We start from the raw sequence: 115343 nt of genomic DNA on the forward strand, positions 1-115343 counted from the left end.
TCGACACCGACAATGACCGGACCTGGGGTGGTATCGGCGCTGGCGGCACCTATGCCTGGGCCGACAACAAATATGCCGTCTATGGCGAGGGCACAATTAACACCGCGCTCAACCACTTCGCCGACAGCTACACCCTCAAGGGGACCGTCGGTTTCAAGGTCAAGTGGTAGACCGCCTGACATAGGAAGGACCACCGAAAAACTTGAAGCTCCCGGCTCCACGCCGGGGGCTTTTTGCCGCCTCCTCGACACGGCGGACGGCGTTTACTTCGCCATCGCTGGTCGTGACAATTACGGCATTCTCATCGAGGGCGCCACGCTCTCTGATCTTTCTGCTGATGACTTTATCTTCTCCTGAGGCGATTTCGGCTATACGCTGCAGAGGCAAACCCTGAATGTTGGTCGTTCCTAGCGCCTCGCGTTTGTAATAAGGGAGATGGAACGAGCCGCGGCCGTCACGAGAGGCGCATATTTCTCTTCTGCTTCCTCCGGCGTGTAGCGGCTGCGCGATACAGCAATGTTGATCGCACCGTAGGGATGCCCCCGCGCGTCGAGGATGGGCGATGCGAAGGACAGATCGCCGTGGAAATATTCTTCAAACGCAGTCGCATAGCCTTTGGCCGCCGCCTGTTTGAGCTTGGCGTTCAACTCGTCACGATTCCACGTGGTGTGTGGCGTGTAGGGGTGCAGATGCGACCGGTCCAACACAGCGTTCGCTTCCGCCTCTGACAACGCCGAGAGGATAGCAATGCCGGGTGCCGTGCAATAGGCGGGCAAACGCATGCCGGTGACCACATCGTTGTTCAATACGTGACGGCTCATGAAACGCTGCACGAAAACGATGTCCGTCTCGTCAAGAACCGTCAGATTTACCGTCTCTTCCGTGGTTTTGCTCAAATGAAGGAGATATGGCGTACCGCGTTCGACGAGCACGCTGGCACGACTATAATGATAGGCGAAGTCCAGCGCTTTTACACCGAGTTCGAAACGCTTTGTTTCGCTGCTTTTCGTCAGATAGCCAAGTTTGGTCAGCGTGTACGTGAACCGTTGGGTTGCAGAAATGTCCAGCCCGGTCTCCTCAGCGATCTGCGACAGGCTGAGGGTGGGTCTGCTGCCATCAAAGGCCCCCAAGACCCGGAATGCTTTTTCGACTGACTGCACGAGCAGCGGATCGCGATCGTTGCCTACGCTCTCGCCGTCTGATTTCACTGACTTTTCTGCTTTGCGTACCATCAAAAACCCGCCTGAGATAATCGTCGATTAATAGCAGAATGATCAAGAATCTGAAAAGACACTTGACATTGTAATACAATAAAATCACCATAACATAATACTTATTGCAATGCAATAATAAAGTGGCAAGCGCATAACCCCAAGGGAGAACACAATGGATCGCTTTATCCTGACCGAGCGTCGCGGCGAGGTCGGCATCATCACGCTCAATCGTCCGCACATTCTCAATGCCTGGCACAGCGCGATGCGCCGCCAGCTCATTGAGGCATTCGATGTGTTTGAAGGAGATAACGATATCCGGGCGATCGTGCTGACGGGAGCGGGTGACCGTGCGTTCAGCGCTGGTCAGGATCTCAATGAAACCCGGACGTTCGATGCTGAGCACGGCAAGGAATGGGTTGGCGAATGGGAACGCCTTTATGATCGTATGCGTTCGCTTTCCAAACCGCTGATCGCAGCGCTGAATGGGGTTGCCGCCGGGTCGGCCTTTCAGGTCGCGCTTCTCTGCGATTTCCGTATTGGCCACCCCGGCGTCCGCATGGGCCAACCGGAGATCAATTCCGGCATCGCCAGCACCACCGGTCCGTGGATCATGCGGGAGATCATTGGCCTCGCCCGCACCATCGACCTGACGCTGAGCGGCCGCCTGATGGATTCCGACGAATGCCGCGCCATCGGCATCATAAATCGCATCGTTGATCAGTCCAAGGTTCTGGATGAAGCTGTCGCGCTCGGACGGGAACTCGGCGCCAAGCCGCCGGTGGCCATGCGCCTTAACAAGCAGCGCTTCCGCGAAATGACGGAAGAAGGTTTCCGCGACTGTCTGGCTGCCGGATCGCGCATCCAGAAGGAAGCCTATGCATCGGGCGAGCCGGCCCGCATGATGGAGCAGTTTCTCGCCGAGCGTGCGGCCCGCAAGGCGTCCTGACCAGCCAATTGCCGCCCGCCCCGAAACGGGGCGGGCGACTTGACATCGCATAACTGAATGACATGCCGGAGGGAAAAACAATGAAAAATGGGAAGACGATTACAATTCATCGCCGGGATTTGCTGAAGCTCGGAGGCGGGCTTGGCATAGCACTTGCCGCACCGGCCATTCTCACGCGTCGCGCCGCAGCAGCCGAGCAACTGACGGTCGCCGATCCGGGTGGTCCTTACAGCCCCGGCTATCGCAAGGCTTTTTACGATCCTTTTGAAAAGGCGACGGGTATCCAGGTCGTCAACGTGGCGCGCGATGCCGAACCGACAGCGCAGTTTCGCGCCATGGTGGAGACCGGTTCCTATAGCTGGGATGTGTGCACACTGACACTGTCGGCGCGCGATATCCTCCAGAAACGCGATCTGCTTGAGCCGATCGGTATCGTTGCCGCCGATGCTCCGGGCCTGATGCCGGATTCTCTGACCGAGGTCTGGCTTGGTGTCGATGTCTATTCAACGATAATGGCCTATCGCACCGACAAATTTGATGATGCGGCGGCGCCGAAATCCTGGGCGGATTTCTGGAACGTCGAGAAATTTCCGGGCCGAAGGTCGTTGCGCAAGAATCCGATCGATACGCTGGAACAGGCATTGCTCGCCGACGGCGTTCCGCTCGACAAGCTTTATCCGCTCGATGTCGAACGCGCCTATGCCAGCCTTGAAAAGATCAAACCGCATGTGGATGTCTGGTGGACGGGCGGCGCCCAGTCGAGCCAGCTTATCCAGAGCGGCGAAGTGGACATGATCGCTTTGTGGAACGCACGTGCGCAAGCCGTCATCGACGGCGGCGCTCCGGTGAAAATCGGCTGGAACCAAGGCCTCTATTCCATCGAAGGCTGGGGTATCCCGAAAGGATCGCCGCGCGCCGAAATTGCGCGCCAGTTCGTCAAGTTCTGCACCGAACCGAAGCAGCAGGCGCTGTTCACGGAATTCCTTGCTTACGGCCCGACCAACCTGAAGGCCTATGAGCATATTCCCGCAGAACGCGCATCGTCGCTGCCGACCTTCGAGGCCAATCTGAAACAGATGAGCATCGCCAGCGAAGACTGGTGGAGCGCCAATCGGTCGGAAATGACCGAGCGCTTCAATGCCTGGATACTCGGCTAGGCTGTACTCGGGCAAAGCCGAACCGGGGCGGCCAACAAGGTCTCCCTGACTGCACAATATCAAATAACAAAAGGTGGAGCAGCGACCGGCAGGCCGCTGGCTCCGGGTTTAAAGGGAACGACATGCTTGCCAAACCCGAACAGGCTCTTCAGCCGAAACTTCTCGTTGACGGACTATCCAAGCGTTACGGCGAAACCATCGCGCTCAAACCGACAAATATTGCGGTGCAGCCGGGCGAGTTTCTGACGCTTCTTGGACCTTCGGGTTCCGGCAAGACGACGCTACTTCAGATGATCAGCGGTCTCGTTATGCCAAGCGAAGGCCGTCTCTTCATCGACGGCAAGGATGAAACGGATACGCCGGTGCACAGGCGCGATATTGGCCTTGTTTTCCAGCATTACGCTTTGTTTCCGCATCTCACCGTCGAGGAAAACATAGCCTTTCCGCTGAAAATGCGTGGCCAGAAGTCTGCCGATGTAAAGGCACAGGTGCAACGTACGCTGGAAATGGTGCAGCTCGCTCACCTGGCATCACGCTTTCCGCGCGAACTTTCGGGCGGTCAGCAACAGCGCGTGGCTCTCGCCCGCTGCTTTGTCTATCAGCCTTCCATCATCCTCATGGATGAACCGCTGGGAGCACTCGACAAGAAGTTGCGTGAGCATATGCAATTCGAAATCAAGCGGTTGCATCGCCAGACCGGCGCGACCATTGTCTATGTGACGCATGATCAGGAGGAAGCGCTTGCTCTTTCGGATCGTATTTGCTTGATGAACCATGCAATGGTTGAGCAGATCGCGCCGCCGCAGGAAATCTATTCCCGTCCCACGACTGCCTTTGCTGCCGACTTTATCGGAATTTCCAATATATTCCGCGGCCATATCGAAGTGAGCAGTGACGGTCGAAAGCACCTCTCGACAAAGAATGCAAAGCTTCTCCTTGATAAGGCATGCGACGTCCATGATGGCGAGATGGCGCTCGTGGTGCGGCCCGAGCATATGGAACTCGGCGACGCCGGTGCAAACCGTGTCGGCGGTCGGGTAGCGGAAGTGGTCTATGCGGGTTCCGAGACGCGTGTATTGGTGGATGCCGCAGAAGCGCGTCTGTTGACGGTGCGCGTATTACCGGGACAGCCGATCCCGGCGCTGGGCGAAAACGTTACTCTGAGCTGGCAGCCGGAAGCGGCTGTTCTGGTGACGCCATGAGTATCGCTGCGGTTTCCCAAGCGGGCGCGAAGACGCGTTTCCGTTACCGTTTCGGTCCGCTGTGGCTGGCTGTGCCGGGACTCGCCTTCCTGATTATCTTCTTCCTCGTCCCCGTTGCGCGGTTGATGGGCCTTAGCCTGGAAGATGCGGATACCGGAGCGATTACCGGTGCGCATTATACGCGAATTTTCGACACGGACGTCTATTTTCGTGTTTTGCTTATCACGTTTCGCATTGCAGCCCTGACGACGATGTTCTCGCTCCTATTCGGCTACCCGCTCGCCTATTGGCTTTCGCGTCTGCCGGAACGCAAGCGTGGCATGATGATTTTGCTGGTCATGGTGCCGTTCTGGACGAGCTATCTCGTGAAGAGTTTTGCGTGGGTTATTCTTCTTGGACGTACAGGGGTTATCAATCAGCTTGGCCTCGGTTCGGGCGTGATAGGCTCACCGCTCGAAATGCTGCATAATGAGTTCGGCGTCATGATAGGCATGGTTCATGCCATGCTGCCGCTTGCCGTATTGACCATGCTGCCGGTCATGAGCGGGATCGACCGCAGGCTGACGCAGGCTTCGGGCACGCTGGGGGCGGATTCGGCCAAGAGTTTCTGGCTGGTTTATTTCCCGTTATCCCTGTCGGGTGCGGCTGCGGCCGGGCTCCTCACCTTCATTTCTTCCCTCGGCTTCTTTATCGTTCCAGCCCTTCTGGGCGGGCGCCAGCAGACCATGCTTGCACAGTTGATTATCGTCCAGGTACAGGAAATCCTGAACTGGGCCTTCGCGGGGGCGCTAGCTGCCATGATGCTGATAGCAGCCCTTGTCACATGCTGGGTCTATGATCGCGTCTTCGGCCTTTCGAGCCTTTCAGGTGATACGGGGGCTGCACACAAGGGCAAGAATGGTATTCTGCGAAATACCGGCTTGCGCGTTCTCGAAGTCTGCGCGCTTGCATCCAGCCGCATTGCAACGGCTATCCGTACTTTGCTCGGACAAGCCATCACGAAGCGCCTATTGGGAATTTACTGCTTTCTGTCGTGCGCATTTCTGATGTTGCCGACGCTGATCGTTATCCCGATTGCATTCACCAGCTCGCAGTTTCTGGAATTTCCGCCTCCCGGTTTCAGTCTCGATTGGTTCCGTGCCTATTTCACCTCCGATCTCTGGTTATCGGCAACCGTGCGATCTTTCGGTGTGGCCTTTGCAACGGCAATCTTCGCGACGGTCATCGGCGGCTTTGCGGCACTGGCGCTCGCGCGCTCGCGGTCGCGTTGGGCCGGGCTGATCTTCGCCTTTTTCCTCGCCCCCATGATCGTTCCGCGTATCGTCATAGCGGTGGGCCTGTTTTATCTGTTCGCCCAGATTGGTCTCGTGGCCACCAATACCGGTCTCGTGATCGGCCATACGGTGCTGGCTTTGCCCTTTGCTTTCGTTGCGATTGCCGCGATCCTGAAAAGCTATGACTGGCGTCTCGATCAGGCCGCGGCCACGCTCGGTGCGAACAAGGCACAGGCGCTGCGTTTTGTCACCGTACCGCTCATCCGCAGCGGGCTGACGGCGGCGTTCCTCTTCGCCTTCATTACCTCCTTCGATGAACTGACGGTCGCAATCTTTGTCAGCGGCGGCATCAAGACCACCCTGCCCAAGCAGATGTGGGACGACATGATCCTCCAACTCAATCCGACGCTCGCCGCTGTATCGGTGGTCGTCTTCCTCATCGTCACAACGCTTCTTCTGGCGGCGGAAAAACTCCGCCGCTCCTCCTGATCAAAACAGAGTGCCTCCCATGACTGTGAAATTTGAAGGTTTCCTCGGAAGCTTCCTAAGCAAGGCTGCGCAAAAGCCGGACCAGAATTTTGCACTTTTCAATGGCCAGCCGATCACCTTTGCCGCCATTGACCGCCAATCTGCAGCACTTGCGGCACATCTCAACGCGCGCGGGCTAAAGCACGGGGACCGCGCTGCCGTGATGATGCGCAACTCCAAACTTTCCTTGGCAGTGTTGTTCGGCCTTGCCCGGGCCGGCATTGTCTGGGTGCCTGTCAATGCGCAGCAGCGAGGCGAGGGGCTGCGCTACATTCTGGAACATTGTGAACCCGGTGTGGTCATCTGCGATCCGGATGCCCAGGAAACAATTCGCGAATGCGGCGCGGAAGTGCCAGCGCATGCCTTCATCCTGACCTCCGGTGAAGGATCGTTGCAGGAGATCGTCGCGCAAGGCGCCTCAAGCCACGGCGAAGAATTGCCGGCTGCAGGTGATCTCTTCGCAATCATGTATACATCCGGTACGACCGGGCGGCCAAAGGGTGTACTTGTTACCCACGGCATGATGCGTCTTGCTGGAGAAGCCGTACGGCAACTGACCTTGGTGCACCCGGGCGACGTATTTTTTGTCTGGGAACCGCTTTATCATATCGGCGGTGCGCAGCTCATTGTTCTGCCCACGCTGGAAGACGTCACGCTCGCGATGGTCGACCGGTTCAGTGCCAGCCGTTTTTGGGCACAGGTCCGCAAATATGGCGCGACCCATATCCATTATCTGGGCGGAATCCTGCAAATACTGCTGAAGCAGCCGGAAAGCGCTTCCGATCGGGATCACTCGGTGCGCATAGCCTGGGGCGGTGGCTGTCCGAAGGAAGTCTGGCCGCTTTTCCGCGACCGCTTCGGGGTGGAAATGCGCGAATGCTATGGCATGACCGAAGCTTCGAGCATCACCACCTGCAACGATAACGGGACCGTCGGCGCCGTTGGCAAGCCAATGCCGTGGTTCACGGTTGAGCTTTTGGACGAAACCGGAAAACCCGTTGCAAAGGGTGAAAAAGGTGAGATCGTTGTGCGGTCTTCCATTGAGGGCGCCTTGTTCCGCGGATATTTGCGCAATCCCGAAGCGACCGAGAAGACGCTGCGCAACGGTGCGCTTCATACGGGCGATTCCGGTTCCTTCGATGCGGATGGCAATCTCTGGTTCCATGGTCGCCTGACCGATAGTGTACGCTGCAAGGGCGAGAATGTTTCCGCATGGGAAGTGGAGCATATAGCCGGAGCCTATCCAACGGTAGAAGACTGCGCGATTATCGGCGTTGCCGCCGAAATCGGCGAGCAGGACATAAAGCTGTTCGTCAAGCCGAAATCCGGTTGCGAAGTCGATCCGGCGGCACTTTCGGCATGGCTGACGAGCCGTCTCGCGGCCTATCAGAATCCACGTTACATCGCGGTGATCGATGAGTTTGAGCGCACGCCCAGCCAGCGCATCATGAAGCACAAACTGTCAAGGGAGCTTGGCGATTGCTGGGACCGATATGAGGCAGCGAGCGCTGTCCGAAAGAGCTGAAAAACGCAAAGGTTCCCCCGGACGCGGTAATCCTGTTCATGCTCTAAACGGTGGGGAGGCTGCAAGCGGAATGGCGGCTCTTTGATCCGCGAGCGCTGGCAGTCAACCGCCGTTGTTACGGAAGCAACGCAGAGTTCCTTCTCCCGAGGCTGGTACTTCAATCCAAACTGAAGCACAGCGCGTATGGAGAAAAACAAGGAGGCCCGCGTGAAGGGGAATACTAAATTTGCGATGCGTCATATCTGATTGCACGCATTCGTACTGGCAATCATCTGTATTTCGGAACTGATCGGCATTCATAAAATATCCATCGGCATCCCTGGCGTCATCCTCAATCCGAATATCCTGAAGGTGACCGGGACAACTTTCAGTTGTCGGAAAGAGAGGTATCCAGAACCTTTTCAATCATTTCTTCTGCAAGTTCCACAAACATATCCGTTTTCTCGCGCGTTCGATCAAGGCAAGCTTCCAGCCATAGGCCATCCAGAATGGCGTGCACACAAATGGCAGCGCGTTCGATTTCCGCAGGTGTGAACTCTCGCCCTTGTGCAGTGAATACTTCGGCGAGCAGCGGCTCGGTTGCCCGGCGAAGATTTGCATAGCTTTCATCTCGCACCGCCATAATCATCGGGTCCACGCGATTCTGGCTGATGAACGTGGCCCAAAGCGACAGCATCCGATCATCGGAAGCCTCACCTTCCAGCGTTGCCCTGATGAATTGCAGTAGCCGCTGCTGCGGTTTCCCCTCTCGCCCTTCCAATATTGCCATGCTGGAGGCGGTGATCAACTCCATTGTACGACGATAAGCTTCGACGATGAGATTGGCTTTATTTTCAAAGTGATGGCGTATCAGCCCGTTCGTTACACCGGCGCGAGCTGCAACTGCGCGCACGGTCGTCGCCTGAATTCCGACCTCGGATATACATTCCAATGTCGCTTCAATCAGTTCGCGACGGCGTTCGCTTTCTGGGGCGCGTTTGAACAGGCTCGGCATGAAGCGCAACTCTCCTTTGGATTATTTTCTCGCATATAAGACGCCAAAGGCAAAGCGTTGCGGTAAGTTATTATGCACTTGCATAATAACTTGGCTGTGTGTAGCTTTCGGCATAACGACTGCTCGGGGAGATATTCAAAAGGGCAGTGGGAAATCCAATCCGGGAGGTGCAATCGCGAAAGCTATGCCGAGCCAAGGGGATGTTCATGCAGGCGAAGTCGCTGTGACGCTTTCCGCTTCAACATCCGCATTGTGACTTCAACGATAAACGATCCTGCGAGCACCACTTTGGGCGCGCTTTGTAGAGCCTCTCCAGGCTTCGAAGCGTGATTCAGAAGAAGCCGGAACCCTTGTGTAAACAAAACCAATAATGCCTGACCGGCGAAGCGGAGCCGCGCTTTCCGGAACAATGGAACTATGCCATGCGCGATCCACGTTACGACATACTCTTCGAACCCATCAAGATCGGTCCGGTCATCGCGCCTAACCGTTTTTATCAGGTGCCGCATTGCAGCGGCATGGGCCATCGCTATCCCGATGCTGACCGCCACATGCGGCGCATGAAAGCGGAAGGCGGTTGGGGCGTCATTGCCACACAGGAAACCGAAATACATCCCACTTCCGACATCACCCCGTCCAATCAGGGACGACTGTGGGACGACAAGGACATTCCTCGTCTTATTCAACTGACAGAGGCAGTGCATGAGCAGGGAAGCCTCGCAGCCATTCAGCTTGTGCACAACGGCATCCACATCGCTAACCGGCTGACGCGACTTTCGCCGATTGGACCGTCCGACATTATGGTCGATGTGGAAGATCCTGTTCAGGCGCGCGCTATGGATAAAAGCGATATAGCCCAATTCCGCAAATGGCATCGAGACGCAGCTTTGCGCGCCAAGCGCGCAGGTTTCGACATCATTTATGTCTATGCCGGTCATGACATGACGCTTCTGCAGCATTTTCTGCTTAACCGTTATAACAAGCGCATTGATGAATACGGTGGGAGCTTTGAAAACCGCCTCCGCCTTTTTCGTGAGGTGATTGCTGATACGCGCGACGCGGTGGGCGATAAATGCGCGATTGCGGTGCGGTTTGCCGTTGAGGAGTTTTTAGGCCCTGAGGGTCTGACCCATGATGGTGAAGGGCGCGATGTTGTGGCGGCGCTTGCCGACGAACCCGATCTTTGGGACGTCAACCTCTCCAATTGGTCCAACGACAGCCAAACCTCCCGGTTTTCGCAGGAAGGTTTTCAAGAGGAATTCGTTTCCTTTGTAAAGCCTCTCACCTCAAAACCCGTTGTCGGGGTGGGGCGTTATACTTCTCCCGACGCGATGGTGCGTGCGGTAAAAAAAGGCATTTTCGATCTGATAGGCGCGGCTCGACCGTCGATTGCCGATCCCTTTCTGCCTGCGAAAATTCGCGACGGCCGCATTGATGATATCCGCGAATGCATCGGCTGTAATATCTGCACGGCCAGCGATAACACGGTTGCGCCGATGCGGTGTACGCAAAACCCGACCATAGGCGAAGAATGGCGTAAAGGCTGGCACCCGGAAATCATCCCGCCTCTTAAGGAGCAGCAATCTGTGCTCGTCATTGGGGGTGGGCCCGCCGGGTTGGAAGCGGCGCGCGCCATGGCGCAGCGCGGCGCGGATGTGATGCTGGCCGATGCGGCACAGGAATGGGGTGGCCGCGTCGCGCAGGAATGCCGTCTTCCCGGGCTTGCTGCCTGGGGCCGTGTGCGTGACTGGCGTCTTGGTCAATTGCTGCAGTTGCCGAATGCGCAACTCTATCTCGATAGCCGGCTTAGCGCCGAAGATATACTTTCCTATGGCATCCCGCATGTGGCAATCGCCACAGGCGCGCGCTGGCGAAACGATGGGGTGGGGCGGGTTCATCGCGATCCGCTCGATTATCTCGCCGAAGGGGCGACTGTCGGGATCAACGCGCTGCTCGAAAATGGTGTTGAGGCGCTTATGAACGATGGCCCGGTCGTCGTCTTCGATGACGATCGCTACTATATGGCGAGCGTTCTTGCAGAACTTATCGCTTCATCAGGGCGAGCCGTGACCTTCGTCACTCCTGCCCCGATTGTTGCGCCATGGACGGAACACACGCTCGAACAAAGTCGCGTGCAGCGCCGCCTGATCGAAAAAGGTGTCGAGATTATCCCATTGCATCAACTGGCCGGTCGTAAAGATGATACGCTCGATATCGCCTGTTGCTATTCTGGAAAAATCCGCACGATCAATTGTGCCACGCTGGTCCCGGTCACGTCGCGCCTGCCAAACGATCAGCTTTGGCGTGAACTGATAGCGTTGAAACATCAATGGAGGGACCACGGTTTGGAAACGGTGGAACGCATTGGAGACTGCCTTTCGCCCGGTATTATCGCTGCCGCAACATATGCAGGGCATGGTTACGCGAGAAGCCACGGTTCCCAGTACATGCACGACGATTACGATATTTACCGGTAAGTCTCAGTGGCCCGTATCACCAAATTTATAGGTCTTACTCCAAAGTGTCGTAGACTGATCCAATTCCCTGCATCAGCCGTGCGGATTCCCTTTCGGGCCAGCCATAGGCATCCCGAGCATAGCGCTCCAGTTCTTGGCGATTACGGATAATGACGACTCCACGTTCCGACTTGATCAGTCCCAATCCTTCAAGGATGTGGAGTGAAGTGGTGACACTGGGGCGCCGAACGGCAAGCATGACCGACAGGAATTCGTGGGTAAGAGCTATCTCATGGCCTGATATTCGATCATCGCACATCAGCAACCATCGTGCCAATCGTTGCGTGACGTCATGAATAGCGTTCGAGACCGCAGTATAGGCAAGCTGAATGGAAAAGGCTTCAATAGATCGGATCATGATTTTGGAGAATCTGCGGTTTCCTTCCATCCACCGGCGAAACTTGTCATAAGGCATCTCGTAGCCTTCCGCCGCGACCTGCACGAACACATCGTAAGAACTGGTTTCGACCCCCGCGATAGCGGAGGTCGGAATATATCCGTCAAACCCGAAGATTCCCGCTTCCGCCTGGCGTCCTTCTGTCGTGGTAACCACAATCGAACCGATGCCAGCCGTGAGGAAATAGACGTTTTCGATTGGCTTTCCCCTTTTCGCCAGTATCCTGCCGCGGGGCAGTTCCACATATGTCGTTTCGTGGATGACGGCATCATAGTCAGACGGAGAAAGCAGTGCCAGGAGCTTATTGGCCCCGGCATGTTGCGGCGGGAAAGACATTTGGTGTACCTCGGTCGTTCGTCATCAGAGGGAACCTGCGGAAGAATGATTGGTTCCAGAAGCGCGTTGCCGCCGTTTCGCGTCTGAACTGTCAGTAAAGTCGCCGCCCCTGCATCATCATTGTTTCGAACCGCTTTTTTCACCAGTGTATAAATTGCTTTCGAGCCGTGCTCTTGCTCTGTTCAGCCTGCTTTTGATCGTTCCGATCGTGCAGCCGGTTTCCGCCGCAGCGTGCTCGTAGCTTAGCCCGCTAAATATAATCAAATCGAGCACCTTTTGATGGGCGGTCGACAACTTACTGTATGCCTCGCCGACATCCTGCAATTCCAGCGCCAGCTCTTGAGGAGCGCTTATTGTTGGTTCCTCCCACGTTTCAATAGTATTTTCGCGCTGGGCTCTCTTGATCCTGGTGCAGAACGTGTTTTTCATAATGGTGAACAGCCACGACTTGAGCGAGCCGAAAGGCGTGAACCTGTCTCGATGGCGCAAGGCTTTCAGAAGTGTTTCCTGCACCAGATCATCCACGTCGGAACTCTGATGACACATCGTTCGGGCGAACTGGCGCAATGCAGGCAACAGCGCCAATACCTCTTTTTCGAAATCCGATTTTGATGGCATGGTGTCTTCCTCCTTCACCGGTGAAGTAAGACTGTGCCCTTCAGTTGGTTCCCTTTATTATCGGGAGTGTACGCTAGCGTACACTCCTTGAGGTCGATCGCGGTGAGAGAGAACGCGAATCATCGCTCGCATGTCGACGCTCGTCTGCTTCACGAAATATGCCGGGAACGAAAGTCGTCCCGGCGAGTTCGGCAAGTCTAACAGGAGTTTGGCAGATGATGATGGCAACACAGGTCGTTTCGATAGAAGACGATGAAGCCTATTCCGTTCAGTTCTTTGACGATTCCGGCAACACCGTTTCCGTTTACTTTCAAAACCCTCAGTGTGTCCAACTTTCCCCGGCCGATGCGGTGAACGAAGCATTGGCGCGGATGTTGCTTATGATCGAGGGAGCCAGCAGCCAGGGTGTCGTGGGAAGGATCGAAGGATAACATGCCTTTGGAAACCGGGCTTTTACGGGGCAACCTGCGAGAGGGCTGCATGCATCTTTGCATTGATATGCAGAACCTCTTCGGCCCCGCATCGCCCTGGCACGTCCCATGGGTCGAGGCAATCTTGCCCAATATCATTGATATTTGTTCCCGCCGCAGCGAGGACACGGTTTTCACCCGCTTCATACCTCCCAAAACACCAGATGCGGCGGTTGGAGCATGGAAAGGCTATTACCGCAAATGGGAAACCCTTACTTTGGAGCGCGTCGATCCATGGCTTATTGAGCTGGTCGCACCGCTGCGGGAATTTTCGCCACCTGCCGCTTTGCTGGACAAGACCGTTTACTCCCCGTGGACCGAAGGCTTCCTCCAGCGATATCTGCATAAAAGGCGCATTCACACCCTGATCGTCAGCGGCGCGGAGACCGATCTTTGTGTCCTTGCAACGCTATTGGGCGCAGTGGATCGGGGATACCGAGTAATCGTGGTAACCGATGCTGTGTGCAGTGTTTCCGACCAGACGCACGACGCGATCATTTCCCTTTGCCATCAGCGGTTTAGCGAACAGCTCGAACTGGTTTGCACAGAAGAGCTGATCGATAATTGGGGTTAAATTCTTGCGCCGAGTACGACCACCGAGGCGATCAGCCGCTGATCGTCAACCGGTCAGGGTGTACCTCTTGTGGCTTCTGCGGCATTGCTCTGAAAATCGGGCCGATGGCTTTCCCATATCCATGATAATTCTACATCGTGGGCTGCGGCCTGTCACTTAGTTGGTCTCGTCGAAGCTGTCCCGCATGGCGCGCAGGATAATGACGGCTGAAGCTGCTCCCGGATCGATATGTCCGAGCGAGCGCTCACCCAAACGGGCAGCGCGCCCCCGCGCCGCCACCATAGAACGGGTCGAATCGGCGCCCTTGGCTGCTGCTTCGAGAATTCTGTTCCACATTTCAAAACCGCTCAAGCCGTGTATTTGCGCGTCAACTGCCGTTTCCATAGCAGGAACCCATGCATCCAACATGGTTTTATCGCCTCGTTGCCCCTTTCCACGGTCCTGAATGCCTCGTGTAATTGCCTCAATGATGATGGCTTGCCCCTCGGTGTCGAGGCTTTCGCGCGGTTTCAGTGCCTTCGAAGCATAACGAAATGCTGTTGCATAGAGAGGTCCGGTGGAAGCGCCCACGGCGTCGAGAAAGGCTGCTGCGGCTGTAGCGAAAATTTCGGAAGGAAGTGTCTGCTCCAGATCGACTTTGGCAAGCGCGTTGTTGACCGCTGAAAAGCCCAGAACCATGGTGATACCGTGGTCCGCATCGCCAATCGCTCCGTCGAGATCGGAAAGTCGGTCTTTTTCCTCCTTCATCGAAAAGGCGATAAGTTGGAACATTCGGCTCAGACGACGCGTTGCAGTATTCTGCATTTGTACCTCCCAGATAATCTGGAATTCATGTAACCGCCGAAAGCGGCTTTAATCAGTTGGCTCGCAGAAAAGCCGTATCGCAAGGATGCGACAAGAGATCGGACAATTCCTGATCGAGGTGCATGATGGATATGGATGCTCCGTTCATGTCCAGCGATGTGCAATAGTGGCCGATCCAATTGGCTTCGATTGTTATTTGCTTGGCGCTCAGGCGTTGTTCAACACGTCTGAACAGAATGTAGAGTTCCATGAGGGGCGTTGAGCCGAACGAATTTACGAGCACCGCTACCCGGTCTCCAGGCAATGCATTCATCTCGCTGAAAATCCGGTCCATGATGTGATCGACGATCGCGTCGGCGGACATCATTTTCTCCCGAACGACGCCGCGTTCGCCGTGGATACCCACGCCTATTTCCATTTCTTCAGCGCCGATTTCGAAATTATGACGGCGTGTTTGAGGCAGTGAACAAGGTTCCAGCGCAACACCCATCGTAAAGGTTCGCCGGTTGGCCTTACGCGTCACTGCTTCACATTCCTCTAGGGACATGCCGCGATCACATGCTGCACCGGCTGCCTTGAAAATGAAAAAGTTTCCCGCCACGCCACGCCGTCCGTCGCGATCCTCCACAGGAGAAGACGATATATCGTCTGTCGTCAGAACTGTGCGTGTGGGAATGCCAGCTTCCTGCGCCATTTCGGCCGCCATTTCAAAATTCATGACGTCCCCCACATAGTTTCCGTAGACAAAGAGGACACCTTCACCGCCGGAAGCGGCTTTCGCACATTCGAGAATGGGAGCAGGGGGAGGCGAGGAAAAGACGTTGCCGATTGCTACGGCATCGGCAAGCCCCTTGCCGACATATCCCAAAAAGCAGGGTTCATGTCCCGACCCGCCACCGATCACCAATCCCACTTTTCCCAAGCGGGGACCATTACGCGCGACCAGTGCGCGCTTCGATCCGTTGATCGGGGCTAAATAGGATTGGTGTGCTTTGATGACCCCGTCGAGCATTTCTTCGACGACATCGTCGGGGCTGTTCAGAAACTTCTTGATGTGGGTACGATATTGGCTGGGCGCATTAGCTGGTTCCGCACGCAGCTTCTGAGAAAGCTTGGTGTCAATTTCAGTCACGCCGTCCGCGTTGAGAATACCGCGCCCTGTCGCAGCGTCGGTAATCAGGATATTGATGTAACCGCCGCGCAAGGCGGCAAGAATTGCCGGTACCTTGTCGAAACCGCCTGCCACAGCGATGCGCATGTCAATGTTTCGCAACCTGTCAAGCGTGATGCCGATAGTTCTGCCGTCAAGCGGGCCGGACACTGGCTGTCCGTGAGAATCGATGAAGCGCCCCGCTACGACTCCAACTGCATTCTTGGCTAGATATTCCTGTATGGATACGTTCTCAAAGAACCCGCTGGTATGAATTGTCGAATTCGGTCGCAGCGAAGAAATGCCAAACAGCGCCTTGTTCGCATTATGCAGCGCTTGGAACTGCTCGCGGATAATCGGCTCCCCGATAATCGCCGTTTTTACCTCTGGGCTGGATACGATGGCCGGTGCCGTAATGTTGACGAGATGCGCATTCGTCGCTCGTGCCATGGCTGCCGCACACAGCTCTGGCGTGTAAGCGAAACTGGCACGCGTTCCGCCTGTAGCCTGTACCACTGTTACGTCCTGAAGATTCGATATCCGGGTATTCTCAGCGATGGCGAGGACTGTTCGTCCCCAGGCAAGGGCGAGTGTATCACCAGATTTCAGAAGCTTGGCTATTGCCTGTGCCGCCGCTGTTCCGAGCCGGTCGATAAGCGTATGGGCTCCGTCGTCATTGGGCACAACAAGACAGTCACCCAACCCGAAATGCCGTTTGAGTTCCTGTGCGATTGCGAGGGAACCGAGGCGCGCGGGCTCGATTGAGATGTTCACGATACCGCGGCTGCGAGCATCCGCAAGATAGCTATTCACGGTAGCCCGCGAAATTCCCATGATCTCGGCGATTTCGCCCTGCGTGCGTCCGTCTTCGTAATAGAGCCAACAAGCCCAGACATAAGGATCGTCCCCATAGCGCAGCGGAATCCCGTCAGTCGGTTCCACCTGTCCGATTTTGCTTGCGGTTGTTTTTCCGTTTGACGCCATCTTGTCTGCACTGATCCCCGTGTTTTTTCTTTCTATCTGCCGGTTGTCTTGCAATACAATGTTTTTGTTGGCGTTCTGTCACAAAGCTGGCAGGCCCGGTTTCTGAAGGTGCACCGGGCCTGCCTGATTGTCGATGCTGTTTACTGCAACCGTGCCCGTGCCCCGTCGGACAGTTCCTTGAGGATGATAGCGCAGGATGTCGCCCCGGCATCCAGAACACCCAGCGACCTTTCGCCAAGACGGCTGGCGCGGCCGATCTTGGCCACCAGGTCGATCGTCGAATCCCGGCCTTTCTCAGCAGCTACTACTAGAGCTTCGAGTGCCTCGGCAAAGCTCTTTCCGGCGGCAGTGGCTTCATCGAAGGCTTCGACGGCTGGCACGAGCGTGTCCAGCAGGGTTTTGTCGCCGACTTTGGCAGAGCCGATTGACTGGATGCCTTCAAGCCCGGCGTGGAGCATGCGACTGAACGCAGCTGCATCGATATTGTCGATGCCGTCGATTTTCTCCGCGAACTCGGTGAACATCACGCCATAAAGCGGCCCCATCGAGCCGCCAATCTCGGTCATGAGCACGGTGCCAAGCGTATCGAGCGAAGTGGCAAGAGCCTCGTTCTTTCCCTTCAGGCGCTCGGCGGCCATGTTAAACCCCTTGGCCATGTTGACGCCGTGATCACCATCACCGATTTTACCGTCGATTTCGCTGAGATAAGCGCGGTTCTCGACAATCCGGTCGGCCATTGCCAGCACGATGCCTCCGGCTTTTGCGTTATTGAGTGTTTGCACAGGTTTCTTCCTTACAGAATGGTGGTGCAGCGCACTTCCACGTCGAGCAATTCTTTCAACTCGTTGTCCAGCGCCATGATCGTCAGCGTTGCACCGACCATTTCAAGCGAAGTGAAATAATTGCCGATATATGTGCGATGGATTGTCAGTCCGCGAGCCCGAATTTCAGATTCGATCGTGTCGTTGAGAATATAGAGCTCGTTAAGCGGCGTTGCGCCAAGCCCCGAAATAAGGACGGCAACTTCGGTTCCTTCCGGCAGCCCATGATCATCCAGCACGATCTGGCACATATCTTTTGCAACCTCGGCTGCGGGCTTTAGCGGTTCAACGCGAACGCCCGGCTCGCCGTGATGGCCGATGCCGACTTCCATCGTTCCCGGCGCGATTTCGAAATTTGGATGACCGACTGCAGGTAGGGTACACGGTCCCAGCCCAACGCCGATCGAACGGCAATTGTCGATGGCCTTCTGCGCTGTAGCACGAACTTCCTCAAGCGTGGCTCCGCTTGCTGCCTTTGCGCCGCCTACCTTCCACATGAAAATTTCGCCAGCAACACCGCGGCGTTTTTCGCGTTCGTCGGCCGGAGCCGAGCAAACATCGTCATTTGCAACAACTGTCGCAACGTCGATCCCGTCCTTGGCGGCCAGCTTGGTCGCCATCTTCACATTCATGTTGTCGCCAGCATAGTTGCCGTAGAGGACAACGACGCCCTTGCCGCCATTCGCTTCGCGTATGGCGTCGTGAAAGCTCTTGGCGGTTGGCGAGGAAAACAGTTCGCCAACGGCCACCGCGTCAAGCATGTTCTTGCCGGTATAGCCGATGAAGGCCGGTTCGTGCCCCGAACCTCCGCCTGTAACGACACCGACCTTGCCGGTAATAGGGGCGTTTTTCGCAGCAATGACGCGTGGGTTTTCCGCAAGCCTAACGATGTCGGAGTGAGCTTTGACGAAGCCCTTTACGGTGTCCTCGACAACTTCGTCCGGATTGTTGATGAAGCGCTGCATGGTATCTCCTGTAAGATGAATGAGCGCTGGGCTCAAAGAATAGTATAGCCGCCATCAATCAAAAGATCGGCGCCTGTGATCATGTCGGCTCCAGCAGATGCGAGGAAGACGGCAGCGGCGGCGATCTCTTCCGGATAGGCAAAACGGCCTGCCGGGATGCGCTTCTTTGCGGCTTCACCCTTTTCACCTGCCCAGGCCTTCTTGCCGAGTTCCGTGAGCACGATGGTCGGAGAAAGCGTGTTGACGCAAATGCCATGCTTGCCCCATTCGGCTGCGAATGTCTTCGACATGCCGATGACGCCGAACTTCGACGCGCAGTAGGCGACGTGTTCTTCAATAGCGACAGTACCAGCCTGAGAGGCGAGATTGATGATCTTGCCACCTCTGCCCGCCGCGATCATGGCGCGGCCCACGGCCTGGGTGACAAGAAAGCTCCCCTTGAGATTGATGGCGATTGTCTTGTCCCAGTCATTCACCGAAATCTCATCCGCAGGTGCCAGATAGACGACGCCGGCACTATTGACCGCAATATCAATTGCACCGAACTGATCTTTAACTGCCGCGATTGCGTCATTGACCGACTGCTGGCTCGAAACATCGCAAACGAACGGCTTTGCGTTTTCGCCGAGTTCCCCGGCCTTGGCTTTGGCGATGTCGGCGCTGATGTCGAGCACTGCGACTTTGGCGCCTTTGGCGATGAAAGCCCTGGATATTGCGGCACCGATGCCGGAGGCACCTCCAGTCACGATGGCGACTTTTCCGGAGAGCGGGAAATTCAGGTCAATTTGGGGAGCTTGTTCGGACATTTTTTGCCTCGGGAGTCGGGATTGTGAGCCTGACGGCCCGGCACATCCATTATGATTTTCATCAAGGGTGTCGGGCCGCCAAGACAGCTTTACTTGCGGCTTTCCAGGAGCTTGTCGACGTTCTGAGCCGTCACCGGCGTCCATGGAACATTATAGTTTTTGTCCTTGCCGTCATTGAACGGCATGTCGGGATATTGAGCCCAGATATCGGACTGAGGCTTGTAGTCGCCCTTCTTGGCGTGGAAGATCGCAAGGTCGAGAGCGCCTTGCGCCTGCGCATTGGCATCCTGCAGAATGGAGGTCATGGTGCCTTCCTTGACCGCATGGAGCGCATCGGTAATGCCGTCGATGCCGGCAATTGCAAAATCACCGACCTTGAGGTTAGCGGCCTTTATCGCTTCGATTGCACCAAGCGCCATCTCGTCGTTCTGACCGATAACGCCATTGATCTGGCCGGGATGCGCCGTCAGCCAGTTTTCCATCAGGGTCTGGGCTTCCGCGCGTGACCAGTTCGCCGTCTGGTCTTCAAGAACCTTCACATCCGGGCATTCGGCCAGAGCTTTCTTGTTGCCTTCCAGACGGGAGATCTGCGCGGACTGGCCGATTGGACCTTCAAGAATGACGACATTGCCCTTGCAGCCGATCTTGTCCAGCACGTCCTTGGCTTCCATATAGCCCGAAACCGTATCGTCGGAGCCGACATAGGCGGCGAGCAGATCGGAATTGACGCGGGTGTTCGAGCCCACCACCGGGATGCCAGCGTCGCTGGCAGCCTGAACCGCAGTGGCGCCCGCCTCGATGTCGATAGGAACAAAGATGATCGCATCGAATTTCTGCGTAATCATCGTGTTGAACTGTTCCTGCTGAACCAGTGCATCATAACGGCCGTCGAACACGGTCAGTTCAACTTCGCCGTTCTTGACCGCTGGATGCTTCTTCAGAGCTTCGGACCAGACTTGCATGAACTCGGCATTCAACCCGTAAGGGGCAGCGCCGATCTTCAGCTTCTTGTCCTGGGCGAGCGATGGCGTAGCGATCAGTGCGGATGCCGCAGCGAGCGCGATCAATAGTTTTTTCATTGCAATCTCCTCCGTGTTGATCTGGCACACCGATCAGTATGCCGTTCCTGAAAACGAGAGCATTTCCAGCAAAAGTGCGAAGCGGTTTTGCGTTGGATAATGCGATAAAAACAAATGGTTCCGGCGGCTCCGTTTTAACCGGAACCGATCTAGGCGCCTTGGTTACGTTTCTGGTCGAGCATGACCGCGCCCACGATGAGCGCGCCCTTGAGGACCTGCTGGTAGTAGGATTGGATGCCCATCAGATCGAGACCGTTGTTCATGACGCCAATGATGAGCGCGCCGATGAGTGTTCCGGTGATACGGCCCACGCCGCCCGACAGGCTGGTGCCGCCAATGACAACGGCTGCGATGGCGTCGAGTTCATAGCTGATACCCGCTTGCGGGAGGGCGGAACCGGTGCGGGCAGACAGGATCATGCCTGCGAGGCCTGCCAGTCCGCCGGAGATGACGTACACCGAAAAGCGTACCCGTGAGATATTGATGCCCGACGTATTAGCAGCATGGGGATTGCCGCCAACGGCGTAGATATAGCGTCCGAACCGTGAGCGATTCAGAATCCACCATGAGACCAGAAACACGATTGCGAGCAGAATGACCGGCACGGGAATGCCCAGTATGTTGCCGGTTCCGATCCAGCGGAAATCAGGAACAAGAGCAGGCACCGGCTTGCCGCCGCCATAGATGAGCGTCAGTCCGCGCGCGGCGGAAAGCATACCCAGCGTCGCCACGAAGGCCGGAACCGCAAAGCGCGAGACAATCGTGCCGACCAGAGCGCCGCAACCGATACCTACCAGCAAGCCGATGGGAATGGCTATGAATGGCGAATATGGCGCGCCTGCGATGCCCGCCGTCGCCGACGTAGTGGCAAAGCTGGCGCTGACGATGCCGGCCAATGCGACCACCGAGCCAACGGAAAGGTCGATGCCCCGCGTCAGAATGACGAAGGTCATGCCGATAGCGAGAATGCCGTTGATGGAGGTCTGCAATAGAACGTTCGAAATATTGCCTGCTGTGAGGAAATATTCGTTGGAGAATGAGAGGATCGTGGCCAAAAGCAGAAAGGCGATGAATATACCGTATTCCTGGATGACCAGTCTGCGGCGCTCGGAACCAAACCAGCTTGTCGATGAATTGTTTTCTGTGGTGGACACTGTTCTACCTCTCCAGAACCGGCCGCATCTGTTGTCGCAGGCGACTGCTCTTTCTCGTTGGTCTCGGACGAAACGCGTTGCTTTCCCGGTCTGCATTCATGTCGAAAGATGCACCAGCGACTGCGCATCCGTTTCCGCCCTGCGATAAATGCCGACCGATTGCCCGCCGCGCATGACCATGATGCGGTCGGACATGCCGAGAACTTCATCGATCTCGGAAGAGACCATGACGACGGTCCCGCCTTCGGCGGCAAATTCGCAGATGATGCGGTAAATTTCCTGTTTTGCGCCGACATCGACACCACGCGTTGGTTCATCGAGCAGCAGAACGCGCGGCTTCCGCAGAAACCACTTTCCGAGCACGACCTTCTGCTGGTTGCCGCCTGAAAGGCCGGAAACGGCCATCGTGTCATGCGCGACCTTGATCCTGAAGCGCTCGATCATTTCCTTGCTGGCCGTCGTTTCCTCGCGTCGGTTCATCGCAAAGTGCGGGCTCATCTCGGGAAGGCTGGCAAGGCAGATATTGTTGCGAACGCTGTCGCCAAGATTGAGGCCGGTGAGTTTGCGATCTTCCGTCACGAAGGCCAGACCGAGTGCCATGGCGTCAGAGGGGCGGCGAATGGTAATCGGCTCGCCTTCAAGCCGGATTGTGCCTTCGGAGGCCTTATCCAGTCCGAAAAGGCAGTTGAATATTTCCGAACGGCCTGATCCCATCAATCCGTAGATGCCGAAAATCTCGCCCTTGTGCGCGGTAAAGGAAATGTCGGTTATCTTGCCGGGCGCGCTGAGGCTCGCGACTTCGATGCCCGGTATTTCTGTCGGCGCATTCGTTTTGATGTATTCCTCGCCCAGTTCCCGTCCCACAATCATGCGGATCAATTCCGCGCGCGTGATGCCATTGAGGTTGCCACTGTCGATATAGCTGCCGTCGCGAAACACGGTATAGGTATCGGCGATCTGAAAAATTTCCGACAGGCGATGCGAGACATAGACGATGCCTTTGCCGCTCGCCTTCAACCGCTCTATCGCTGCAAAAAGCTGCTGCGCTTCTTTTTCGCCAATGGCCGAGGTTGGCTCGTCCATGAAAATGACTTCGGCGTCGTGACTGAGCGCCTTGGCGATTTCCACGAGCTGAATCTGGGCAACAGACAGATTCATCATGAACTGATTAGCGCGAATTTTGAACTCAAGCTGATCCAGGAGCTTTTGGGCGTTCCGGTTCATTGTTTTGAAGTCGATGCCGCCGAACCGGCGGAGTGGTTCTCTACCGAGATAAATGTTTTCAGCCACCGTCATGTGGGGGACGGGACTCAGTTCCTGCTCGATGATGGCGATGCCCGCCTGTAGCGCTTCAGCGGGGCTCGAATATGTAACGTCCTTCCCGCGTCGCCGGATGTGCCCCTCGTCGCGGGCGTGTATGCCCATCAGGATTTTCAGGAAGGTGGATTTGCCCGCGCCGTTGCCGCCGCAAAGTGCATGCACCGAGCCGGCGCGCAATTGCAGCCGTCCGTTCCGCAAGGCGGCAACGCCGCCAAAGGACTTCTTGAGTCCCTCCACATCCAGCAGAAATTCCAATGCATTTCCTCCGCTGGCGACAATCAGTGTTGTCGCCGGTTTCGACGGTCGAGCCGTCGTTTTGACAATATTCGGTAAATGATCGACAAATGTCAACATATGATGTATGAGGAAGTAGGGAAGGCGTGAGCCGCCTGTCAGTCGTCGAACATTTCGGCCGCTGAGGGATTTATATTGACAAGAGACAGAAGTGTCTGACAAATGTCAAAATTGGAGATGAGCTTCAAACCATAGAACTGTCTGGAGGAGGCAGGGTTTGAAGAGCAAAGAGGTGCTTCGATAGCGGGAGGATTGACGTGTCATCGAATAGCCTGGATCGACAGACGCTATTTCTGGCGTTGATCAATGTCGCCGTGCTGGCGGCAGGCGGCATTCTGGCTGGTTCAAATTTCATGGACAGCTATAATCTGCAATCGATGGCTTCACAGGTCCCGGAGCTGGGGCTTCTTGCCTTCGGTGTCATGCTGGCAATGATTTCCGGCAACGGCGGCATTGATCTCTCAGGCATAGCACTGGCAAATCTCTCCGGCATTGTCGCGTTCCTGCTGACGCGCCATTATATTCCTGCTGCCGACGCGCCTTTGCTGTTCTCGTGGGTGTTTGCCGGTCTGGCGCTCGTCGTGGGTTTGATCGGCGGCATGATCAACGGGATCGTGATCGCCTATGCCCGTCTGACGCCGCTGATCGCGACGCTTGGGACCCAGCTTCTGTTTACCGGCATTGCCGTCTTCCTGACCAACGGTTCCGCCGTGAGCATGGGTTTCATCGAGCCGCTCGATAATTTCGGCAATATGCCCGTTCTTGGCATACCGATGTGTTTTGCATTGTTTCTCGCGATTGCGCTGGCGCTGTCTTTTCTGCTGAAATATACGCCTTTCGGCGTGAAGCTGATGCTTCTCGGCAGCAATGCCAAGGCTGCTCGCTACGGCGGCATCAACGAAAAGCGCATGCTTCTGATCACCTATACCTTGTGCGGCCTGCTTGCTTCGGTCGCGGGGATCATCATTGCGGCGCGCAACTCCTCGGTGAAATGGGATTACGGTGGGTCCTACGTGCTGATCGCGATCCTGATTGCCGTTCTGGGCGGTGTCAAACCGGAGGGTGGATACGGCAAGATTGTCTGCGTGCTCTTGGCCGCGACCGCTCTGCAAATCCTCTCGAGCCTGTTCAATTTCATGAATATTTCGAATTTCTTCCGCGATCTGGCCTGGGGTGTTCTGCTGCTTGCGCTTCTCGCATCGGCGCGCATGCACTTCGGCTACTGGCTGCGGCCAAGACGACAATAGAGACAAAGCCGGCGGCTTGGGATGAAGCCGCTGGCGGACGATCGAAAAAACAATCTGCTTATATTAATGGAGGAGTCATATGAGCATGTTTTCCAAACTGATAGCTGGCACGATGCTTGCGGGTACGGTCATGGCGGGGGCCGCCGTTGCCCAGGACAAGCCAACCATCGTAACGGTGGTCAAGGTTACCGGTGAAAACTGGTTTACCCGCATGAATGAAGGCGTTGATGCCTATGGCAAGGACAATGCCAACGTAAGCACCAGCCAGGTCGGCCCGGCAAAGGCTGATGCCGCCCAGCAAACCCGCATTATCGAAGATCTCGTCGCCAAGAATGTCTCGGCGATTGCGGTTGTGCCGATGGACCCGTCTGCGCTTGAAGGCGTCCTGCGTCGCGCTTCCCAGCGTGGCATCAAGGTCATCACCCATGAGGGCGACAGCCTGGTGAATACCGACGTCGATATCGAAGCCTTCGACAACAAGGCATTCGGTGCCCGCATCAATGAAAAACTCGCCGAATGCATGGGCAAGTCCGGCAAGTGGACATCCTTCGTTGGATCGCTCGGCAGCCTTACGCATAACCAGTGGGTCGATGCCGGAGCGGAAAACGCCAAGCAATATCCGGACATGGAGCTGGTGGCGGAGAAGAACGAGTCGTTCAACGACGCCAACCGCGCTTATGAAAAGGCTAAGGAAATTCTCCGCAAATATCCGGACATCAAGGGTTTCCAGGGATCGTCCGCGATTGACGTGATCGGCATCGGCCGCGCTGTCGAGGAAGCCGGGTTGCAGGAAAAGACCTGCGTGTATGGTCTCGGCCTGCCGAAGGATACCGGTCCGTATCTCGAAAGCGGTGCCGTCGACCAGATTTTCTTCTGGGATCCGAAGGATGCCGGCTACGTCATGAACAAGGTTTCCGATCTCGTCCTGAAGGGCGAGGAAATCAAGGACGGCATGGATCTGGGCGTACCGGGTTACGAGAAGATGACCGTCATCAAGGGTCCGGGCAAGGGCATCATCATCCAGGGTCAGGCCTGGGTTGATGCGGACAAGTCCAACTATAAGAATTTCCCGTTCTGATCGCGACATAATGCGCCGAAGCCAGCTTCCGGGGCCGTCACACCACAGCGGCCCCGGAGGAGCTATCTGGAAGTTTCAGGAATTCGCCATGCTTGCCATTGATACCACGACCCATTCTGCGCCACCGTTTCTTGAGGTCAGAAACGTCAGGAAATCCTTTGGCGGCGTGAAAGCACTCAAAGACGTCAGCCTGACGATCGAGGCCGGACAAATCTACCATCTGATGGGAGAAAACGGTTGCGGCAAGAGCACGCTGATAAAAATCCTCTCAGGCGCACAACCAGCCGATGAGGGGCAGATATTGATTGACGGCGAGGTGACCGGCGCGCGAGCTGGCGACCTCGGTGCTATTGGAGCACTGCGTGCAGGGATAGAAACTGTTTATCAGGACCTGTCACTGCTTCCAAATCTCTCCGTGGCTGAAAATGTGGCATTTACCGAACAGCTCGTTGAAGCTTCCGGGCGCCTTGCCCGTCGGCTGAATATTTCCCTTCTGAACGAAACCGCGAGGCGTGCACTTGCCGAAGTGCATCTGCCGACTGACAACGGGTTTCTTGCACGTCGGACCGATACGCTGCCGCTGGCCACCCGTCAGCTGATCGCCATTGCGCGCGCAGTCGCTTCCGAAGCGCGCCTCGTCATCATGGACGAGCCGACGACATCGCTTACCCGGCAGGAAGTTGAAAATCTGCTGCATGTGGTTGAGCGCCTGCGCAGCAAAGGCGTCGCAGTCCTTTTCGTCACGCACAAGCTTGATGAATGCAAATCGCTTGGCGGACGCGCCATCATCATGCGCGACGGGCTAAAGGTCGCCGAGCTTGATGTCGCCTTGCACAGCAAGGCAGAGTTCAGCCGTTGGATGACTGGCCGCGAAATCAGTGAAACACGCTATCGCACCGATCCCAAACTGGGCGAGGTCATGCTTGAGGTTGAAAAGCTTGGCGATGGCAAAGCATTCCGGGATGTTTCACTTACGCTCAGAAAGGGTGAAATTCTGGGCGTTACGGGACTGCTGGATTCCGGTCGCAACGAGCTCGCGCTTGCGCTTGCCGCCGTCAACCCTGCAACGAGCGGCACGGTGCGCATGAACGGGCAGGCGATCGCACCGCAGTCGACAGCGCAAGCTATCGAGCAGGGGATCGGTTACGTGCCGGAAGACCGGCTGACTGAAGGTCTTTTTCTCGAGAAACCGATTCAGGACAATATCACCCTGCCGATCCTCGACCGGTTGCGCAATGCGCTCGGTGTCGTCAGCGCCAGGCGTGCGCGACGAGTTGCTGAGCAGAGCGTCGCCGATCTCCAGATTGTTGCGCCGGACGTGACCATCCCGGTGCAGTCCCTTTCGGGGGGCAATCAGCAGCGCGTTCTGATCGGCCGGTGGTTGACGATCAACCCGCAGCTTCTGATCCTGCATGGGCCGACCGTTGGGGTCGATGTCGGCTCGAAGGACACGATCTTCCGTATCATCCAGCGTCTGGCTGATGATGGCATGGGCGTTATCATCATCAGTGATGATTTGCCGGAGCTTTTGCAGAATTGTGACCGCATTCTCGTCATGCGTCAGGGGCGCATCGTCGCAGCTCATGCTGCCGATGGGTTGACCGAAGATGCCATCTACCAATCCATGGCCAGCATGTCGAAAGAGGTGACGCAATGACCGAGATCGTATCTGCCAGCGTTGCGGATAAAGGCCAACGCAGCGTCGGGTCGCGCCTTTGGGACCTGTTGGGCCGTCGACCCGAAATCTTTACGCTACTGCTGATTATTGCGACCTGTCTGGCGGTTATCGGCGCCAATCCCGATTTCCTTCAGATGAGCAATATCGTGGATATTCTGCGCGCTTCTGTCGTGCGAGGCTTGTTCGCGATGGGCGTTCTGGTCGTGCTCGCTTCGGGCGGCATTGATGTTTCATTCACGGCGATTGCAGCCTTCGTGATGTATGCTCTTACCATGCTGGTCACGAACTGGTTCCCCGAAATGCCGATGACGATCATTTTGATCCTCGCTGCAACAGGCGGCGCCGCCTTTGGGGCTCTGAACGGCCTGCTCGTCCAGAAGCTACAAGCGCCATCGCTGATCGTCACTATCGGCACGCAATATGTGATCCGCAGCTTTCTGCTGACATTCGTCGGAACCGCATTGTTCATGAATATTCCGGTGGCGATGGATGCTTTCGGCAAGGCATCGCTTTTTACGCATCATGCATCGAACGGTGTCGTCTCGGTTCTGCCTGCAACCGTTCTGGTTCTCGTTGTTGCCGCTTTGGTGACATGGTTCATCCTTGAACGGACGCTGATGGGGCGGGCGATCTTCGCCGTCGGTGGCAATCCAGGTATTGCCGAGCGCCTTGGCATCAACCTCTTTCGCGTCCGTATTTTCGTCTTCGCCTATGCGGGGCTTCTGGCCGGTATCGCGGGTGTCGTTCACGTCTCGAGCAACCGTCTCGCCAATCCCTTCGACCTTGCCGGTATGGAGCTTGAAATCATCGCTGCCGTCGTTCTGGGCGGTGCCCGGATTACAGGCGGTTCGGGCTCCGTGATCGGGACGCTGTTGGGCGTGCTTCTAATCACGATCGTCAGCAATGTGCTGATTTTCGTGGGAATTCCAAGCACGTTGCAGCTTGCCATTGTGGGTATTTTCATCCTGTTGGCCGGCACGATCTTCGCCTTGCGCAATCGCAGCTGAAATCAAACTGGCCGCCCTGATGCCAATGCGCGAGGTGCGGCCTCACATATTTGGGGAGGTTTCCATGTCACACGACGTGTCGGTCGTAGGGCTTTATATTCTTGATGTGCTGGGGCGGCCAGTCGATGCAATTCCGCCGGGCGGAAATGTTGAATTCATCGATGAAATCCGGTTGACCGTTGCAGGCACCGCTGGCGGCACGGTGGTCGATCTGGCCAAGCTCGGCCTGAATTGCCTGGCCGTGGGTGCGGTTGGGGATGATGAGAAGGCCGATTTCGTGATTGCGACGCTACAGAAGTTCGGTGTCGATACGGCGCAGATGCAGCGCCTCAACGGCGTGCCAACATCGTCGACGATCCTGAATATCCGCCGCAACGGTGATCGCCCGGCCTTGCATGCGCGTGGGGCTTCGGATCATTTCGAGATCGCCGACAGTGCTCTCGACGCGGTGCTGGCGCCGCCGATCATCCATCTTGGTGGAACGGGCCTTCTGGCCAAGCTCGATGGCGAGCCAAGCCGGAAGCTCCTTGCCGAAGCGAAGGCGCGCGGAAGAACGACAACCTTCGACCTCCTTGGCGCAAATGATGGGACGCTGGATCTGATCGCTCCGCTTTTCCCGCATATCGACTACTTCATGCCTTCCATCGAGGAAGCGAAACAGATTTCGGGTGCGGCGGATGTCGAAGGCGCCGGAACATTCTTTCTTGAGCGCGGCGTGAAGCATTGCGTGTTCACGCTGGGCGGCGATGGCGTCTGTTTCATGGATGCATCGGGCGAGATCGTGCGCCAGCCTGCCTTCCAGATCGAGGTCGTGGACACGACCGGCTGCGGAGATGCTTTCGATGCTGGTTTCATCACGGCTTTGCATCGCAAGATGGATTTGAAAACGGCCCTGAATTTCGCTCAGGCGTCTGCCGCGCTGGTCGCAACCGGCCTTGGCTCGGATGCTGGCATTCGCTCCTTTGACGAAACGCTTGCATTCATGAACACTGTGCCTGTCCGGCAATAGACCATTTGAAGGCGGGTGGGTTAGAAGATCTGCCTCGCCTTCTATTCAGCAAGCAGCCTCTCGGCCGCATCCATGTCGGTCACCAGATGCGTGGCATAACCACCCGCCAGAACAGCGCGGATCGCTTCCACCTTCTGCGCGCCGCCCGCAACGCAAAGCCTCTTTGGCACACCGCGCAGTTCATCAAGCTCGATGCCGATCACGCGGCGGTCAAGCTCGCGGACAATCTGTTTGCCGTCGCTATCGAGAAAGTGGCAAATCAGAACTGCCGCTGCCCCTTCGCGAGCATAAGCATCGATTTCCTCTTTGCTGGTGACGTCGGCGATGCGCATTGTGCTTTCGGCAGCAAGGCCGCCGACTCCGAACACGATCATGCTGGCGTGGGCGATCAGTTCAAACTGCCGCTGGAGCACGGGCTCTCCCATCAGGGCGTCACGCAGTTCAGCCGTGCTGAGCACCGCGGGAGCCAGCATGTTGACGCTTGTGGCCCCCATGTTGCGTGCCATGATCGACGTGCAAAGCTCGGCTGAAAATTCCCTTTTGCCGATGGAGGAGCCGGTAACTTGCACGACGGTCAACCCTTCCATGGGCTGGGGCAATGAAATTGCGTCGGCGATGGCGAGTACTGTGCGCCCCCACGAAACACAGATGGTGTCGCCGGGCTTCACCATGCGTTCCATCAATCGCGCGCCACCAGCTCCGAGCGCTTTCAGGCGGGCTTCGGTCGTAAACGATTTTTCCGATGGAATGACGAGCGCTTCCGATAGTCCAAACCGCGCCGCCAATTTGCGGGCGATATGTGTGCGCGTGGCGATCTCGGAATCCATCAGGATGCGCACCACGCCCCTTTGTCGCGCTTCCTGCAGATAGTTGACGATGGTTGCGCGGGAAACCCCGATCATCTGCGCAATTTCGTTCTGGGTCAGCTGGTTCTCGTAATAGAGCCATGCCGCCCAGACGACGGCGTCATCGAACTCGGCCGGGATGGCATGCGCAGACAGTGTCCGATCGCCCGATGTCATACTCGTTTCCTGTTGTCTCTGTTGTGCCTGAGTTGCACAGAAATGCCTTTCGATCAACTCGACAATCAATCGAGTTGACTAATGTCAGTTAATGGTGTCAATTGTATAGGAGCGGAAGAGGAATCTCCACAAGTCTTCGTTGCGCCATGGAAAATGCCCGGTTTTCCATGAAGGCGCCTTTGTGTCTGCACATTGACGAGCAGAACAGAAGCTAAGGAACGGCAGATGAAATCAAATTGGTCACAGGCGGATTTCGACAGGATCGTCGGCGCATACGAAAAGGCAGGCGTGAACCGCGATGTAGCGATCCGCACCTACACAACGCGTCTTCTGGGTTCCGAGCCGAAGCTGGTCTTGCACGGCGGGGGCAATACGTCGGTCAAAACCAGGCTGATCGATCACGATGGCAGCGAAGTTTCGGTGCTCTGTGTCAAGGGCAGCGGCTGGGATATGGGCAAGATAGAGCCAGCCGGTCTTCCCGCCCTGCATCTGGAACCGTTGAAGGCCATGGTAAACTACGAGACCTTGTCGGATGACGATATGGTCATGTTGCAGCGCCGCCTGCTGCTCGATCCGGCTTCACCGAACCCGTCTGTGGAAGCCATTCTTCACGCCATCCTGCCGTTCAAGCACGTGGACCACACACACGCAAACGCAATCGTCGCGCTCACCAATCAGCCAGGCGGCGAAGAGATCATCCGGGACGTTTTTCCGGAGATGATTATCGTGCCCTATGTCATGCCCGGCTTCGATCTTTCGAAGGCGTGCCTGAAGGCATTCTCCGCAAGGCCGGATGCCCCCGGAATGATCCTGCTGAAGCATGGCATCTTCACCTGGTCGGAGGACCCGCGTGAAGCCTATGAGAACATGATCGCCGCGATTGATCGTGCCGAAAAGCGTATTGCCCAAGGCAAGCCTCGCCCTTTCGGGACGGCGAGCGTTGTGCAACCGATTAAAGCCATGGCTTCGGTCGCGGATATCGCGCCGATATTGCGTGGCGCAATTGCGCTTCCCGGAAAGGAAGAGGGGAGGCCGCGCCGCTTCATTCTGGAGCACCGCGTCAATGACGATATTCTTGATTTTTGCGGGACCCCGAATGTCGCGGATCTGGTGCGGCGTGGAAATGCGACACCGGAACATGTCATTCATATCAAGCGTTTTGGCGTTGCGTTGCCAACGCCGGAAGCGGATGATCTTGAGGCATGGACAGCCAGCGTCAAGGCGGCTGTCGCCGCTTATGCGGCAGACTACACGGCCTATTTCGAACGTAACAATGCCCGGGTCGGAGGCGGCAAGAAGATGCTCGATCCGATGCCGCGCGTTTTCTATGTCGATGGCGTCGGGCTGTTTGCTGCCGGCAACACTCAGAAATCCGCTCGCATCTGCGCGGACGTCGCCGAAGCGACGATTGAGGTCATTCGCGGCGCTGAAGGTATCGACCGGTTCGAAGCACTTTCCGAAGAAGACCTTTTCGACATCGAATATTGGTCGCTGGAGCAGGCAAAGCTTACCAAGCTGACGGAAAAGCCGCTGACGCGACAGGTGGCGGTGGTGACAGGTGGCGCAGGTGGCCTTGGTCTCGCCATTGCGGAGCAACTGAAAAGCCAGGGCGCGGAACTCGCATTGATCGATATTGATGCGGAGCGGGTTGCTGCGGAAGCGAAGCGACTGGGGGGCTTTGCGGTTTCATGCGATTTGACCGATCCTGCCGCGGCGAACAATGCGCTCGCGCAGATTGCTGAGGAATTCGGTGGTGTCGATATACTGGTTTCCAATGCAGGTGCAGCTTTCCAGGGCGCGTTGACCTCAGTCAATGATGATCTGTTCAAGGCGGCATTCGATCTCAATTTCTGGAGCCATCATTATATTGCGCGAGCTGCAGTCAAAATGATGCAGAAGCAGAAAACCGGCGGCGCGATCGTGTTCAATGTCAGCAAGCAGGCCGTAAATCCCGGCCCGGATTTTGGTCCCTACGGCACTTCCAAAGCAGCATTGATGGCCCTGATGCGTCAATACTCTCTGGAACACGCCGCCGATGGCATCACGGTAAACGCGGTCAATCCCGACCGGATACGCACAGGGCTTATGACTGACGAGATGGTCGAAGAACGAGCGCGTGCGAGAGGCGTGACACCAGAGGTCTATATGCGAGGCAATCTGCTGAAGCGGGAAGTCTCTGGCGATGATGTTGCCGAAGCGGTTCTGCATCTGGTGCAAGCGCGCACGTCCACCGGAGCCGTCATTACCGTAGACGGAGGCAATGTAGCGGCAATGCTGAGATAATGCCTCAACCATACAGTATAAGTTCGTCTAACGGTTGGCTTTAATATATAATTTAATAATGTCTAATATATCTGATATAAATATGGAAGTGATAGTCAATATTTCTGTAATATTAACCAAGATTTCTTCCATATATTGTTTTATAGTATTTCCATTCTACAAACTAAATGTTTTTTCATTTCGCTGAAGGGCGAGCATTAGATTTTGCCATGTGCGCCGCCCTTCGCGATCTCTCTGATTTAAGGCGCCGCTGGTGCGAGGAGAAAGCATGTCTGACAGTCTTTCATTCTGGAAAACTTCCTGTCGAATGTTGGCGCGCGGCGTTGCTGTGACGCTTGTAACGGCAGGCCTTATCCTGACTCAGGCCGCTTATGCATGCACCAGCTTCGTTCTGCCATCGACGGACGGTGGCTTCGTTTATGGTCGCACGATGGAGTTTGGATTCAAGATCGATTCCAAAATGATCATGATTCCGCGCAGCTTCGAGATGACCTCGCAGCTTTCGGCCGCAACAGCCGGCAAGAAGTGGCAAGCCAAATATGCCACAATCGGCATGAACGCTTTTGATCTTCCCGCGCTAGTTGACGGTATGAATGAAAAAGGACTGGCAGGGGGCATACTTTTTTTCCCGGGATTTGCACAATACACCGATCCTTCCACGGTGAAGCCGGAAAACAGCCTTACCCCCTGGGATTTTCTGAGTTGGGCTCTCGGCAATTTTTCGACAGTCGCAGAAGTGAAAGCTGCGCTTGAAACAGTTAGTGTCGTTGGCGTCGTGCAGGCCGATATGGGCTTCACACCAGGTGTGCACTATACCCTGCACGATGCAACAGGCGCCTCCATCGTAATTGAGCCGACCGACGGCAAACTCAAAGTCTTCGACAATCCGCTCAGTGTACTGACCAACGCGCCCTCCTTCGATTGGCATATGACCAATCTGCGCAATTATGTGAATCTGCGTCCGATGAATGTGGAGCCGCTTAAAATCAATGATGCGACCATCCAACCATTAGGTGAAGGATCCGGCATGCTCGGCATACCGGGCGATGCAACGCCGCCTTCGCGCTTTGTGCGTGTCAGCGCCAGCATTCTATCGGCCCGAAAAGTGCCGAGCGGCATCCAAAGCGTGCGTCTGGCCGAACACATTCTCAACGGTTTCGATATTCCTATCGGTCTCGTTCAGAATGCGGCAAATGACCAGCAAGAAGGCATGGACTACACACAGTGGTCGACAATAGCGGACATGAAAAATAACGTTTACTATGTCAAAACCTATGAGGAACAGATTCTGCGCGGCGTCACCTTCAAGGATCTTGACCTTAATGCCAAGGAACTTCTGACCATCAGGATTCCAACGACGGTGGACGCATTGCCGGTTTTGCAGCAGAAATAAGGGCGAGGAGCGGCGAGAGCCGCTCTTTTGCTTCCTGGATACGATCAGGCATCAGTTCTTTGTCTTTGAATCTTGTGCACGGACGCTGGTGGAATATTGCGAAACGACCGGCCAATCTCTTTTGATTTCAGCCCGAGTTCAGCGAGCAGTTCTGTATTGACCGGACAGCGCATCGCATAAGTGAACTGATAGAATGAGCCGAACGGGGCCAGATAATGAAAGCTTCCTCGCAAGACGGCTTCCACCTGCACAATATTCATTGCCAGAAGGCCAAGGCCGCTGATGATGTTCCTGCAGGACCCGCGTGGTGCAATATCCAGATCGGCAAGCTGGGTTGCGTCCGCCTGAATGATCGTTGAACGCGGAAAGCGCTTGCGCAGCATACTTACAAAATCAGGATTGAATTCGATCAATATCAGATCGCGCGGATCGACGCCCCGTTTGAGCAGCGCATAAGTGAACACGCCCGTTCCCGGACCCAGTTCGATAACCGGGCCGGTGCCCGGGTTGATTTCGCGCGTTATCAGCCGGGCGAGGGAGGGCCCGGAGGGTGCAATTGCGGCAGTTAGCAGCGGATTGCGCAGCCAGGCAGCAAAGAAGGGAACGAAATCGGCAATTGGCATTCGGCGGCTCCTCGTGGAAACTGTTCGCCGGTTCGTCGGCAGAACCGCTGAAATTTCGAAGATTCACCTGTCAAAAACCTGTCGTTCCGCTCGGTTGTAATTCAAGAACGGCTGGCCAATGCCAGCCTCATGCCAGCCACGATGGGTACATTGAGCAAATGCGCGCAAGAAAAGGCACGACGAATGCGAATTCTGGTGGTTGAGGATGAACGCGAATTGGCGGCGATGTTGGAACAGGTTCTGACATCGCAAAACATGGTGGCGGACACTGTCGCGACCTGTGGCGAAGCCGAACATATGCTCGCTGAAGATTGCTACGATGCTGTCATTCTTGACCGTCGTCTACCCGACGGAGATGGATTGTCCGTGCTGCGAAGACTGCGCGGTCGCGGCAGTTCGCTTCCTGTGCTCGTTCTGACAGCCCACGATGATTTGCCCGACCGTGTTCACGGCCTCGACAGCGGAGCGGACGATTATCTGGGAAAGCCCTTCGCTTTCGATGAACTCATGGCGCGGTTGCGGGCCATCTTGCGCCGGAATGGAGACGTTCGTCCGGATATTGTCCGGCTTGGCCGCGTATCCTTCGATTTCACTGCCCGTGAGGCTTTTGTCGGAGAGGTCCCACTTTCCATGCCGCGCCGGGAGCTGCTCGTGCTTGAGGCTTTGATGCGACGAAAGGGGCGTATGGTGCAAAGGCCGGTTCTGATGGAGGCGGTTTTCGGGATGAACGACGAGGTGGAGCCAAATGCACTCGACACGCATGTCTCGCGCGTACGCCGCAAGTTAGCGGCCGCTGCTGCAGGCGTCACGCTGCATGGCGTGCGCGGTGTTGGTTATCTTTTGCGCGAGACCATTAATTGAACAAACCACCCTCTTCCCTGAAGTGGCAGCTTATTACTCGCATCGTCATTGCGCAGGCGCTTGTCGTCCTATTGGCGCTGGCGCTGTTCGTCGCGTTTTTATGGTTGTCGGGTTTTGTGCACGAGCGTTACGATCGAGGCGTAATAGACGCTATCAAGGATGCGGTGGCCCGCGATGCGGAAGGCCATCTGATCCTCAACAACACGCCGGAGCTTGCGGCATTGCGTCGGGATGACAAATCCCTCTGGTTTATTATTCACGATGCTTCCGGCAACCAACTCATGGAAGGCACGGTCCCTGATGCCTACCGGACAATGAGCAATGCCTTGTCGAATGTGCTGGAAGCCCGTCTTGGCGACGATAAGGTGGGGGCGCCCCGGCCAGATGCCATCATAAGACGGGAAGACACATCCGCCGGGCGCATCCTGATGATGGCAAGCACGGGAGGCCATCTCACCTTCGGGCGGCTGGCGGAAGCAGTTGGGGAAGGGTTCAAGATCCTCGTTCTTCCTGGCCTTGTTCTGGCCGCGTTGGGCGCTTTGCTGGTTATTCCGCTGATAGTGCGTATGACATTGAGGGGAGCCTCGGACATCGCTGACAAAGCCTCGCAAATTGAACCCGAGCGGCGTGGAATTCGTCTGTCTACCAAGGATGTTCCTGCTGAGCTTTCACCATTGGTGGAGGCCTTCAACGGCGCATTGGAGCGCCTTGATCAAGGATATTCACGCCAGCAGCGGTTCCTGGCGCAGGCGGCGCACGAACTCAGAACCCCGATCGCTATCCTCTCCGCCCGACTGCACGCTCTGCCGGAAAGCGAACTGAAATCTGACCTCACGCGCGATGCGGCGCGCCTCGGGACTTTGGCGGGGCAGCTGCTTGACCTTCAGCGGCTGGAAGGGCAACCAGACAAGTTTCATGCCGTCAATATAGTCTCTGCGGCCCGCCAGGTGGTTTCCGATCTGGCGCCACTTGCTTTCGCTGCTGGATACGATGTGGTTTTCGATAACGATGCCGAAGTTATTAACGTCCTTGGCGATCGACAGGCGATAGAGCGCGCCATTACCAATCTGTTCCAGAACGCGGTTGATCATGGGGATAAGAAAGGGACAATTTCGGTAAGCGTTCTGGAACCAGCCGTGATTGAAGTTGCCGATGAGGGCAAAGGCATTCCTTCGGATATGAGAAAGAGCGTATTCGAGCCCTTTAATCGCCTTGATGATAACGGTCCGGGGGCTGGCCTTGGACTTAATCTTGCCCAGCAGATCATGGCGCTTCACGATGGAAGCGTTGAGGTCGGTGAAACCAGTTCGGGCGGCGCACGCGTCAGACTTGTCTTTCCTCAGACTCCTTCACTTTCGGATCGGTAGACCGTCTTCAGCGATCTGTCATTTATTGCCTTTGCGCGTGATCAGATTCGCACCGATTTTCCAGAACGCGATTTTTGTATTGCTGCGTCGGCTGCCGCATCCGCCATTAATTGCAGGGTCGGCTGGAATTCGAAACCCGAAGGGCGGAAAGGGAACTCCGCCACGATCAACCCAATATGCATCCAGATTCGGCAGTTTTCTTTTTCGCCGTTTCGAGGCGCGGTGATTGATCACATGGCTGGCGTTGCCGACGGCAATCAGATAGGGCGTGGCGCCATGCGCGATCAACCCTTTCAGTACCAGCATGATCGCATCTTTCGGTCGTAAACCGCCGAGATCGCGGGTTGCGGAAATTATCGCACGCTTGGCTTCCGCATGGGCCGGGCCTTGCAAGCCGCCGACAACAAGGCTGTATGAATCGCCCGGACGATGCACGAACACGAAGCTCCCCATGCAAAGAAGTGCGTCATCTGCCGCACTCACCAGCCGTACGGCAAACACGCCTTCGTGCCGGCTGCCGCAATGGTCAGAGAGCAGCAGTTGCAGGCGATACGCATGTTCCCTGCCGCAAATTGTTCCAAGCTCGATCTTTTCGCCACGCCAGAGCGCTTGCAACAGATGCGGGCACAATAACTGGCGCGCCAGTTCGAAATGCTGGATGAGAATGTTGAGGCGGGTCTTCCGTGCCATGCGATGCACGAGGAACGACGAAAGCGATTTGCGGATAAGATCGTCATGAGGGGGAGCGAAAGTGTGCTGCTCCGTGAATTCACCGAGAAATCTGAGCCAGCGCAGAGTAAGCCGTGGCGACAGGCTCCCTCTCAATAGGAAAGCCATGGTTTTGCGAAACTTCAGTCGCGAAACGATACCGATCGTCTGTCGCAATATCGAATGGGAAGCAGCCAGATGTTTCAGCGGAACATTCCGGCTGCTTGCCTCCGCATTGTGATGGGGTTGACCCGTTTCGGGTCGTTTGGGGGCGGACGTGGAACGGGAAAATTGTTCGGCCAGCATGATTATTGTCCGTTACGGCGAGGAGTGTGCGTGCCGGACTTTTCGTCAGCTTTGTCAAGGTTCCATGGAGAAATGCCGCGTGCTTGGCCAGCGTAAAACCTCGTACCGAATTGCTTTACGCCGTTGTCGATTGCCGTCGCCTGGCTGGAAATGCGTCGCCAGAGCCACATCATCAGGCACAGGACCAGACCCCAGGAAACTATGACGTCAGACAGGAAATGGGCGCCGAAAATCACCCTGTTAAACGAAACGAAAAACAGGACCGGAACCGCGACTGCCGTTGCGATGGCTCGCCATTGCGAGGGTGTGAAGACGATCAGCGACAGGGTTGCGGCGGCCACCGCGGCTTCACCGGAGGGAAAGGAGCAACTGTGCCTGCAAGCCGCCGCATATTGCCATACGGGCGTAAAATCGGCTGTCCCGCCGAATTCGACGATTTCGCGCGGGCGCGCTCTTCCAATGGTGTTCTTCAGCAACTGCACTGTAATCAGGGGCCCCAGCATGAAGCTCAGCAGCACGAACAGGGCCTTATGCGGCGGGCAAAAGGAAAATTTGCGCGGCAGGAAAGCATGGAGGCCGATCGCGAGCACCATGAAAGGCAGAAGATAGATCAAGCCCTGCCGGTTTAGGTCTCGCACAGCCTTCAGAAACGGATTTTCGGACAATGGGAAACCATGGCCATCCGCAAAAATGCGCGAAATGTTCAGGTCAACCGACGGAAATATCACGAGGATGAAGCTCGCAGCCAGAACAGAACGGACCAGAAGTTGCGTTGATCGGGCGGCAGGCCCGGAGTGTTGGGGGACGCTGGCCGTCGAGCGGGAATCGCTTGCGCCAAGGACTGTTTCCTGCATGTCGACACCTCGAAAGAGTTGAACGACTGCGGTTTGAAGGCCGATTATCAAGACTCTGCGAAGATCGAACCGGCAAAGTGTCTAAAACCGGTCTCTGGACGGCGTGCCTATTGTTTGGAAATTGCACGTCGAGGATTTGCGGGCCATAGTCCGCGCAGATTTCTACCCCGTTATTATCAATGACCTATTTCTGGAGCCGCTCGTGGACAATAGTCTCGTTCTTATAGTGGAGGATGAGCCCGAAATTGCGCAGATCCTGGATGCCTATCTCGTGCGGGAAGGCTATCGCACGGTGCGGGCCGCCGACGGCGAAACGGCGCTGCAACATCACGCGCTGCTCTCGCCGGATATCGTTCTGCTCGATGTTCGCATTCCCAAGCTTGATGGTTTCGCCGTGCTCGCACGTCTGCGGCAAACCCGAAATACGCCGGTCATCATGGTGACCGCACTGGCCGAGGACATCGATCGGCTCAGCGGCCTCCGTCTCGGTGCTGATGATTATGTCGTCAAACCGTTCAATCCGCAGGAAGTGGTGGCTCGCGTCAAGGCGGTGCTGCGCCGTACAAAAGGGGATCAGCAGGAGGCGCTTCGCCGCTTCGGGGCGATTGAAGTAGATTTCAATGCCTACTCGGCCTTCGTCAATTGTAACGGCGAACGGATTGCTCTCCAGCTAACGCTTAGCGAATTCAGAATCCTTGCTTACATGGTGCGCCGTCCGACCCACGCCTTCGACCGTGCCGATATTCTGGATGCCTGTCTGCCGGAAAGTGATGCGCTGGTCCGCACTGTGGATACGCATATATCCAATCTGCGAAAGAAGCTGGAAGCGCTCGGGCAGACAGATTTCTTCCCCGCGGTCCGCGGTATCGGTTATCGCCTGGCGGACCCCAAATGAAGCTGCCCACTCTTCCGCTTGCCACTCTGACTGCCATCATAATCGCTGCCATGCTGGTGCTCAGTGTCGGCCTGGCCTATCTGGGGGTGACCTCTTATGCCGCCTATCTGGAGGAGGGGGTAATAAGGAGCCTGCCTGCCAATGCTGCCAAGGCCTACCGCGATATGAATGCCGGCATCGTTCCGGAACCGGCGGCGATAAGGGAGCTGTTCGATCATCTCGATGGTCTTTCTGATCCGGTGGACTTCCAGCTGTACCTGTCCGTGCTCGTCTGCGGCCTGTTTTCGGCGCTCATTTGCAGTGTCATCGGAATATATCTGGCACGAAGGATCGCACGGCCTCTGGAGCAGTTAACGCTGGTGGCGGAAGGACTTAAATCGGGCGATTTTTCCGTCCGGCTGGCGGAATCTCATACGAGCACGGTAGAGGTCAAAAGCCTCATTGAAAGTTTCAACGCGCTGGCAACCAGCCTCGAAACCATGGAAGAACGGCTGCGCTTCAACAATATGGCCGTAGCGCATGAGTTGCGCACACCGCTAACCATATTGCGTGGCTCCATGCAGGGCATGGTGGATGGCGTTTTCCCGATGGACACGAAAACGGTGGCGAGCCTTTTGCTGCAGGTAGAGGGCCTGTCCCGTCTTGTGGAGGATTTGCGAACGCTGTCGCTGGCGATAGGACAAAAACTCGTCATGGACCGCGAGCGCTTTGAGGTGGCCGGACTGGTGGAAACCGTGCTTGATTCAGCCAAGCCGATGCTCGAAGCAAGCAAGCTTGCTGTCGAAAGAGAATTGTCGCCAAGGGTGGCGATAGCTGATCGCCAGCGCATCCGGCAAGCTATCCTCGCACTTCTGGAAAATGCTTGCCATTATGCCGCGGCGGGCGGAGTGCTGCGATGCCAGACCGAACTGACAGCAGACGGTTTCATCGCCATACGCATCCTGGATCGAGGTCCCGGCTTTCCAGAAAACATGAATGACATTGGCGTCAATCCTTTCTGGCGCGGGGACGCGTCTCGTTCGAGGGCGACCGGGGGAACGGGGCTTGGCCTGTCGGTTGTGCAGGCGATAGCGGCCGCCCATGGCGGAAAGCTTGAATTCCAAAATCGACCGGGCGGCGGCGCCATCGTGTCCATTCTGATCCCCGATGATTCCACAGAATGCTTTGCCTGATTGTCTGTTGCTGTTGTTGATTTCGCTGATTTCGTATCAACCCAAGACGACCGCTTCAACGATCGGATGTCAACATTTGCAAATGCTTTCAGCTGGAAAGCGTTGCTTTTTCGAAGAACTGGGATGACTGCTTAAATCTTCCAGACGGCGATGAGTTCGACCCTGCATGTGATTGTTCGAGTGGGGGTGACAAAACATCGCAAGTGACTAGAGTATTGCTGGAGTGCAACTTTCTTTATATTAGTTTTCTCTAAATTTATAAAATGTATATATCTAACTTTACATATGAAATACTTTGGAACATTGTCGGTTCGGGCGGGAATCATGAATATTTTCAAGACTCAGGTTTTGAGTCTTGTGTGCGGGGTTGACAGATATAATGACGGTTCAAGCTCGGCAAGAGGTGATTGCCGATGAGCAACAGGCACAGGCTTGTTCGAACATTCTACAGGCGGGCACCTTCTATTTCGATCTTCCCCAGGCAGCTTGCGGTCCAGGCATATTACTGCCCGAGGTGAAGTCGCACACTGCGTCTGCCGTCCGGGGGCTCATGCGTTTGTGGCAAGAGCTCATCTGATCGAAATATTTCTCGCTCCCGTAAAAGCCTTCGAATACACATCTGGTGATCGTCGGATGTCACTGGCCGAAGTGCAGGCGGGCGCCGTTTTGGCCAGCGCAGCCAATAGCCCGGTGTCTGTGAAATGGGCTTCAGATAAAGAAAGCGTAATACTGGCAATCAAGCCGAACCGTTTGCGAAAGCAGGATGCGATAGGGCTCGAAACGATCATGACTCTGCCCGCTGTTGATGCGGTTGCTCTCGACGTGGCGAGACAATTAAAAGCGATCCTGGCCGAGCCGGAAGCGGTTGAGCCCTCACGAATAGACGCATTGGTTACGAGGCTGATTGTCCACCTTTTCCAAAGCGATGACGATGGTGAAGCCCGGGCGAAACCGAAAACCGGACTTTCGCTTTACAATGCGAGAAAAGTTCAGACCTTCATGCGCGAAAATGTCTCGCGCAAGCTTGCCGTGGCGGATCTGGCCGCAATTTGTGATCTTTCACCCAGCCACTTCATTAGCGGCTTTACGGAAACGTTCGGGCAAGCGCCTTACAGTTATCTTTTGAGTCTGAGGCTTGCTTATGCCGAGCGGCTCCTTGCCCAAAGCGAAATGTCCATCGCAGAAGTGGCATATGTCAGCGGCTTTTCCAGCCAGAGCCATCTGACGGCGACGATGAAAAAGCAGAAAGGTGTCACGCCGTCGCACGTCCGCAACCGGAAATGACGGCTGCGCGCGTTGCTGATCCAGGCATGAATTAAGCTCAAAACGCCTCAAGCATTGTATGGGCTTATGCAATTCACTGTGCGAAATAGGGAGTATTTCATAAAACCGTAGAATCTTGAAATACGGACGGCCCTAACTCGCGCATGCGTCTCCATTGATTGACCATTATCCGGAGTCTTGCCGTCTCTGTGAGGGCAGTAAGCAAGGCTTCGGATGGTTCATTGAGGGGACCATTCATGTTTCAGATTGCCTTGCTGCGTCGTGCGGCTCGTCGTTCGTCGAGCCGCTTCGCTTCCATCGCGCGACTTTGGGCCGAGAGTCCGTTCCGCGCCGCAGTAGGTAATGTCACGAAACTGGTTTCGCTGGCGCTTGTTGGAACGGCGGTTCTGCCCACAAACAGCGCGAGTGCTCAGACGCAGACGCCCTTCGTGTGTGATTCCCAAATGTATCTGGCGCAGGGTTCCCCCACAGCGCTCTATCGTTTCGACGCCACACAAAATCCTTTTGTTGTAAGCCCAATCGGATCACCATCGTCGCTCACTTATAACGCCGTTGCGCTCAACCCGATTGATCGTTTCATCTATGGGTTGAGCGGCACTTCCTTGCTTCGTATTGGTGCCGGGGGCGGCGTGGTCAATTTGGGCAGTGTCGCTGGCATTCCCAGTGGTGTTGTTACCGGAGAATTCGGACCTGGAGGTACATATTGGATTGCCAGTGGCGCGGATCTTTATGGGATCAATGTCAAGACCCTGACAGCCACAAGGGTTGCGCTATCCCAGTCCGTTAACATCAACGATCTGGCCTGGTATAATAATCGGCTCTGGGCAGCTGCTCCAGACGATGGTCCGCTGTACGAAATCAACCCAACCACTGGCGCCGTTATTGCACATGGTGCGACAGGCGTGGCTGGCAACTTTGGCGGCATGTTTGGCGCGACCAACGGGATTTTCGGCAACAACAATAACGGTGGCTTCTATCAATTCGATCCCGTGACGGGCAAGGCAACGCTCATATCGAGCCTGCAGGGTTCGTCATACAATGACGGCGCCAAATGTCCCACAACTGCGCTTGAGTTCCCCGTTGATCTCAAGATTACCAAGGATGATGGCGCGACGTCATATTCGGCAGGCCAGGTAGTCAACTACACCATCACTGTGTCCAATGCCGGTCCTTTCGGTGCCATGGGCGCGCGGATCAGCGATCCGCTTCCTTCGGGCATTACCGCTGCAAGTTGGACGTGCGGCGGAGCAACCGGAGGGGCCATTTGCGGTGCAGCGAGCGGTACGGGTGCAATCAATACTACGGCAAATCTGCCCGCCGGCGCATCGGTTACTTACACGCTTGCCATGAGCGTGCCGGCCGGATTCAGCGGGGATCTCGTTAATACGGCCACCGTAACTGCGCCGACTGGGTCGCCGGATACAAACACTGCCAACAACACTGCTACCGATATCAATACCTTCACACCGTCCACTGCGACTGTAAAAAAGGAACTGATCCGCGAGAGCCTCACTGCCAACAATCTCGCAGAGCCGGGGGAGGTTCTTACCTATAGGGTGACCGTCACCCATACCGGTGGCGGAGCCTATAGAGACTTCGATTTCATCGAAAATATTCCGAACGGCGCCACGATGACGCGCGTCTCCGGTGCCAACGGATTTACCAGCCCCGTGTCCGGGGCCTCCACCGTGCAGTTGACCATTCCGGAAGTGCCGGTGGGCGGTACAGCGGAAGTAGAGATCGATCTGACGGTCGCGGCTCCCATCCCGCTCGGTGTGTCGCAGATCCGCAATTCCATCAGCGGCGGCGATGTGCCAGCGAATTGCACTACCTGCTCGGTGTCCACGCCGACCCCGGCTTATACACCTATAAGCCCGCCCACGGTTTCCTGTTCGACCGGGGGTGCCTATTTCAACACGGCCTATAATGGCAGTGGCGGCATAAAGCCGAGCGGTTTCGATGACTACTGGCAGGTGGCCGTTACACCCACCGCCGTGACCGGCGCTCCCCCCCGCCAGCCTCAGCTATGGTGCGGCAACCATTGTAAGCAATCCGAATGCAGCCTGGATCACATCGCCATATGGCAATGCGAACTGGATTGCTCACAATTCCACCGGCGCCGCAACGCCATCAGGCAGTTCGAACGACTATTTCTTCCGTTATCAATTCAACCTTGATCCGGCGATCGATCCGAAGTCGCTCAGCCTCGCCATGAGCTACTATGCGGATAATTCAGTTTATCAGGTCTGGGTGAACGGCGTTGCGCAGAATATTCGTTCCAACTTCGGAGCTGCCGACCCTTATTTCTATGGTGGGTTCCGGGCGGGTGGCGATGCTCGCGGTACGCTGGACAAGAACTGGAAGACTGGCCTCAATACGATTGTGGTGCAGGTGAAATCGGCCGGACCGACCGGCTTCATGGCTCAAATCAATTCAGAAGCCATCTGCCAGCCGAAGCTCACACTGCGCAAGGAAGTCATCAACGATCAGAAGGGTACAGCGGTACCGACTGAATTCACGCTGCGCGCAACAGGCAAGGCTCCCCTCGCCAACTCCATTCAAGGCTTCATGGGCGATGCGGCTATCACCAACGCATCGGTTCCGGCTGGTTCCTATGCATTGGCCGAGGACAACAAGCCCGGCTATCTCGCCAGCGCCTACAGCTGTTCGGTTGACGGCAGCGCTGCCCAGCCCTTGACCAACGGCGAGCTTGCGCTGGCAAACGGCCAGAATGCGATCTGCACCATCGTCAATGACGACCAGAATCCAAAACTGACGATCCAGAAAACCGGCACGCTGAATGACACTGACGGCGATGGCCTGATCGATGCGGGTGAAACGATCACCTATTCTTTCCGCATCGAAAACACCGGCGACGTTCCCCTGACGAATGTGACGGTAAAGGACTCGCTGCTGGATGCTGCCGGCATTTCGGTTACGCCGGGACCCCAGACGGTTCAACCGGGCGGGTCAGTAGTTTTCACCGCTACCTACACGCCGAACCAGACCGAGATCGATGCCGGGGTCGTGACGAATACGGCGACTGCTACCGGCACTCCTCCCTCGGGCGACCCAATCGAGAGCGATCCCGACACGGCGAACGTGCCTCCGGACCGGACTCCGGGCCTCACCATCGAGAAGATTGGCACGCTGAACGACCTGGACGGCGACGGTCTGATCGATCCGGGCGAAACGATCACCTACGCGTTCGTCGTAACCAATACCGGCGCGGTGACGCTGAGCGGCGTCACGGTGGAGGATCCGCTGGTTGCCGTTGATGAAGCGCCGCAGACCCTCGCGCCGGGGGGCAAGTTCACCTTCCACGGCACCTACACACCGAGCCAGACGGACATCAACAGCGGCAATGTGGTTAATACCGCCACAGCCACCGGTACGCCGCCATCGGGCGAACCGTTTACAAGCGATCCCGATACGGTCACCGTGCCGCCTGACCAGACGCCGCGCCTCACCATCGACAAGACGGGCGTGCTGCAGGACCAGGACGGTGATGGGCTCGTGGATGCAGGCGAGCAGATCGTCTACAGCTTCCTCGTCAGGAACACGGGCAACGTAACGCTGACCGATGTGACGGTGAATGATTCACTGCTCGCCGCGGAAGGCATTTCTGTAACTCCCGGACCGCAGACCTTGGCTCCCGGCGAAGAAGCAACCTTCACCGCAACCTATACTGCATCGCAGGATAAAATCGATGCGGGCAGGGTAACGAACACGGCAACCGCGACCGGCACAACGCCTTCCGGTGCATCACACGAAAGCGCTCCCGATACGGAAATCGTCCCGCCGGACCAGACACCGGGGCTGACGATCGACAAGAAAGGCACGCTCAACGATACGAATGGCAATAACCTCGTCGATCCGGGCGAGTCGATTACGTACACCTTTCTTGTCCGCAACAGTGGCGCGGTCACCCTTACGGATGTGACGGTGAATGATCCGATGCTTGCCAAGGCCGGTGTGGCGGTTAACCCCGGCCCACAGACGCTTGCTCCAAACGGTTCGGTAACATTCTCGGTCACCTACACGCCGAGCCAGGACGAAATCGATTCCGGGCAGGTCACGAATACGGCGACGGCCACCGGCAAGACGCCGACCGGCACCGCAGTTGAGAGTGAGCCAGACACGGAACTGGTGCCGCCTGCGCGGAATGCGGGGCTCACCATCAAGAAAACCGGCACGCTTGACGACAAGGATGGCGACGGCCTGATCGATCCTGATGAAACGATCCGTTATTCCTTCCTGGTGACCAATACGGGGGCGGTGACGCTGTCGAATGTTACCGTCAACGATTCAAAAGTGACGGTCATTGAAGGCCCGCAGACCCTCGCGCCGGGTGAAAGCTTCACTTTCACGGCGGCTCCCTATTTGTCTTCGACGCAGGAAATAGATGCTGGACGGGTGGAAAACACCGCCACCGCCAGCGGCGAAACGCCGACAGGGGATCCGGTTGAGAGCGATCCCGATACGGCTATCGTGCCGCCGGATCGCGCGGCCGGACTGTCGCTCGAAAAGACCGGCACGCTCAACGATCTCGACGGAGACAATCTCATCGATCTGGGTGAATCGATCACCTACACCTTCATTATGCGCAATACCGGCAACGTAACACTGACCAATGTCACAGTGGACGACGCGATGCTGACGGGGGCAGGCGTTTCCCTGTCGCCGGGACCACAGACACTGGCGCCAGGCGGAACTGCGACTTTCACCGCGACCTATCAGCCGCAGCAGAGCGATATTGATGCCGGCATGGTGAGCAACACAGCGACCGCCATGGGTAATAACCCAGACGGCGATCCAGTTGAGAGCGCGCCCGATACGGCGGTCGTCCCGCCAGACCGGACGCCGGGGCTCACCATCGACAAGATCGGCACGCTTCAGGATCAGGATGGCGACGGGCTTGTCGATTTGGGCGAAACGATTTCCTACGCCTTCCTTGTGAAGAATACCGGCAACGTTACCTTGAAGGACGTCACGGTCGAGGACGCGATAGTAACGGTCATTGAGGGACCGCAGACGCTGGCACCCGGCGGCACATTCACCTTCCATGCCAACTATACGCCCGTTCAGGAAGAAATCGACGCTGGCCAGGTGGTCAATACTGCGACCGCTATCGGCACGCCGCCCTCCGGCCCGATCGTCAGGAGCGAACCCGACACCGAACTGGTGCCGCCGGACCTTGTGCCGGGATTGACAATCGACAAGCAAGGCGCGCTCAACGATAGCAACGGTAACGGTCTCCTCGATCTCGGCGAGACGATCAGCTACAGCTTCCTTGTCCGCAATACGGGCTCGGTTACGCTGAAGAACGTCACGGTCAAAGATCCGCTTGTACAGGTTACCGAAGAACCGCAGACGCTCGGACCGCGCGGCACCTTCACGTTCCACGGTTCCTATACGCCGACACAGGCTGACATCGATGCGGGCAAGCTTGAAAATACCGCCACCGCTACCGGCGTGACGCCGTCCGGCGGTACGATCGAGAGCGCTCCGGACACGGTTATCATCACGGCTGATATTGCCCCCGGCCTGACGATCGACAAGCAGGGCGAGCTCAACGACCTCAACGGCAACAACGTTGCCGACGCAGGTGAGCAGGTCACTTACACATTTACCGTGAAGAACACGGGCAAGGTGACGATGACCAATGTCGGTGTCGACGACCCGATGCTGGCCAGAAATGGCGTGCGGATCAGCCCCGCCTCGGTCCAGACGCTCGCTCCGGGCGCGGAAGCCACCTTCACGGCTGTCTATACGGTGGTTCAGGCCGATGTTGATGGCGGCAAGGTCGAAAACAGCGCAACCGGCAAGGGCATGCCGCCAACGGGCGAACTCATAACCAGCCCGCCGGACACGGTTATCGTGCCGCCGGACCGGGCTCCGGGTCTTGAAATCCGCAAAACCGGTCTCCTCAACGATCAGGACGGAGACAACCTCGTCGATGAAGGGGAAACGATCACCTATACCTTCGTGGTCAAAAACACCGGCAAGGTGACGATGACTGACGTCAGCGTCGATGACCCGATGCTCGCCAGATACGGTGTGGCGATCAGCCCGGCATCGGTTGCAACTCTCGCTCCGGGTGCCGAGGCGACTTTCACTGCCACCTACACCGCCGTTCAGGCAGATATCGATGGCGGCAAGGTAGAAAATACCGCTACCGGCACCGGTACGCCGCCCACGGGTGATCCCATTGTCAGCCCGCCGGACACGGTTATCGTACCGCCGGATCAGACAAGCGGCATGACGATTGAGAAAACCGGTACGCTCAACGACAAGGACGGCGACGGCCTTCTCGATCAGGGCGAAACGATCAGCTACTCGTTCCTTGTTCGCAATACGGGCAATGTCACGCTGACCAATGTCACGGTGAACGATCCGCTGCTGGCCAATGCCGGCATCGCAGTGTCGCCGGGACCGCAGACGCTTGCACCCGGCGGAACCGCAACTTTCACGGCAACTTATCAGCCAACGCAGGCTGATATCGATGCAGGCAAGGTTGAGAATACTGCGACCGGCACGGGCACGCCGCCGACGGGCGAACCCATTGTCAGCCCGCCGGACACGGTTCTCGTGCCGCCGGACCAGACGAGCGGCATAACGATCGAGAAGACCGGTACGCTCAACGACAAGGACGGCGACGGCCTTCTCGATCAGGACGAAACGATCAGCTACTCGTTCCTTGTCCGCAATACGGGCAATGTCACACTGACCAACGTCACGGTGAACGATCCGCTGCTGGCCAATGCAGGCATCGCAGTGTCGCCGGGGCCGCAGACGCTTGCACCCGGTGCGAGTGTAACATTCACGGCGACCTACCAGCCGACGCAGGCCGAAATCGATGCAGGCAAGGTTGAGAATACTGCGACCGGTACGGGTACGCCTCCCACTGGCGTACCCATCGTCAGCCCGCCGGATACGGTCGTGGTGCCGCCGGACGAAACGGCGAGCATGACCATCGACAAGGAGGGGGAGCTGGATGACCGCAACGGGAACGGCCTGATCGATCCAGGTGAATCGATTGCCTACACCTTTGTCGTGAAGAACACAGGCGCCGTAACCTTGTCGAATGTTGCTGTAGACGACCCGCTGCTGGCCAATGCGGGCGTTGCTATCGAGCCAGCGTCCGTTGCGTCGCTTGCGCCCGGTGCCGAGGCGACCTTCAGGGCGACGTATCAGCCGACGCAGGCCGATATCGAGGCCGGTGCTGTCATCAATACGGCAACCGGCACCGGCACGCCGCCAACGGGCGTGCCGGTCGTCAGCCCGCCAGACAAGGTCGTGGTGCCGCCGGTGGAGCTGTCTCGACTTGAGATCGAGAAAACCGGCAAGTTCAACGATAACGACAATAATGGCTATGCAAGCCTGGGTGACACGATCACCTACAGCTTCAAGATCACCAATACCGGCGGTCAGGTTCTCCAGAACGTCTCTCCGGTGGATGAAGGCCCGACCTTCAATGGCAAGACAGCGTCAGGGAAACTGTCAGCCTACACGCCTGCAAGCGTGACGCTGCAGCCCCACGGCGTACAGGTTTTCACCGCAACCTATGCTCTGACACAGGAGGATATCGACAACGCTGCCGGTGTAACGGATGGCATGGTGAATTCGGCCACCGTTCAGGGAACGGTGGAAGGCGGCGGCTCGGTGCCGTCGACCACATCCACATCCAATATCACCATTCCTCCAGCGAAGCCTGCCGATATAACCATCATCAAGCAGGCCGGTCTGCGACAGATCAAGCGCGGCGAGAAGGCGCCGTTCACGATCCGGGTGACCAATCACTCGACCGGGAATGCCGGCTTGGTAAGTGTCACCGACCTCATGCCATCCGGCTTCCGCTATGTCGACGGTTCAGCAACCGTGGATGGAGTGGCTGTGACGCCAGTCATAAACGGCCAGCGGGTGCGCTTCGACAATGTGGTGCTGGGACCCAACACCGAAGTGGTCATCAGGTTGCAGATGCTGGCTCTCAGCTCGGCAGGGCCGGGCAAGCACACCAACAAGGCGACCGTAACCGGGCTCGACGGCAATCGTCTGGCCCCCGAAGCGCGCGCCGATATCGAGATCGCCATCGAGCCGGTGTTCGATTGCGGTGACATCGTCGGCAAGGTGTTCGATGACCTCAACCGCAACGGCTATCAGGATGATGGTGAGCCGGGCCTGCCGGGCGTGCGTATCGCAACGGTGCGCGGTTCGCTGGTGACGACAGACAAGCACGGGCGCTTCCATGTTGCCTGTGCGGACCTTCCGGATAACCGGATCGGCTCCAACTTCATCATGAAGCTCGATACCCGCACGCTGCCTGCCGGTTACCGGCTGACAACGGAGAACCCGCGCGTCATCAGGCTCACCGCCGGCAAGATGTCGAAGCTCAATTTCGGTGCTTCGATTGGCCGCGTGGTCCGTCTCGACCTGACGGATGCCGCATTCGAGCCAGCTACCGCAACCCTGAAACCGAAGTGGCAGAAGGGCATCGACCGCCTGATCGAAGCGCTTGAGAGCGAACCTTCAACGCTACGCATCGGCTACGGCGCTGCGTCGGACGCCAAGCTTGCCCGCAAGCGGATCGAAGCTATCGAAAAGGATATTGCCGAAAGATGGAAATCGGTCAGGGGCAGATACGAATTGACGATTGAGACCCGTGTGGAGGCAGGTCAATGAAAACGATTTTCCTGGCTTCATACAACCTCTCGCACGTCATTCGCCGCAAGCGCAGCCTGCTTCTTGCGGGCTGCGTGCTCGCCGTAACGAATGCAGCCATGCCCGATGCGTTTGCGGAAGACCGCCTGCGCGGAAAGGTTTTGGACAATAGTGCGGTTGCCAAAACGCGGATTGCGCCGAACACGGAAGCCGAAAGCCCCGACGAGGCAGGGGATCTTCCGTTTTCCATCAGTGTTGACGGTGAAACTCTGGCAGAATCCGGCAAGCCGAAGCCTGCCAGTGGCAAATCCGACCGGCAGCGCCGGACCGATGTCGGGCTTGCCGCAGTCGATATTCAGGTCAAGTTTGACGGGCTTGATGCGCGCCCGATCCTCAACGTTTCGACAAATCCGGTTCGCCGGGCCTACAAGGCTGGCGAAGCCGTGCGCTTTCTCGCCACCGCGAATTATCCGGCTTTCATTTCCCGCTCGGAAATCCGCGTCTTCGAAACGGACAAGACCCTGAGGGAAGAACCGGCAGCGGTCATTCCGGTCACCATCAACGGCGAGGCGGAATGGATGATGCCGGAGACCGAAAACGAAAAGACTCGGTTCAAATATATTCTGCGCGTCTATGACAAGGACGGCCGCTTCGACGAAACCCTGCCGCGCTCCATTGCCCGTACAGACAAGGAATTGCCGAAGGAAAGCATCAAGCTTACGGAAGCGCCCGCACCGGGCATGGGCGAGGACAATACCGGCACGCGCAACATCAATGTCGTTGGCGGCGCGGTGACGGTTTATGGTCGCAACGTGCCGGAAGGCTATCAGGTGAAAGCGCTGGATGGCATCGTTCCGCTGGATAAGAACCAGTCCTTTGTCGTGCAGCGCATCCTGCCGCCCGGCGAACAGGACGTGGATGTGGCTGTGCTCGGTCAGGAAAAGGGCAGCGCCCTCGACTTCAGCCGTCAGATCAATATTCCGGACAATGACTGGTTTTATGTCGGCCTTGCCGATCTCACCGTCGGCAAGCGTATGGGCGATAACGGGATCGAGGATGTGCGTCCCGGTGAATATGACGAAGTTTATACCAAAGGGCGGCTTGCCTTTTATGTGAAGGGCAAGATCAAGGGGAAATATCTCCTCACCGCGGCAGCGGACAGTCGCGAAGGCGAGATCAAGGACATGTTCCGTGGACTCGATGATCGCGATCCGCGCAGCCTGTTGCGGCGTATCGATCCGGATGCCTACTATCCTGTCTATGGCGACGACTCGACCGTTCTGGAAGATGCGCCCACGAATGGGAAGTTCTATGTGCGGCTGGATCGCGGGCCAAGCCATGTGATGTGGGGCAATTACAAAGCCTCCATCAAGGGCACCGAGTTCATGCGTTCGGAGCGGGGACTTTACGGTGCGAACGCTGTTTATAATTCCGAAGAAGTGACATCCTTCGGCGAGCGCAAGACGGAAGTGAATGTCTATGCGGCCCAGCCGGACACGCTGCCGCAACGCGATGAGTTTCTGGGTACTGGCGGTTCTGCCTATTTCCTGAAGCGTCAGGATATCACCACCGGGTCCGAAACGCTGACCGTGGAGGTACGCGATCAGGTAACAGGTGAGGTCAAGGAACGCAGGACCCTCATCTATGGAGAGGATTACACGCTCGACTACCTGCAGGGCGTCGTCATTCTCAAGCGTCCGTTGTCTTCTTCGACAGGAACGGGCGGCGCTATCCGCGAGGGCGCACTGGGCGGCAACAGGATTTATCTGATCGCGCAGTACGAATTTACGCCGGCTATCGGCGAAGTGGATGGTTATGTCTATGGCGGCCGGGCGCAGCACTGGTTCGACGAAAAGGTGCGTGTCGGCGTCACCGGCATGAATGAAACGACCGGGGAGGCCAACCAGCAGGCGGTCGGCGCCGATGTCGTTATCCGTCACTCCGAAAAAACATTCCTTGAAGCCGAGGTTTCCCACTCGAAGGGGCCGGGTTTTGGTCTGTCAAGGTCGACTGACGGCGGGCTCACCTTGAGCGACGTCGCGACCACCGGCACGCGCGACCGCGCGGCGATGGCTTGGCGAACAAGGGGCCAGGTCGATCTGGAAGACATTGTCCAAGGCGGCGTCAAAGGCACTGTCGGCGGATACTACGGTGAGAAACAAGCTGGCTTTTCAACCCTTGCCGAACAGGTGATCGTGGATGAACGCATATGGGGCGTCAATGCGAACCTCGATCTGACAAAGGATACCAGCCTCAAGCTGACCTATGATGATTACGTGGAAGGACGGGATTACGACGAGTTCTATCAGCGTGAAACCGGTGGCCGCACCAAGCGCAAAGGCGAGGCGACGGTCAGCCACCAGTTTGATGATTACTGGAAAGCGTCCTTCGGCGTTTCCTATACGGAATTGCGCTCCCCCATCGCAGTCTATTCCGGCAAGCGCGGCTATGACGGTGAAAGGCTCGATGCCGGCGTCCGGCTCGATTATGCGCCCGATGCCGACCATAAATACTATGTTTTCGGGCAGGGAACCCTCTCGCGGGATGGCGACGTCCGCCGCAACGACCGGCTGGGTGTCGGAACGAAATATCAACTGACTGAAAAGGTCGGCCTGGAAGGAGAGATATCCTACGGCAACAGCGGTTTGGGCGGACTGGCGGCAATCACCTATTCGCCGACGGCCTCCGACAACTATTATTTCGGCTACCGTCTCGATCCGGACCGCGCCTTCGATCTCGACCGTAGCTATGATCTTGATGGTGTGGACAAGGGAACTTTTGTGCTCGGCATGCGCCGCAAGCTCGATGACACGCTGTCGACCTATGCGGAAAACAACTACGACCTGTTCGGTCGCCGCATGTCGCTCACCAAGACCTATGGCGTGATCTATACGCCGGATAAGGTCTGGACCGTGGACGGCGGTTTCGAGGCAGGTTCGGTGGAAGACGATACGGTTGATCCCGACACTGGAGCGGAACGGTCCAATTTCGACCGTAAGGCTGTCTCGCTTTCGGTCGGTTACAAGGATGAGGAGCAAGGCATCAATGCCCGCATCCGCGGCGAGGCCCGCTTCGAGGATTCTGACGACGGAAGCCGTGACCGCAACACCTATCTGTTCGCAACGGGTCTTTCGTGGAAGACAAGCGAGGACTGGCGCCTGCTGGTCAATGTGGACGCCGTGCTGTCGGATTCTTCCGAAGACGGTTCCTTCCGCGACGGCAATTACGTCGATGCTTCAATCGGCTATGCCTACCGGCCCGTGGACAACGATCGGCTGAATGCGCTGTTCAAATATGCGTGGGTCTACGATCTGCCCGGCGAAAATCAGGTCAGCGCCATAACCGGCGATGAATACGGTCCGGCCCAGCGCAGTCATATTGTCTCGGCCGACTTCACCTATGACCTGATGCCGTGGCTGTCTGTCGGCGGCAAATACGGCATGCGCTATGGTCAGGTGAGGGAACGCCAGATGGAGGATGATCGCAAGGAATTTTCCGACTGGTATACGTCGTCAGCCCATCTCGGCATCGTGCGAGCCGATCTTCATGTCGTGAAGAACTGGGATGCGCTGGTCGAAGGCAGGGTCCTGCACATGCCGGAAGCGAAGACCACCGACTACGGTGCTCTGCTGGCCGTCTACCGTCATGTCGGCGAGAACTTCAAGGTTGGCGCAGGCTACAATTTTGGAGCTTTCTCCGACGATCTGCGGGATTTGACCCTCAATGATCGTGGCGTGTTCCTGAATGTTATCGGGAAATTCTAGAGCGGTTCCGGTCCGTATTTCCGGGCGAATTTGCCCGGAATGCTCAAAGAATCCCGCCTGCATTGGCGAAAACGTGTTTGCCTCGTTTTCGCCTGGAGCTCAGACGCCTCGGGGAATGATCAATTCCGTCGGTATCATTTCCGGCTGGTCGGTCATATGTGCAGGCTCGTCCAGAAGTTCAAAGGCTCGCTCGATCATTGCCTGAACATTCTGCCGGGCCATCACAACCGGAAAGTGGAGAACCTCGATGAAAGGGTCCCAGTCGAAGCATCCGATGGAGCACTCTCGAACCTCGTCAACGGGAAGGGTTTTTAGAAAGCTCACAATGCCTTCGAAGGGGCTCGTCGAGTTCACGAAAAGGGCCTCCGGCAGTCCGTTCAATTCTCGATAGATTGCGCGGATCGCCCCTGCGGCGATATCGGGATCATAGCCCTCCGTAAAAATGGTGCCAGCGTGAACCGGGAGGTTCTGCGCGGCCAGTTCATCCTGATAGCCCTGAACACGTGCGCGCGTGTTGTGGTCACTGTCGACGCCGCCGATAAAATAAAAACTGTTTTCCTCTCGGCGTGGCCTGCGTTCGGCAATCTGGCGGGTTAACTGTCGGGCGCCGTCATAATTGTCGCTGATCACGGACGCGCCGTGTTTCCCCGGGAGATCGACATTGACGTGTTTCAGGTGGGCTTTTTCGCACAGTTCCGCGACGCTGTCCGGATCGGTCGCGCCTGCTATCAGCAGGGCATCGATATTATGGGCAATCAATGTTTCCACGGTGCTGCGTTCCTGCTGCGGGTCGCGCAACGTGCTGGCAACGACCGGAACAAGATTCCGGGATCGGGCCACGGTTTCAAAGGACGCCGCCATCGAGCTGAAGTATCGATTATCCAGCATCGGCAAGATCATGCCGATCAACCCGGAATTGGATATGCGTAATCCGCGCGCTTGAAGGTTGGTCGTATAGCCGAGCTCAACGGCTATTACTCTGACCCTATCGGCTGTTGCTTTGGTAATTCTCCTGTTTTCCCAAGAACCATTCATAACGGAAGCAACAGTAGAGGCGGATACTCCGGCTCGTTCCGATATGTCGTATATGGTTACTTTCCGGGGAGTGTTCATCAAATCTGCTTTTCATCTGCATTCACAGCTTGATCTTAGCGGGCCGTCGCCATCCGCTGCAAGTGGCGCGAGGTGGTTTCTCTGTCATTTTCCTCTTGACCGGATGCGTCCTGTCGCGCAATGGTAATGCTGCACTATCGATGGTGCAGCGTGATAATACACCGAGAGGAGCGGTGAACCCATGCCGAGGCCGGGGAGGAGTCTTCCATTCATCCATAAAAAGCCTCGTCAGGCATCGCTTGAGTTGATTGGCGTGCCGCAACGCAATGTGCCGTCAGAATGATTGGAATTTCATGGAGTTGGATATCGCTATCTGGAGCACATTCAGGGCGGAATAGTGAAGCGAAGTTCGTCTGCAAGGTTGCAAAAACAACAAAATTAAACCCAACGGGAGTGAGACATGAAGAATCTGTTTGTTAAGGCAGCTTTTGCTGCGGTGGTGCTGTCGTCTTTCGCGGGCAATGCTCAGGCGGAAGTGAAGGATGCAGTGGTCGGCTTCCTGATGCCGGATCAGGCATCGACCCGCTACGAGGAGCGTGACTACCCGGGCTTTGCCGCCGAGATGAAGAAAATCTGCGAAAGCTGCAAGGTGCTTTATCTCAATGCCGATGGCGATGCGAGCAAGCAGCAGCAGCAGTTCAACTCGGTCATTTCGCAGGGCGCGAAGGTGATCGTGCTCGATGCCGTTGACACGGCGGCGGCGGCCTCGCTGGTCAAGCTCGCCCAGTCGCAAGGTATCAAGGTCATCGCCTATGACCGTCCGATCCCGGATGCGGCCTCCGATTTTTACGTGTCGTTCGACAACGAAGCCATTGGCAAGTCGATTGCGGAATCGCTGGTCAAGCACCTGAAGGACAAGGGCGTGCCGGGCGACAAGGGTGGCGTTCTCCAGATCAACGGTTCGCCGACCGACGCCGCAGCCGGTCTCATCAAGAACGGCATTCATGCCGGACTTAAGGATAGCGGCTACAAGACGCTTGCCGAATATGACACGCCGGAATGGGCGCCGAGCAAGGCGCAGCAGTGGGCCAGCGGCCAGATCACTCGCTTCAACGACCAGATCGTCGGGGTGGTGGCTGCCAATGACGGCACCGCAGGCGGCGCGATTGCGGCGATGAAGGCCGCCGGTATCGACCCGCTTCCGCCGGTCACCGGCAATGATGCAACGATTGCAGCGCTTCAGCTCATCATTTCGGGCGATCAGTACAACACGATCAACAAGCCGTCTGAAATTGTCGCTGCCGAAGCCGCACGCGTTGCGGGTCAGCTCTTGAACGGCGAAACCCCGAAGGCCGAGGCCACGCTCTACAACACGCCCTCGAAGCTCTTCGTTCCGGTGGTCGTGACGGCTGAAAACCTCAAGGCCGAGATCATCGACAAGAACATCGTTTCCGCCGATACGCTATGCGTCGACCGCTATGCCGAAGGCTGCAAGACGCTCGGCATCACCAAGTAAGCAACGATACGCCCGGCCGGTATCCCGGTCGGGCGAGTTCATGCGATAATGGCATATCGCGCTATATGCCGGGAAAGCGAACCATGTCCCAGGAAAACAAACCAACCGCATCGTCGCGGCAACCAGTGCTGCGTCTCAGCGGCATATCCAAGAATTTCGGCGCTGTTTCAGCGCTGACCGATATCGATCTGGAAGTCTATCCGGGCGAGGTTGTCGCTCTTGTCGGCGATAACGGCGCGGGAAAGTCCACCCTCATCAAGACGCTGGCAGGCGTGCACCAGCCGACATCCGGCACGATTGAATTCAATGGCGAGAAGGTTGTGCTTTCATCGCCCGGCGTTGCGCTCGATCTTGGCATTGCGACGGTCTTTCAGGATCTGGCGCTCTGCGAGAACCTCGATGTGGTCGCCAATATTTTCCTTGGCCGCGAAATGAGCCCTTACCGCCTCGATGAGGTGTCGATGGAAATCAAGGCGTGGAAGCTTCTGAACGAATTGTCCGCGCGTATTCCAAGCGTGCGCGAGCCGGTGGCTTCGCTGTCCGGTGGCCAGCGCCAGACAGTTGCGATCTCGCGTTCGCTGCTGCTCGATCCGAAGCTCATCATGCTCGATGAACCGACGGCGGCTCTGGGCGTCGCACAGACGGCTGAGGTGCTGGATCTGATCGAACGCGTCCGTGACCGCGGGCTCGGCGTCCTGATGATCAGCCATAATATGGAAGATGTGCGCGCGGTTGCGGACCGCATCGTCGTGCTGCGGCTTGGCCGAAACAACGGTGTCTTCTATCCGGATTCCTCCAATGAGGAACTCGTTGCCGCCATAACCGGCGCGAGCAGCAATTCCGTTTCCCGCCGCGCCGAGCGGCGGCAGGCGCAGCATGAAGCCGGTCAGGCCTATGATCGGGGAGAAGCATAATGAACCAGGCAACCGGAAATACCCCGCTCGACCGGCAGGATACACGCGTGCGCCATGACGAAGGCGTTTCAGGCGCGCTGCGCAATTTCTTCGACCGTGTTCGCTCCGGCGATCTCGGATCGCTGCCGGTTATCGTCGGCCTCGTCATCATCTGGACCGTCTTCCAGACGTTGAACCCCGTTTTCCTGTCGAGCAATAACCTCGTCAACCTGCTCTTCGACTGTTCGACTATCGGGGTGATTTCACTCGGTATCGTCTGCATATTGATGCTTGGCGAAATCGACCTTTCGGTCGGCTCGGTCAGCGGTCTGGCGTCCGCGATTGTCGGCGTGCTCTGGGTCAATCACGGCTGGCCTGTCGGGATCGCGATGCTGGCGGCACTTTGCACCGGCGCGCTGATCGGCCTGCTTTACGCATTCCTCTATAACCGCTTCAGCATGCCAAGCTTCGTTTCCACGCTGGCTGGCCTGCTCGCAGCCCTTGGGCTTCAGCTTTACCTGCTCGGCAATACCGGCTCGATCAACCTGCCTTACGGCTCGTGGCTCGTGAGCTTCGGCCAGCTTCTGGTCATGCCGCGTCCGCTTTCCTATGCGCTGGTGCTGATTGCCGGACTTGCCATCTTCTTCACCGGGTTTCGCTCCGCCCAGCGCCGCCGTGAAGCCGGTCTGTCGGCGCCGTCGTCAGCCGGGATCGCGCTCAAGGCCATTGTCATCACCGTTATTGTCGGTGGCGCGGTATTTTACCTCAACCAGTCGCGCGGTGTGCCGTGGATGTTCGGCCTGTTCGTGGCGCTGGTCATTGCAATGAACTACGCGCTTACCCGCACCAAATGGGGCCGTGCGATGCAAGCCGTTGGCGGCAACCGTGAAGCTGCACGCCGCGCCGGCATCAATGTGAAATTCATCTATATGTCGGCCTTCATGACCTGTTCGGTTCTCGCCGCAGCCGGTGGCATTCTGGCCGCAGCGCGCCTTGCCTCCTCCAGCCAGCAGGCCGGTACCGGTGACGTCAACCTCAACGCCATCGCCGCAGCGGTTATTGGCGGCACCAGCCTCTTTGGCGGACGTGGCAGCGCATGGTCGGCCCTGCTCGGTATTATCGTCATCCAGTCGATTGCCAGCGGTTTGACGCTGCTCGATCTGTCATCTTCGCTTCGCTACATGATCACAGGCGCAGTGCTTGCCATCGCCGTGATCGTCGATTCTCTTGCCCGCCGCTCGCGCCAGTCGCACGGCCGCGCCTAACAAAAAGGGTTCTCCAAATGGCTCAGGATCTCAACGGAAAAGTGGGCGCCGTCACCGGTGCCGCCTCCGGCATCGGCTTTGAATGCGCAAAGCACATGGTCGAAGCGGGCATGACGGTGTTTCTCGTCGACCGCGACGAGAAGGCGCTAGCCGAAAAATGCGCCGAACTCGGCGACAAGGCGAAGCCGCTGGTCATCGATCTGCTCAATCCGGCGTCGGTCGCCACCATGATGCCGCAGATACTCGAACAGGCTGGCCAGCTCGACGTGTTTCACGCCAATGCCGGTGCCTATATCGGCGGTCCGCTGTGGGAAGGCGACCCGGATGCATGGGACCGCATGTTGAACCTCAATATCAATGCAGCCTTTCGCACCATTCATGCCGTGCTGCCGCACATGATGGAGCGCAAGACCGGCGATATCATCATGACAAGCTCCGTCGCCGGTGTCGTGCCGGTGATCTGGGAGCCGATCTATACGGCGTCGAAGCACGCCGTTCAGGCCTTTGTCCACACGGTTCGCCGTCAGGTTGCTCCGCACGGTATCCGCGTTGGCGGCGTTCTGCCGGGTCCGGTTGTTACCGCTCTCATCAGCGATTGGCCCAAGGCCAAGCTGGACGAGGCGCTGGCCAATGGCAGCCTGATGGAAGCGAAAGAAGTTGCGGAATCGGTGATGTTCATGCTGACGCGCCCGCGCAACATCACCATTCGCGATCTGGTCATTCTTCCGCAGAGCCTTGATCTGTAAATGGGAACGACCATGACCAGCTATTATCTCGGCGTCGATGTCGGCACCGGCAGCGCCCGCGCCGGTCTTTTCGATGCCAGCGGCACGATGCTCGCTTCGGCCAAGCGCGATATCACCATCTGGCGCAAGGCGGGCAGCATTGTCGAACAGTCGAGCGCCAATATATGGCAGGCGGTATGCGAAAGCGTGCGTGAGGCCGTCAAGACCGCCGGCGTCGATCCGGCTCGCATTGCCGGTATCGGCTATGACGCCACATGCTCGCTGGTCGTGCTCGGCGCGGGCGGTAAGCCGCTCGCCGTCGGTCCGTCCAATGATCCCGCGCGTGACATCATCGTGTGGATGGATCACCGCGCAGTCGCTCAGGCCGAACGCATCAATGCGACGAGGGCCGGGGTTCTCGACTATGTTGGCGGCACCATTTCGCCCGAAATGGAAACGCCGAAGCTGCTGTGGCTGAAGGAAAACAAGCCGGAAACCTTCGCTGCCGCCTGGCAGTTTTTCGATCTGACGGATTTCCTCACCTGGAAATCCTGCGGCAGTCTGGCGCGCTCCGCCTGCACCGTGACCTGCAAATGGACCTATCTTAGCCATGAAAAGCGCTGGGACGAAGCCTACTTCCGGCAAGTCGGCCTTGGCGAACTGGCGGATGAAAATTTTGTCCGCATCGGCACCGATGTTCGTGCCGGTGGCGAAAAGCTCGGCGGATTGAGCGAAGAGGCTGCGGCGGATCTTGGTCTTGTGCCGGGTACGGCGATTGCCGCCGGTCTGATCGACGCCCATGCGGGCGGCATCGGAACAGTGGGGGCGCGCGGTTCGGAAGGCCGGATATTGTCGCGCATGGCCTATGTCTTCGGCACATCGGCCTGCACCATGACCACCACCGAACAGCCGGTATTCGTGGATGGCGTATGGGGGCCGTATTTTTCGGCCATGGTGCCGGGCCTTTGGCTCAACGAAGGCGGGCAGTCGGCGGCGGGCGCTGCCATCGATCACCTGATCCACATGCATCCGTTCGCGGCGGAAGCGGAAAAGCAGGCGGCAGCTCAAGGCAAGGGCCTTGCCGATAGTCTCGCTGCGGAAGTGGAAGCAAGGGGCGGCGCGGAAAAAGCGGCCGCAATCATCGGCGACATTCATGTCGTGCCGGAATTTCTCGGCAATCGTGCGCCCTTCGCCGATCCAGACGCGCGCGCGGTCATTGCCGGCCTCGATCTCGATGCCGGGATTGACAGCCTGACAGCGCTTTATCTCGCGGGTCTGTGCGGGCTTGGCTATGGCGCGCGGCAGATCGTGGAGGCGCAGGCAGCAAAGGGCATCGAAACCGACACGATCGTGGTTTCCGGCGGCGCGGCGCGTTCCAACCTGGTGCGGCAGGTGCTCGCCGATACAACGGGCCTCGTCATCGCCGCGTCTACATCGCCCGAGCCGGTTCTGCTCGGTTCGGCCATGCTGGGCGCGGTTGCGTCAGGCGCTTATCCCGATCTTGCCGCCGCCATGCACGCCATGTCGGAACTTGGCGCGGTGAACAGGCCGGATGCTGAGCGCGCCAGATGGCACGACAGGCGTTTCGAGGCGTTCACGCTGTTGCAGGCAACTGCGCGAAAAATCCGCGCCATGGATGGTGTGAATTAGAGCGTTTCCAGCAATTCAATTTGAACTGGAAATGCTCTCACTGTCTGAGGGTTCGAGCCGGGGTTGAGGACGATCTTGCCGGAGGCGATGTCGTCCCAAAGGCAACATGATGGGGCGGCCGGAAGTCGGATCGGTCATGATGCGGCTTTCGAGGTGAAAGACTTCGCGGATGTTCTGTTCGGTCAGCACCAACTCCGGCGCCCCGCTCACATGCAGCCGTCCGTTGGCCATTGCGACCAGAAAATCCGCATAACGGGCGGCGAGATTGAGGTCGTGCAGGACCATGACGATTGTCGTTCCGCGTTCCCGGTTGAGATCGGTGAGAAGGTCCAGGACTTCGACCTGATGGCTGATATCCAGAAATGTGGTCGGCTCGTCCAGCAGAAGGATATCGGTCTGCTGGGCCAGCGCCATGGCGATCCATACGCGCTGGCGCTGCCCGCCTGAAAGTTCATCCACCGGCCTGTCGGCCAGTTCTGTCGTCCTGGTCGCTTCGAGCGCCGCCGCGATTGCTTCGTCGTCCGCCCGCGTCCATTGCGAGAAAACGCCATGATAGGGGTTTCGGCCCCTGCTGACGAGATCGGCAACCAATATGCCTTCCGGCGCTATCGGGGATTGCGGCAGCAGGCCAAGCGTCTGTGCAAGCTGGCGGGAGGGGAGCGTGTGGATCGATTTGCCATCCAGCAGAACCTGTCCGCGGCGCGGAGCCAGAAGCCGCGACATCGTTCGCAGAAGCGTGGATTTTCCGCAGGCATTCGCCCCCACGATTGCCGTCACCTTGCCGGACGGTATTTCCAGATCGAGGCCGTCCAGCACAAGCCGGTCGCCATAGCCGGTGGCGAGCTCTTGAACGATGAGCGTATGATCGGTCATAGGGATGCCCCGCTGCGGTTGGCGCGTATGATGAGATAGATGAGATAGGGAGCGCCCAGGGCCCCGGTGACGACGCCAACCGGATAGCGACCCGGCAGCAGGAATTGTCCGCAATAATCGCCAGCGAGAACCAGTATCGCGCCGACGAGCGCGGACGGGATGAGCAAGGAGCCGTTGTTGCCAATGATGCGCGCTGCTATCGGGCCGGACAGGAAGGCGACGAAAGCGATCGGCCCCGCGACAGCCGTGGCGACGGCGATCATGCCGACAGCCGCGACGATGACGGCGATCCGGGTGCGCCCGACATGGGTTCCGAGCGCTGCGGCGCTGTCGTCGCCCAGCCGCAGGGCTTCAAGATCGCGCGACCGGCTCAAAAGCAATCCGCCGAAGACGATCAGCGCAACCAGAAGCGGCAGCATTTGGTCCAGCCGCGCGCCATTGACGCTGCCGGTCAGCCAGCGCATGGCTTCCTGCAGGCTCCAGGCGGGTGCGTTTGAAAGAATGTAGGCGATGAAACTTTCGAGCATCGCGGCAAGGCCGATGCCGACGAGGATAAGCCGGGTTCCGGCGACTCCGTTTCGGAAGGAAAGTCCGTAAACGGCAAGCGCCACGGCAAGCCCGGCGACAACGGCAAAGACCGAGACGACCGGCCCGCTCATGGAAAGCACGACAATCGCAAAAACGGCGGCGGCGCTTGCGCCCGAGCTGATGCCGATAATGTCCGGGCTGGCGAGCGAATTGCGGAGCATGAGCTGGAATGCTACGCCGCCGAGCCCGAAGCTCACGCCTGCCAGCACGGAGAGGACGGCGCGCGGAAGACGCAGCTTGCCGACCGTGAAACTTGCTCCCGGAACATCTTCGCCGAGTAATACCCGCACGACGTCCTTCGGCGGCGTGAAGGATTGCCCCATCATCAACGTGAGGAGGAACAAGCCGGCGAGGATGATCAGAAGAAGGCCGATGACAAGATTGCGCTTGCGGGTGCGGCTGCGGCGGCTCAGGGCGATGAGGTCGGCGGTTGAATGCAGCATGGTCACAGCTCGCGAACCCGTTGGCGCCTGACGATCCAGATGAAGAACGGCGCACCGATCAGCGCGGTGACGATCCCGACATCGAGCTCGGCAGGGCGTGCAATCAGCCGCCCGACAACATCGGCAGCAAGCAGGAGACAGGCTCCGCTGAGGGCAGAGAATGGCAATAGCCAGCGGTGGTCGACCCCGACCAGCAAGCGGCAGAGATGCGGCACGACCAGCCCTACGAATCCGATGGGACCGCAGATGGCGGTCGTTGCACCGCAAAGGAGGATTGCGCCGAACGCCGAAATGGCGCGTGCGACGGCGACCTTTTCCCCCAGCCCGGCGGCAAGTTCATCGCCAAGCGCCAGCGAGTTCAGCTTGCGCGCCGACAAAAGACTGACGATGAAACCGACCGCAAGAAAGGGAAGCACATAAGAAAGTCGGTCGAAGGTCGCACCGCCCACACCGCCAATCTGCCAGGCGCGGATGCCGCCGGCAATGTCGTTGCGGGGCAGCACGACGGCGATGACCAGGGAGGAAAAGGCGACCGATGTGGCTGCGCCGGCCAGCGCGAGCTTGAGCGGTGTCGCGCCGCCGCGGCCAAGCGATCCGACTGTATAGACGAAGACGGCTGCGCAACCGGCGCCGAATATGGCGGCCCAGATATAGGCAGAGGCCGAAACGATGTTGAACCAGGCGACGCCGACCACAACGGCGAGCGATGCGCCCATATTGACGCCCAGAATGCCGGGATCCGCGAGAGGATTGCGGGTGATGCCCTGCATTGCCGCCCCTGCCAGACCGAGCGCTGCACCGGCGAGAAGCGCCAGCAAGGTGCGTGGAATGCGCATGGTGACAGCGGCCTGCCCGACAGTTTCCATCTGGCCGCGCAACGCGGCAACAATGTCGGACCACGGCACCTCGCGCGTGCCGAGCGATACGGACAGGACGCAAAGCACCGCGAGAAGAAAAACCACGGCAGCAAGCCAGCCGGTTTTTGTTCTGCCGGACCGATATGCCATGATCGGCTGGCCCCGGTGCCGGGTGTGGGCGACGGTCATCTGGCTTTATCTACCGCGCCGGCGAGAAGGGCTACATAATCCTTCAGCACCCAGGAAATAGAAAGCGGTGTCGGGTTGGCCGCTGTTCCAAGCGGGTTTCTGCCCAGCATCACCACCGCATTATTCTCCACGACCGGCATTCTGGCGAGAAGCGGGTTACGCTTCATGGCATCCAGCAACTCCTGGCTGCCATAGGTCACGACGACGTCCACGTCATCGAACATATCGATACGTTCGGCGCTGATGGACCCTGAAAACTGGCCCGGCCTTGAGGCTTCGACCACGCTTTTGGGCGAGGTCAGGCCGAGATCATTGAAGAATCTTACCCGCGTATCGTTGGTGGTGTAAAAATTGATCGTGCTGAGGTCTGTCGTGTCGAGATGGGTGACAAACATCGCCGACTTGCCCTTCAGCCGCGGATACTGGCTGACCGTATCGGCAATTTCCGCTTCGATCCTTGCGATCAGCGCATCGCCTTCTTCCGCCATGCCCATGCCCGCACTGTTGAGGCGGATCATGTCGCGCCAGTCGGTTGACCATGGCCCTTCCGGATAGGCGATAACCGGAGCGATCTGGCTGAGCGTATCGTAATCCGACTGGCTGAGGCCCGAATAGGATGCGAGGATGACGTCTGGCCTCGTTTCGGCAACGGCCTCGAAATCGATCCCGTCGCCTTCATCGAAGAGCACCGGCGTATCGGCGCCGAGTTCCTTCAGCCTCGCCGCCACCCAGGGCAACAGGCCGTCATTGTCGTCGTCGCCGAAATTGGCGCGCGCAAAGCCGACCGGCACCACGCCGAGCGCGAGGGGAACCTCATGATTAGCCCAGGCCACCGTAACGATCCGCTCCGGCTTTTTCGCGATTGTCGTTGTGCCAAAAGCATGTTTGATAACAATCGGATAAGTCGTATTTGCGTCCGCTTGCACGGTTTGCGGCGCAATGATCGCAAAACACGTCAGAGCGGCGAAAAACAGAGAGCGAATGGACCACATCCGGCGCGTTCTCCTTGCATATAAAGTGGCCTTTCAGTGTCAAGTTAAACCCGGCACGTCAAGGCTGAAGCATGTGCCTCGATAAAGCTGTTGCGAATTAACCGTGACTTCCTACAAAAAAGCAGTTTTTTACAATACTGGACAACGCTTCTCAAGTTAGTGGCGATCCGGGGACAAATTCAGTTTACCAGCAATCTCGATGATCGGGCTCGCCCTGTCGTTGATCGCAGGCTGGTCGACGTTCCCACGACTTGAGAACCGTCGCCGAAAGCGATTGCCGCAAACTGCATATCGGATCTGACCATGGATACTGAAAAGACTGCTGAAACGAAGAAGATCACCGGGGTCCGCTACCGCAAGGCAATTCTTCTGGGATGCACGGCGCTGGCGGTGTCCATGCCGGGGCTGGCTTCGGCGCAGCAGGCGACAACGGCGGAAACGACAACGGTGCTCCAGACCATTACGGTCGACGGCTCCGGCGGAAGCGACGACGATTCAAAATCCATTGTCGCGACCCGGACGACCGGCGGCGGCAAGATGGCAACGGACATCATGGATACGGCGGCTTCCGTATCGGTGATCACCGCCAAGGAAATGCAGGAACGCAACGCCCAGACCGTCGAGCAGGTGCTGCAATATACGGCAGGCGTGTCCACCAATTTCTACGGATCGGATGATCGCTTCGATTTCTTCCAGATACGCGGCTTCGACGCCAACACCTATCGCGACGGGCTTCCGCTTGGCCGTCCTTTTGGCGGCCTGCGGGAGGAGCCTTATGCCTATGAGCGCATCGAAGTATTGAAAGGCGCAAGCTCGACGGCTTTCGGTGTTTCCGATCCGGGCGGCATGGTCAACTATGTGACCAAACGGCCAAAGACGGAGCGCTTCGGCGAAGCCTATGTCTCGGGCGGATCCTTCAATCACAAGGAAGTCGGCTTCGATTTCGGCGACAACCTGACCGGCGATGAAACGCTTTCCTACCGTCTTACCGGCAAGTTCAAGGATGCCGATGCCGAATATGATTATTCGCGCGATGATGAAAAGTTCATCATGGGGGGGCTGACATGGCGTCCGAGCGATGCGACCAATCTGACGGTGATCTTCGATCATCTTCACCGCAACGGCGTGCCGGGAAGCGGTGGCCATCCGGTCGGCACTGATTTCAACAGGAGCCGCTTTTTCGGCGAACCTGATTTCAATTATCGCGGCACCGACAGAAATACCATCAGTGCCATGTTCGATCATGATTTCGGCAATGGCCTGACATTGAGCGCGAACGGGCGTTACAGCAATCAGGATACCGATTTCGGTTATGCCTATGTTTCTGCAACGCCGACCGATGGCTCAACGATTGCCAGGCGAGATTTCTTCGGAAACGAATCCTCAGCCGAGAACTTCGTGGGCGACGTGAACCTGAAATATGAGACCAGCTTCGACCGCCTTGAAAGCCGGACGATGGCGGGCATCGAGTACAATAATTATCGGGCGACCAACAAGACGCTCTGGGGACCGGCGCCGGGCATCGACTGGACCAATCCGGTCTTTACCGGGGCACCGGTCAACCTGCCTGTTATCGGCAATACATCGACCAGGCAGAAGAACAAGGCGATCTATTTTCAGGAAGATCTGACCTTCGCCGAAAAGTTGATTGCAAGCGTCGGCCTGCGCAATGACTGGCTAGACCTGTCAGAGACCGATCGTCTCAGCAACACGTCGACGGATGGTGATCTGAGCGAATTTACCAGCCGTTTCGGCCTTACATACCGTGTGACGGACGAATGGGCGGTATATACAAGCTATGCTGAATCGGTCGCGCCTCCGGCCATCGGTGTCGATCCAGAACGCGGCGAGCAGATCGAAGTCGGCGTGAAATATCAGCCGACCGCGTTTCCCGCCCTGTTCACCGCATCGGTTTACGACCTGACCAAGAACAATATTTCGGTCAACGATCCTATCACGCTTCAGCCATCGACCATCGGCGAGGTCCGTGTGCGCGGCATCGATCTGGAAGCCAAGGCGGAACTGACCAACAATCTGAGCCTGATCGCCGCCTATTCCTATATGGACCCGGAGATCGTCGAGAACGGCACCGGCGGCAACGAGGGTAACCGCCCGCAATTTGTTTCCAAACACCTTGCCTCGCTTTGGGCGAACTACAAGGTCGAGGGCAGCGGCCAGCGCGGCGACATGACGTTCGGTGTGGGTGGGCGCTATATCGGTGCCTATTACTTCACGCCGGACAATACGTCCGGCACGAGCGGCAATGTGGTGTTCGACGCCGCGTTTACCTACCAGTTCCTCGATAATTCGGCGCTCCAGGTCAATGTCAGCAACCTGTTTGACAAGAAATACGTTGCCTATGGCGGTTTTGGAGCGGATTTCTACAATCCGGGCCGGGAGATCACCGCAACGCTTCGCCGTACCTGGTGAGTTGAACGGCTCTGCCGGAACGACGGCGGAGCTTCAAGCCCGGACCAGCTACCGTTTCGACTGGAAGCGCCGCCATGCGGCCGGCGTTTCCCCCACCACCTGACGGAAAGCTTTTGTCAGGTGGGCCTGATCGGTGAAGCCGAGCTGGGCCGCAATGCCGGCGACGGTCATGTCGCTTTCCGCCAGCAGTTGCTGCGCCCGGTCGATGCGCTTGGCCATCTGCCATTGCAAGGGCGTCTTGCCGGTTGTCTGCTTGAAGACATTCGCGAACCAGCTTTCCGACAAGCCGACGGCTGCCGCCATTTCCGCAACACTCAACCGGCGGTCGCTCGAGCTGTCGAAACGCGCATTGAGCTTGTTCATCTGCGCCATGGTGAGGCGTCCATAGCCCTGCCTGTCGTCCTCGCCCGGTATATCGAGAAGGCCGGTCAGAATGCTGCCGATGAGGTTTTCCGCATATAATCCGTGTTTCGTCGGATTGGCTGTTTCGTCAACAATCAGGCGGGCAAGCGTTTCTATGGCTCCGAGGTCCTGAATTTCCACCGGGCTGCGCATGGCGGACAGCGCCATTGACGCACCGAGCGTGGGGCTGAGATATTTGAGCAGCCGGTCCTTGTGGAAATGCAGGTTCAGGTGTGAAAAACGGTGGAGCGAAACCGTATTGGTCCACATCGGGACGCCCGCGGGTATGTAGATCGCACGCGTCATCGGACGATGATGCTGGCTAAAGACGCCATTGTCGTTCGATATGCGGATGTTGGACGAAACGTCCTGGAAAAAAATCATGATGCGCGGATCGTGCGACAGGAAATAGCCGTTGGCTCCTGCCTGGCTTTCAGCCTCCCAATAGACGCTGACCAGCCCATCCAGCACGCGCCATTGAACAGGCGCTACTACCCGGATGCCTTCGGCCTGCCAGATCATCGAATGCCAGAAACCCAAAACGTTCCGATCCGCAAGTGTTTCATTCCGGCCCGTTCACCGGAGATTTTTCGTGAGAAATGCGTCAGGTATCAACGCATTAATATGACTAAAATTATCATCTTTGGTGATTGTGGCAAGTCAATTCTGCCATACAACGGGTCAAATTCTGACAAGGCCGGAACGCTTCAGCAGTCCCATAAGGAGCAGCGGCAGAAGCGTGGTGATGAGGATGGCGATGAATGCCATGGCCATGCCGAGGCCGACAGATCCCTGCTCGAACTGGCGCCAGATGAAGATCGAGATGGTCTGCATTCCAACCGGCGCGACCAGAATGGACGCGACCAGTTCACGCGTGGCGACGGCAAAGACCAGCAGCATTGCGGTTATGAGGCTTGGCGCAATCAACGGCAGCATGATGCGCCGGAAGGCGGTGAAGCTGTTTGCCCCACAAACTCGCGCAGCCGCTTCCAGATTGTCGCCGATCTGATGAAAGGCGGCTGTCGCATAACGGATCGGCTGTGGCAGAAGGATGCAGCAATAGGCAAGCAGCAGGATCAGCGGTGTGTTGTAGGGCGAAACGGGCAGGGCAGGCTGGTTCCAGGCCAGAATGAGGCCGACCGCGACGACGACGCCGGGCAAGGCGTTGGGCAGCACGGTCAGTATGTCGAGCCAGAAGCGTCCGCGAAACCGCATCTTCACGACGGCATAGGCAGCAACCGCGCCGAGAAGCCCGGTCAACAGGGCGCTTGCAACGCCAAGCGACAGGCTGTTGACGAGCGCACGCATGCCGCCCGCGCTGTTTTCGGCGATGGCGGCGAAATTGCCGAAGCCGAGGTTCGACGCTGCCAGCCCGCCAGACACGGTCTTGGAAAGAGCTGTCGCCAGAATGGCCAAGAGGGGAACGCCTGTGGCCGCAAAGGAGACGAGAGCGAAGAGCGCTACCACGGGCACGGCGAGCGCCCCGAGCGGGCGCTTGTCCTTTGCCTGCGGCTTGCCGCCAGTCGTCACGTAGGACCGGCGCGTCAATATCCATCGCTGGACCAGAAAAGCCGCCAGCGACAGGCAGACAAGCGCCAGCGAAAAGACGGCAGCACCGGCGAGGTCGATGGGCCAGTCGGAAATCCGCAGATCGATCTCCGTCACCAGAACTTCAAAGCCGGAACGGCGTCCAAGGGCTGCGGGCGTGCCATACTCTTCGATGGCCGCGGCGAAAACCAGAAGGAGGCTTGCCGCAAGTCCCGGTGTCGCCAGCGGCAGGGTGATGCGGAAGAAGGATCGCCACGGCGAAGCGCCGAATACGCGACCGACATCGGAATAGCGCGCACCAACCGCCTCAATCGTGCGCGACACCGCAAAATAGACGAGCGGAAACGTATTCAGCGCCATGACAAAGCTCATGCCCGCGACCGAAAACAGGAAGGACGCCAGATTGAAACCGGCGAGCTGCTCCAGATAACCGCGCGGTTGCAGCGTCATGATCCAGCCAAGCGTGGCGATATAGGGCGGGATCATGAAAGGCACGAGCATCAGCACGTCCCACAGGATGGCGAAAGGCACCTTGTAGAGCGCCCGGAAAACGGCGAGCGGAACCGCGATGAGGGCAGAAAGCACGACCACCGAAAGCCCCAGCAGCACGGTGTTGCCGCTCATGCGCAAAAGCTTGGGGTCTTCAAACAGGGCCGGGAGATGCAGGAAAGGCTCGGCCAGCGAGCCTCTCCCCAGTTGCGGAAAGACAGCTTGAAGAACGATGAAGACGAACGGCACCGCGACGATGAATGCGAGCCCGGCAACCGCAACAAACCCGAGCGGATTGCGAGCCGCCGCACTGCCTGTCTTCATGTCTGTCTGTCCCTCAGATATCAGTTGCTGGCTGCGAAGGCGGCGCCGAATTCCTTCAACGTCTCGTCGCGCTTGCCGTAGACTTCCTTCGCGTCGATCGGCAGGATTTTCAGATCGCCGATCAGCGGGCGATTGGCCGGAACGTCGGTGCGCGATGGCATCAGATAGGTGTCGGCAACCATTTTCTGGCCTTCATCGGACAGCATGTAGTCGATGAACTGCTTGGCCTCATCCTGGTTCTTCGACCATTTGAGGATCATGGCCGGGCGCGGCGCGATCACGGTGCCCGACGTCGGGAAAATGACGTCGATGGATTCACCCTTCGCCTTGCCGGCAAGCGAGATGTAGTCGACGGCACCGAAAACAGCGGCCTTGGCGCCCTGAAGGACGGGGTTAAGAGCCTCTGCATTGGCACCGGCGACAGTCGCGCCGTTTTCATGCAGGTTCTTGAATAGGTCCCAGCCCTGCTGGGCCTGAAGGGCGGCGATGAGCTCGAAGGTCGCGCCCGACTGTGCCGGATCCGGCAGGTTGACCAGATCCTTATACTCAGGCTTGGCGAGATCAGCCCACTCGGCAGGCTTCGGCGTCTTGCTGGCCGGGTTCCATGCGATGCCGAGGGCCGAAACGCCCTGCGCGACAGCGGTTTCATTCTTGAGGAAATCCGGCACTTTCGCGGCATTCGGGCTGGTATAGGCCACCAGCCAGTCACGCTTGGCGAAGTCGGTTGCCGTGTCCCAGGATGCCGAAATCAGAACATCGACAACCGGATTGGCGGCTTCCGCTTCGATGCGCGCCATGACCTTGCCGGTTGTGGCCTGGAAGACGTTGACCTTCGCGCCCGTCTTGGCGGTGAAGCCCGCGGCAAGCTTTTCGATCAGGCTGCCCGGACCCGCCGAATAGACGGTGATGTCTGCGTGTGCCGCCGTGCTGGCGAGCAAGGCGGTGAGAAGCGCAAGCCCCGCGCCGAGAATGGATTTTTTCATGTTTGCCTCCTGAGATTTTGCCTGATGGGATGGTCTTATTTTGAAAACCAGCGTAGCTGGCTGGCATCGACCGCAATGCCGACCGGAACGCCGGGAGAAAGGCGGATAGGGTCGAGATAGGTCAGTTCATGACCGTCCTGCTCAGAACCGATGCGCACCGTGGTCAGGTGCCCATCACCGCGAAACTGCGAGCGCAGCACGGTTGCGGTAATTGCAGCTTCGTGAAGGGGAACGCTGCGCACGGAGCGCGACGGCAACAGCACATGCGTTGCCCGTCCGGCGGCGGAGCCGTGGGCGATATGAATTTCGGTGCGCGCGATCTTGTAGGCATTGTCGCGCTGTTCGACCGGCATGACACAGCCGAGCCGGAGAAAATCGGCAACCTCCGGCGTGGTGGGTTGGGCGACGAGGGCTTCGGGCGCGGCCAGTTGCTCTATCACACCGGCGCGCATGACGGCTACCTGATCGGCCAGCGAAAAGGCCTCGCTCTGGTCATGCGTGACATAGATGGCGGTCAGGCCCAGATTGGCGACAAGCTGCCCGATCTCTGTGACCATGTTTTCGCGCAGTTCGCGGTCGAGATTTGAAAGCGGTTCGTCGAACAGGACCAGTCCCGGTTCGGCAACAATGGCGCGGGCGATTGCGACGCGCTGCTGCTGGCCGCCCGACATATCGCTGATCGCACGCTCGCCGAACCCGGCGAGGCCAACGCGGTCGAGCGCCGAGGCAACGCGCCTTTCCCGCTCCGCACGGCCAAGTCCGCGCATTTCGAGCGGAAAGGACACATTGCCGAAAACGGTCATATGCGGCCAGAGCGCATAATCCTGAAACACCATACCGAGGTGCCGCTTTTCAGGCGGGACGAAGGTGCCCGTCGCGGCGTCGGCAACGGTGACGCCGTTGATCGTGATCGATCCCTTCGTTGGAGCGAGAAGACCGGCTACGAGACGAAGCAGGGTGGTCTTGCCGCAACCGGACGGCCCGAGCAGTGCGAGCGTCTGTCCTCGCGGCAGCGAAAGATCGATATTTTTCAATATCGTGTTCGGACCGTAGGCGAGATTCAGCCCCTCGGCTCGAACGGCAATATCCGCTTTTATATTAGAGGACTGTAACATTTTCCCCGCAATCCAAATAACTTGGGAGCTTCTATTCCGATTGCGTGACAGTTGGATGACGTTGCGAAAGGACGCCCTGCCCCTGTGGGGAACCAATCGCTCCGGCATCGGTTTTTCTCGTCATGCGACAAAGGAAGGGACGACGATGAGATTTGGAAAACTCGCTCTTGGCCTGACGGGATTGGCAGTGGGATACGCGCTGACGAGGGCAAGCTCCCCGCAAATTCCACAAGGAATAGTTCCGGTTAAACCCTTCGATCTCACACGCTATCTCGGCAAGTGGTACGAAGTGGGACGGCTTGAAAACCGTTTCGAGCGCGGACTGACGCGCACGACCGCGGAATATTCGTTGAACCCCGATCAAACGGTCAAAGTGGTCAATCGCGGCTTCGATCCGTGGAAAGGACGCTGGACGCAGGCCACCGGAACCGCGCGTTTTGTCCGGTCACCTGACGAAGGCGCGTTGAAAGTTTCCTTTTTCGGACCGTTCTATGGCGGCTACAACATCGTGGATATCGACGACGAGGGCTATCAGTGGTCGATCGTCGTCGGTTCCACGCGCAGTTATTTCTGGGTGCTGTCGCGCGCGCCCGAGCCAGGCCAAGAATTGAAGGCGCGCGCGGTCGCGCAGGCGCTGCTGTTGGGGATAAACCCGGACGCCATTCTGTGGGTGCCGCAGTGATCGGCTGGCTCAATCCTCCCGCTTCAACAGGCCTTCCAGAAGCGTCCGGAATGCCTTGACCGCCCGCTTCGAGGTGGCTTCAGGGTCGTCTGAATTGGCGATCCATTGCGCGGCGCTACTGCTGGCCGCATTGATCAGTCGCGCGGCGGCCTCCGAATCGATATCGATGATGGCGCCTTCCTCACGCAAGGCATCCAGGCTCGTGGCGAGGGTGCGGATACAGCCATTGGCGCTTGGCCAGCAGGACGGATCGCCGAATACCGCCGGTCCGTCGCGAAACATGATGCGCTGGATTTCAGGTTCGAGCGCCATCTCGATATAGGCGACATTCTCATCGACAAAACCCTGCCAGCGGCTGGGCGCCTTCGCGGAAATCGTGCACAGTCTCGCGGCCATTTCGCAATCGATTTCGTTGATAACGGCCTGCAAAAGGCCCTTCTTGTCGCCGAAATGATGGTAGAGCGCGCCGCGTGTCAGCCCGGCGGAGGCGGTGAAATCATCCATCGAAGCCTCGGCATAGCCAACGGTGCCGAAAGCCTTGCGGCCCGCAGCCATCAGCTTCGCCCGTGTTTCGGCAATCATTTCGCTTCGCGGTTTACGCATGGCGGCTCCATTTATTTAGATACGCTGCGTATATTAGTTGACATACGCCGCGTATCAATTATTTAATTAACATACGTACCGTATGCAAGTGATGCAATTTCCCCCTTTCAAGGACCTACTCCGATGTCCAATCCATACAGAGAGATTTTCAGCGCTCCGGGCGCTATCGGTTTTTCGACGGCTGCCTTTTTCGCCCGGCTTCCTTTCGCGATGGTGCCGGTCGGCATCGTGGCCATGCTTGCGCAAACCCGTGGCGAATATTGGCTGGCGGGCGCTGTTTCGGCGACTTTCGCGCTGACGAATGCGTTCTTGTCGCCGCAGATTTCGCGGCTCGTCGATCGTTACGGGCAAAGCCGCATCGTCATGCCTGCTACGGTCATTTCGGTGATCGCTTTCGCCCTCCTGATCCTGGCCACAAATCAGGGCTGGGCAAACTGGACCCTGTTTGCCTCGGCATTCTTCGCCGGTGCCATGCCCAGCATTCCGGCTATGGTGCGGGCAAGATGGACGGAAATTTTCCGCAACCGTCCCGAACTGAACACGGCTTTTGCGTTCGAATCGGCGGCGGATGAGCTGGTCTATATTTCAGGTGCCTCCCTTTCCGTGGCCTTAGCGGTTTCGCTGTTTCCGGAAGCGGGAATGCTTATCAGCACCGCCTTCCTCGCCGTGGGTACGGTTGCCTTCCTGCTGCAGCGTTCCAGCGAGCCGCCGGTTCGCGCGCTCGACCGGAACAACCCGCAGCGGTCCGCGATCTGGTCGCGTCCCGTTCAGATCATTACGCTGGCGCTCATCTTCGTCGGCTCGACCTTCGCGACGGCGGAAGTCAGCGCCGTGGCGATCACGCGTGAGCTTGGCGAGCCCGGCGCAGCCAGCATCGTCATCGGCGTCTATGCGATCGGGTCGTTTCTTGTGGGGATAACGCTTGGCGCATTGTCGATTCGCATTCCATTGCAGCGCCAGTTGCTGATTGCCGTCAGCGTGCTGGCACTGACGGCACTGCCGCTGCCCTTCGCAGGTACGTCAACCGTGCTTCTGGCAACGGCGGTGTTCGTGAGCGGTGTTGCGATTTCCCCGACATTCATCACAGCCTTTGGCCTGATCGAACGTCGCGTACCCGAGGCTATGCTGACGGAAGGCATAACCTGGGTCATGACCGGGATCGGTATCGGGATGGCGTTCGGCGCGTTCGTTTCCGGCTGGGTGGTTGATAATTTCGGTGCTGCGAACGGTTTCTGGGTTTCGGTCGTGGCGAGCCTCAGCGCAATGGCCATCGTCGCGTTTGGTCAGGCAAGCCTCTCCGCAACGGCGGAAACCGCCGAATGCGATGCGCTATGCGCTGCAGAACCGGCGGAATGACCTGAAAAGAGACGAGCGGGCGTGCCCGCGGGCCGAAAAGCTGTTTGCGGGCGAGGGCATAATCCGACCGGAGTGAAACGAGGGTCGATAAGATTATGCTTGAAATAGAAGTTAGAGCGCCGATCTGGTCCAATCAGATCGACATGCGCTCTAACCGGCCGGCTGACATGAAAAATCCAGCACGCTTTTCGTACAGTCGCATTGAAGGTCGCGCAACAGGCCATCCTTGAGGCCGTAAATCCAGCCGTGCACGACGATATCCTTGTTCTGTTTCCAGGCCGATTGCAGAACCGGCGTGCGCGACAGGCTTTCCACCTGCGCGGCGACGGTCAGCTCGCAAAGCCTGTTCACGCGCTCTTCGGGATCGGAAAAGCGATCCAGTTCCTGTTCATGGGCCTGCGCGATGTCGCGCACCGGCTGCAGCCAGTTGTCGATGATGCCATGGCCATAACCGGCCATGGCGGCGCGAACGCCGCCGCATCCATAGTGACCGCAGACGATGATGTGCCTGATCTCCAGCACTTCGACGGCAAATTCGAGCACCGACAGCAGGTTGAGATCGGCGCGATGGACGAGATTGGCGACATTGCGGTGCACGAACACCTCGCCCGGCTGCAATCCGGTAACGACATTGGCCGGAACGCGGCTGTCTGAACACCCGATCCAGAGATATTCCGGGCGCTGCATGGAGGACAGCCGGCTGAAATATTCCGGGTCTTCCCGGCGTTTTTCCGCGGCCCATTGCCGGTTATGTTCGAAAAGGTCTGATAGCATTGCCCGTCTCATCCGGATAATCGTCGTTCTCGGACATAGACGAATATAGAAATACAGTAATTGATGCCAATCAAGCAGGACCTGCTTCGGCAGTGGAAGGAGCGGGCGGATGCCCGCTCCCTCCTGTTTTATTCGGCTGGCTTGTCGCGGCGGCCGATGCCAAGCAACTGGTAGAAAACCAGTGCGGCAATTGTCGACGTTGCAATGCCGCCAAGAGCGAATTCGCCGATCTTCAAGGTGAAGTCGCCAGCGCCGAAAATGAGCGCCACACCGGCGGTGAACAGATTGCGGGAATCCGCGAAATCCACCTTGTTGACGATCCAGATGCGCGCCATGGCCGAGGCGATAAGGCCGAACACCGAAACGGCAAGTCCGGCCAGAACCGGAGCCGGGATCGTTTGCAGGATGGCGCCGAATTTTGGCGACATGCCGAGGATCAGCGCCATGACGGCGGCAATGACGAAGATCAGCGTCGAATAAACCTTCGTCATCGCCATGACGCCGATGTTTTCGGCGTAGGTGGTGACGCCGGTGCCGCCGCCCGAGCCGGAGATCATGGTCGCGATGCCGTCACCGAGGAAGCCGCGGCCGATGTAACGGTCCATGTTCTGGCCGGTGATCGAACCGAGCGCCTTGATATGGCCGAGGTTTTCCGCCACCAGCACAATGGCGACCGGCGCGATGAGCGTGATCGCCTGCCAGTTGAATTGCGGCGTGGTGAAATGCGGCAGGCCGAACCATGCGGCATTGCTGACGGCGGTAAAATCGATGCCCGGCACGATGCCGAGGCCGTTGCCGAGGATCAGGACCAGCAGGTAGCCGAACAACAGCGCAAAGAGCACCGACAGGCGCTTGGTGCCGCGCGGCCCATAGGCGGCGATCATGCCCATGCAGAGAACGGTAAGCAGCGCGATGGTGATATGCGTGCCGCTTCCCTTCAACTGGCCGACAGCCACAGGCGCGAGGTTGAGGCCGATGGAAACGCCGATGGCGCCGGTGACGACCGGGGGCATCAGCCGTTCCACCCAGCCCGTGCCGATGGCCATGACGACGAGGCCGATAAGCGCATAGAGCGCGCCGCAGGCGATGATGCCGCCAAGCGCGATTGCGATATTGGGATTGGGGCCGGAGCCGCCATAGCCGGTTGCGGCGATGACGACCGCGATGAACGCGAAGGATGAACCGAGATAGCTCGGCACGCGGCCTGCCGTCAGCACAAAGAACAGAAGCGTGCCTATGCCAGAAAAGAAGACGGCCACGTTGGGATCAAAACCCATCAGCAGCGGCGCGACGATGGTCGAGCCGGACATTGCCAGCAGATGCTGCACGCCCATCGGAATGGCAGCGGAGGCTGGAAGGCGCTCGTCGGGAAGCACGACGGCGTTTGATGTCAAACGCCAGCTTGGAAAATAGCCCATGATGTCCCCCTGGAAAATATTGTTACGCGCATCTTTTCCGAAAACCGCTCCGCACTTTTCGGGACGCGCCATTGCCTTTATCGCCTCGCGGCAGCGATTTCCAGAGGGCGTCGATCTATCCGTGAAGCGAATTGTTGATGAGCAGCCGCAACTGTTTTCAATCGACCACAGTCACGCAGCCCGCATCATCCGTCACTTTCCCGACGATGCGGGCGGACGGATAGCCGGCGGCGCGGATGCTGTTCACAAGCCTTTCGGCTTCCGCCGGTGCGCAGGACACGAGAAGACCGCCGGATGTCTGCGGGTCGGTCAGCAATTGCTGTTTCCAGAGCGGATGATCACCGGGGAGCCGCACATCATGGCCATAGCTTGCCCAGTTGCGGGTGGAGGCTCCGGTGACGAAACCGCCCTGCGCCAGATGTTCAGCCTGATGGAGAAAGGGCAGGGCGGCATAGTCGAGCGTAATACCCGCATTCGAGCCGCGCGCCATTTCCAGCGCATGGCCGAGGATGCCGAAGCCCGTAACATCCGTGACGGCGTGAACGGCGTCATCCTTGCCGAGTTCGGCGCCAACCCGGTTCAGAAGCGTGACCGACGCCATCATTTCTTCATAACCGGCGCTGTCGAGTTCCTGCTTCTTGAAGGCGGCGGAATAGATGCCGACGCCGATTGCCTTGGTCAGTATCAGCCTGTCGCCGGGACGCGCGCCGCTGTTCTTGCGCAGGTGCGAAAGCTTGCAGGTGCCGATGACCGCCAGCCCGTAGATCGGTTCCGGCGCGTCGATGGAATGCCCGCCCGCGACCGGAATGCCCGCTTCGGCGCAGATGCTGGAGCCGCCTTTCAGGATTTCACGGATCATTTCGGCGGGCATCTTGTTTACCGGCATTCCGAGGATCGCCAGCGCCATGATCGGCGTTCCGCCCATGGCATAGACGTCGGATATCGCATTGGTGGCCGCGATACGTCCGAAATCGAACGGATCGTCCACCATCGGCATGAAGAAATCCGTGGTGGCTATCACGCAGTTTTCGTCGTCCAGCTGCCAGACGGCGGCGTCGTCGCCGGTTTCCGTGCCGACAAGAAGCTGGCTGAAAGGCTGCATGATCGGCTGGTCCGACAGCAGGTCCTGCAAAACGGCTGGAGCAAGCTTGCAGCCGCAGCCGCCGCCATGGGCAAGCGTGCTGAGACGAATAGGCGATGCGATATCCATGATACCCCCGGAATTATATGGTTATCTCGCGCGCGGTCATCGCGTAGCGGAAACTGTCCGCATCGAGGCAATCCAGCCGGGCGCTCGCGACTTCGGCTTGCGGATACATGAGGAAGCCGAGTTCGGGTCCTTGAGCAGACGGCAAGGCGATATCGCTGCCGTCATTGAAGGCGATCCAGTTGCCCTCCCAAGAACCGAACAGCTTCTGCCGCACGGCGGCGACGCGCGGATCGTCGGCGGCAAGCCCGTCCTTTTCCTCTTCCAGCATCACCTTTCGCACATCCGCCGGATCGGTCGCCACCCAGCCGATGCCGTCGAGATAGATTTCGGCGCGGCAATGCTGGGCCTTGGTAATGACCTCGTTCTTCGCGCCGAGGCTCTTGTAACCGAAGGCGGAAGGCGCAACGCGCACGCCATATAAGTCGCGAGCCGGGATTCCCGCTGCCCGGACGAGGGCCACGAACAAAGGATTGATGTCGGCGCATTTGCCGCCGAGATCGCCGCTGTCGAGCATGGCGACGATATTGCCGTCACCGCAGCCGCGGGTCGCGGCGCGCCTGTAGGTGTTGGCGACGACCCAATCGTAGATCCGGCGGGCCTTCTCCTGATCGTTGACCGCACCTGCAACGATCTTGTCGGAGGTTTGCTTGACAATGCCATCCACCGGCGCAAGGCGCGTTCCGGCCAGATAGCGTTCACGTTCGGCGCGGGTCAGCGGCACGGCCCTGGCCGAGGCATCCAGATTGCTTGCGCGGTCGCGGGTGGAGATAAGGCTGATGATTTCGGCTTGCGGGTTTTCTTCGCCACCATCCCATTCGAGATAAAGCAGGCCGGTGCCGCTCGCCGGATCGCGGTCGAGCCGTGCGACCTTGGCATTGGTTGTCCAGCGATTGCCCTCCGGGCGATTCCAGTCATCGGCATTGAACCCTGCCAGCGGAACCCAGACGCGAATGACCTCCTTCGACGCGGCAGGCGCGACGCTGGTGGTAATCTCGAAGCTGCGCCAGTCCGAGGGCTGCGGCGCAAATGTGTTGGTGGCGGCAAATGCAAAATTCGGCAGCATGCTGGCGGCGGCGCAGGCCGCGCCGGATTTGAGAAGTTCCCGACGGTTCATGACGATCCCCTTTTGTGCTTTGAATTGCCCTTGTTGCGTTGGCGCGAGAACATGCGCTTTGCGGCCTTCGGGCCGGAAAGCGGCGAACATGCAGTGATTTCAGGAAATCTGGGCGCGGCCTTGCCCGGTTGAAAACGACCTGAACCGAGGGCCACGCCAACCCGTCGCGCCGGGGCAAGGAAGCCGGTGCGAGGCGGAAGCCACCCAAAATTCAGGCCCCGAAACTCGGGAGCAACGAAAGAAGCCACGGCATCAGTCTGGCGTTTTTACACGGCAACGTCAATCAGCCTGCGCATTTTGAAGTCATTCTCACGGCGGGTGCCATGTATTAATACATGACCATTATAGTCATGTTATTGATAAATGGGCCTTATTGTTAATTTATTTAACCTGCCCTTCGGTTGACAACTTGGTTTTATTGCGGTGAACTGATGTCAGCCAAGTCCAATTTCGGGGGGATGTGCTTCGGCACCTTCTTCTGACGATCAGGGAGGTGCAGCGCAATGAATGTGGAGCTCTCACGCCGCCAGTTTCTGGGCGGAACGGGGGCGGTAGTGGCGGCTTCGGCGCTTGGGTCCTTCGGTTTCGGCGCGGTGGAAAGCGCCTATGCCGAGTCCATTCGTCCCTTCAAGCTGACCAACACGACCGAAACCCGCAATACCTGTCCTTACTGCTCGGTCGCCTGCGGCGTCATCCTTTATTCCAAGGGCGATGTGCGCAAGGGCGAGAAGGCCGAACTGATCCACGTCGAAGGCGATACGGATCACCCGACCAATCGCGGCACGCTTTGCCCGAAGGGCGCGGCGCTCAAGGATTTCGTCAAGGCGGAAACCCGCCTGAAAAATCCGCGGGTGCGCGAGCCGGGCTCGTCCGAATTCAAGCAGATTTCCTGGGAAGATGCGCTCGACCGCATCGCGCGGCATCTGAAGGACGACCGCGACGCCAATTTCATCGCGAAGAACGCGGCGGGCACCACGGTCAACCGCTGGACCTCGACAGGCTTCCTCGCGGCTTCGGCGACCACCAACGAAACGGCGTTTCTGACCTACAAGGTGGTTCGCAGCACAGGCATAGTTGCATTCGATAACCAGGCACGCGTCTGACACGGCCCGACGGTGGCGAGTCTCGCCCCAACATTTGGCCGCGGAGCAATGACCAACTCCTGGACGGACATTAAAAATACCGATCTCGTCGTCGTCATGGGCGGCAATGCGGCGGAAGCGCATCCGTGTGGCTTCAAATGGGTGACGGAGGCCAAGCACCATCGCGGCGCGAAGCTGATCGTTGTCGATCCGCGCTTCACGCGCACCGCGTCGGTCGCGGACTTCTACGCGCCTATCCGACAAGGTTCGGATATCGCCTTCCTGCTCGGCGTCATCAATTACTGCATCCAGAACGACAAGGTGCAGTGGGATTATGTGAAGCATTTCACCAATGCCAGCTACATCATCAAGGATGGCTTTGAATATAAGGACGGGCTCTTTACCAGCTATGACGAGGAAAAGCGGGATTATGACCGCTCGAGCTGGGACTATGTGATCGGCGATGACGGCTATGCGGTCGTGGACGACACGTTGCAAAACCCGCGCTGCGTGTGGAACCTGTTGAAGCAGCATGTTTCCGTGTTCACGCCGGAAATGGTGGAGCGCATCTGCGGCACGCCGAAGGAGAAATTCCTGAAAGTGGCGCAGATGATGTCCGAATGCTCTGCCCCGGACAAGACGATGACGTCGATGTATGCGCTCGGCTGGACGCAGCATTCCAAGGGGTCGCAGAATATTCGCTGCATGGCGATGCTGCAGCTTATCCTCGGCAATATCGGCGTGCGCGGCGGCGGCATGAATGCGCTGCGCGGCCACTCCAACATTCAGGGGCTGACCGATATCGGCCTCATGTCCAACCTCCTGCCGGGCTACATGAACATCCCGGTCGAAAAGGAAACCGATCTCGAAATCTATATGTCGACACGCGGTTTCAAGCCGCTGCGCCCGAACCAGATGAGCTACTGGCAGAACTATCGCAAGTTCTTCGTCAGTTTCCAGAAGGCCATGTGGGGCAATGCGGCGACGGTCGAGAACGACTTTGCCTATGACTGGCTGCCGAAGCTGGACGTGCCGAACTACGACATGCTGCGCATCTTCGACATGATGCATGAGGGCAAGGTCAACGGCTATGTCTGTCAGGGGTTCAATCCGCTGATGGCGGTGCCGAACCGAAAGAAGCTGACCGAGGCGCTGTCGAAGCTGAAATTCCTCGTGACGATAGACCCGCTGGAAACGGAAACCTCGCGTTTCTGGGAAAACCACGGCGAGTTCAACGATGTGGATTCGGCTTCGATCCAGACGGAAGTGTTCCAGCTTCCCTCCACCTGCTTTGCGGAGGATGAAGGTTCGCTCACCAATTCCGGGCGCTGGCTGCAATGGCACTGGCCGGGTGCCACGCCGCCCGGCGAGGCGAAGACCGACAACTGGATCATGGCGCAGCTTTTCCTGCGGCTGCGGGAGCTCTATCGCAAGGAAGGCGGCGCTTTCCCCGATCCGATCCTCAATCTCACCTGGGATTATGCGGATGAGGGCGAGCCGACAGCGGAAGAACTGGCCAAGGAACTGAACGGCCGCGCGCTTTCCACGGTGACCGACCCGGCCGATCCGACCAAGGTCGTTGCCGAGGCGGGCAAGCTTCTGTCCGGCTTTGCGGCGCTGCGCGACGACGGCTCGACGGCATCGGGCTGCTGGATCTATTCCGGCTGTTTCACCGAGGCAGGCAACAACATGGCCCGCCGCGATAATCACGATCCGGACGAGACTGGCGCCTATCTCAACTGGTCGTGGGCGTGGCCTGCCAATCGCCGCATTCTCTATAACCGCGCCTCCGCCGATATTGACGGCAAGCCGTGGGATCCGAGCCGCAAACTCATCGAGTGGGACGGTTCGAAATGGACGGGCTATGACGTGCCGGACATTGCGCCGACCGCCAAGCCGCAGGAAGTCGGGCCGTTCATCATGAATGCGGAAGGCTCCTCGCGCCTGTTCAGCCGCGGCATGATGCGCGACGGTCCGTTCCCGGCCCATTACGAGCCGTTTGAATCGCCGGTCGCCAATGTGATTGCACCGAAGGTTCGGGGCAATCCGGTGGCGCGTGTCTTCAACGACGACTTCAAGCAGTTCGCGGAAACGGCTTCGGAGGAGTTCCCTTATGCCGCAACCTCCTACCGTCTGACGGAGCATTTCCACTACTGGACCAAGCATGTTCATGTGAACGCCGTCCTGCAGCCGGAATTCTTCGTGGAAATTTCGGAGGAGCTGGCGACGGAAAAGGGCATCGCCAAGGGCGACTGGGTGCGCGTGTGGTCGAAACGCGGCTCGGTCAAGGCCAAGGCCGTGGTGACGAAGCGCATCAAGCCGCTCATCTGCGACGGCAAGACGGTGCATGTGGTGGGCATCCCGCTCCATTGGGGCTTCATGGGTGCTGCCCGCAAGGGCTTCGGCCCGAATTCGCTGACGCCTTTCGTCGGCGACGCGAACATCGAGACGCCGGAGTTCAAGGCGTTTCTGGTCAATATCGAGCGCTCAAGCGCGCCTGTGGCTTAGGAGGGATTAGAGATGTTTCCACCCGTTCCCAATCCTGACGTCCAGCCGCAGCAGCCGCGTTTCGGTGACAAGGACCTGATCCGCCGGTCGGCGTCGAACGTGACGCCGCCAGCGGAGCGCCAGACCGAGGTGGCGAAGCTCATCGACGTGTCGAAATGCATCGGCTGCAAGGCTTGCCAGTCGGCCTGCGCCGAATGGAACGACACGCATGAGGAAGTGGGCGTCAATGTCGGCGTCTATGACAATCCGCATGATCTGACGGCGAATACCTTCACGCTGATGCGCTTTACCGAATGGGACAATCCCGATACCGGCAATCTGGAATGGCTGATCCGCAAGGATGGCTGCATGCATTGCGAGGACCCCGGCTGTCTCAAGGCCTGCCCGGCGCCGGGCGCAATCGTGCAATATTCCAATGGCATCGTCGATTTCATCCACGAGAACTGCATCGGCTGCGGCTATTGCATCAAGGGCTGTCCGTTCGACATTCCGCGCATCTCGCCGGTGACGAACAAGGCCTATAAATGCACGCTCTGTTCCGACCGCATCGCGGTGGGGCAGGGACCGGCCTGTGCCAAGGCCTGCCCGACGCAGGCCATCGTCTATGGCACCAAGGACGAGATGAAGGAATGGGCCGATGGCCGCATCAAGGATCTGAAGTCGCGCGGCTTTGAAAATGCCGGTCTTTATGATCCGCCGGGCGTTGGCGGCACGCATGTCATGTATGTGCTACACCATGCCGACAAGCCTGAAATCTATGCCGATCTGCCGAACAATCCGCGCATTAGCCCGGTTGTCGAGGCATGGAAGGGCGTGTCCAAATATGCGGGCATGGCGGCAATGGGGCTGGCGGCTGCGGCGGGTCTGCTGCATTATATCTTCAAGGGGCCGAATGTCGTGACGGAGCATGACGAGGAACAGGCCGAAAAGCTCACGGGAGACAAAAGCTCATGAGCAGGACCGATTTCAAGGATGTTGAACGCGGCGACGGCATAGAGCCCGGCAAGCCGGTCCGGGTGCATCGCTATTCCGGCGGTGCGCGCCTCAATCACTGGATCACCGCCATCAGCCTCGTGCTTCTGGCCCTTTCCGGCCTTGCCATGTTTCATCCGTCGCTGTTTTTCCTGTCGGGCCTGTTCGGCGGCGGGCAATGGACACGCGCCATCCATCCATGGATCGGCGTGGTCCTGTTCTTCAGCTTTCTCGGGCTTTTCCTGCGTTTCTGGAGCGCCAATCTGTGGAAGCGCGAAGACAGCCAATGGCTGGCGCAGGCCAATGACGTGATTGCCGGCAAGGAAGAAAAGCTGCCAGAAGTCGGCAAATATAATGCCGGTCAGAAGCTGGTTTTCTGGTCCATGTCGCTTCTGATCGTGATCCTGATCGGTTCCGGCTTGATGGTCTGGAACGAATATTTCGGCTCCTATACCAGCATCAACCAGCAGCGCTGGGCCCTGCTTGTTCATTCCATGGCGGCGGTGGCGGCGATCTGCGTGTGGATCGTGCATGTCTATGCCGCGATCTGGGTGAAGGGCACCATCCATGCGATGACGCGTGGCACGGTCAGCGGCGGCTGGGCATGGCGGCACCACCGCAAATGGTTGCGCGAACTGGCATCGAAGCAGAAAGTGAAACAGGGCGGCAGCAAGCCAGTCGCCTGAACTTACGCGGTCGTCTTTGAGGGCGACCATATTCAGTGGTCCACGTGGCCCGTCGGGTTCGTGAGGAGTGACATGGCAGGCAAGAAAGATCTGGTGCCGGACCCGACGGTCATCGGCGAAATATCGGCCCCACCCTTCGTGCAATTGCCGGAGCCCGGCGCACTTTTCGCCAGACGAGCGGAGCGCCTGCGTCTTCTGGCCTCGGCCAGCCCGCTGAAACCCTATCTGGAATTCATCGCCGATCTGAGCGAGGCGCAGTCAGAAATCGAGGCTGGTCTCGGCCCTGTCGCGGCGCGGCAGGGCGATGAGCGGGGGCGGGAATTCGGGATGCCGTCGATCGATCGTGCGGATGTCCTATCGGACGAGGCGCTCGACACCATCTTCGACCGGCTTTTCGCGCGCGCCGACACAATCGCCAAGCCGCAGGATGCCGCCGATGCGCTGGAGCGTGTGGCGCAAAGTAGCACTGATGAGCGCCGCCGGATGATCGAGGCGCTTTTCGCCGGGGTTCTGCCGCCGCAGGCAATTGCCGAACACATTTATATCTGGGCGGGATTGCAGCTTCATTTCACGCGGCTCGCCTCGACGCTCGACGCGAAATCGGTGAAGCCGGTCGCTGATGGCGTCTGCCCGTCCTGCGGCAGCATGCCGTCAAGCTCGCTGGTCGTCGGCTGGCACGGTGCGCATGGCGCGCGCTTCTGCTCCTGCTCCGTCTGCAACACGCTCTGGCATTATGTGCGGGTCAAGTGCGTGTGCTGCGGTTCCACCAAGGGCATCGGCTACAAGGAAGTCGAGGAAGGCGGCGGCGTCATCAAGGCCGAAACCTGCGATGAATGCGAAAGCTGGGTCAAGATCATCTATCAGCAGCTATCCTCGGATGCCGATCCGGTGGCCGACGATGTTGCAAGCCTCGGCCTCGATATGCTGATGCGCGAGACGCCTTACAGGCGAGGTGGGTTCTCCCCGCTTCTTGCCGGATTGTGAGGCGGCATGGACCAGATCAAGACTTCACTGCGCCATCTGCCGTCTGTGGACGCCATCCTGCGCCTCCCCGAACTTGCCGGGGCCTCGGAGAATTTCGGCCACGCATCGCTGACGGAGGCCGTCCGCAAGGTTTTGCATGACGAGCGTGAGGCGGTGAAGTCCGGTGCCGCGCCTTCCAGCAACATGCTTTTGGCGGAGCGGGTTATTCACCTGCTCGAAGCATCCGTGCAGTCGAGCCTGCGCCCGCTGTTCAACCTGACCGGCACGGTCCTGCACACCAATCTGGGTCGCGCTATCCTTGCCGAAGCCGCAATCGAGGCTGCCACGCAAGCCATGCGACAGGCGGTTTCGCTTGAGTTTGATCTGTCGTCGGGATCGCGTGGCGAGCGCGACGACCATCTGCGCGCACTCGTCTGCGAACTGACAGGCGCGGAAGACGCAACCGTCGTCAACAACAATGCCGCCGCCGTGCTTCTGGTGCTGAACAGTCTTGCCACGGGCAAGGAAGCCATCGTTTCGCGTGGCGAACTGATCGAAATCGGCGGCGCGTTCCGGATGCCGGACATCATGACCCGCGCTGGGACGCGGCTTGTCGAAGTCGGCACTACCAACCGCACCCACCCGCGCGATTACGAGAATGCAATCAACCCGGATACCGGCCTTGTGCTCAAGGTCCACACCTCCAATTACCGCATCGAAGGTTTCACGCGGGAAGTCACGGCCCCGGAACTGGCGGCAATCGCACGGGGCAAGGGCGTGCCGCTGGTCAATGATCTGGGTTCAGGCACGCTTGCCGATCTGACCGCTTTCGGCCTCGCCCATGAGCCGACGGTGCGCGAAGCGGTTGCCGAAGGCGCGGATATCGTCACCTTCTCCGGCGACAAGCTTCTCGGCGGACCGCAGGTGGGGTTCATCGTCGGGCGGCGCGACCTGATTGCGCGCATCAACAAGAACCCGATGAAGCGCGCCTTGCGGGTCGACAAGATCAGGCTTGCAGCCCTCGAAGCGACGCTGAAACTTTATCGCAACCCGGAACGGCTGGCGGAAAAACTGCCGACCATTCGCTATCTGGCGCGCCCGCAGCCGGAAATCGCCGCGCAGGCGGCACGGCTCAAGCCGGGGCTTGAAAGAGCGCTTGGCCCGGCCTTCATCGTGGCAGTGACGGATTGCGCAAGCCAGATCGGCTCCGGCGCATTGCCGCTTTCAACGGTTCCAAGCGCTGGATTGTCGATTGTGCCGAAGGATGGCAGCGGCACGGCGCTGACAGCGCTTGCCAGTTCATTGCGCGCTTTGCCTCTGCCCATCATCGGGCGGATCGAAAAGGGTGCCTTCATGCTCGATCTGCGCTGCCTTGAGGATGAAGACAGCTTTCTGCACGATCTGTCGTCTCTTGCGGCGCTCCGCTCATGATCGTCGGAACGGCGGGACATATCGATCACGGCAAGACCGCGCTGGTGCGCTCGCTGACCAAGGTCGATACGGATCGACTGAAAGAAGAAAAAGAACGCGGAATTTCCATCGATCTCGGCTTTGCCTATCTGCCTCTCTCCGGCGATGAAAAGCATATACTCGGCTTTGTCGACGTGCCGGGGCATGAAAAATTCGTGCATACGATGCTTGCCGGGGCGGCGAGCATCGATTTCGTCATGCTGGTTGTCGCCGCCGATGACGGGATCATGCCGCAAACGCGGGAACATCTGGCAATCGTCAATCTGCTCGGCATCCGGCGCGGCGTCGCCGTCATCACCAAATCCGATCTTGCCGAGCCGGAACGCCTCGCGGAGGTCGAAATCGCCATCCGCAATGAACTGGCTTTGACGGAACTGGCCGATATTCCTGTCCTGGCGGTCTCCACCGTTTCCGGGGTCGGGATCGGTGAACTTGGAACCTTGCTGGAAAATGAAGCGCGGGCATTCGGCGGGCGCCGAGCCTCGGGGCGTTTTCGTCTTGCCGTGGATCGGTCCTTTAAGCTGAAGGGCGCGGGCACGGTCGTCACCGGCACGGTGCTTTCCGGCAAGGTCGCCATTGGCGACCATCTTCTCATCAGCCCGTCCGGCAGGGAAGCGCGCGTGCGCACCATCCATGCGCAAAACAGGCCGAGCGAAATTGCTGAGGCGCGTGATCGCTGCGCGCTCAATCTGGCGGGTGACGGCATATCGAAAGAGGCCGTGCATCGGGGCGACATGCTGGTGTCACCCGGCCTTCACCGCCCCACGGACCGCATCGATGCATCGCTGCAAATCCTGCCATGCGAGAAAAAGCCGGTCGGCCAGTGGTTTCCGATTCGCCTGCATCATGCCGCAGCAGAGGTCGGGGCGCGCATCGTGCTTCTGCGGGATGAGGAACTGCGGCCCGGCGCGGAAGACCGGGTGCAACTGGTGCTGGATCGTCCCATCGCGGCGGCGGCGGGAGACCGTTTCGTCATCCGGGATGTTTCCGCGCAGCGCACTATCGGCGGTGGTCGTTTTCTCGATCTGCGCCCTCCGCAGCGCAAGCGCCGCAGCCCGGAGCGCATGGCCCAACTCGACGCATATTCCATTGACGACCCTGTGGAAGCAGCACGCGCATTGCTGTCAGCCGAGCCTTATTATCTTGACGCGGCGGCATTCCTGCGCGACCGCGCCTTGGCCGACGATCCGCAAGGTCTGGCGCAAGCGCTCGATGCCGTGATGCTACCGCAGCCGAATTCCGTGCTCCTGCTGTTGCCGGAGCGGTGGGATGCGCTGCGTGCGGATATTCTGGCGCGCCTTGCAGCTTTTCATGCGGAAAATCCGGACTTGATCGGCATGGGTGTCGAACGGTTGCGCCTGTTGTTGAAGCCGCGCCTGCCAGCGCCCGCCTTTCGCGCCGCCATTGCCGCGCTGGTTGAGGCGGACCTCTTGAGACTGGACGGTGCGTGGCTGCGCCTCCGCGATCATGAAGTGACGATGAGCGATGCCGACGAGGCGCTCTGGCAGCGCATCGCGCCGCTGCTTGGCGGCGACGCCCGTTTCCGTCCGCCGCGCGTGCGCGATATTGCGGGCCTCCTCGACGAGCGGGAGGAAGATATTCGCCGCCTGCTCAAGCTCGCCGGGCGCATGGGCCGGGTGCATGAAGTGGCGCACGACCATTTTTTCCTCCGGGCGACGATTGCGGAAATGATCGGCATATTGTCGGATATGGATGCGGCCTTCGACAGCGGCTGGTTCATCGCGGCGCGCTTTCGCGACCGGGTCGATAGCGGACGCAAGGTGGCGATCCAGATATTGGAGTTTTTTGACCGCAACAGCGTCACGATAAGGCGGGGAGACATGCGCCGCCTTAACCGCCGCAAGCTGGACTTGTTCGGCGATTTCGCTCAAACTGCATCCGCTGAAGCAGTGATATAAGGAAGAGACGCGTTCCTGGTGGGGCGTCCGGACTTCAAATCCGGGAGGGGCCGATAGACGGTCTTTGGTGGGTTCGACTCCCATTCTCTTCCGCCAATCGCATTGAAATCATTGAGTTTTTTGAAAAAAAATAGTAATTTGTCCTAACTTGCGTTTTCGAGCCGGTCGCATAATTTCCGCGTCTACCCGTCAACTTTAGTTATCGTGCGGCACCAAAGCCAAGCTTCCATATCACGTCAACGCAATCGGGAAAGCCTAGAACCGCTAATTTGCGCGGTTCCAGTTGGCCAGTCGCTTATAGACGTATGCAGAACGTGACGCGAACAAATGCAGTTTTGCACCCAAGGTACACCCAAGAAGTCGCATTGCGATGATGATCCTCTTGACCATCTCTAGCAAACTGCCGCTGTAATCTGCGACTCCAAAGGTATTGCGGTTGACTATCATTCCTTAGAGCCCAACCGAAAATTATATTCTTGCAATATGTCGTGTCATGCTTCTTAAGGATGGGATGAATACCATAAACTCCTGAAATCGCTCAACTTAATTTCGATTCACAGGGGTAACAATCAATTGGCCTACACTCGTGCTGGCAATCACTATTAGTATTATTTTGAGGCCAAATTTCGCTTGGGGGCTCGCAGGAGAATACAGATCTATACGCTTCATCAAATAAGGTGGCAGATTTTTTTCCAAACGCTATAGGCTCATCATCTCGTGTAGGAACATGATGTATCATACGTCCCGCTACCGTTTGACAAAAGTTCATATAATCGACAGTAAAGATTATAAACGTATGCCAGAGCTCATCGACTGGTCCCCGCATTCCGAGTGGAACGTCGTAGATAGCCGCCAACGCCAGAAAGCGTTTTAACTCTCTTTCATGAAGCGACGCCGTCTTCAGATCGATATTGTGCTCTTTTCTGTATCTTTTAATGATGGCTTCCATCGGAAATGACATTGATTTTGTAACAATATCAACCACCTCGGCTGATGTTTTCTTAGTGACTAAGGCATGATCGCCATCTGTAGCAATCTTTTTCAGCTCGATGGAGTTAAAATCTTCCAAATTCATATTCTCATCTCCGAACTAAACTCTTCCCGCCGCTGAAATACATTAATGTAAAATAAAAAAGAAGATATTGCAATTTTTTGACAGCAAATAATAATGAAGTTTTACAGACTATTATTTCAGAGTGGCTATTTTTTGGGGGGGTAAATAAAAAGCAAGCTGTTCAACATTCGGCTGGCAAGCATCGGATGGCAGCCTGATCATCGGCGCCGTGCGTGCGAAAGCCCCGAGCGATACACCCAATAGCATTCCGCAACTCCTGCTGGAGGTCAAGAGTAAGGCAGGTAATGGCTTTTTGTCTTCTGTTCGCTATATTCAGCGAGTGGAAACAGCGGGCGGAGCAGCACCAACAGCTCCTTGCTAGAGCGCGTCCACTTTACTCGGGGTCATATCCGCAGGATTTGAAGTAGTTGGCGCATTCTTGTGGTTCGAACAGCGTGACGATCTGGCCGACGATATTCCATAAGCCCTCGACGGTCCGCTCGGCTTTGGCGCGCAAGACGGCCTTGAGCTTGGCGAAAGCCTTCTCGATGGGGTTGAAGTCTGGACTGTATGGAGGGAGGTAGAGCAAGCGGCATCCGGCACCTTCGATTGCGAGACGCACGCCCTGCGCCTTATGTGACGGCAGGTTGTCCATGATGACGATGTCGCCGGTCACCAAGGTTGGAATGAGAACCTGTTCGACATAGGCCTGGAATGCGACGCCGTTCATCGCACCGTCGAGGACCATGGGCGCGGTCATGCCGGATAGTCTGAGTGCACCGGTAAATGTCGTTGTCTTCCAATGGCCGTGTGGGACCGGTGAACGGCATCGATCTCCGCAAGGGGCTCGTCCGCGAAGCCGGGACATCTTCGTGCTCAGGCCGGTTTCATCAATGAAGACGAGGCGCGCTGGATCGAGATCGAGCTGGCCGTCGAACCAGTCCTGGCGAGGCTTCAGCAGGTCAGGGCGGTCCTGCTCCAGTGCATGTGCGGTCTTTTTTTGAAAGTCCAGCCGCGCTTTCGCAGCCAGACGTCAAGCGCACTGCGGCCGATCGATACGGCTCTCTCCTCATGCAATCGCCGGACCATCTCGTTAAGCGTGATGTCCTTCGCCTCTTCGATCAAGCCGAAGATGAAGTCCTCGTGAGGATCCAGGCGTGAGCCGCCGCGTCGGCCCTGCTTCGCCGGGGTCAACAGACCTGCCCGCGCACTCGCAATCCAGGCGATGGCTGTTGAAATCCCAATCCCAAATCGGGCTGCCGCTGAACGCGCCGACATGCCATCCCGTGACGCAGCCAGAACGCGGCTACGCAGATCATCACTCAAAGCCCGGGTCATATTGCCTCCAACCAAATCACCAGTCGGAGCGATGGAATCAGAATTCGGCGATCAAGGGAATCCTCAACGCGATTCCGCGTTCAATGGACGCGCTCTAGAGCGCAGATGAAGTCGGTCGGTCGCCGTATTTTGCCCGCTACATCTTTCTAAAATAGCCTTTGATGGGGCCGCCAGTCGGCTTCCCATCACCTTGAGCGTACGATACTCAGCACATTGCGAACCACTTCATCCTGAAGCGGGCGCTGCTTCTCGATGTTGAAATGGCCGATATCCCTCATGCCTGAAAAGTCGCGATTGTCGAGGCTTCCCCGGAAACGCGGCCCGGCTGTCAACGGCAGGCCCCAGCCATGCTGCTTGAAATAGAAATTCACGACACGCTTGATATTGCCGGGCAGTGGCGCAGGCGCTGTGGCGGCAAAGGTCGCCATATAGGCGACCGATATCCCCTTTTTTTCAAGAGCGGCCGCAATGTCGATGACAGCATTGGCGCCAAGCGAATGGCCAATCAGAACCACGGGCGCGCGCGGATTCTCGCGCTGGTCGGCAAGTATCCGGTTCAGCACAAAACGCCATGCCTGATGGCCCTCGACATGCGCGTCGACGCCATTGGCCTGCAATTGCCTGCCGATCTCGTCAATGCCGGTGGAGAAAATGTCTCCGAACCCGCGCAGCAGATAGACATCCGCCTGCGGTGCCGTTCCGGAAGGTTTTTTGGGTGCTGCCTGAGCCGCGCCGGCATAAAGCGCAAGGGCCGCTCCCGCAAAGATCAGGCGGCGGCGGGTCATGATTTTCGAATGCGAACGATCGGGCTTTGAAACCATCTTCGACTACCTGTTGGGGCGCGTTCGAAAAATGACTTTCGAACGAGGAGCATCGAAACAGCTATTTAGAGCGCCGATCCGTTTCAGCCAAATCACTAGAACTTGAGTTTCGGAATGACGCGGCCCGTCCGGCGCGCATAGTCGTCATAGGACGCGCCAAAGGCCGCGCGCATCATCGCCTCCTCGTGGCCGACCCGATAGAAATAGAGGATAGCGACGCCGACAAGCCCGGCCAGCCCGGCAAACCAGTTCGGCAGCAGGCAGAATTGTGCAATCGCCCACAGCCAGAACGACAGATACATCGGATGACGGACATATTTGTAAAGCCCGTCGGTCACCAGCTTGTGCTCGCGGCGGATTTCAAGCGAGACCGACCAGTTCTTGCCCAATTGCCGATGGCTGGCATAAAAAAGCCAGAGGAAGGCGATTTCGACGATCAGCCCGATCCCGGCGAGCCACGGCTGGAAAGCATAATCGGCAAAGGCGGGAAAGCCGGTCGCGACATAGACGATGGGGATCAGCGACAGGCCGACTGTCGCCGCACCCAGCGCCAGCCGGTCAGCCAGCGTCTTCGCATCGTTTGCAACCTTGATCTTGCGTGCGCGCCGCTGGTGCGGAATGCGGATAACGACCCAGGCGACAAGCCCGATGCCCCAGACGATTGCGGCCAGTGTCGGTGTCATTCGGCAACGGTTTCCTTCCTTGGCTGGGCACCGATGATGCGGTCGTCCGTCCGTTCGCGAAGCGAGAGCGGACCGCAGCAGATCTGAAAGAAATCATACCAATAGGGCTTCGTGTTTCCGAATACATATTGATAATGCACGCGAAAAAGGTTCCGCTTTACGCGCTTGTAGATTTCCGGCTGCAGCATTTCCTTCATGCGCACTGTCCGTGTGACGGGAAAATTGCGCTGCGGCTCCCGTTTCAAGCCCATTTCCGCCACCGGATCGGTCTTGTAGAAATTGATCGCATCGGTCAGGCACTGGATTTCCACCCAGTCGATTTTGCCATCGTCAACCAGCCGCTGCACGCTCTCGCGAAAATGCCCGCCCGCCGGATGATAGCCTGCCTTGAGCGCGGTCGAGCCGAGGGTGAGGACAGACACCTGCGGCGCATGGCTGCTGAATTGCGGATCGATGGCGAGGCAACGCGCGGCCACGTCCAGCATCAGCATGCCGCCGGTGCTGTGGCCGATCAGGATGACCTCGTCATATTGTTTCGCGGCGGTCTGTTCGACGATGCCCGCTGCAAAGCGCTGCATCAGGGATTCTGCATCTCGCCGCCGCCCGCGAATGAAATTGAGCGAGAACGACCACAGGTCCATCAGATGGTTGGTGGACCATCTTTTGCCCAGAATGGCGAGTGCCGCCGAAAAAACCGCAAGCCCGACGAGCCAGCTCAGGGCGCCGAGCCAGTTAACCGTCGCCCGCGCCGCCGCATAGCCCGCCACCACGAACAGGACGAACACGAGAAACGGGTAGAGGAAATAAAGCCCGAACCGCCATGCCCTGGCGAAGAAGCGAAATGCGGTGCCGGTAAGGACGAAATCGCCGAAGGCGACAAGATATTTGGCCAGCCGGACCGGGAGCGGACGGTCGAAATCCGCCAATACGATTCTGTCGAGAACGAGAAAATTGAAGTCCGTTTCGGTCGCCCAGCCATTGTCGGCGGGAACCGTCCGGATCGAGACGGAGCCTGTCTCTCGATCCGGCGACGTGCTGACATCCGAAACCTCGGAACGGACGCTCCAGAGGGCTTCGAACCTTTTGATTTCTCTGCTCAATCGCCCAAAAAACGCCTCCGGCGTTTTAGGATCATAGCCGCCAATGAAGAAGACAGCGCGTCGTTGAACCGGTTGCTTCATGCGAAAACCGTAATTTGGGGCGTGGGGATTGTCGAGATCATTACCGTTCATCCCCAAAAAATCGATTGAACTGGTCGGTCTATCTCATGTCGACCAGTCCGCGCCGGATTGCTTCCCGTGTTGCTTCGGCGCGCGACGACACGCTGAGCTTCTGGTAGATCGCCTTCACATAATCGCTGACCGTGTGTTCCGAGAGGCCCAGTTTGCGGGCGATTTCGCCGTTGCGCTGGCCGGTGCCGATCTCCTTCAGCACTTCGGTTTCCCGGCGCGAAAGATGGATGAAATCTCCATTCGGTTCCACCGCAGCGGAAGGGGTGGATATGGCCTTTACGCGCGCCACCAGATTAAGCTTGGCGCGAATCGTGAGGATGAGAACGTCGAAATCGATTGGCTTCGTGAGATAGTCGTCGGCACCGGCCTCTCTGCCGGTCAGCTCGTGGCTTCGGTCGGCAAGGGCGGTCAGGAACAGGAATGGCGTTCCGGCAAGATCGGGCCGGGAGCCGCGAATCTGTTCCAGAAACTGCAGGCCGTTGGTGCCGGGCATCAATATATCGCAGATGATGATGTCGGGCGTCGTCCGCTCCAGCACCCGCAGCGCTTCACCTGCATTGGCGGCGCCAATGGCGTTGAAGCCCGAAGTGCTCAGTTCATCGATCAGTTCTTCAAGAATATGCGTTTCGTCCTCGATGCAGAGGACGGTAGGCGTGGGGGGATTTTCAGGCAGTCGCATGTTGGGCCACCTTTGGCAGGGACAGAATGAATACCGTACCTTGTCCTTCGACCGAAGTGAAGACAAGCGTTCCGCCGTGCAATTCGGCCAGCGCGCGTGACAGGCTGAGGCCGAGGCCGGTGCCCGCCATGTGCGACGCGTTGCTGGCGCGGAAAAAACGCGTGAATATGCGATCCGTTTCTTCCGCCGGTATGCCGATGCCATGGTCGCGGACGATGCAGCGGAAGCCGTTTTCGTCTTCTTCCGTGCTGACTTCGATGGGCTTGTTGACGGGCGAATATTTGGTGGCGTTGCCAAGCAGGTTGACCAGTATCTGCTCGACCAGAATGCCGTCGCAATAACAGAAAGTCTCGCTGTCCTTGATGTCCGTCACCAGTTCCAGTTCCGGATGCAGTTCCTGATGATAGGCGCAGGTGTTGCGCACCAGTTCGGAGAAATCGACCGGCTGCCGGTTGATCTGAAACCCGTTCTCATCGAGGCGTTCCGCATTGGCGGTGCTCTCCAGAAGCAGGATCAGGCGGCGGCTGGCGTTCCGCATCCGCTTGGCCTTGTCGATAATGATTTCAGGCGTGAACTCGTCGGCCCGACGGATGAAGCGCTGGGCGATGATGTCGATGATCGAAACGGGCGTGCGGAACTGGTGTGAAACCGTGGTGATGAAGCTTTTGTAGAGTTCCTTGGCCTTGCGCTCGTTTTCCAGCGCCTCGCGCAGGGCGGCAGTGCGGTCGGCGACGGTCTGTTCCAGTTGCTGCTTGTATTCCTGCAAGGCCTTGTGGGCGCGCTCGGCCCTGCGCATGTTGGACAAAAGCTGCCAGGACAGGATGGCGCCTGTCGCCATGATGCCCAGCACCGCGAACATGATCAGGTAGATCGATTGCAATTGCTGGTCGCGCTGCGCGCCGCCGCGGTCCTGCTCCACGATGGTTGCATCATTGGCAACCTTGGTCAGTTCATCGCGCATGGGAACCAGCGCCTGATAAATGGCGGCGGGGTCGAATTGTTCCGGCCCGGCCTTGATCATCGCCTCGATTTCGGGAAGCCGGTCTGCATTGCGCCGGATGATTTCGGCAGCGCCCGGAATGCCTGCGAAATATTTCTTCTGCGGGCCATCGTCCAGAAGTGCAAAACGGCTGTAGAGAACGTCAAGCCGCAGCGAGAGATCGGCTGTATTCGTGCTGCCCGCAGGTAATGTCAGCGCCGTTTCGGCCAGGCGGCTGGCGTCGCGTTCTGTCTTGGTAATCGCCCAGACCATGTTCTCGCCGGTATAGGTTGCAAGCGATTTCTGGATTTCGAGAAGCTGAATGAATGCATAAGCGAGCAGGGCTGCAAAACCTGCCATGACCAGGCCGGAGAGAATGTAGCCTCGCTTGATTCTCATTTCACCTCGATCTGCTTCAACTGCCACGCCCAGCGGTGATCATAGCGCGAATCGTTCAGCTCCTGATGCTGATCGCGCGGATAGACGATCCAGTACGGCCCCTTGTCGCGCAGGCTAAGCTCCCTGCCGTTCATCTTGTGCGCGACCAGCACATTGTACCTGTAGGCGTCTTGCAGCGGAATGCTGATACTGTAGTCGTTGATCGCAAGAATGGTGATCGAACGGTCTGCGGCGTCCTTCCCGTCGACGCCTACCGTTGCCAGCACGTCGCGCAGCAGCACGCCGTCGAAATTTTGCGGCCCTTCGGTCCAGGCGGTACTGGTTTGCAGGCTGTTCTGCGGCAGTTGGGTGAAGTCATCGCTTGCCAGCACGCGGGTCGTTCCGTCCGGGCCGATGACGGTCAGCGTGACGGTCACTGTCGCGGACGATGCTGCCTCAGCCGCGCTAGCGGCATGGGGGATTTGGCAGAGGGCCAACAGCGCGATCAGTGCCGGGAGCGCCAGAAGACGCCGGAGAGCGAACATCCAGTTTGCGCATGACACGTGGGGTAATCTCCAGAAACGAAAGAATGCGAATGTATCGAAGCTTAAAAGGCAGGACGCCCGCAATTTCAAGAATCTCCTGAGTTTGGCGGACGAAATTTTCCTTAAAAAGCGCCAATTCGCACACAACACTGAAAAAGTCTGGTTCAATTCAAAATAAATATCAAATGCTTTCATAAAGTCTTTCAAAATCTACCGGTCGCGCAAAGTCATTGCGGACCAGGAAGGCCGGTTTATCTTTGTTTCATATCCCCCTGAATAGGGGAATTGTTTTTCGCTACTGGAGCGTTCACTAAATACCCGTCGGCCTGTTGGGCTTAGGAGGCTGACGCAAAATTGGGCGGGGGCTGCTTATCGACCGCGGGGAGTCGGGGTCGATAGGCAGCCAAACCAGTCCGGACAGCGCGAAAGCGGCGATAACGGTTACTCTCGAAGCGAATGTTTCGGGCTACGAACAAAAACCGGTCCCGTATTCAGGTCGCTTCCAGGACAGAATGGCCGACAGGCATCTGGTCGAGCCTAGAACCTGCCGTTCAGGTTCCTCGAACAGAGCGAGCTTGCACCTCTTTCGCGTCCTTCAACCTGGAGGGCGCGCTTTTTTTTGCCCGCATTGTTCAAAAAAGTGACGACCGGCGTTTCAGCGCGATCGTCACGAATCAGGGTAGGGGTCAGTTTCCGGCAGTTATTTCTGTTCCGGCGCCGTCGTCTGGATGCTTGCAGTGGTTTGGGGCTTCTCGATCTTCGTGGAAGATTGGGCGCTGTGATAGGTGCAGTCTGCCATCGCGCCTGTAGCCGATAAAGCAACCGACAGAGCGAGGACAGCGGTAGTCACGAATACGACTTTCATGTCTGTCTCCCTATATTGTGGGTATGGCATTGCGGGGGCAAGTTTAGCAGAAGAGGTTCCTGCTGTCGTATCACATTGTCCAAAAGGCCGGTTGCCACATTTTGCCATGAATTTGCCGGGCGTTCGCCACAACTTCCGGCGGCAAAACCGGATGATTTGCCGCTCAAAAAAGCAATTGGCGCGAAAATCGCGCCAGATCATGGTTCTGCCTTGATTTGATTTTGGCCCGATCAGGAGGCGCAGCGGCTGACCACCGCCCGCTTGCCGCCCATCGACAGGAACGAGATATGCAGCGTCTCACCGACGGGTGAAATGGTGATGTTTTCCTTCGACTGCTGGCCATTGGCATTGCAGGCCATCGAAACGGTAAAGGTGCCTTCATAATTGTTCATCCGCGTGACCGAGCACTGGCTGTCACGGCTGTCGAAACGCTCGCCGGAAATGGCGAATCGCTGTCCGTCGGGGCTGCACCAGTTGCCGGTAATGGGTGTCGGATCGACTGGAGGTCTGGCGGGGGAGGCGCTTGCCGAAGGACCGGGCGTCGTTTCGGAACATGCTGGCAGCGCAGTGGCAGCGAGGACGAGGGCAAGCAAACCGGACTTCTGCAACGATCTTCTCCTTCATGCAGCGGACAAAGCCTCCTCTTAAGGAACCGATTCGGGCGATATCGCGACGGCTTAGGACAAGTTCACAATGAAGTTGGGGCCGGATTGCTCCGGCCCCTCTGTAGAAGGCGATGGAAGGAGACGCCGGGTTATTCCCCCGGCGCCAGATGCGGGGCCTCGATCTTGGCCCCTGCATGTTTCAGCGGGCGCTCGCCGGAGAGCTTGCGGATCAGCACATAGAACACCGGCGTCATGAAGATGCCGAAGGCGGTCACGCCGATCATGCCTGCAAAGACCGCGATGCCCATGGCCGAGCGCATTTCCGCACCAGCACCCGTGGACACCACCAGCGGCACCACGCCCATGATGAAGGCCATCGAGGTCATCAGGATCGGGCGCAGACGCAACCGGCTTGCCTCGACCGCCGCCTGCACGACGCCTCTTCCCGACAGTTCCAGCTCGCGGGCGAATTCCACGATCAGGATCGCATTCTTCGCCGATAGCCCCACAAGGACGATCAAGCCGATCTGGGTGAAGACGTTGTTGTCGCCGCCTGTCAGCCAGACGCCGGTGAGTGCCGCCATGATCCCCATCGGCACGATCATGATGATCGACAGCGGCAGGGCAAGGCTTTCATATTGCGCGGCCAGCACCAGATAGACGAGCAGCAGCGCCAGCGGGAAGACGAGGAAGCCTGAATTGCCAGCAAGGATCTGCTGGTAGGTCAGGTCGGTCCACTCATAGGCGATGCCCGGAGGCAAGGTTTCCTCGGCGATCCGTTCAATGGCGGCCTGTGCCTGGCCGGACGAGAAGCCGGGGGCCGGGTTGCCGTTGATATCGGCGGAAAGGAAGCCGTTATAACGGATGGCGCGTTCGGCACCGACCGTCTGCTCGACTTTCAGCAGCGCCGACAGCGGGATCATCTCGCCCGATTGCGAGCGCACCTTCAGCTTGCCGATATCCTCGGCATGGCTGCGATAATTCGCATCGGCCTGAATGCGCACGCTGTAAGTGCGTCCGAAGGCATTGAAGTCGTTGACATAAAGCGACCCCAGATAGATTTGCAGGGTTTCGAACACGTCGGTCACCGCCACGCCAAGCTGACGCGCCTTCGTGCGATCAAGATCGGCATAAAGCTGCGGCACATTGATCTGGTAGCTCGAATAGAGACCGGCCAGTTCCGGCGTCTGATAGGCCTTGGCGAGAAATGCCTTGGTTGCATCGTCCAGCGCCTTGAAGCCAAGCCCGTTGCGATCCTCAAGCTGAAGCTTGAAGCCGCCGGTCGTGCCGAGGCCCTGAACGGGCGGCGGCGGGAACATGGCGATGAAGGCATCCTGAATGGCGCCGTATTGCTGGTTCAGCTCCATGGTGATCGCATTGGCCGACAGTTCCGGGGTCTTGCGCTCCTCGAACGGCTTCAGCGTCACGAAGACGATGCCGGAGTTCGACGAGTTGGTGAACCCGTTGATCGACAGGCCGGGGAAGGCGATGGCATTGGCTACGCCCGGATGCTTGAGCGCGATGTCGCTCATGCGGCGGATCACATCTTCCGAACGGTCGAGCGTTGCCGCATCCGGCAATTGCGCAAAGCCGATCAGATATTGCTTGTCCTGCGCCGGAACGAAGCCGCCGGGCACCGCGCGGAACAGGACGAAGGTGACGCCAAGCAGCACGACATAGAGGCCCATCACCAGCGACTTGCGCGAGAGAATGCCGCCGACGCCGCGCCCATAGGCTTCCGAACTTGCACCGAAGAAACGGTTGAAGCCACGGAAGAACCAGCCGAACAGCTTGTCCATGATGCGGGTGAGCCGATCCTTCGGCGCATCGTGACCGCGCAGCAACAGGGCTGCCAGAGCGGGCGAAAGCGTCAGCGAGTTGAAGGCCGAGATCACCGTCGAGATCGCGATGGTGAGCGCGAACTGGCGATAGAACTGGCCGGTCAGTCCGGTGATGAAGGCAAGCGGCACGAAGACGGCGACCAGCACCAGCGCAATGGCGATGATCGGCCCGGACACTTCCTGCATGGCGCGATAGGTTGCCTCGACCGGCGACAGCCCCTGTTCGATATTGCGCTCGACATTTTCCACCACCACGATGGCGTCATCGACCACGATGCCGATGGCGAGCACGAGGCCGAAGAGGCTGAGCGCATTGATGGAGAAGCCGAACACATACATGACCGCGAATGTGCCGACGATGGAAACCGGAACGGCAACCAGCGGAATGATGGAGGCGCGCCATGTTTGCAGGAACATGATGACGACGATCACCACCAGCACGATGGCTTCGAGCAGGGTATGGATGACCGACTCGATGGACGCCTTAACAAACCCGGTCGTGTCATAGACGATATCGAAATCCACGCCTTCCGGCATGGTCTTCTTCAGGTCGGCCATGGCCGCATGGACATTTTCGGAAATTTCCAGCGCATTGGAGCCGGGCGACTGGAATACGCCCATGCCGACCGCCTGCTTGTTGTCGAGCAGCGAGCGCAGCGAATAATCGGCTGCGCCCATTTCAACACGCGCCACATCACCCAGACGGGTGATTTCGCCTTCGTCGCCTGACTTCACGACAATGTTCGCAAATTCTTCCGGCGACTGGAGACGGCCCTGCGCATTGACGGAAAGTTGCAGGTCAAGGCCCGAGACGGATGGCGATGCGCCGATGACACCGGCAGCGGCCTGAACATTCTGCTGGCGGATGGCATTGGCGATGTCGCTTGCGGAAAGTCCGCGCTCGGCGGCCTTTTGCGGGTCGATCCAGACGCGCATCGAATAATCGCCGCCGCCGAATATCTGCACCTGTCCGACGCCCGGAATGCGGGCGATGCGATCCTTGACGTTGAGAACCGCATAGTTGCGCAGATAGTTCACGTCATAGCGGCCATCGGGCGAGATGATGTGGACGACGAGCGTCAGGTCGGGCGAGCTTTTGGCGGTCGTGACGCCAAGCGTGCGCACTTCTTCCGGCAGGCGCGGTTCGGCCTGCGAGATACGGTTCTGCACAAGCTGCTGGGCCTGATCGGGATCGGTGCCGAGCGCGAAGGTGACGGTCAGCGTCATGACGCCATCGGCGGTCGCCTGGCTTTGCATGTAAAGCATGCCCTCGACGCCGTTGATCTGTTCTTCAAGCGGCGTGGCGACGGTTTCGGAAATGACAGCAGGGTTGGCGCCCGGATATTGCGCGCGCACCACGATCTGCGGCGGCACGACTTCCGGATATTCCGAGATCGGCAGACCTGTCATGCCGATCAGACCGGCAACGAAGATCAGGACCGACAGAACGCCAGCGAAGACCGGGCGGTCAACGAAAAAGCGTGAGAAGTTCATCTGTTTATCCCCCTTAAGCGGGAAGGCAAAGACTCTCCCGGCCCGCGGGAACAGGCGTTCTCGCGGGTTTTTGAGGCTGAGCATTTGCGGTTAGCGCGCGCTCAGGCGCGCCGTTTTAATTCAGCTTTTGGCAAGTGTTTCGGTGACGGGCTGCGGTGCGACGACCACGCCCGGACGAATGCGCTGCAACCCGTTCACGACGATATTCTCGCCGGGCTTCAACCCGCTTTCGATGATGCGCAAGCCGTCATAATTGCGTCCCAGAACCACCTGCCGATATTCGACCTTGTTATCGGCGCCGACCACGAAGACGAATTTCTTGTCCTGATCGGAAGCAATGGCCCGGTCGCTCACCACCAGCTTTTCATCCGGCTCCGGCTCGCCGAAACGGATGCGGACAAACTGGCCCGGAATGAGCCTGCCATCCGGATTGTCGATCGCGGCGCGAACCCGGATCGTGCCGGTCGTGGCATCCACCTCATTGTTGATAAGCTGGATATGGCCGGAAATCGGAGTGCCTTCATCGGATGCGGTGCCGATCTGGACCGGAATGCGCTCGATGGCGTTTCCGCCGGGGGAGGCGGCAAGCTTGGCAAGCGCCTTGGTGACGACTTCCTCATTGGCGCTGAAGCTTGCATAGATCGGATCGACTGAAACAAGCGTGGTCAGGACCGGCGAGGCGGAGCTTGCGGCAACCAGATTGCCTGCCGTTACTTCCAGCCGCCCGACGCGGCCTGAAATCGGCGCACGCACTTCAGTATATTGAAGGTCAAGCTCGGCGGTGCGAAGCGCTGCCTTTGCCGAACGCAGGCTTGCCTGCGCCTCATCATAGGCGCTGGACCGCTGGTCAAGGCCGCTCTGGGCGATGGTGCGGGTGGTGACGAGCTGGCGACCGCGTTCCAGTTCCGTCTTGGCCAGCGCGACGCGGGCCTCTTCGGCTGAAACCTGTGCCTTTGCCTTTTCCACCGCCGCCGCATAGGGCTCGGGATCGATGGTGACGAGCAGGTCGCCCTGTTTCACCAGAGCGCCCTCGCGGAAATGGGCTTTCTGGATGGCGCCGCCGACGCGCGGGCGAATTTCAACGCGGTCGATTGCTTCCAGACGACCGGAAAATTCTTCCCAGCTCACGATGCGTCGTGATTCCGCCTTGGCGACGGAAACCGGCACGGCAGGCGGGGGCGCGGAAATATCGGTTGCAGCATCGGCCTTGAGGTGAGGCGCGCCGAAGAGAATGGCGCCGCCGCCAGCTGCAGACAATAGGATACTCAGGCCGGCGCCCCATAGGGCCCGGCGGGCTGTGATCGATGTCATTGTTGTATCTCCTAAACCGGTGGGGGCCGGCTTCAATGGGGGTATCAGGTCAAAGCTTGGGAGGATTTTCGACCTGATTTTTTAGCATGTCTCTCAAAACCGGTTCCCACTTCTGGGAGACATGCTTCATGCTGCGATTGGCTTTGCTCCTGCCTGCCGGAAGAAATCGGAAAACAGGTCTATCAGTTTGTGTTCCTGTGGCGACCAGTCGCTGCCCGCCACCTTGTTTTCAGGTATCCAGCCGGCTTTGCCGGGCAGGACATGCGATTGGACCTTCACGCCTGCCTGACGAAGACGCTCGGCATAGGCCTGCGTTTCATCGCGCATCGGGCATTGGGCGCTGGTGACGAGCAAGGTCGGCACCAGTCCGCCAAGCCGCGTACACAGGCCGGGCGCGGCATAGGGGTGGGTGAAACCCGCACACTCGCCCAGATAATGCTGCCAGCCGTCCGCCATCGTCTTGACGGCGCTTTCCGGGCAATATTTGCGGAAAGACGCCGTGGCGAGGCAGGGGTCCAGCATGGGCGAAAGCAGTATCTGACCCTTGAGATCGGTCAGATATTGATCGCGCGCCATGAGGGCCACGCCCGCAGCAATGTTGCCGCCCGCCTCTTCACCGGCGACGAACAGCATCGACTTCTTGTGCGCGAACTCCGGGCAGCGCGCGCGCATCGAAGTCAGGATGGAATAGACTGTCTCAAGCGCCGCCGGGAACGGGTTGAGACAGGCCGACGAATATTCCGGCGACACGACCACCGCGCCCGCTTCGGCAAGCGCTTCGGCGACGCGCTCGCAGGCGCCCAGACAATTGGCCGAGAAAGCGCCGCCGTGCAGGTGCAGCACCACCGGCGGCGGGGAGAGCAGCTTCGTCCCCCGGTAGATGCGCGCCTTGCAGGTGCAGTCGCCTGCTTGCCCATGGGCCTTCCCATGAACCAGCAATGTCTCTACACTGAACTTCTCGCACATCTTGTTCGGCCTCATGCATAAAGCGGTTCCTGTTGCACGGAATCGTCCAGACCGCTCTATCCATTCTATTTCCACGCATTTGCGAACGCAAAACCGTTTCACGATTTCGGATCGAAAATGCCTAGCGGCAAACCGCTATGTTGGAATATTATCATTGTTCGTCGTCTGGAATAGTCCCATAGAATTGGTTACACTGTCCAGAATCTCGAACAATAACGGCTTTTTGATAATGGACCAGCTCTCGGCCATGCGCGCCTTTCTCCGGGTTGTGGAAACCGGGAATTTCACGCGCGCCTCCGCTTCGCTCAACATGCCCAAGGCAACGATCAGCAATCTCATCCAGGGGCTGGAAGCGCATCTTCGCACAAAACTTCTCAATCGAACGACCCGCCGGGTTCTGGTGACGCCGGACGGCGCGCTTTACTATGAGCGCGCGGCCCGCTTGCTGGCCGATCTCGCGGAACTCGACGGCAGCCTGTCGAGCGCGCAGACCTTGCCCAAGGGTCGCCTGCGTGTCGAAATGGCAAGCGCGGTCGCCAATCTCATCATCATTCCGGCGCTGATGGAGTTTCATCAGCGCTATCCCGATATCCAGATCGATCTCGGCGTATCGGACCGCCCTGTCGATTATGTGGCGGAGAATGTCGATTGCGCGATCCGCGTCGGCGAGCTTGCCGACCAGTCGCTGATTGCGCGCCGCATTGGCGACATGCATTTCATCGCCTGCGCCTCCGCCGAATATCTCGACAGTTGCTCCACGCCGCTGCACCCTTCCGATCTTGGGCGGGACTGCACGGTGGTCGGCTATTTCCGGCCATCGACCGGCCAGCAGATGCCGTTTCGCTTCAGGAAGGGGACGGAGGAGATCGAGGTCAATGGGCGCTATGTGGTGGCGGCGAACGAATCGACCACCTATCTCGCCGCCGCGCGGGCCGGGCTTGGCGTGGTGCAGGCGCCCTTGTTCATGGTGAAGGACGACATCGCCAACGGCACGCTGCGCCCCGTCCTGCAGGAATGGGAGATCGAGCCGATGCCGATCTATCTGGTCTATCCGCCCAACCGGCACCTCAGCAACCGCCTGCGCGTCTTCGCCGACTGGGTGGTCAAGACCGTTGCGAAATCGCAGCTCAATGGAATTTAAAGGACCGTTTGTCGCATTATCCTGCGCAAAACCGCTTCGCACTTTTGCTGGAAATGCTCTAACGCGCGCAGCGCCGCTTGTTGAGCCGCACCTTGATCCGGTCGGGAGAGGTGCTTTTCGCCTTGTGCCCGGAAGAGACGATATGCGCGCGCACCGTGCAGTCGCCGGCCAGAACCTCGAAATTGTTGGAGCGGATATACATCACCGTATTGATCGGCTGGTCGGGCATTTTCTGTGCTACGGCGTTGACGACAGCGGTGACTTCCTTCGCCCGCTGGCTGGAACTGCCATCGCTGGCGGCAAGCGCCGGGCCGGGCGCGGACGAATATGCGAACAAGACCCCGGCGAGAGCAGCAATCTTAGCTTTCTTCATTGGCATGGCCTCCGATTGAGCTGGAATTGAATGGGAACCAACATAGGCCCCAATTGCGTCAATACCAGTACCGAAAGCCCGTTTTAACCGTTCTTTGCCTCGTTTATGCCATTGGCGACGCGCTTGACCGTGGTTGCGGCGAGTAACAGGCAAAGGAGCGGTTGCAGCCAGAACATCCAGTCCGGCAACGCGCCGTCGATGGCGATCCATGCGCCAAGCACGCCGAAGATGACGGCGCGGTCGCTCTTGCCCATCGGTCCGTCATAGCGGCGGCTTGCACCCACGGTTACTCCGGCGAGACCCGCAAACTCCGTCAGGGTGGCGAGGAAAATGACCGCGAAAATCCATGGGCCGCTGAACGGCGCAACCAGCGCGAAAGGCGCATAGAGCGCCGCGTCGGAAACCACGTCACCGATCTCGTTGAGATAGGCGCCGAGCGTCGATTTCTGCCCGTGTTCGCGCGCCAGCATTCCGTCGATGGCGTTGAGCGCCATGCGCAGGAACAGCCAGACCGGGACGAGCGCGAACCATGCCGCGTTTCCGCTCCATGCCAGAAAAGCGCCAAGTATGATGGAGACGAGCGCGGCGGCGACTGTAACCTGATTGGCCGTTACACCGCCTGCGGCAAGTCGCACGACAAGTGGCCGCAGTAAATTCTGGAAACGCGACTTGAGTTGATAAACCGACATCAAGAATCTCTTGGGAAACGAAGAATAAGTATTGAACAGCTATTTGCGGTTCGCGCCAGCTCGTTTATGCAAACATTTTGTTTCACTCAATAGAAATTGGGGGCAATGGCCTCTGGGGGAACGGCGGAGAGGGATGGCATGAACGAGCACGCAGTCAAGCCGCATCGCGCGGCGCGGGAAAGCCGGTTCGTCACCCATGACGGCACACCGCTGTTCTACCGTTTCTGGCCGTCGCTCTCCGGCAAGCCGAAAGGCGTGATCGTCCTCTTGCATCGCGGGCATGAGCATAGCGGCCGCGTCGCGCACCTCGTCGATGAGCTGGGGCTCGACGACTACGCTTTCTATGCCTGGGATGCGCGCGGCCACGGCCAGTCGCCGGGCGTGCGTGGCTTCTCGCCGTCCTTCGGCGCGTCGATCCGCGACCTCGATTGCTTCGTCACCCATATCCGGCAGGAAACCGGTGCCGCCATCGAGGACGTGGCCATCATCGCGCAGAGCGTCGGCGCGGTGCTGGCGGCTGCATGGGTGCATGATTATGCGCCGAATATTCGCGCGCTGGTGCTGGCTTCGCCCGCCTTCGACATCAAGCTCTATGTGCCGTTCGCCAAGGAAGGCATTGCGCTCTGGCAGAAGCTGAAGGGTACGTTCTACGTCAATTCCTATGTCAAGCCGCAATTCCTGACCCACGATCCGGAGCGCATCGAATCCTATCGCACCGATCCGCTGATCACGCGGCCCATCGCATCGCATATATTGCTGCAACTCTATGAGGCGGCAAAGCGCGTGGTGGATGATGCGCGGGCGATTACCGTCCCGACGCAACTGCTCATTTCAGGCAGCGATTTTGTCGTGCGTCCCGCGCCGCAACATCGCTTCTTCGAGAACCTCGGCAGCCGCATCAAGGAGCGGCATGTGCTGAAAGGCTTCTACCATGACACGCTGGGCGAGCGGGATCGCAAACCGGCCATCGAACGCATCCATGATTTCATCGAGGCGCGTTTTGCCGAAAAGCCGCAGCGCGCCGACCTGACGGAAGCGCATATCGCAGGCCATACGCGCGACGAGGCCGACCGGCTGTCGACGCCGCTGTCGCTTCTGACAGCACGGGGGCTTTACTGGGCAACGACACGCGCTTCGATCGCCTTCGGCGCACTGTTTTCGGAAGGGCTGAAAGTCGGCAGGCGCACCGGCTTCGATTCCGGTTCCACGCTCGATTACGTCTATGAGAACGAAGCGCGCGGGCTCGGACCGGGCGGCAAGCTCATCGACAGGCAGTTTCTCGAAGCCATCGGCTGGCGCGGCATCCGCCAGCGCAAGGTGCATCTGGAAGAACTGATCAGGCACGCCATCAGGCGGCTTGAGAGCGAAGGCCGCTCGACCAATATCCTCGACATTGCTTGCGGCCATGGCCGCTATGTCATCGATGCGGTGGTGCGTGCAGGAAAATTGCCGGACAGCATCCACCTGCGCGATTATTCGCCGATCAATGTGCTGGCGGGCAACAAGCTCATCCGGGAGCGCGGGCTGGAAGCCATCGCCCATATGGAAGAGGGCGATGCTTTCGACGAGGAAAGCCTTGCCGCGGTCACGCCGCAGCCGGACCTTGCCATCGTGTCCGGGCTTTATGAGCTTTTCCCCGACAATGCGCTGATCAATCGTTCGCTGTCGGGGCTTGCCCGCGTGCAGAAACCCGGCTCCTTGCTCATCTACACCAACCAGCCCTGGCATCCGCAGCTTGAAATGATCGCGCGGGCGCTGACCTCGCATCGCGGCGGCGAGGCATGGGTGATGCGCCGCCGCACGCAGGGCGAAATGGACCAGCTTGTCGAAAAGGCAGGCTATCGCAAGATCGAACAGCGCATCGACCAGTGGGGCATTTTCACCGTCTCGATTGCGGAGCGGGTCGGAGACGGCAAAGCGTGACAGTGCACCTAACGGAAGGCGAGGGATATTCGCAGCGGCCCGTGGCCCGCCGCGCCATCCTTTGGCTTCTGTTTCTCGCCCCCTTCTTCTACCTGACCTATGGTACGGCCAACTGGCTCGCATCGCAGCAAAGCCATGTGCCGAACCTCGCCTTCGCGTGGGAAAGCCGGGTTCCGTTCATCGCGTGGAGCATCGTGCCCTATTGGTCGGTCAACCTGTTTTACGCGATTGCGCTGTTCGTCAATGACAGTCCGGAACAGGTCGACCGGCTGGCGAAGCGTTATCTGACGGCACAGATCATCGCCGTTCTCTGCTTCGTCGCCTTTCCGCTGACGGCGACCTTCGTAAAACCGGCAACGGCCGGCATTCCGGGCTTCATGTTCGACGTGCTTGGCGGGTTCGACAAGCCTTTCAATCAGGCGCCTTCGCTGCATATCGCGCTGCTGATCATCATCTGGGACCAGATGCGCCGCGTGATGGGCGATGCCGTGCGCGTGGTCTGGCATATCTGGTGCCTGCTGATCGGCCTGTCGGTGCTGACCACCTACCAGCACCACGCGGTCGATATTCCGGCTGGCAGCTTGCTTGGCCTGTTTGCCCTGTGGCTTTTTCCGCGCAACGGCCCCTCGCCGCTGGCTGGCTTTCCGTTTACATCGGACGCTCGAGCGAAAAGGATCGGGCTTTGCTATCTGGCGGGCGCTGTGCTTTTTCTCGCGCTCGCCATCCATGGCCTGACCGTCACCGGCTATGCGATTTTCTGGCTCTGGCCTGCAACCGCGCTTGCCATTGTGGCGCTCGGCTATTTTGGTGCCGGTGCGGCCATTTTCCAGAAGCAGACGGACGGATTGGTCAGTCTCGCAAGCCGCTGGCTGCTATGGCCGTATCGTCTTTTTGCCCGGCTGAATGTGCGGTTCTGGACCCGCAAGCTGCCACCGCATGTCGCGCTTGCCGATGGGGTGTTTCTCGGGCGGTTTCCAAAAGCGTCGGAACTCTCATCCTTTGCCGCAATCATCGATCTTGCCGCTGAAATGGTGCCGCCGTCACACGCCACGGAATGGAAAAGTTTTGCCACGCTGGACCTGATCGCACCGCCATCGGAAAAAGTGCAACTGGCCGCCGATACCGTTGAAGCGGCCCGCCATCACGGCCCGGTTCTCATCTGCTGCGCGCTTGGCTTTCAGCGCAGCGCGACGGTTGCGGTTGCGTGGCTCGTTTCCACAGGACGCGCCGCCAATGCGCAGGAAGCGGAAGCGCTGGTCCGCGCCAAAGGCTGGCCCGCCCATCTGCATCTGGCGGCGGAGGCGGCATGAATAAGCCTGCAACCTCGACGGCGATTATGCTGCGCCGCAATGCCTTTCTTGGCATTGCCCTCGCGGTGGTTCTCCTTGCGGTCGCGCCCTTTCTGCGCCCGGTGCACGATCTGGCTTTCTGGCTGATCTGGCCGCTGCTGCTTGCAAGCGCGCTGATCATGCTCGGTATCGCCGCGCATCTTCTGTTCGATGCCGCGCTGTTCAGGTTGATCGCCAATTCCGGTGAAACGGGACTGGGGGAAGTGGACCGAATTCTGGAACGCATGGGCCTTCGTTCCAATGAGGGGCCGGTGCGTCCGCTTGCGGCAAGGATTGAGGGTTCGCGGCGCATCGTGGGGCGGCTGCGCTTCTTCATGGGGCTTGGGATCGTGCTTTTCATTCTGCTGGCCGCAGTGCCATCAGGCGAGCCATTGGGGTGGGGGCTCTGACATGCGGGAACTGATCCGCCATCAGGTGCAATCGATTTTCGGTTCGTTTCTGGCCATCCTGTCGCGCGGGATAACCGGCGTGCGGCCAATCTGGAGCGGCACCGGACCGTCGCGCAACCAGCGCATCTATTTTGCCAATCACACGAGCCATGGCGATTTCATCCTGCTTTCCTCCTGTCTCGATCAGGAAGAGCGCGCGCGCACCCGTGCCGTCGCCGGGGCGGATTACTGGCGGGGCAACCGCGTGCGCCAGTTCATGGCCGAAGTTTTGCTGCGCACCGTGCTTGTAGAACGCAACTGGGTGGAACGCACGCAGGACCCGATGGAAGTGATGCTGAAGGCGCTGGCCGATGGCCATTCGCTCATCATCTTCCCCGAAGGCACGCGCAACATGACCGACGAGGCGCTGCTGCGCTTTCGCTCCGGCATCTACAATCTGGCGCTGGCGCGCCCCGATGTGGAACTGGTGCCGTGCTGGATCGAAAACATGTCGCGTGTGCTGCCCAAGGGCGCGATGTTGCCGGTGCCGCTTCTGTGCCGCGTGATCTTTGGCGCGCCGGTCCAGCTTCGCGAGGGCGAGGACCGCAAGGAATTTCTCGCCCGCGCCCGCCAGAGCCTTCTCGATATTCAGCCCCGCAACGGTAAACAACCATGAGCGAAACAACCCGACTGTTCCTTGGCCTCATGGGCGTTCTGACAACGGCAAGCGCCGTTGCCGGTGTTCTTTCTTGGCGCGCGCCGAAGCCGCTTTCCTCAACGCTGGTCAATCTCAATGCCCGCATCAAGGCATGGTGGATCATGGTCGGCGCCATGTGCGTCGCCTTTCTGTTCGGCAAAAGCGGGGTGATCGTGCTGTTTGCGCTGATCTCGTTTGCCGCCTTGCGCGAATATGCGACGCTGACGCAGACGCGGCGCGCCGACCATCGCGTGCTGCTGGGCATGTTCCTGCTGGTTATCCCGGTGCAGTACTATCTGATCTGGATCGACTGGTACGGGCTCTATTCCATCTTCATTCCGGTCTATTGCTTCCTCGCAATGCCCGTCCTGACGGCACTTTCCGGCGATACGTCGCGCTTTCTGGAACGCATCAGCGAGCAGCAATGGGGCATCATGCTGTCTGTCTATTGCATCAGCCATGTGCCCGCGCTGCTGACGCTGGATATTCCCGGCTTCGACGGCAAGAAGCTGCTTTTGATCGCCTTTCTGGTGGCGACCGTGCAGGGCAGCGATGTGCTGCAATATATTTTCGGCAAGCTGTTCGGCAAACATCGCATCGCACCCGCAATATCGCCATCGAAGACCTGGGAAGGCTTTGTCGGCGGGGTCGCGGCGGCATCGCTCATGGGGGCAGGGCTTGCCTGGCTGACGCCGTTTTCGCCGCTTCAGGCAGGCGCGCTTGCCGCAACATCCTGCATCATGGGCTTCTTCGGCGGGCTTGTCGCCTCCGCCATCAAGCGCGACCGCGGCGTGAAGGACTGGGGCCACATGATCGAAGGGCATGGCGGTATGCTCGACCGGGCCGACAGTCTCGTCTTCTCGGCCCCGGTCTTCTTCCACATCGTGCGCTATTTCTGGACCTGAGTGCGGTCACTATTTGTCAGGGCAGCTTCAGGGCGATGAACTGCGAAACCTGACCGGGGCTGAAATTGTTGTCCGAGGCGAGGATGAGCGTTCTCTTGCCATCAATCATCGGCCCGAAAGTGATGGCCTCGATATTGTCGATGTCGAGGCCGAAATCGCCTTCGTTGAGCCCGAGAAGAAGTTTCTTGCCGAGCGGCGTTACCGGCTGATTGGCGAGCGACGGCACGCCCTTCACATTGCTGGCGCCATCGAAGGAGGCGCGGTAAAGCGTGATCCGGTTGCCCACACCCATGGCGAAGGAGCGTTCGACGGTGAGAAGATCGTTTCCATCGGAAACGAATTCCGACATGCCGTTATCGTTCCAGAAGGGCGGCTCAGTCGCCTTGGTGAAGATCGGGTCGGTATCATAGGCATATTCCGCCGTAACATTGCCCGATGCGAGATCGAAGGCGATGATGCGCGAGCGGCTGCCATGGTCGAGCGTCGCCTTGTCCCCGTCCTGTACCAGCGCGTTTTCCGTGCCCGCCAGAAGCGTCTTGCCGTCTGGCGTGATGGTCAGGCTTTCAAAGGAAAGATTATTGCGGATGCCGCGTGTCTTGCCCTCGTCGGGAATATAGGCTTCCGGCAAGGCAAATTCGCGGATGAAGCTGCCATCGGTCTTTGCTTCGCCGACAAACGGTCTGCCGTTCCTGTCGCCCTCGCTTGACCAGTAGATGGTGCCGGTGGCTGCGTTGAAGCGGATGCTTTCGGGGTCCACGTCCTTCAGCGCAAATGGTTTGCCCGCCTTGTCCAGAAGCGTGACGGTTTCCGCAATGTCGAGGCTCTGCACGCCGGAAGCGTCGATAGCGAGCTTCAGCTTGTAGAAGCGTGCAGGCGCGTTTTCCGAGCGGTCGTCGGATATGGCGTAATAGACATCTTCACGCGGGTCGTAGTCGAGGCCGGAAATCCCGCCAAATTCGACGCCGCCGATTTTGAGGCCGGTCGGCAGGGTGAAAGCGCCGATCAGTTCGGGCTTGTGCATTTCCTGCGCGGCGGCGCTGGTTGCAAGGGCGAGAAACAGTGCAACAAAAGGTGCTTTCATGGGGGAGTGCCCGTTCTGTCGAGAAAGGCACCGGATAGTCGTTCTGTTTGACAGGAAGATGAAGGCCGCCGGTCTCAGATCTTGTCGAAACTGCGCGCCGGTTCCTGCCTGTCGATCAGGTGGGAGGGGGCCGCAAATTGCAGCAGCTTGTTCTTGTTCGTGATCTTGATCGCCGAAGCCTGCACCGTGACGCCATGCGAGCCGAGCGTCGCGAAATTGCGCGACAGGTTCTCCGGCGTCATGCCGAGATAGGCGGCAAGCGTGCGTTTTTCATAAGGAATCATCACCACATCGGCGCCATCGTTCAGAAGTGATTCCTTGACGATCCAGTTGGCGAGACGCTGCACGCTGCTGCGCAGCTTCTGCGCCTTCAGTTCCTTCACCAGACGGCGATAGGCGCGCGCGGTTTCAAAAACGATGGCGCGCATGAAGCCGACATCCTCGCTCATCAGGTCGCGCACCAGGCTGGAAGGCACCATCAGCACGCGGGTGGGCGTGAGCGTCTGCGCGGTTTGCAGGCACACATCGTCGTTGAGCACGGCTGCGAGAATGAAGATATCGTCGGCGCGCAATATCTCCAGCGCGGTCTCGCCATCGTCCGATTTGGCCGACATCAGCACAAGCCCGTCGAGGATCGCGAACAGGAAGTCCGCAGGCTCATCCTCCCGGATCAGGGTCGTGCGCGGCGGAAACGATTGCACGAAGCTCGGACGCACCAGCCGCTCGAATGTGGCATCCGCCATGTCCGCGAAAAGCGGCAAGCTTCTCAGGGCGTCGGTTTCCTCTCTCCGCATCGATCCTCACTCTTGGGGTCAAGTTATAGGTCACTAATATAATTGATAAATATCAATCGTGCAATATGCATTAATCAATACTTGCGCCTAATTTGGTCTATTATTGCCCTTAAGTCACGAAAATCTAAATTTCAACTTGAATAGTTCAAAGATATTGATCTTAATCAATGTATTCATCTGACAGTCGACGCATAAGTGCATACGAAACCTCCCAACGGTATTCTATCGGAGTACGCCTATGCAACATGTCGCAGGGGAAAATCCCAAGGCGCAGACGACGGCGCTAGCGATGAGTACGACCGCTTTCACGGTCTGTTTCGCAGTCTGGACCATCTTCGCAATCATCGGCATTGAAATTCGATCCGAGCTTGGCTTGAGCGAAACCCAGTTCGGCCTGCTCGTCGGCACGCCCATCCTGACCGGCTCGCTGATCCGCGTCATTCTGGGCATCTGGTCGGATCGCTACGGCGGTCGTGTCATCTTCACGCTCACAATGCTGGTCTCGGCGGTTGCCACCTGGCTGCTCACCTACGCCACCACCTATCCGCAAATGCTGGTAGCGGCGCTTGGCGTCGGCGTGGCGGGCGGGTCGTTTTCGGTCGGCGTCGCCTATGTCTCGCGCTGGTATCCGCCGGAAAAGCAGGGCGTCGCGCTTGGCATTTTCGGCGCGGGCAATGTCGGCTCGGCGGTGACGAAATTCTTCGCGCCGATGGTCATGGTCGCCTTCGGCTGGCACGCGGTCGCCGAAATCTGGGCGGCCGCGATGGTCGTCATGGCGCTGATCTTCTATTTCACCACGAGCGACGATCCGGTTCTGGTCGAGCGCCGGCGGAAGGGCGAAAAGCCCACCAGCACGCTGATGGAGCTGGAACCGCTGAAGAACGTGCAGGTCTGGCGTTTCTCGCTTTACTATTTCTTCGTATTCGGCGCGTTCGTGGCTCTTGCGCTGTGGCTGCCGCAATATCTGATCCATGTCTATGGCGTCGATATTCGCCTTGCAGGCATCATCGCGGCGTTCTTCTCTGTCCCCGCCAGCCTTTTCCGCGCCTATGGCGGCCATCTTTCGGATGTCTACGGCGCGCGCCGGGTCATGTACTGGACCTTCGCGGTCTCGCTGGTCGCGACCTTCGTTCTGTCCTATCCGCCAACGGATTATGTCATCCAGAGCGATAACGGCCCGCTGGCCTTCCATGCCGAAATGGGCGTGATCGGCTTCACCGTCACCGTCTTCATCCTCGGTTTCTTCATGGCTCTGGGCAAGGCCGCCGTCTTCAAGCACATCCCGGTCTATTATCCCGGCAATGTCGGCTCGGTCGGCGGTCTGGTGGGCATGATCGGCGGTCTCGGCGGCTTCATCCTGCCGATCCTGTTCGGCGTGATCCTTGACCAGACGGGTCTGTGGACAAGCTGCTTCATGCTGCTCTTCGTCATCGTCGCGGTATCGTTCGTGTGGATGCATGTCTCGATCCTCCAGATGGAACGCGCAGCCGAAGGCAAGACGACGGAAGAACTTCCGGCCTTTGCCGAATTCCAGGGACTGCAGAAGGCCGAAGTCAAGCCGGCTAAGGGCGATTCCGTCCTCACCGACTGGCGTCCGGACGATCCGGTCTTCTGGGAAGAGAAGGGTCGCAAGATCGCCAAGCGCAACCTATGGCTTTCGATCCCGGCACTCCTCCTGTCCTTTGCCATCTGGCAGGTCTGGTCCGTGGTGGTGGCGAAGCTGCCGCTGGTGGGCTATCAGTTCACGACCGACCAGCTTTTCTGGCTGGCGGCGCTTCCCGGCATTTCGGGCGCAACCTT

93 protein-coding genes, 1 tRNA gene and 1 pseudogene (1 of these 95 running past the window's edge) are annotated in these 115343 nt (G+C 58.3%); 48 read left to right on the top strand and 47 right to left on the bottom strand.

Annotation, left to right across the window (positions count from 1 at the left end):
• Nucleotides 1-170 (top strand): autotransporter outer membrane beta-barrel domain-containing protein (locus F9K78_RS22315; protein WP_151682103.1); only part of this gene is annotated, 170 nt, incomplete at its 5' end.
• Nucleotides 171-407: 237 nt separating this feature from the next.
• On the opposite strand, the gene F9K78_RS06280 is transcribed toward F9K78_RS22315, so the two are convergent.
• The gene (locus tag F9K78_RS06280) at nt 408-1232 is read right to left on the bottom strand and encodes an IclR family transcriptional regulator (protein WP_121986606.1); all 825 of its coding nucleotides are present in this window, start codon (nt 1230-1232) and stop codon (nt 408-410) included.
• A 154-nt stretch (nt 1233-1386) separates the two neighbouring features.
• On the opposite strand from F9K78_RS06280, the gene F9K78_RS06285 reads away from it, so the two are divergent.
• From F9K78_RS06285 to F9K78_RS06305, 5 genes are all read left to right on the top strand, one after another.
• Nucleotides 1387-2160 carry an enoyl-CoA hydratase/isomerase family protein gene (locus F9K78_RS06285; protein WP_121983909.1) on the top strand — a complete coding sequence of 258 codons (774 nt, stop codon included), beginning with the start codon at nt 1387-1389 and terminating at the stop codon, nt 2158-2160.
• An 80-nt stretch (nt 2161-2240) separates the two neighbouring features.
• Nucleotides 2241-3317, top strand: a complete 1077-nt coding sequence (locus F9K78_RS06290; protein ID WP_121986607.1) for an ABC transporter substrate-binding protein — start codon at nt 2241-2243, stop codon at nt 3315-3317.
• Between the two features lie 122 nt (nt 3318-3439).
• Entirely contained in the window at nt 3440-4519 is a 1080-nt protein-coding gene (locus F9K78_RS06295; RefSeq protein WP_121983907.1) for an ABC transporter ATP-binding protein, read from the top strand.
• Nucleotides 4516-6282 (top strand): ABC transporter permease subunit, encoded by a 1767-nt coding sequence (locus tag F9K78_RS06300; protein WP_121986608.1) that lies wholly within the window; start codon nt 4516-4518, stop codon nt 6280-6282. Before F9K78_RS06295 ends, F9K78_RS06300 begins: the two co-directional genes overlap by 4 nt.
• Before the next feature lie 19 nt (nt 6283-6301).
• Entirely contained in the window at nt 6302-7846 is a 1545-nt protein-coding gene (locus F9K78_RS06305; protein ID WP_121986662.1) for an AMP-binding protein, read from the top strand.
• Between the two features lie 367 nt (nt 7847-8213).
• Here F9K78_RS06305 and F9K78_RS06315 read toward each other — a convergent pair whose 3' ends face one another.
• On the bottom strand, nt 8214-8840 hold the full coding sequence (locus F9K78_RS06315; RefSeq protein WP_121986609.1) for a TetR/AcrR family transcriptional regulator: 627 nt from the start codon (nt 8838-8840) through the stop codon (nt 8214-8216).
• Nucleotides 8841-9262: 422 nt separating this feature from the next.
• Between F9K78_RS06315 and F9K78_RS06320 the strand changes: the two genes are divergently transcribed.
• On the top strand, nt 9263-11317 hold the full coding sequence (locus F9K78_RS06320; RefSeq protein WP_121986610.1) for an oxidoreductase: 2055 nt from the start codon (nt 9263-9265) through the stop codon (nt 11315-11317).
• A 34-nt stretch (nt 11318-11351) separates the two neighbouring features.
• Here the strand turns inward: F9K78_RS06320 and F9K78_RS06325 are convergent, their stop codons facing one another.
• Nucleotides 11352-12089, bottom strand: a complete 738-nt coding sequence (locus tag F9K78_RS06325; protein ID WP_121986611.1) for a Crp/Fnr family transcriptional regulator — start codon at nt 12087-12089, stop codon at nt 11352-11354.
• A gap of 117 nt (nt 12090-12206) precedes the next feature.
• Nucleotides 12207-12707 (bottom strand): RNA polymerase sigma factor, encoded by a 501-nt coding sequence (locus F9K78_RS06330; protein WP_121986612.1) that lies wholly within the window; start codon nt 12705-12707, stop codon nt 12207-12209.
• A gap of 215 nt (nt 12708-12922) precedes the next feature.
• Here F9K78_RS06330 and F9K78_RS06335 point away from each other — a divergent pair, with 215 nt between their 5' ends.
• Both F9K78_RS06335 and F9K78_RS06340 read left to right on the top strand, forming a co-directional pair.
• Complete coding sequence (locus F9K78_RS06335; protein ID WP_121986613.1) at nt 12923-13138, top strand: hypothetical protein; 216 nt, start codon at nt 12923-12925, stop codon at nt 13136-13138.
• Nucleotide 13139: 1 nt separating this feature from the next.
• Nucleotides 13140-13751, top strand: a complete 612-nt coding sequence (locus F9K78_RS06340) for a cysteine hydrolase family protein (protein ID WP_121986614.1) — start codon at nt 13140-13142, stop codon at nt 13749-13751.
• Nucleotides 13752-13907: 156 nt separating this feature from the next.
• On the opposite strand, the gene dhaL (F9K78_RS06345) is transcribed toward F9K78_RS06340, so the two are convergent.
• The 8 genes from dhaL (F9K78_RS06345) to F9K78_RS06380 all read right to left on the bottom strand — a co-directional run bounded on the left by dhaL (F9K78_RS06345) (nt 13908) and on the right by F9K78_RS06380 (nt 23089).
• Complete coding sequence (gene dhaL, locus F9K78_RS06345; protein ID WP_121986615.1) at nt 13908-14555, bottom strand: dihydroxyacetone kinase subunit DhaL; 648 nt, start codon at nt 14553-14555, stop codon at nt 13908-13910.
• A 52-nt stretch (nt 14556-14607) separates the two neighbouring features.
• Nucleotides 14608-16689, bottom strand: a complete 2082-nt coding sequence (locus tag F9K78_RS06350) for a bifunctional sugar-binding transcriptional regulator/dihydroxyacetone kinase subunit DhaK (RefSeq protein ID WP_121986616.1) — start codon at nt 16687-16689, stop codon at nt 14608-14610.
• 140 nt (nt 16690-16829) lie between these two features.
• On the bottom strand, nt 16830-17471 hold the full coding sequence (gene dhaL / locus F9K78_RS06355) for a dihydroxyacetone kinase subunit DhaL (protein ID WP_121986617.1): 642 nt from the start codon (nt 17469-17471) through the stop codon (nt 16830-16832).
• A gap of 11 nt (nt 17472-17482) precedes the next feature.
• Nucleotides 17483-18475, bottom strand: a complete 993-nt coding sequence (locus F9K78_RS06360) for a dihydroxyacetone kinase subunit DhaK (protein WP_121986618.1) — start codon at nt 18473-18475, stop codon at nt 17483-17485.
• A gap of 32 nt (nt 18476-18507) precedes the next feature.
• Complete coding sequence (locus F9K78_RS06365; protein ID WP_121986619.1) at nt 18508-19281, bottom strand: SDR family oxidoreductase; 774 nt, start codon at nt 19279-19281, stop codon at nt 18508-18510.
• An 89-nt stretch (nt 19282-19370) separates the two neighbouring features.
• Nucleotides 19371-20360: a substrate-binding domain-containing protein gene (locus F9K78_RS06370; RefSeq protein WP_122000780.1), complete on the bottom strand. Its 990-nt coding sequence runs from the start codon at nt 20358-20360 to the stop codon at nt 19371-19373.
• Nucleotides 20361-20509: 149 nt separating this feature from the next.
• Nucleotides 20510-21514 carry an ABC transporter permease gene (locus tag F9K78_RS06375; RefSeq protein WP_122000779.1) on the bottom strand — a complete coding sequence of 335 codons (1005 nt, stop codon included), beginning with the start codon at nt 21512-21514 and terminating at the stop codon, nt 20510-20512.
• Between the two features lie 96 nt (nt 21515-21610).
• Nucleotides 21611-23089 (bottom strand): sugar ABC transporter ATP-binding protein, encoded by a 1479-nt coding sequence (locus F9K78_RS06380; RefSeq protein WP_122066792.1) that lies wholly within the window; start codon nt 23087-23089, stop codon nt 21611-21613.
• Between the two features lie 296 nt (nt 23090-23385).
• Here F9K78_RS06380 and F9K78_RS06385 point away from each other — a divergent pair, with 296 nt between their 5' ends.
• The 5 genes from F9K78_RS06385 to F9K78_RS06405 all read left to right on the top strand — a co-directional run bounded on the left by F9K78_RS06385 (nt 23386) and on the right by F9K78_RS06405 (nt 29147).
• Nucleotides 23386-24375, top strand: a complete 990-nt coding sequence (locus tag F9K78_RS06385) for an ABC transporter permease (RefSeq protein ID WP_121986620.1) — start codon at nt 23386-23388, stop codon at nt 24373-24375.
• A 79-nt stretch (nt 24376-24454) separates the two neighbouring features.
• The gene (locus F9K78_RS06390) at nt 24455-25453 is read left to right on the top strand and encodes an autoinducer 2 ABC transporter substrate-binding protein (RefSeq protein WP_121986621.1); all 999 of its coding nucleotides are present in this window, start codon (nt 24455-24457) and stop codon (nt 25451-25453) included.
• 88 nt (nt 25454-25541) lie between these two features.
• A complete protein-coding gene (locus F9K78_RS06395; RefSeq protein ID WP_121986622.1) occupies nt 25542-27110 on the top strand; it encodes a sugar ABC transporter ATP-binding protein in 1569 nt (522 codons plus the stop codon).
• Entirely contained in the window at nt 27107-28138 is a 1032-nt protein-coding gene (locus F9K78_RS06400) for an ABC transporter permease (protein ID WP_121986623.1), read from the top strand. Before F9K78_RS06395 ends, F9K78_RS06400 begins: the two co-directional genes overlap by 4 nt.
• A gap of 64 nt (nt 28139-28202) precedes the next feature.
• Nucleotides 28203-29147 (top strand): carbohydrate kinase family protein, encoded by a 945-nt coding sequence (locus F9K78_RS06405; protein WP_121986624.1) that lies wholly within the window; start codon nt 28203-28205, stop codon nt 29145-29147.
• Between the two features lie 41 nt (nt 29148-29188).
• Here F9K78_RS06405 and F9K78_RS06410 read toward each other — a convergent pair whose 3' ends face one another.
• Nucleotides 29189-30169: a sugar-binding transcriptional regulator gene (locus F9K78_RS06410; RefSeq protein ID WP_121986625.1), complete on the bottom strand. Its 981-nt coding sequence runs from the start codon at nt 30167-30169 to the stop codon at nt 29189-29191.
• A 225-nt stretch (nt 30170-30394) separates the two neighbouring features.
• Between F9K78_RS06410 and F9K78_RS06415 the strand changes: the two genes are divergently transcribed.
• Both F9K78_RS06415 and F9K78_RS06420 read left to right on the top strand, forming a co-directional pair.
• Complete coding sequence (locus F9K78_RS06415) at nt 30395-32452, top strand: bifunctional aldolase/short-chain dehydrogenase (protein ID WP_121986626.1); 2058 nt, start codon at nt 30395-30397, stop codon at nt 32450-32452.
• Between the two features lie 268 nt (nt 32453-32720).
• On the top strand, nt 32721-33845 hold the full coding sequence (locus F9K78_RS06420; protein WP_121986627.1) for a linear amide C-N hydrolase: 1125 nt from the start codon (nt 32721-32723) through the stop codon (nt 33843-33845).
• Between the two features lie 44 nt (nt 33846-33889).
• On the opposite strand, the gene F9K78_RS06425 is transcribed toward F9K78_RS06420, so the two are convergent.
• Complete coding sequence (locus tag F9K78_RS06425; protein ID WP_121986628.1) at nt 33890-34468, bottom strand: class I SAM-dependent methyltransferase; 579 nt, start codon at nt 34466-34468, stop codon at nt 33890-33892.
• Nucleotides 34469-34651: 183 nt separating this feature from the next.
• Between F9K78_RS06425 and F9K78_RS06430 the strand changes: the two genes are divergently transcribed.
• Both F9K78_RS06430 and F9K78_RS06435 read left to right on the top strand, forming a co-directional pair.
• Nucleotides 34652-35329: a response regulator transcription factor gene (locus F9K78_RS06430; RefSeq protein WP_121986629.1), complete on the top strand. Its 678-nt coding sequence runs from the start codon at nt 34652-34654 to the stop codon at nt 35327-35329.
• Nucleotides 35326-36696, top strand: a complete 1371-nt coding sequence (locus F9K78_RS06435; protein ID WP_151682104.1) for a sensor histidine kinase — start codon at nt 35326-35328, stop codon at nt 36694-36696. The genes F9K78_RS06430 and F9K78_RS06435 overlap by 4 nt, the downstream gene beginning before the upstream one ends.
• A gap of 18 nt (nt 36697-36714) precedes the next feature.
• Here the strand turns inward: F9K78_RS06435 and F9K78_RS06440 are convergent, their stop codons facing one another.
• Nucleotides 36715-37710 (bottom strand): DUF535 family protein, encoded by a 996-nt coding sequence (locus tag F9K78_RS06440; RefSeq protein ID WP_174813339.1) that lies wholly within the window; start codon nt 37708-37710, stop codon nt 36715-36717.
• A gap of 2 nt (nt 37711-37712) precedes the next feature.
• Entirely contained in the window at nt 37713-38564 is an 852-nt protein-coding gene (locus F9K78_RS06445; protein WP_122066791.1) for a phosphatase PAP2 family protein, read from the bottom strand.
• Between the two features lie 202 nt (nt 38565-38766).
• Between F9K78_RS06445 and F9K78_RS06450 the strand changes: the two genes are divergently transcribed.
• The 6 genes from F9K78_RS06450 to F9K78_RS06475 all read left to right on the top strand — a co-directional run bounded on the left by F9K78_RS06450 (nt 38767) and on the right by F9K78_RS06475 (nt 54340).
• Nucleotides 38767-39459, top strand: coding sequence for a response regulator (locus F9K78_RS06450; protein ID WP_121986664.1), 693 nt, complete (start codon nt 38767-38769; stop codon nt 39457-39459).
• Nucleotides 39456-40631, top strand: a complete 1176-nt coding sequence (locus F9K78_RS06455) for an ATP-binding protein (RefSeq protein ID WP_121986632.1) — start codon at nt 39456-39458, stop codon at nt 40629-40631. Before F9K78_RS06450 ends, F9K78_RS06455 begins: the two co-directional genes overlap by 4 nt.
• 633 nt (nt 40632-41264) lie before the next feature.
• Nucleotides 41265-41915 (top strand): helix-turn-helix domain-containing protein, encoded by a 651-nt coding sequence (locus F9K78_RS06460; RefSeq protein WP_121986634.1) that lies wholly within the window; start codon nt 41265-41267, stop codon nt 41913-41915.
• A gap of 236 nt (nt 41916-42151) precedes the next feature.
• Nucleotides 42152-44092 carry a DUF11 domain-containing protein gene (locus F9K78_RS06465; protein ID WP_121986635.1) on the top strand — a complete coding sequence of 647 codons (1941 nt, stop codon included), beginning with the start codon at nt 42152-42154 and terminating at the stop codon, nt 44090-44092.
• 34 nt (nt 44093-44126) lie between these two features.
• Complete coding sequence (locus tag F9K78_RS06470) at nt 44127-50597, top strand: DUF7507 domain-containing protein (protein ID WP_151682105.1); 6471 nt, start codon at nt 44127-44129, stop codon at nt 50595-50597.
• Entirely contained in the window at nt 50594-54340 is a 3747-nt protein-coding gene (locus F9K78_RS06475; protein ID WP_121986637.1) for an RHS repeat domain-containing protein, read from the top strand. The genes F9K78_RS06470 and F9K78_RS06475 overlap by 4 nt, the downstream gene beginning before the upstream one ends.
• A gap of 99 nt (nt 54341-54439) precedes the next feature.
• On the opposite strand, the gene F9K78_RS06480 is transcribed toward F9K78_RS06475, so the two are convergent.
• On the bottom strand, nt 54440-55453 hold the full coding sequence (locus tag F9K78_RS06480) for a LacI family DNA-binding transcriptional regulator (protein ID WP_121986638.1): 1014 nt from the start codon (nt 55451-55453) through the stop codon (nt 54440-54442).
• 400 nt (nt 55454-55853) lie between these two features.
• Here F9K78_RS06480 and F9K78_RS06485 point away from each other — a divergent pair, with 400 nt between their 5' ends.
• From F9K78_RS06485 to F9K78_RS06505, 5 genes are all read left to right on the top strand, one after another.
• Entirely contained in the window at nt 55854-56909 is a 1056-nt protein-coding gene (locus F9K78_RS06485; RefSeq protein ID WP_121986639.1) for an ABC transporter substrate-binding protein, read from the top strand.
• Between the two features lie 83 nt (nt 56910-56992).
• Entirely contained in the window at nt 56993-57823 is an 831-nt protein-coding gene (locus F9K78_RS06490; protein WP_121986640.1) for an ATP-binding cassette domain-containing protein, read from the top strand.
• Nucleotides 57823-59067, top strand: coding sequence for a sugar ABC transporter permease (locus F9K78_RS06495; RefSeq protein WP_006468281.1), 1245 nt, complete (start codon nt 57823-57825; stop codon nt 59065-59067). The genes F9K78_RS06490 and F9K78_RS06495 overlap by 1 nt, the downstream gene beginning before the upstream one ends.
• Before the next feature lie 17 nt (nt 59068-59084).
• A complete protein-coding gene (locus F9K78_RS06500) occupies nt 59085-59813 on the top strand; it encodes an SDR family oxidoreductase (protein WP_121986641.1) in 729 nt (242 codons plus the stop codon).
• Between the two features lie 12 nt (nt 59814-59825).
• Nucleotides 59826-61442: an FGGY-family carbohydrate kinase gene (locus tag F9K78_RS06505; RefSeq protein WP_151682106.1), complete on the top strand. Its 1617-nt coding sequence runs from the start codon at nt 59826-59828 to the stop codon at nt 61440-61442.
• Between the two features lie 15 nt (nt 61443-61457).
• On the opposite strand, the gene F9K78_RS06510 is transcribed toward F9K78_RS06505, so the two are convergent.
• Genes F9K78_RS06510 through F9K78_RS06525 form a run of 4 tightly spaced genes read right to left on the bottom strand, consistent with a single transcriptional unit; the run spans nt 61458 to nt 65384 of the window.
• Nucleotides 61458-62315 carry an ABC transporter ATP-binding protein gene (locus tag F9K78_RS06510; RefSeq protein ID WP_122066788.1) on the bottom strand — a complete coding sequence of 286 codons (858 nt, stop codon included), beginning with the start codon at nt 62313-62315 and terminating at the stop codon, nt 61458-61460.
• Nucleotides 62312-63346: a FecCD family ABC transporter permease gene (locus F9K78_RS06515; protein WP_121986643.1), complete on the bottom strand. Its 1035-nt coding sequence runs from the start codon at nt 63344-63346 to the stop codon at nt 62312-62314. Before F9K78_RS06515 ends, F9K78_RS06510 begins: the two co-directional genes overlap by 4 nt.
• 2 nt (nt 63347-63348) lie before the next feature.
• Nucleotides 63349-64392 carry a FecCD family ABC transporter permease gene (locus F9K78_RS06520; RefSeq protein ID WP_121986644.1) on the bottom strand — a complete coding sequence of 348 codons (1044 nt, stop codon included), beginning with the start codon at nt 64390-64392 and terminating at the stop codon, nt 63349-63351.
• A complete protein-coding gene (locus F9K78_RS06525; protein ID WP_121986645.1) occupies nt 64389-65384 on the bottom strand; it encodes an iron-siderophore ABC transporter substrate-binding protein in 996 nt (331 codons plus the stop codon). Before F9K78_RS06525 ends, F9K78_RS06520 begins: the two co-directional genes overlap by 4 nt.
• A gap of 303 nt (nt 65385-65687) precedes the next feature.
• Here F9K78_RS06525 and F9K78_RS06530 point away from each other — a divergent pair, with 303 nt between their 5' ends.
• Entirely contained in the window at nt 65688-67814 is a 2127-nt protein-coding gene (locus F9K78_RS06530; protein WP_151682107.1) for a TonB-dependent siderophore receptor, read from the top strand.
• 48 nt (nt 67815-67862) lie between these two features.
• Here the strand turns inward: F9K78_RS06530 and F9K78_RS06535 are convergent, their stop codons facing one another.
• The 4 genes from F9K78_RS06535 to F9K78_RS06550 all read right to left on the bottom strand — a co-directional run bounded on the left by F9K78_RS06535 (nt 67863) and on the right by F9K78_RS06550 (nt 72675).
• Complete coding sequence (locus tag F9K78_RS06535; RefSeq protein WP_208851913.1) at nt 67863-68756, bottom strand: helix-turn-helix domain-containing protein; 894 nt, start codon at nt 68754-68756, stop codon at nt 67863-67865.
• A gap of 141 nt (nt 68757-68897) precedes the next feature.
• Entirely contained in the window at nt 68898-70577 is a 1680-nt protein-coding gene (locus F9K78_RS06540) for an ABC transporter permease (RefSeq protein WP_121986647.1), read from the bottom strand.
• Between the two features lie 20 nt (nt 70578-70597).
• Entirely contained in the window at nt 70598-71560 is a 963-nt protein-coding gene (locus F9K78_RS06545) for an ABC transporter substrate-binding protein (RefSeq protein ID WP_121986648.1), read from the bottom strand.
• 35 nt (nt 71561-71595) lie between these two features.
• Complete coding sequence (locus F9K78_RS06550) at nt 71596-72675, bottom strand: ABC transporter ATP-binding protein (RefSeq protein WP_121986649.1); 1080 nt, start codon at nt 72673-72675, stop codon at nt 71596-71598.
• A gap of 145 nt (nt 72676-72820) precedes the next feature.
• On the opposite strand from F9K78_RS06550, the gene F9K78_RS06555 reads away from it, so the two are divergent.
• Complete coding sequence (locus tag F9K78_RS06555) at nt 72821-73357, top strand: lipocalin family protein (RefSeq protein ID WP_121986666.1); 537 nt, start codon at nt 72821-72823, stop codon at nt 73355-73357.
• Nucleotides 73358-73366: 9 nt separating this feature from the next.
• Here the strand turns inward: F9K78_RS06555 and F9K78_RS06560 are convergent, their stop codons facing one another.
• Nucleotides 73367-73960 carry a TetR/AcrR family transcriptional regulator gene (locus F9K78_RS06560; protein WP_121986650.1) on the bottom strand — a complete coding sequence of 198 codons (594 nt, stop codon included), beginning with the start codon at nt 73958-73960 and terminating at the stop codon, nt 73367-73369.
• Nucleotides 73961-74083: 123 nt separating this feature from the next.
• Here F9K78_RS06560 and F9K78_RS06565 point away from each other — a divergent pair, with 123 nt between their 5' ends.
• Nucleotides 74084-75316, top strand: a complete 1233-nt coding sequence (locus tag F9K78_RS06565) for an MFS transporter (protein ID WP_121986651.1) — start codon at nt 74084-74086, stop codon at nt 75314-75316.
• 150 nt (nt 75317-75466) lie between these two features.
• On the opposite strand, the gene can is transcribed toward F9K78_RS06565, so the two are convergent.
• The 4 genes from can to F9K78_RS06585 all read right to left on the bottom strand — a co-directional run bounded on the left by can (nt 75467) and on the right by F9K78_RS06585 (nt 79832).
• Nucleotides 75467-76090, bottom strand: coding sequence for a carbonate dehydratase (gene can / locus F9K78_RS06570; RefSeq protein WP_121986652.1), 624 nt, complete (start codon nt 76088-76090; stop codon nt 75467-75469).
• A gap of 128 nt (nt 76091-76218) precedes the next feature.
• Nucleotides 76219-77508: a solute carrier family 23 protein gene (locus tag F9K78_RS06575; RefSeq protein WP_121986667.1), complete on the bottom strand. Its 1290-nt coding sequence runs from the start codon at nt 77506-77508 to the stop codon at nt 76219-76221.
• A gap of 157 nt (nt 77509-77665) precedes the next feature.
• A complete protein-coding gene (gene selD / locus F9K78_RS06580; RefSeq protein WP_121986653.1) occupies nt 77666-78718 on the bottom strand; it encodes a selenide, water dikinase SelD in 1053 nt (350 codons plus the stop codon).
• Between the two features lie 13 nt (nt 78719-78731).
• A complete protein-coding gene (locus tag F9K78_RS06585) occupies nt 78732-79832 on the bottom strand; it encodes a transglutaminase-like domain-containing protein (protein WP_121986654.1) in 1101 nt (366 codons plus the stop codon).
• 503 nt (nt 79833-80335) lie between these two features.
• Here F9K78_RS06585 and fdnG point away from each other — a divergent pair.
• The 7 genes from fdnG to F9K78_RS06625 all read left to right on the top strand — a co-directional run bounded on the left by fdnG (nt 80336) and on the right by F9K78_RS06625 (nt 89528).
• Nucleotides 80336-83422 (top strand): formate dehydrogenase-N subunit alpha, encoded by a 3087-nt coding sequence (gene fdnG, locus F9K78_RS06595; RefSeq protein ID WP_151682108.1) that lies wholly within the window; start codon nt 80336-80338, stop codon nt 83420-83422.
• A gap of 12 nt (nt 83423-83434) precedes the next feature.
• Complete coding sequence (fdxH, locus tag F9K78_RS06600; protein ID WP_121986657.1) at nt 83435-84376, top strand: formate dehydrogenase subunit beta; 942 nt, start codon at nt 83435-83437, stop codon at nt 84374-84376.
• Entirely contained in the window at nt 84373-85080 is a 708-nt protein-coding gene (locus tag F9K78_RS06605) for a formate dehydrogenase subunit gamma (protein ID WP_121986658.1), read from the top strand. Before fdxH ends, F9K78_RS06605 begins: the two co-directional genes overlap by 4 nt.
• Before the next feature lie 72 nt (nt 85081-85152).
• Nucleotides 85153-86064, top strand: a complete 912-nt coding sequence (fdhE, locus tag F9K78_RS06610; RefSeq protein WP_121986659.1) for a formate dehydrogenase accessory protein FdhE — start codon at nt 85153-85155, stop codon at nt 86062-86064.
• A 6-nt stretch (nt 86065-86070) separates the two neighbouring features.
• On the top strand, nt 86071-87474 hold the full coding sequence (gene selA / locus F9K78_RS06615; protein ID WP_121986660.1) for an L-seryl-tRNA(Sec) selenium transferase: 1404 nt from the start codon (nt 86071-86073) through the stop codon (nt 87472-87474).
• Nucleotides 87471-89432 (top strand): selenocysteine-specific translation elongation factor, encoded by a 1962-nt coding sequence (selB, locus tag F9K78_RS06620; RefSeq protein ID WP_121986661.1) that lies wholly within the window; start codon nt 87471-87473, stop codon nt 89430-89432. Before selA ends, selB begins: the two co-directional genes overlap by 4 nt.
• A tRNA-Sec gene (locus F9K78_RS06625) sits at nt 89433-89528 on the top strand.
• Nucleotides 89529-89970: 442 nt separating this feature from the next.
• Here the strand turns inward: F9K78_RS06625 and F9K78_RS06630 are convergent.
• A complete protein-coding gene (locus F9K78_RS06630) occupies nt 89971-90507 on the bottom strand; it encodes a glycine-rich domain-containing protein (RefSeq protein WP_121986197.1) in 537 nt (178 codons plus the stop codon).
• 184 nt (nt 90508-90691) lie between these two features.
• On the opposite strand from F9K78_RS06630, the pseudogene F9K78_RS22320 reads away from it, so the two are divergent.
• Nucleotides 90692-90868, top strand: a pseudogene (locus F9K78_RS22320) (DUF3455 domain-containing protein); the annotation flags it as partial.
• Nucleotides 90869-90880: 12 nt separating this feature from the next.
• On the opposite strand, the gene F9K78_RS06640 reads toward F9K78_RS22320, so the two are convergent.
• From F9K78_RS06640 to F9K78_RS06665, 6 genes are all read right to left on the bottom strand, one after another.
• A protein-coding gene (locus tag F9K78_RS06640) for an IS630 family transposase (protein WP_162929805.1) occupies nt 90881-91824 on the bottom strand; the annotation gives its coding sequence in 2 pieces (ribosomal slippage) (nt 90881-91500 and nt 91500-91824; 945 coding nt in all).
• A gap of 185 nt (nt 91825-92009) precedes the next feature.
• On the bottom strand, nt 92010-92609 hold the full coding sequence (locus F9K78_RS06645) for an alpha/beta fold hydrolase (protein ID WP_121986350.1): 600 nt from the start codon (nt 92607-92609) through the stop codon (nt 92010-92012).
• Between the two features lie 131 nt (nt 92610-92740).
• Nucleotides 92741-93328 (bottom strand): protein-S-isoprenylcysteine O-methyltransferase, encoded by a 588-nt coding sequence (locus tag F9K78_RS06650; protein ID WP_121986199.1) that lies wholly within the window; start codon nt 93326-93328, stop codon nt 92741-92743.
• Nucleotides 93325-94509 (bottom strand): alpha/beta fold hydrolase, encoded by a 1185-nt coding sequence (locus tag F9K78_RS06655; RefSeq protein ID WP_121986351.1) that lies wholly within the window; start codon nt 94507-94509, stop codon nt 93325-93327. The genes F9K78_RS06650 and F9K78_RS06655 overlap by 4 nt, the downstream gene beginning before the upstream one ends.
• Before the next feature lie 79 nt (nt 94510-94588).
• Nucleotides 94589-95239: a response regulator transcription factor gene (locus F9K78_RS06660; protein ID WP_121986200.1), complete on the bottom strand. Its 651-nt coding sequence runs from the start codon at nt 95237-95239 to the stop codon at nt 94589-94591.
• Nucleotides 95226-96578 (bottom strand): sensor histidine kinase, encoded by a 1353-nt coding sequence (locus tag F9K78_RS06665; RefSeq protein WP_353653597.1) that lies wholly within the window; start codon nt 96576-96578, stop codon nt 95226-95228. The genes F9K78_RS06660 and F9K78_RS06665 overlap by 14 nt, the downstream gene beginning before the upstream one ends.
• On the opposite strand from F9K78_RS06665, the gene F9K78_RS22325 reads away from it, so the two are divergent.
• Nucleotides 96549-96656, top strand: coding sequence for a cytochrome c3 family protein (locus F9K78_RS22325; protein WP_353653598.1), 108 nt, complete (start codon nt 96549-96551; stop codon nt 96654-96656). The genes F9K78_RS06665 and F9K78_RS22325 overlap by 30 nt on opposite strands.
• On the opposite strand, the gene F9K78_RS06670 is transcribed toward F9K78_RS22325, so the two are convergent.
• The 6 genes from F9K78_RS06670 to F9K78_RS06690 all read right to left on the bottom strand — a co-directional run bounded on the left by F9K78_RS06670 (nt 96614) and on the right by F9K78_RS06690 (nt 104223).
• Nucleotides 96614-97141: a putative pterin-binding protein gene (locus F9K78_RS06670; protein WP_235925389.1), complete on the bottom strand. Its 528-nt coding sequence runs from the start codon at nt 97139-97141 to the stop codon at nt 96614-96616. The two genes, F9K78_RS22325 and F9K78_RS06670, sit on opposite strands and share 43 nt — an antisense overlap.
• A 700-nt stretch (nt 97142-97841) precedes the next feature.
• The gene (locus F9K78_RS21850) at nt 97842-98006 is read right to left on the bottom strand and encodes a hypothetical protein (RefSeq protein ID WP_162929804.1); all 165 of its coding nucleotides are present in this window, start codon (nt 98004-98006) and stop codon (nt 97842-97844) included.
• 230 nt (nt 98007-98236) lie between these two features.
• Nucleotides 98237-98614: a hypothetical protein gene (locus tag F9K78_RS06675; RefSeq protein WP_121986202.1), complete on the bottom strand. Its 378-nt coding sequence runs from the start codon at nt 98612-98614 to the stop codon at nt 98237-98239.
• A gap of 146 nt (nt 98615-98760) precedes the next feature.
• On the bottom strand, nt 98761-101946 hold the full coding sequence (locus F9K78_RS06680; RefSeq protein WP_121986203.1) for an efflux RND transporter permease subunit: 3186 nt from the start codon (nt 101944-101946) through the stop codon (nt 98761-98763).
• Nucleotides 101947-102066: 120 nt separating this feature from the next.
• Nucleotides 102067-103257, bottom strand: coding sequence for an efflux RND transporter periplasmic adaptor subunit (locus tag F9K78_RS06685; protein ID WP_121986204.1), 1191 nt, complete (start codon nt 103255-103257; stop codon nt 102067-102069).
• A 126-nt stretch (nt 103258-103383) separates the two neighbouring features.
• Complete coding sequence (locus F9K78_RS06690; protein ID WP_121986352.1) at nt 103384-104223, bottom strand: alpha/beta hydrolase; 840 nt, start codon at nt 104221-104223, stop codon at nt 103384-103386.
• Between the two features lie 229 nt (nt 104224-104452).
• Here F9K78_RS06690 and F9K78_RS06695 point away from each other — a divergent pair, with 229 nt between their 5' ends.
• Entirely contained in the window at nt 104453-105364 is a 912-nt protein-coding gene (locus tag F9K78_RS06695; RefSeq protein WP_121986205.1) for a LysR family transcriptional regulator, read from the top strand.
• Nucleotides 105365-105422: 58 nt separating this feature from the next.
• Here F9K78_RS06695 and F9K78_RS06700 read toward each other — a convergent pair whose 3' ends face one another.
• Nucleotides 105423-105737 carry a hypothetical protein gene (locus tag F9K78_RS06700; protein WP_121981111.1) on the bottom strand — a complete coding sequence of 105 codons (315 nt, stop codon included), beginning with the start codon at nt 105735-105737 and terminating at the stop codon, nt 105423-105425.
• 83 nt (nt 105738-105820) lie between these two features.
• Nucleotides 105821-106426 (bottom strand): CDP-alcohol phosphatidyltransferase family protein, encoded by a 606-nt coding sequence (locus F9K78_RS06705; RefSeq protein WP_121986206.1) that lies wholly within the window; start codon nt 106424-106426, stop codon nt 105821-105823.
• Nucleotides 106427-106564: 138 nt separating this feature from the next.
• Between F9K78_RS06705 and F9K78_RS06710 the strand changes: the two genes are divergently transcribed.
• Genes F9K78_RS06710 through F9K78_RS06730 form a run of 5 tightly spaced genes read left to right on the top strand, consistent with a single transcriptional unit; the run spans nt 106565 to nt 111668 of the window.
• A complete protein-coding gene (locus tag F9K78_RS06710) occupies nt 106565-108349 on the top strand; it encodes a bifunctional alpha/beta hydrolase/class I SAM-dependent methyltransferase (RefSeq protein ID WP_122066784.1) in 1785 nt (594 codons plus the stop codon).
• The gene (locus F9K78_RS06715; protein ID WP_121986208.1) at nt 108346-109659 is read left to right on the top strand and encodes a phosphatase PAP2/dual specificity phosphatase family protein; all 1314 of its coding nucleotides are present in this window, start codon (nt 108346-108348) and stop codon (nt 109657-109659) included. The genes F9K78_RS06710 and F9K78_RS06715 overlap by 4 nt, the downstream gene beginning before the upstream one ends.
• The gene (locus F9K78_RS06720) at nt 109656-110087 is read left to right on the top strand and encodes a hypothetical protein (protein ID WP_121986209.1); all 432 of its coding nucleotides are present in this window, start codon (nt 109656-109658) and stop codon (nt 110085-110087) included. Before F9K78_RS06715 ends, F9K78_RS06720 begins: the two co-directional genes overlap by 4 nt.
• Nucleotide 110088: 1 nt before the next feature.
• Entirely contained in the window at nt 110089-110742 is a 654-nt protein-coding gene (locus F9K78_RS06725) for a lysophospholipid acyltransferase family protein (protein WP_121981106.1), read from the top strand.
• Nucleotides 110739-111668: a phosphatidate cytidylyltransferase gene (locus F9K78_RS06730; RefSeq protein ID WP_121986210.1), complete on the top strand. Its 930-nt coding sequence runs from the start codon at nt 110739-110741 to the stop codon at nt 111666-111668. The genes F9K78_RS06725 and F9K78_RS06730 overlap by 4 nt, the downstream gene beginning before the upstream one ends.
• Nucleotides 111669-111684: 16 nt before the next feature.
• On the opposite strand, the gene F9K78_RS06735 is transcribed toward F9K78_RS06730, so the two are convergent.
• Nucleotides 111685-112749 carry an esterase-like activity of phytase family protein gene (locus F9K78_RS06735; RefSeq protein ID WP_121986211.1) on the bottom strand — a complete coding sequence of 355 codons (1065 nt, stop codon included), beginning with the start codon at nt 112747-112749 and terminating at the stop codon, nt 111685-111687.
• Nucleotides 112750-112823: 74 nt separating this feature from the next.
• Complete coding sequence (locus tag F9K78_RS06740) at nt 112824-113543, bottom strand: cyclic nucleotide-binding domain-containing protein (RefSeq protein WP_121981103.1); 720 nt, start codon at nt 113541-113543, stop codon at nt 112824-112826.
• Between the two features lie 238 nt (nt 113544-113781).
• Here F9K78_RS06740 and F9K78_RS06745 point away from each other — a divergent pair, with 238 nt between their 5' ends.
• A protein-coding gene (locus tag F9K78_RS06745; RefSeq protein ID WP_122066783.1) for a nitrate/nitrite transporter crosses the window boundary here: on the top strand, nt 113782-115343 show its 5' portion. The gene runs 1177 nt beyond the window's last position; the window shows 1562 of its 2739 coding nt (coding positions 1-1562); the start codon lies at nt 113782-113784; the stop codon falls past the right edge of the window.

It is taken from the genome of Brucella pseudintermedia (assembly GCF_008932435.1).
GTDB lineage: Bacteria > Pseudomonadota > Alphaproteobacteria > Rhizobiales > Rhizobiaceae > Brucella > Brucella pseudintermedia.

What these genes read in the sequence shown, in the direction of transcription:
- F9K78_RS06685 (WP_121986204.1), bottom strand. Translation starts at nt 103,257, where the DNA reads ATGACATCGATCACAGCCCGCCGGGCCCTATGGGGCGCCGGCCTGAGT.
- F9K78_RS06690 (WP_121986352.1), bottom strand. Translation starts at nt 104,223, where the DNA reads ATGTGCGAGAAGTTCAGTGTAGAGACATTGCTGGTTCATGGGAAGGCC.
- F9K78_RS06320 (WP_121986610.1), top strand. Translation starts at nt 9,263, where the DNA reads ATGCGCGATCCACGTTACGACATACTCTTCGAACCCATCAAGATCGGT.
- F9K78_RS06665 (WP_353653597.1), bottom strand. Translation starts at nt 96,578, where the DNA reads ATGGCAGGTTTTGCAGCCCTGCTCGCTTATGCATTCATTCAGCTTCTC.
- F9K78_RS06515 (WP_121986643.1), bottom strand. Translation starts at nt 63,346, where the DNA reads ATGCTGCATTCAACCGCCGACCTCATCGCCCTGAGCCGCCGCAGCCGC.
- F9K78_RS06710 (WP_122066784.1), top strand. Translation starts at nt 106,565, where the DNA reads ATGAACGAGCACGCAGTCAAGCCGCATCGCGCGGCGCGGGAAAGCCGG.
- F9K78_RS06395 (WP_121986622.1), top strand. Translation starts at nt 25,542, where the DNA reads ATGCTTGCCATTGATACCACGACCCATTCTGCGCCACCGTTTCTTGAG.
- F9K78_RS06490 (WP_121986640.1), top strand. Translation starts at nt 56,993, where the DNA reads ATGTCCCAGGAAAACAAACCAACCGCATCGTCGCGGCAACCAGTGCTG.
- F9K78_RS06630 (WP_121986197.1), bottom strand. Translation starts at nt 90,507, where the DNA reads ATGAATTTGGAAGATTTTAACTCCATCGAGCTGAAAAAGATTGCTACA.
- F9K78_RS21850 (WP_162929804.1), bottom strand. Translation starts at nt 98,006, where the DNA reads ATGAAAGTCGTATTCGTGACTACCGCTGTCCTCGCTCTGTCGGTTGCT.
- F9K78_RS06560 (WP_121986650.1), bottom strand. Translation starts at nt 73,960, where the DNA reads ATGCGTAAACCGCGAAGCGAAATGATTGCCGAAACACGGGCGAAGCTG.
- F9K78_RS06520 (WP_121986644.1), bottom strand. Translation starts at nt 64,392, where the DNA reads ATGACCGTCGCCCACACCCGGCACCGGGGCCAGCCGATCATGGCATAT.
- F9K78_RS06575 (WP_121986667.1), bottom strand. Translation starts at nt 77,508, where the DNA reads ATGGGCTATTTTCCAAGCTGGCGTTTGACATCAAACGCCGTCGTGCTT.
- F9K78_RS06430 (WP_121986629.1), top strand. Translation starts at nt 34,652, where the DNA reads ATGCGAATTCTGGTGGTTGAGGATGAACGCGAATTGGCGGCGATGTTG.
- F9K78_RS06300 (WP_121986608.1), top strand. Translation starts at nt 4,516, where the DNA reads ATGAGTATCGCTGCGGTTTCCCAAGCGGGCGCGAAGACGCGTTTCCGT.
- F9K78_RS06425 (WP_121986628.1), bottom strand. Translation starts at nt 34,468, where the DNA reads ATGCCAATTGCCGATTTCGTTCCCTTCTTTGCTGCCTGGCTGCGCAAT.
- dhaL (WP_121986615.1), bottom strand. Translation starts at nt 14,555, where the DNA reads ATGCAGAATACTGCAACGCGTCGTCTGAGCCGAATGTTCCAACTTATC.
- F9K78_RS06400 (WP_121986623.1), top strand. Translation starts at nt 27,107, where the DNA reads ATGACCGAGATCGTATCTGCCAGCGTTGCGGATAAAGGCCAACGCAGC.
- F9K78_RS06440 (WP_174813339.1), bottom strand. Translation starts at nt 37,710, where the DNA reads ATGCTGGCCGAACAATTTTCCCGTTCCACGTCCGCCCCCAAACGACCC.
- selA (WP_121986660.1), top strand. Translation starts at nt 86,071, where the DNA reads ATGGACCAGATCAAGACTTCACTGCGCCATCTGCCGTCTGTGGACGCC.
- F9K78_RS06365 (WP_121986619.1), bottom strand. Translation starts at nt 19,281, where the DNA reads ATGTCCGAACAAGCTCCCCAAATTGACCTGAATTTCCCGCTCTCCGGA.
- F9K78_RS06315 (WP_121986609.1), bottom strand. Translation starts at nt 8,840, where the DNA reads ATGCCGAGCCTGTTCAAACGCGCCCCAGAAAGCGAACGCCGTCGCGAA.
- F9K78_RS06735 (WP_121986211.1), bottom strand. Translation starts at nt 112,749, where the DNA reads ATGAAAGCACCTTTTGTTGCACTGTTTCTCGCCCTTGCAACCAGCGCC.
- F9K78_RS06700 (WP_121981111.1), bottom strand. Translation starts at nt 105,737, where the DNA reads ATGAAGAAAGCTAAGATTGCTGCTCTCGCCGGGGTCTTGTTCGCATAT.
- F9K78_RS06415 (WP_121986626.1), top strand. Translation starts at nt 30,395, where the DNA reads ATGAAATCAAATTGGTCACAGGCGGATTTCGACAGGATCGTCGGCGCA.
- F9K78_RS06510 (WP_122066788.1), bottom strand. Translation starts at nt 62,315, where the DNA reads ATGACCGATCATACGCTCATCGTTCAAGAGCTCGCCACCGGCTATGGC.
- F9K78_RS06670 (WP_235925389.1), bottom strand. Translation starts at nt 97,141, where the DNA reads ATGTTCGCTCTCCGGCGTCTTCTGGCGCTCCCGGCACTGATCGCGCTG.
- F9K78_RS06530 (WP_151682107.1), top strand. Translation starts at nt 65,688, where the DNA reads ATGGATACTGAAAAGACTGCTGAAACGAAGAAGATCACCGGGGTCCGC.
- F9K78_RS06585 (WP_121986654.1), bottom strand. Translation starts at nt 79,832, where the DNA reads ATGAACCGTCGGGAACTTCTCAAATCCGGCGCGGCCTGCGCCGCCGCC.
- F9K78_RS06655 (WP_121986351.1), bottom strand. Translation starts at nt 94,509, where the DNA reads ATGAAGCAACCGGTTCAACGACGCGCTGTCTTCTTCATTGGCGGCTAT.
- F9K78_RS06555 (WP_121986666.1), top strand. Translation starts at nt 72,821, where the DNA reads ATGAGATTTGGAAAACTCGCTCTTGGCCTGACGGGATTGGCAGTGGGA.
- selD (WP_121986653.1), bottom strand. Translation starts at nt 78,718, where the DNA reads ATGGATATCGCATCGCCTATTCGTCTCAGCACGCTTGCCCATGGCGGC.
- F9K78_RS06605 (WP_121986658.1), top strand. Translation starts at nt 84,373, where the DNA reads ATGAGCAGGACCGATTTCAAGGATGTTGAACGCGGCGACGGCATAGAG.
- F9K78_RS06470 (WP_151682105.1), top strand. Translation starts at nt 44,127, where the DNA reads ATGAGCTACTATGCGGATAATTCAGTTTATCAGGTCTGGGTGAACGGC.
- F9K78_RS06485 (WP_121986639.1), top strand. Translation starts at nt 55,854, where the DNA reads ATGAAGAATCTGTTTGTTAAGGCAGCTTTTGCTGCGGTGGTGCTGTCG.
- F9K78_RS06455 (WP_121986632.1), top strand. Translation starts at nt 39,456, where the DNA reads ATGAAGCTGCCCACTCTTCCGCTTGCCACTCTGACTGCCATCATAATC.
- F9K78_RS06460 (WP_121986634.1), top strand. Translation starts at nt 41,265, where the DNA reads ATGTCACTGGCCGAAGTGCAGGCGGGCGCCGTTTTGGCCAGCGCAGCC.
- F9K78_RS06390 (WP_121986621.1), top strand. Translation starts at nt 24,455, where the DNA reads ATGAGCATGTTTTCCAAACTGATAGCTGGCACGATGCTTGCGGGTACG.
- F9K78_RS06465 (WP_121986635.1), top strand. Translation starts at nt 42,152, where the DNA reads ATGTTTCAGATTGCCTTGCTGCGTCGTGCGGCTCGTCGTTCGTCGAGC.
- F9K78_RS06495 (WP_006468281.1), top strand. Translation starts at nt 57,823, where the DNA reads ATGAACCAGGCAACCGGAAATACCCCGCTCGACCGGCAGGATACACGC.
- F9K78_RS06545 (WP_121986648.1), bottom strand. Translation starts at nt 71,560, where the DNA reads ATGAAAAAATCCATTCTCGGCGCGGGGCTTGCGCTTCTCACCGCCTTG.
- F9K78_RS06720 (WP_121986209.1), top strand. Translation starts at nt 109,656, where the DNA reads ATGAATAAGCCTGCAACCTCGACGGCGATTATGCTGCGCCGCAATGCC.
- fdhE (WP_121986659.1), top strand. Translation starts at nt 85,153, where the DNA reads ATGGCAGGCAAGAAAGATCTGGTGCCGGACCCGACGGTCATCGGCGAA.
- F9K78_RS06540 (WP_121986647.1), bottom strand. Translation starts at nt 70,577, where the DNA reads ATGAAGACAGGCAGTGCGGCGGCTCGCAATCCGCTCGGGTTTGTTGCG.
- F9K78_RS06730 (WP_121986210.1), top strand. Translation starts at nt 110,739, where the DNA reads ATGAGCGAAACAACCCGACTGTTCCTTGGCCTCATGGGCGTTCTGACA.
- F9K78_RS06645 (WP_121986350.1), bottom strand. Translation starts at nt 92,609, where the DNA reads ATGACCCGCCGCCGCCTGATCTTTGCGGGAGCGGCCCTTGCGCTTTAT.
- F9K78_RS06340 (WP_121986614.1), top strand. Translation starts at nt 13,140, where the DNA reads ATGCCTTTGGAAACCGGGCTTTTACGGGGCAACCTGCGAGAGGGCTGC.
- F9K78_RS06285 (WP_121983909.1), top strand. Translation starts at nt 1,387, where the DNA reads ATGGATCGCTTTATCCTGACCGAGCGTCGCGGCGAGGTCGGCATCATC.
- F9K78_RS06505 (WP_151682106.1), top strand. Translation starts at nt 59,826, where the DNA reads ATGACCAGCTATTATCTCGGCGTCGATGTCGGCACCGGCAGCGCCCGC.
- selB (WP_121986661.1), top strand. Translation starts at nt 87,471, where the DNA reads ATGATCGTCGGAACGGCGGGACATATCGATCACGGCAAGACCGCGCTG.
- F9K78_RS06325 (WP_121986611.1), bottom strand. Translation starts at nt 12,089, where the DNA reads ATGTCTTTCCCGCCGCAACATGCCGGGGCCAATAAGCTCCTGGCACTG.
- F9K78_RS06650 (WP_121986199.1), bottom strand. Translation starts at nt 93,328, where the DNA reads ATGACACCGACACTGGCCGCAATCGTCTGGGGCATCGGGCTTGTCGCC.
- F9K78_RS06445 (WP_122066791.1), bottom strand. Translation starts at nt 38,564, where the DNA reads ATGCAGGAAACAGTCCTTGGCGCAAGCGATTCCCGCTCGACGGCCAGC.
- F9K78_RS06410 (WP_121986625.1), bottom strand. Translation starts at nt 30,169, where the DNA reads ATGACATCGGGCGATCGGACACTGTCTGCGCATGCCATCCCGGCCGAG.
- F9K78_RS06660 (WP_121986200.1), bottom strand. Translation starts at nt 95,239, where the DNA reads ATGCGACTGCCTGAAAATCCCCCCACGCCTACCGTCCTCTGCATCGAG.
- F9K78_RS06565 (WP_121986651.1), top strand. Translation starts at nt 74,084, where the DNA reads ATGTCCAATCCATACAGAGAGATTTTCAGCGCTCCGGGCGCTATCGGT.
- F9K78_RS06725 (WP_121981106.1), top strand. Translation starts at nt 110,089, where the DNA reads ATGCGGGAACTGATCCGCCATCAGGTGCAATCGATTTTCGGTTCGTTT.
- F9K78_RS06335 (WP_121986613.1), top strand. Translation starts at nt 12,923, where the DNA reads ATGATGATGGCAACACAGGTCGTTTCGATAGAAGACGATGAAGCCTAT.
- F9K78_RS06370 (WP_122000780.1), bottom strand. Translation starts at nt 20,360, where the DNA reads ATGAAAAAACTATTGATCGCGCTCGCTGCGGCATCCGCACTGATCGCT.
- F9K78_RS06475 (WP_121986637.1), top strand. Translation starts at nt 50,594, where the DNA reads ATGAAAACGATTTTCCTGGCTTCATACAACCTCTCGCACGTCATTCGC.
- F9K78_RS06405 (WP_121986624.1), top strand. Translation starts at nt 28,203, where the DNA reads ATGTCACACGACGTGTCGGTCGTAGGGCTTTATATTCTTGATGTGCTG.
- F9K78_RS06290 (WP_121986607.1), top strand. Translation starts at nt 2,241, where the DNA reads ATGAAAAATGGGAAGACGATTACAATTCATCGCCGGGATTTGCTGAAG.
- fdxH (WP_121986657.1), top strand. Translation starts at nt 83,435, where the DNA reads ATGTTTCCACCCGTTCCCAATCCTGACGTCCAGCCGCAGCAGCCGCGT.
- F9K78_RS06525 (WP_121986645.1), bottom strand. Translation starts at nt 65,384, where the DNA reads ATGTGGTCCATTCGCTCTCTGTTTTTCGCCGCTCTGACGTGTTTTGCG.
- F9K78_RS06680 (WP_121986203.1), bottom strand. Translation starts at nt 101,946, where the DNA reads ATGAACTTCTCACGCTTTTTCGTTGACCGCCCGGTCTTCGCTGGCGTT.
- F9K78_RS06695 (WP_121986205.1), top strand. Translation starts at nt 104,453, where the DNA reads ATGGACCAGCTCTCGGCCATGCGCGCCTTTCTCCGGGTTGTGGAAACC.
- F9K78_RS06280 (WP_121986606.1), bottom strand. Translation starts at nt 1,232, where the DNA reads ATGGTACGCAAAGCAGAAAAGTCAGTGAAATCAGACGGCGAGAGCGTA.
- F9K78_RS06330 (WP_121986612.1), bottom strand. Translation starts at nt 12,707, where the DNA reads ATGCCATCAAAATCGGATTTCGAAAAAGAGGTATTGGCGCTGTTGCCT.
- F9K78_RS06740 (WP_121981103.1), bottom strand. Translation starts at nt 113,543, where the DNA reads ATGCGGAGAGAGGAAACCGACGCCCTGAGAAGCTTGCCGCTTTTCGCG.
- F9K78_RS06305 (WP_121986662.1), top strand. Translation starts at nt 6,302, where the DNA reads ATGACTGTGAAATTTGAAGGTTTCCTCGGAAGCTTCCTAAGCAAGGCT.
- F9K78_RS06420 (WP_121986627.1), top strand. Translation starts at nt 32,721, where the DNA reads ATGTCTGACAGTCTTTCATTCTGGAAAACTTCCTGTCGAATGTTGGCG.
- F9K78_RS06480 (WP_121986638.1), bottom strand. Translation starts at nt 55,453, where the DNA reads ATGAACACTCCCCGGAAAGTAACCATATACGACATATCGGAACGAGCC.
- F9K78_RS06705 (WP_121986206.1), bottom strand. Translation starts at nt 106,426, where the DNA reads ATGTCGGTTTATCAACTCAAGTCGCGTTTCCAGAATTTACTGCGGCCA.
- F9K78_RS06360 (WP_121986618.1), bottom strand. Translation starts at nt 18,475, where the DNA reads ATGCAGCGCTTCATCAACAATCCGGACGAAGTTGTCGAGGACACCGTA.
- F9K78_RS06550 (WP_121986649.1), bottom strand. Translation starts at nt 72,675, where the DNA reads ATGTTACAGTCCTCTAATATAAAAGCGGATATTGCCGTTCGAGCCGAG.
- can (WP_121986652.1), bottom strand. Translation starts at nt 76,090, where the DNA reads ATGCTATCAGACCTTTTCGAACATAACCGGCAATGGGCCGCGGAAAAA.
- F9K78_RS06295 (WP_121983907.1), top strand. Translation starts at nt 3,440, where the DNA reads ATGCTTGCCAAACCCGAACAGGCTCTTCAGCCGAAACTTCTCGTTGAC.
- F9K78_RS06500 (WP_121986641.1), top strand. Translation starts at nt 59,085, where the DNA reads ATGGCTCAGGATCTCAACGGAAAAGTGGGCGCCGTCACCGGTGCCGCC.
- F9K78_RS06350 (WP_121986616.1), bottom strand. Translation starts at nt 16,689, where the DNA reads ATGGCGTCAAACGGAAAAACAACCGCAAGCAAAATCGGACAGGTGGAA.